Annotated in this window: 91 protein-coding genes and 1 riboswitch (1 of these 92 running past the window's edge); of the genes, 39 read left to right on the top strand and 52 right to left on the bottom strand. The window is 70.1% G+C overall.

Annotation, left to right across the window (positions count from 1 at the left end):
• A partial coding sequence (locus HNR00_RS02355) for a glycosyltransferase (protein WP_183564305.1) occupies positions 1-786 on the top strand: 786 nt, incomplete at its 5' end.
• A gap of 124 nt (positions 787-910) precedes the next feature.
• Here HNR00_RS02355 and HNR00_RS02360 read toward each other — a convergent pair.
• Both HNR00_RS02360 and HNR00_RS02365 read right to left on the bottom strand, forming a co-directional pair.
• The gene (locus HNR00_RS02360) at positions 911-1,597 is read right to left on the bottom strand and encodes an FkbM family methyltransferase (RefSeq protein WP_183564307.1); all 687 of its coding nucleotides are present in this window, start codon (positions 1,595-1,597) and stop codon (positions 911-913) included.
• A 60-nt stretch (positions 1,598-1,657) separates the two neighbouring features.
• Positions 1,658-1,852 carry a hypothetical protein gene (locus HNR00_RS02365; RefSeq protein WP_183564310.1) on the bottom strand — a complete coding sequence of 65 codons (195 nt, stop codon included), beginning with the start codon at positions 1,850-1,852 and terminating at the stop codon, positions 1,658-1,660.
• Positions 1,853-2,135: 283 nt separating this feature from the next.
• On the opposite strand from HNR00_RS02365, the gene dusA reads away from it, so the two are divergent.
• A complete protein-coding gene (gene dusA, locus HNR00_RS02370; RefSeq protein ID WP_183565443.1) occupies positions 2,136-3,128 on the top strand; it encodes a tRNA dihydrouridine(20/20a) synthase DusA in 993 nt (330 codons plus the stop codon).
• An 82-nt stretch (positions 3,129-3,210) separates the two neighbouring features.
• Here the strand turns inward: dusA and HNR00_RS02375 are convergent, their stop codons facing one another.
• The 3 genes from HNR00_RS02375 to HNR00_RS02385 all read right to left on the bottom strand — a co-directional run bounded on the left by HNR00_RS02375 (position 3,211) and on the right by HNR00_RS02385 (position 6,712).
• Positions 3,211-5,643 carry a putative bifunctional diguanylate cyclase/phosphodiesterase gene (locus HNR00_RS02375; protein ID WP_246390222.1) on the bottom strand — a complete coding sequence of 811 codons (2,433 nt, stop codon included), beginning with the start codon at positions 5,641-5,643 and terminating at the stop codon, positions 3,211-3,213.
• Between the two features lie 116 nt (positions 5,644-5,759).
• Positions 5,760-6,212: a response regulator gene (locus tag HNR00_RS02380; protein WP_183564313.1), complete on the bottom strand. Its 453-nt coding sequence runs from the start codon at positions 6,210-6,212 to the stop codon at positions 5,760-5,762.
• Positions 6,213-6,244: 32 nt separating this feature from the next.
• Positions 6,245-6,712, bottom strand: a complete 468-nt coding sequence (locus HNR00_RS02385; protein ID WP_183564316.1) for a BLUF domain-containing protein — start codon at positions 6,710-6,712, stop codon at positions 6,245-6,247.
• Positions 6,713-6,946: 234 nt separating this feature from the next.
• Here HNR00_RS02385 and HNR00_RS02390 point away from each other — a divergent pair, with 234 nt between their 5' ends.
• Genes HNR00_RS02390 through HNR00_RS02400 form a run of 3 tightly spaced genes read left to right on the top strand, consistent with a single transcriptional unit; the run spans position 6,947 to position 12,103 of the window.
• Positions 6,947-8,332, top strand: coding sequence for a flagellar hook protein FlgE (locus HNR00_RS02390; RefSeq protein ID WP_183564319.1), 1,386 nt, complete (start codon positions 6,947-6,949; stop codon positions 8,330-8,332).
• A gap of 60 nt (positions 8,333-8,392) precedes the next feature.
• Positions 8,393-10,276: a flagellar hook-associated protein FlgK gene (flgK, locus tag HNR00_RS02395; protein ID WP_183564322.1), complete on the top strand. Its 1,884-nt coding sequence runs from the start codon at positions 8,393-8,395 to the stop codon at positions 10,274-10,276.
• An 18-nt stretch (positions 10,277-10,294) separates the two neighbouring features.
• Entirely contained in the window at positions 10,295-12,103 is a 1,809-nt protein-coding gene (locus HNR00_RS02400) for a hypothetical protein (RefSeq protein ID WP_183564325.1), read from the top strand.
• Positions 12,104-12,235: 132 nt separating this feature from the next.
• Here the strand turns inward: HNR00_RS02400 and HNR00_RS02405 are convergent, their stop codons facing one another.
• Positions 12,236-14,434, bottom strand: coding sequence for a xanthine dehydrogenase family protein molybdopterin-binding subunit (locus tag HNR00_RS02405; protein WP_183564328.1), 2,199 nt, complete (start codon positions 14,432-14,434; stop codon positions 12,236-12,238).
• 26 nt (positions 14,435-14,460) lie between these two features.
• Positions 14,461-14,916 (bottom strand): (2Fe-2S)-binding protein, encoded by a 456-nt coding sequence (locus HNR00_RS02410; protein WP_183564331.1) that lies wholly within the window; start codon positions 14,914-14,916, stop codon positions 14,461-14,463.
• A 228-nt stretch (positions 14,917-15,144) separates the two neighbouring features.
• Here HNR00_RS02410 and HNR00_RS02415 point away from each other — a divergent pair, with 228 nt between their 5' ends.
• Together HNR00_RS02415 and HNR00_RS02420 are read left to right on the top strand one after the other, a co-directional pair.
• Complete coding sequence (locus HNR00_RS02415) at positions 15,145-16,686, top strand: sensor histidine kinase (protein ID WP_183564334.1); 1,542 nt, start codon at positions 15,145-15,147, stop codon at positions 16,684-16,686.
• A gap of 94 nt (positions 16,687-16,780) precedes the next feature.
• The gene (locus HNR00_RS02420) at positions 16,781-17,632 is read left to right on the top strand and encodes a glycosyltransferase family 2 protein (protein WP_183564337.1); all 852 of its coding nucleotides are present in this window, start codon (positions 16,781-16,783) and stop codon (positions 17,630-17,632) included.
• Between the two features lie 174 nt (positions 17,633-17,806).
• Here HNR00_RS02420 and HNR00_RS02425 read toward each other — a convergent pair whose 3' ends face one another.
• Genes HNR00_RS02425 through HNR00_RS02435 form a run of 3 tightly spaced genes read right to left on the bottom strand, consistent with a single transcriptional unit; the run spans position 17,807 to position 21,018 of the window.
• Positions 17,807-18,847, bottom strand: coding sequence for a glycosyltransferase family protein (locus HNR00_RS02425; protein WP_183564340.1), 1,041 nt, complete (start codon positions 18,845-18,847; stop codon positions 17,807-17,809).
• Entirely contained in the window at positions 18,844-19,917 is a 1,074-nt protein-coding gene (locus HNR00_RS02430) for a glycosyltransferase family 2 protein (RefSeq protein ID WP_183564343.1), read from the bottom strand. Before HNR00_RS02430 ends, HNR00_RS02425 begins: the two co-directional genes overlap by 4 nt.
• 3 nt (positions 19,918-19,920) lie before the next feature.
• On the bottom strand, positions 19,921-21,018 hold the full coding sequence (locus HNR00_RS02435; RefSeq protein WP_183564346.1) for a glycosyltransferase family 4 protein: 1,098 nt from the start codon (positions 21,016-21,018) through the stop codon (positions 19,921-19,923).
• Between the two features lie 97 nt (positions 21,019-21,115).
• On the opposite strand from HNR00_RS02435, the gene HNR00_RS02440 reads away from it, so the two are divergent.
• Entirely contained in the window at positions 21,116-21,367 is a 252-nt protein-coding gene (locus HNR00_RS02440) for a hypothetical protein (RefSeq protein ID WP_183564349.1), read from the top strand.
• A gap of 93 nt (positions 21,368-21,460) precedes the next feature.
• On the top strand, positions 21,461-23,263 hold the full coding sequence (locus tag HNR00_RS02445; protein WP_183564352.1) for a vanadium-dependent haloperoxidase: 1,803 nt from the start codon (positions 21,461-21,463) through the stop codon (positions 23,261-23,263).
• 69 nt (positions 23,264-23,332) lie between these two features.
• Here HNR00_RS02445 and HNR00_RS02450 read toward each other — a convergent pair whose 3' ends face one another.
• The 11 genes from HNR00_RS02450 to HNR00_RS02500 all read right to left on the bottom strand — a co-directional run bounded on the left by HNR00_RS02450 (position 23,333) and on the right by HNR00_RS02500 (position 40,108).
• The gene (locus tag HNR00_RS02450; RefSeq protein WP_183564356.1) at positions 23,333-23,743 is read right to left on the bottom strand and encodes a response regulator; all 411 of its coding nucleotides are present in this window, start codon (positions 23,741-23,743) and stop codon (positions 23,333-23,335) included.
• 242 nt (positions 23,744-23,985) lie between these two features.
• On the bottom strand, positions 23,986-25,236 hold the full coding sequence (locus HNR00_RS02455) for an adenosylmethionine--8-amino-7-oxononanoate transaminase (protein ID WP_183564359.1): 1,251 nt from the start codon (positions 25,234-25,236) through the stop codon (positions 23,986-23,988).
• Between the two features lie 60 nt (positions 25,237-25,296).
• Positions 25,297-27,075, bottom strand: coding sequence for a calcium-binding protein (locus HNR00_RS02460; protein WP_183564360.1), 1,779 nt, complete (start codon positions 27,073-27,075; stop codon positions 25,297-25,299).
• 290 nt (positions 27,076-27,365) lie between these two features.
• Entirely contained in the window at positions 27,366-30,212 is a 2,847-nt protein-coding gene (gene gcvP / locus HNR00_RS02465; RefSeq protein WP_183564363.1) for an aminomethyl-transferring glycine dehydrogenase, read from the bottom strand.
• A gap of 195 nt (positions 30,213-30,407) precedes the next feature.
• Positions 30,408-30,770, bottom strand: coding sequence for a glycine cleavage system protein GcvH (gene gcvH / locus HNR00_RS02470; RefSeq protein WP_183564368.1), 363 nt, complete (start codon positions 30,768-30,770; stop codon positions 30,408-30,410).
• Positions 30,771-30,802: 32 nt separating this feature from the next.
• Positions 30,803-31,981 (bottom strand): glycine cleavage system aminomethyltransferase GcvT, encoded by a 1,179-nt coding sequence (gene gcvT, locus HNR00_RS02475; protein ID WP_183564371.1) that lies wholly within the window; start codon positions 31,979-31,981, stop codon positions 30,803-30,805.
• A 151-nt stretch (positions 31,982-32,132) separates the two neighbouring features.
• Positions 32,133-32,234: riboswitch (glycine riboswitch) on the bottom strand.
• Positions 32,235-32,314: 80 nt separating this feature from the next.
• On the bottom strand, positions 32,315-32,542 hold the full coding sequence (locus HNR00_RS02480; RefSeq protein WP_183564374.1) for a hypothetical protein: 228 nt from the start codon (positions 32,540-32,542) through the stop codon (positions 32,315-32,317).
• Positions 32,543-32,803: 261 nt separating this feature from the next.
• Positions 32,804-33,856 (bottom strand): YcjF family protein, encoded by a 1,053-nt coding sequence (locus HNR00_RS02485; RefSeq protein WP_183564377.1) that lies wholly within the window; start codon positions 33,854-33,856, stop codon positions 32,804-32,806.
• Positions 33,853-35,298 carry a YcjX family GTP-binding protein gene (locus HNR00_RS02490; RefSeq protein ID WP_183564380.1) on the bottom strand — a complete coding sequence of 482 codons (1,446 nt, stop codon included), beginning with the start codon at positions 35,296-35,298 and terminating at the stop codon, positions 33,853-33,855. Before HNR00_RS02490 ends, HNR00_RS02485 begins: the two co-directional genes overlap by 4 nt.
• A 133-nt stretch (positions 35,299-35,431) precedes the next feature.
• On the bottom strand, positions 35,432-38,719 hold the full coding sequence (locus HNR00_RS02495; RefSeq protein ID WP_183564384.1) for an ATP-binding protein: 3,288 nt from the start codon (positions 38,717-38,719) through the stop codon (positions 35,432-35,434).
• 15 nt (positions 38,720-38,734) lie between these two features.
• Positions 38,735-40,108: an O-antigen ligase family protein gene (locus HNR00_RS02500; protein WP_183564387.1), complete on the bottom strand. Its 1,374-nt coding sequence runs from the start codon at positions 40,106-40,108 to the stop codon at positions 38,735-38,737.
• Positions 40,109-40,423: 315 nt separating this feature from the next.
• Between HNR00_RS02500 and HNR00_RS02505 the strand changes: the two genes are divergently transcribed.
• Entirely contained in the window at positions 40,424-40,687 is a 264-nt protein-coding gene (locus HNR00_RS02505) for a hypothetical protein (RefSeq protein ID WP_183564390.1), read from the top strand.
• 434 nt (positions 40,688-41,121) lie between these two features.
• Complete coding sequence (locus HNR00_RS02510; protein ID WP_183564393.1) at positions 41,122-41,988, top strand: glycosyltransferase family 2 protein; 867 nt, start codon at positions 41,122-41,124, stop codon at positions 41,986-41,988.
• A gap of 452 nt (positions 41,989-42,440) precedes the next feature.
• On the opposite strand, the gene HNR00_RS02515 is transcribed toward HNR00_RS02510, so the two are convergent.
• From HNR00_RS02515 to HNR00_RS02560, 10 genes are all read right to left on the bottom strand, one after another.
• Positions 42,441-44,066, bottom strand: coding sequence for a hybrid sensor histidine kinase/response regulator (locus HNR00_RS02515; RefSeq protein WP_183564396.1), 1,626 nt, complete (start codon positions 44,064-44,066; stop codon positions 42,441-42,443).
• Positions 44,067-44,346: 280 nt separating this feature from the next.
• Positions 44,347-45,747, bottom strand: coding sequence for a dihydrolipoyl dehydrogenase (gene lpdA, locus HNR00_RS02520; protein WP_183564399.1), 1,401 nt, complete (start codon positions 45,745-45,747; stop codon positions 44,347-44,349).
• Positions 45,748-46,128: 381 nt separating this feature from the next.
• Complete coding sequence (gene odhB / locus HNR00_RS02525; protein WP_183564402.1) at positions 46,129-47,448, bottom strand: 2-oxoglutarate dehydrogenase complex dihydrolipoyllysine-residue succinyltransferase; 1,320 nt, start codon at positions 47,446-47,448, stop codon at positions 46,129-46,131.
• Positions 47,449-47,508: 60 nt separating this feature from the next.
• Positions 47,509-47,811 (bottom strand): YciI family protein, encoded by a 303-nt coding sequence (locus HNR00_RS02530; RefSeq protein WP_183564405.1) that lies wholly within the window; start codon positions 47,809-47,811, stop codon positions 47,509-47,511.
• Between the two features lie 10 nt (positions 47,812-47,821).
• Positions 47,822-50,806, bottom strand: coding sequence for a 2-oxoglutarate dehydrogenase E1 component (locus HNR00_RS02535; RefSeq protein ID WP_183564408.1), 2,985 nt, complete (start codon positions 50,804-50,806; stop codon positions 47,822-47,824).
• A 219-nt stretch (positions 50,807-51,025) separates the two neighbouring features.
• Positions 51,026-51,910, bottom strand: a complete 885-nt coding sequence (sucD, locus tag HNR00_RS02540) for a succinate--CoA ligase subunit alpha (protein ID WP_183564411.1) — start codon at positions 51,908-51,910, stop codon at positions 51,026-51,028.
• A gap of 1 nt (position 51,911) precedes the next feature.
• Entirely contained in the window at positions 51,912-52,283 is a 372-nt protein-coding gene (locus HNR00_RS02545) for a hypothetical protein (RefSeq protein WP_183564414.1), read from the bottom strand.
• Positions 52,284-52,287: 4 nt separating this feature from the next.
• Complete coding sequence (gene sucC / locus HNR00_RS02550; RefSeq protein WP_183564417.1) at positions 52,288-53,484, bottom strand: ADP-forming succinate--CoA ligase subunit beta; 1,197 nt, start codon at positions 53,482-53,484, stop codon at positions 52,288-52,290.
• A 115-nt stretch (positions 53,485-53,599) separates the two neighbouring features.
• Positions 53,600-54,562, bottom strand: a complete 963-nt coding sequence (gene mdh / locus HNR00_RS02555) for a malate dehydrogenase (protein WP_183564420.1) — start codon at positions 54,560-54,562, stop codon at positions 53,600-53,602.
• Between the two features lie 331 nt (positions 54,563-54,893).
• On the bottom strand, positions 54,894-55,460 hold the full coding sequence (locus HNR00_RS02560; protein ID WP_246390225.1) for a TetR family transcriptional regulator: 567 nt from the start codon (positions 55,458-55,460) through the stop codon (positions 54,894-54,896).
• 421 nt (positions 55,461-55,881) lie between these two features.
• On the opposite strand from HNR00_RS02560, the gene aroB reads away from it, so the two are divergent.
• Positions 55,882-57,606: a 3-dehydroquinate synthase gene (gene aroB, locus HNR00_RS02565; protein WP_183564426.1), complete on the top strand. Its 1,725-nt coding sequence runs from the start codon at positions 55,882-55,884 to the stop codon at positions 57,604-57,606.
• 127 nt (positions 57,607-57,733) lie between these two features.
• On the opposite strand, the gene HNR00_RS02570 is transcribed toward aroB, so the two are convergent.
• Complete coding sequence (locus HNR00_RS02570) at positions 57,734-58,453, bottom strand: YggS family pyridoxal phosphate-dependent enzyme (RefSeq protein WP_183564429.1); 720 nt, start codon at positions 58,451-58,453, stop codon at positions 57,734-57,736.
• A gap of 148 nt (positions 58,454-58,601) precedes the next feature.
• Here HNR00_RS02570 and leuS point away from each other — a divergent pair, with 148 nt between their 5' ends.
• Positions 58,602-61,214, top strand: coding sequence for a leucine--tRNA ligase (gene leuS, locus HNR00_RS02575; protein ID WP_183564432.1), 2,613 nt, complete (start codon positions 58,602-58,604; stop codon positions 61,212-61,214).
• 128 nt (positions 61,215-61,342) lie between these two features.
• Here leuS and HNR00_RS02580 read toward each other — a convergent pair whose 3' ends face one another.
• Positions 61,343-62,320: a glycosyltransferase family 2 protein gene (locus HNR00_RS02580; protein ID WP_183564435.1), complete on the bottom strand. Its 978-nt coding sequence runs from the start codon at positions 62,318-62,320 to the stop codon at positions 61,343-61,345.
• Positions 62,321-62,599: 279 nt separating this feature from the next.
• On the opposite strand from HNR00_RS02580, the gene mnmE reads away from it, so the two are divergent.
• From mnmE to HNR00_RS02610, 6 genes are all read left to right on the top strand, one after another.
• Positions 62,600-64,075: a tRNA uridine-5-carboxymethylaminomethyl(34) synthesis GTPase MnmE gene (mnmE, locus tag HNR00_RS02585; protein WP_183564438.1), complete on the top strand. Its 1,476-nt coding sequence runs from the start codon at positions 62,600-62,602 to the stop codon at positions 64,073-64,075.
• Between the two features lie 581 nt (positions 64,076-64,656).
• Entirely contained in the window at positions 64,657-66,531 is a 1,875-nt protein-coding gene (mnmG, locus tag HNR00_RS02590; RefSeq protein WP_183564441.1) for a tRNA uridine-5-carboxymethylaminomethyl(34) synthesis enzyme MnmG, read from the top strand.
• 175 nt (positions 66,532-66,706) lie between these two features.
• Positions 66,707-67,342 carry a 16S rRNA (guanine(527)-N(7))-methyltransferase RsmG gene (rsmG, locus tag HNR00_RS02595; RefSeq protein WP_183564444.1) on the top strand — a complete coding sequence of 212 codons (636 nt, stop codon included), beginning with the start codon at positions 66,707-66,709 and terminating at the stop codon, positions 67,340-67,342.
• The gene (locus HNR00_RS02600; protein WP_183564448.1) at positions 67,339-68,184 is read left to right on the top strand and encodes a ParA family protein; all 846 of its coding nucleotides are present in this window, start codon (positions 67,339-67,341) and stop codon (positions 68,182-68,184) included. The genes rsmG and HNR00_RS02600 overlap by 4 nt, the downstream gene beginning before the upstream one ends.
• Positions 68,185-68,295: 111 nt before the next feature.
• The gene (locus tag HNR00_RS02605; protein ID WP_183564451.1) at positions 68,296-69,204 is read left to right on the top strand and encodes a ParB/RepB/Spo0J family partition protein; all 909 of its coding nucleotides are present in this window, start codon (positions 68,296-68,298) and stop codon (positions 69,202-69,204) included.
• A gap of 177 nt (positions 69,205-69,381) precedes the next feature.
• Positions 69,382-69,801: a tellurite resistance TerB family protein gene (locus HNR00_RS02610; protein ID WP_183564454.1), complete on the top strand. Its 420-nt coding sequence runs from the start codon at positions 69,382-69,384 to the stop codon at positions 69,799-69,801.
• A gap of 6 nt (positions 69,802-69,807) precedes the next feature.
• Here the strand turns inward: HNR00_RS02610 and HNR00_RS02615 are convergent, their stop codons facing one another.
• The 3 genes from HNR00_RS02615 to lptE form a co-directional block, all read right to left on the bottom strand.
• Positions 69,808-70,653 carry an intradiol ring-cleavage dioxygenase gene (locus HNR00_RS02615; protein ID WP_246390255.1) on the bottom strand — a complete coding sequence of 282 codons (846 nt, stop codon included), beginning with the start codon at positions 70,651-70,653 and terminating at the stop codon, positions 69,808-69,810.
• Positions 70,654-70,749: 96 nt separating this feature from the next.
• The gene (holA, locus tag HNR00_RS02620) at positions 70,750-71,781 is read right to left on the bottom strand and encodes a DNA polymerase III subunit delta (protein WP_183564460.1); all 1,032 of its coding nucleotides are present in this window, start codon (positions 71,779-71,781) and stop codon (positions 70,750-70,752) included.
• Between the two features lie 4 nt (positions 71,782-71,785).
• Positions 71,786-72,340 carry an LPS assembly lipoprotein LptE gene (lptE, locus tag HNR00_RS02625; RefSeq protein ID WP_183564463.1) on the bottom strand — a complete coding sequence of 185 codons (555 nt, stop codon included), beginning with the start codon at positions 72,338-72,340 and terminating at the stop codon, positions 71,786-71,788.
• Positions 72,341-72,669: 329 nt separating this feature from the next.
• On the opposite strand from lptE, the gene HNR00_RS02630 reads away from it, so the two are divergent.
• Both HNR00_RS02630 and HNR00_RS02635 read left to right on the top strand, forming a co-directional pair.
• Positions 72,670-73,011, top strand: a complete 342-nt coding sequence (locus tag HNR00_RS02630) for a hypothetical protein (protein ID WP_183564466.1) — start codon at positions 72,670-72,672, stop codon at positions 73,009-73,011.
• Between the two features lie 120 nt (positions 73,012-73,131).
• Positions 73,132-74,235, top strand: a complete 1,104-nt coding sequence (locus HNR00_RS02635) for a DUF2125 domain-containing protein (RefSeq protein ID WP_183564469.1) — start codon at positions 73,132-73,134, stop codon at positions 74,233-74,235.
• A 10-nt stretch (positions 74,236-74,245) separates the two neighbouring features.
• On the opposite strand, the gene HNR00_RS02640 is transcribed toward HNR00_RS02635, so the two are convergent.
• The 4 genes from HNR00_RS02640 to HNR00_RS02655 all read right to left on the bottom strand — a co-directional run bounded on the left by HNR00_RS02640 (position 74,246) and on the right by HNR00_RS02655 (position 79,226).
• On the bottom strand, positions 74,246-75,181 hold the full coding sequence (locus tag HNR00_RS02640; RefSeq protein ID WP_183564472.1) for a prephenate/arogenate dehydrogenase family protein: 936 nt from the start codon (positions 75,179-75,181) through the stop codon (positions 74,246-74,248).
• Positions 75,178-76,296: a pyridoxal phosphate-dependent aminotransferase gene (locus HNR00_RS02645; protein WP_183564475.1), complete on the bottom strand. Its 1,119-nt coding sequence runs from the start codon at positions 76,294-76,296 to the stop codon at positions 75,178-75,180. Before HNR00_RS02645 ends, HNR00_RS02640 begins: the two co-directional genes overlap by 4 nt.
• Before the next feature lie 103 nt (positions 76,297-76,399).
• Entirely contained in the window at positions 76,400-76,873 is a 474-nt protein-coding gene (locus tag HNR00_RS02650; protein ID WP_183564478.1) for a hypothetical protein, read from the bottom strand.
• A 118-nt stretch (positions 76,874-76,991) separates the two neighbouring features.
• Positions 76,992-79,226: a TonB-dependent siderophore receptor gene (locus tag HNR00_RS02655; protein WP_183564481.1), complete on the bottom strand. Its 2,235-nt coding sequence runs from the start codon at positions 79,224-79,226 to the stop codon at positions 76,992-76,994.
• A gap of 532 nt (positions 79,227-79,758) precedes the next feature.
• Here HNR00_RS02655 and HNR00_RS02660 point away from each other — a divergent pair.
• A complete protein-coding gene (locus HNR00_RS02660) occupies positions 79,759-80,511 on the top strand; it encodes a helix-turn-helix transcriptional regulator (RefSeq protein ID WP_183564485.1) in 753 nt (250 codons plus the stop codon).
• 55 nt (positions 80,512-80,566) lie between these two features.
• Here HNR00_RS02660 and HNR00_RS02665 read toward each other — a convergent pair whose 3' ends face one another.
• Both HNR00_RS02665 and ispG read right to left on the bottom strand, forming a co-directional pair.
• Entirely contained in the window at positions 80,567-82,561 is a 1,995-nt protein-coding gene (locus HNR00_RS02665; RefSeq protein ID WP_183564487.1) for a potassium transporter Kup, read from the bottom strand.
• Positions 82,562-82,875: 314 nt separating this feature from the next.
• Complete coding sequence (gene ispG / locus HNR00_RS02670; RefSeq protein ID WP_183564491.1) at positions 82,876-84,204, bottom strand: flavodoxin-dependent (E)-4-hydroxy-3-methylbut-2-enyl-diphosphate synthase; 1,329 nt, start codon at positions 84,202-84,204, stop codon at positions 82,876-82,878.
• Positions 84,205-84,555: 351 nt separating this feature from the next.
• Between ispG and HNR00_RS02675 the strand changes: the two genes are divergently transcribed.
• The 5 genes from HNR00_RS02675 to HNR00_RS02695 all read left to right on the top strand — a co-directional run bounded on the left by HNR00_RS02675 (position 84,556) and on the right by HNR00_RS02695 (position 92,348).
• Positions 84,556-85,704, top strand: coding sequence for a patatin-like phospholipase family protein (locus tag HNR00_RS02675; protein WP_183564494.1), 1,149 nt, complete (start codon positions 84,556-84,558; stop codon positions 85,702-85,704).
• 245 nt (positions 85,705-85,949) lie between these two features.
• A complete protein-coding gene (locus tag HNR00_RS02680; RefSeq protein ID WP_183564497.1) occupies positions 85,950-87,014 on the top strand; it encodes an ArsR/SmtB family transcription factor in 1,065 nt (354 codons plus the stop codon).
• A gap of 114 nt (positions 87,015-87,128) precedes the next feature.
• Positions 87,129-88,049, top strand: a complete 921-nt coding sequence (gene metF, locus HNR00_RS02685) for a methylenetetrahydrofolate reductase [NAD(P)H] (protein ID WP_183564500.1) — start codon at positions 87,129-87,131, stop codon at positions 88,047-88,049.
• A gap of 196 nt (positions 88,050-88,245) precedes the next feature.
• On the top strand, positions 88,246-91,998 hold the full coding sequence (gene metH, locus HNR00_RS02690) for a methionine synthase (protein WP_183564503.1): 3,753 nt from the start codon (positions 88,246-88,248) through the stop codon (positions 91,996-91,998).
• Between the two features lie 137 nt (positions 91,999-92,135).
• The gene (locus tag HNR00_RS02695; protein ID WP_183564506.1) at positions 92,136-92,348 is read left to right on the top strand and encodes a hypothetical protein; all 213 of its coding nucleotides are present in this window, start codon (positions 92,136-92,138) and stop codon (positions 92,346-92,348) included.
• A gap of 133 nt (positions 92,349-92,481) precedes the next feature.
• On the opposite strand, the gene rlmN is transcribed toward HNR00_RS02695, so the two are convergent.
• Together rlmN and HNR00_RS02705 are read right to left on the bottom strand one after the other, a co-directional pair.
• Positions 92,482-93,759 carry a dual-specificity RNA methyltransferase RlmN gene (gene rlmN, locus HNR00_RS02700; RefSeq protein WP_183564509.1) on the bottom strand — a complete coding sequence of 426 codons (1,278 nt, stop codon included), beginning with the start codon at positions 93,757-93,759 and terminating at the stop codon, positions 92,482-92,484.
• A gap of 73 nt (positions 93,760-93,832) precedes the next feature.
• Positions 93,833-94,429 (bottom strand): L,D-transpeptidase family protein, encoded by a 597-nt coding sequence (locus tag HNR00_RS02705; protein WP_183564513.1) that lies wholly within the window; start codon positions 94,427-94,429, stop codon positions 93,833-93,835.
• 307 nt (positions 94,430-94,736) lie between these two features.
• Here HNR00_RS02705 and HNR00_RS02710 point away from each other — a divergent pair, with 307 nt between their 5' ends.
• From HNR00_RS02710 to fhuF, 6 genes are all read left to right on the top strand, one after another.
• Positions 94,737-95,423, top strand: coding sequence for a response regulator transcription factor (locus HNR00_RS02710; protein ID WP_183564515.1), 687 nt, complete (start codon positions 94,737-94,739; stop codon positions 95,421-95,423).
• A 304-nt stretch (positions 95,424-95,727) separates the two neighbouring features.
• On the top strand, positions 95,728-96,195 hold the full coding sequence (locus HNR00_RS02715; RefSeq protein ID WP_183564518.1) for a Crp/Fnr family transcriptional regulator: 468 nt from the start codon (positions 95,728-95,730) through the stop codon (positions 96,193-96,195).
• Positions 96,196-96,259: 64 nt separating this feature from the next.
• Positions 96,260-97,102, top strand: coding sequence for a 2,3,4,5-tetrahydropyridine-2,6-dicarboxylate N-succinyltransferase (dapD, locus tag HNR00_RS02720; protein ID WP_183564521.1), 843 nt, complete (start codon positions 96,260-96,262; stop codon positions 97,100-97,102).
• A gap of 7 nt (positions 97,103-97,109) precedes the next feature.
• Positions 97,110-97,982, top strand: coding sequence for an alpha/beta fold hydrolase (locus tag HNR00_RS02725; RefSeq protein ID WP_183564524.1), 873 nt, complete (start codon positions 97,110-97,112; stop codon positions 97,980-97,982).
• 135 nt (positions 97,983-98,117) lie between these two features.
• Positions 98,118-98,987: an acid phosphatase gene (locus HNR00_RS02730; RefSeq protein ID WP_210306270.1), complete on the top strand. Its 870-nt coding sequence runs from the start codon at positions 98,118-98,120 to the stop codon at positions 98,985-98,987.
• 70 nt (positions 98,988-99,057) lie between these two features.
• Positions 99,058-99,777, top strand: a complete 720-nt coding sequence (fhuF, locus tag HNR00_RS02735; RefSeq protein WP_183564530.1) for a siderophore-iron reductase FhuF — start codon at positions 99,058-99,060, stop codon at positions 99,775-99,777.
• 86 nt (positions 99,778-99,863) lie between these two features.
• Here fhuF and HNR00_RS02740 read toward each other — a convergent pair whose 3' ends face one another.
• Together HNR00_RS02740 and HNR00_RS02745 are read right to left on the bottom strand one after the other, a co-directional pair.
• The gene (locus HNR00_RS02740; protein ID WP_183564533.1) at positions 99,864-100,604 is read right to left on the bottom strand and encodes a TerC family protein; all 741 of its coding nucleotides are present in this window, start codon (positions 100,602-100,604) and stop codon (positions 99,864-99,866) included.
• A gap of 114 nt (positions 100,605-100,718) precedes the next feature.
• A complete protein-coding gene (locus HNR00_RS02745; protein ID WP_183564536.1) occupies positions 100,719-101,645 on the bottom strand; it encodes a lipid kinase in 927 nt (308 codons plus the stop codon).
• A gap of 490 nt (positions 101,646-102,135) precedes the next feature.
• Between HNR00_RS02745 and HNR00_RS02750 the strand changes: the two genes are divergently transcribed.
• Both HNR00_RS02750 and HNR00_RS02755 read left to right on the top strand, forming a co-directional pair.
• On the top strand, positions 102,136-102,987 hold the full coding sequence (locus HNR00_RS02750; RefSeq protein ID WP_183564539.1) for a hypothetical protein: 852 nt from the start codon (positions 102,136-102,138) through the stop codon (positions 102,985-102,987).
• Positions 102,988-103,083: 96 nt separating this feature from the next.
• Positions 103,084-104,388: a thermonuclease family protein gene (locus tag HNR00_RS02755; protein WP_183564542.1), complete on the top strand. Its 1,305-nt coding sequence runs from the start codon at positions 103,084-103,086 to the stop codon at positions 104,386-104,388.
• A 9-nt stretch (positions 104,389-104,397) separates the two neighbouring features.
• Here HNR00_RS02755 and poxB read toward each other — a convergent pair whose 3' ends face one another.
• The 6 genes from poxB to HNR00_RS02785 form a co-directional block, all read right to left on the bottom strand.
• Positions 104,398-106,131: a ubiquinone-dependent pyruvate dehydrogenase gene (gene poxB, locus HNR00_RS02760; protein ID WP_183564545.1), complete on the bottom strand. Its 1,734-nt coding sequence runs from the start codon at positions 106,129-106,131 to the stop codon at positions 104,398-104,400.
• Positions 106,132-106,506: 375 nt separating this feature from the next.
• A complete protein-coding gene (locus HNR00_RS02765; RefSeq protein ID WP_183564549.1) occupies positions 106,507-107,037 on the bottom strand; it encodes a YjaZ family protein in 531 nt (176 codons plus the stop codon).
• A 64-nt stretch (positions 107,038-107,101) separates the two neighbouring features.
• The gene (gene rho / locus HNR00_RS02770) at positions 107,102-108,445 is read right to left on the bottom strand and encodes a transcription termination factor Rho (RefSeq protein ID WP_183564552.1); all 1,344 of its coding nucleotides are present in this window, start codon (positions 108,443-108,445) and stop codon (positions 107,102-107,104) included.
• 400 nt (positions 108,446-108,845) lie between these two features.
• Positions 108,846-109,550: a Smr/MutS family protein gene (locus tag HNR00_RS02775; RefSeq protein WP_183564555.1), complete on the bottom strand. Its 705-nt coding sequence runs from the start codon at positions 109,548-109,550 to the stop codon at positions 108,846-108,848.
• The gene (gene mltA / locus HNR00_RS02780; RefSeq protein WP_183564558.1) at positions 109,547-110,740 is read right to left on the bottom strand and encodes a murein transglycosylase A; all 1,194 of its coding nucleotides are present in this window, start codon (positions 110,738-110,740) and stop codon (positions 109,547-109,549) included. The genes HNR00_RS02775 and mltA overlap by 4 nt, the downstream gene beginning before the upstream one ends.
• Positions 110,741-110,754: 14 nt before the next feature.
• Positions 110,755-111,474, bottom strand: coding sequence for a Tim44/TimA family putative adaptor protein (locus tag HNR00_RS02785; RefSeq protein WP_183564561.1), 720 nt, complete (start codon positions 111,472-111,474; stop codon positions 110,755-110,757).
• A 447-nt stretch (positions 111,475-111,921) separates the two neighbouring features.
• Here HNR00_RS02785 and secB point away from each other — a divergent pair, with 447 nt between their 5' ends.
• The 4 genes from secB to hisS form a co-directional block, all read left to right on the top strand.
• Complete coding sequence (gene secB / locus HNR00_RS02790) at positions 111,922-112,425, top strand: protein-export chaperone SecB (RefSeq protein WP_183564564.1); 504 nt, start codon at positions 111,922-111,924, stop codon at positions 112,423-112,425.
• Between the two features lie 169 nt (positions 112,426-112,594).
• A complete protein-coding gene (locus HNR00_RS02795) occupies positions 112,595-113,197 on the top strand; it encodes a hypothetical protein (protein ID WP_183564567.1) in 603 nt (200 codons plus the stop codon).
• Positions 113,198-113,429: 232 nt separating this feature from the next.
• Positions 113,430-113,801: a tRNA-binding protein gene (locus HNR00_RS02800; protein WP_183564570.1), complete on the top strand. Its 372-nt coding sequence runs from the start codon at positions 113,430-113,432 to the stop codon at positions 113,799-113,801.
• 78 nt (positions 113,802-113,879) lie between these two features.
• Positions 113,880-115,343 carry the 5' portion of a histidine--tRNA ligase gene (hisS, locus tag HNR00_RS02805; RefSeq protein ID WP_183564573.1) on the top strand. It continues 48 nt past the right edge of the window, so 1,464 of the gene's 1,512 nt are visible here — the first part of the coding sequence; the start codon lies at positions 113,880-113,882; its stop codon lies off the right edge, out of view.

The raw sequence follows: 115,343 nt of genomic DNA on the forward strand, positions 1-115,343 counted from the left end.
AGTCACTTCCTGATCACCCGGTTCAACATTTGGGACGAAAAGCTTCGGCGAGGTGCCGGCATCCTCGAGCCGGAAGCCTATCGGGCTTGGCTCACGCGACGCATCAGGATCTTCAACGAGCTGTTACTTCCTACGATAGTGAGTCAGACCTTTCAGGGGTTCCACTACCTCTTGGTGCTGGACACGGAGCGCGATGAAACACTCGACGCGTTCCTTGATCATTTATCGCCCTATCAAATGATCCGACCTGTTTTCATCGACCTGCGGCAGGCCCATCCCTGGTCTGTGTACGAAAAAGCCTTAGGCCAAGAAATCCTTGCGTTGAGCAAGCCCGGCGAGATCGTGGCCACGACCCGCCTCGACTCGGACGATGCAATCAACGTCGATTTCATGTCTGCCCTGAACCGCTATTGCACGCAGATCGAGGCGAGCCGCGTCGGCGCGGGGATGTATCTCAACTTCCCGCTCGGTCTCCAAATCAACGGCACCGACGTATCGTTGCACGTCGTGAATAGAAACCCCTTCCAGACAATGCTGGAAAGTCGAGAAAAGTATCTCGACGACCGTATCTGGACGCGTAAAGGGGTTTTTCAGACGGCCCACAATCGAACCGACAAGGTTTCGGAGGTCGTGAACATCACCACCCGGCTGCCGATGTGGGCGCAGTTCGTTCACGGTGGGAACGTCGCCAATGTCGATGGCGCAAACCTTCTCAAGCTAGCGCCATCGGACGACCTGGACCTGTTGTTCGCTGGCGTTCTCTCGAAAGCGAGCACCGTCCGGTAATCGACCAGCCTCGTGTGGCGGTCACGCTCGCCGACCGCCCCGGTGCGACGACCAGGCCGCCGGAAGAGGGCGACGAGTTCGACCCGCGCCACCTTCCGGTGACCGATGATGATGCGGCGCGCCGTTAGCCGAAGGCGCTGAGATCCACCATCCGGCCGTTGATGAAGAGCGGGTTGGTCCGGCGCAGCACCGGGCTCCCGCCGTGGAAAAACTCGAACGACTGTTCGTAGAACTGGAACAGAAGGAAGCCGTGCGCGCGCAGGACATCCTCGAGCACGCGGAACGGGACGTGGTGCTTGTTGTGCGGGTTCATCCCGGCCTCGACCTGCACGAAGTCCGCGCGCTCAAGGGTGTCGCCGAAGCCCTGAAGCACTTCCAGATCGTGCCCCTCGGCGTCGATCTTCAGGTACGAAATGCGCTCGATCCCGGTCTCGCGCACGAAATCGGCGCCCGGCCGCGTCCTGACCGCCACCTCATCCTTGTAGTGCTTTTTGGGGTCCGTGATGATGAAGGCCCCCGGCGACGTTCCCTTGGTCCACATCCGCACCGACCCCTCGCGATCCGAGAGCGCGAGATTGTGGACCTTCACGTTCGGGCGTGAGCCCACCCGCGCGATGAGAGCGTCGTGGGTCGCCGGCACCGGCTCGAACGCGTGGATGACGGCATCCGGGAAGATCGTGGCGTAGGCGTCCGCGTTGTCGCCGACGTTGGCCCCCACGTCCAAGATCACGGTCGGCTCGTACTGCGGGATACGGGCCAGGATGTGCGAAAATTCCTGACTTTTCTTCAGGGCAGTCCGGTCGATGGCCATGCTGGGTCCCCCGCGCGTCACGCCGACGCGCGGGGGTTTTGCCGCGCCGCCTGAGGCAGATCAAGCCGCCGTGTCTTTCTGGGCGATGTGGTCGGCCATCGTCGCCGGCACGAAAGCGAGGCGGCGCAGGGTCGCGTTGGCCTGCTGGCCCGTGCCGGCTTCGTTCGAACCGAAGCGCAGGGCATTGAGCCCGGCGGGGAAGGCGGTCGGCGTGGCGAACGTCGCATCCGCCCCGTTGACGATCGCGCGGAACAAGCCCGCTCCGACGCCGAACTGCAACGCGATCCGACAGGACTTTCCCTGTGACCCCGTCCCTTTGGACCGCGATCTGCGCATGGTATCCCGTGGAGCCGTCCCTGCGCGTGCGTTCGAGGATGGTGCCCACGTCGCCCCCGGCTGCGGTTACAGCATGGGCCCCGTGGCTCCAGCATTGCTGTAGAACGTGCAACGAACGAGCCTGCCCGAGCCCGCCTGAGGCCCATCGGGTACAGCATGGAATGGGTACGAAGTGACTGCGGGCGTTGAAATTCCCAGCAATCTGAGTGGGTGGCGGTTCAGCGTCGCCCCCATGATGGACTGGACCGACCGGCATTGCCGGGCGTTCCATCGGGCGATGTCGCGCCGGGCCCGGCTCTACACCGAGATGGTGACCACGGGGGCGGTGCTGCACGGGGACCGGCAGCGGCTGCTCGGGTTCGACGCCATCGAGCATCCGGTGGCGGTGCAGCTCGGCGGCTCCGATCCGGGCGACCTCGCCCGCGCGGCGCGGATCGCGGAAGCGTTCGGCTATGCCGAGATCAACCTCAATGTCGGCTGCCCGTCCGACCGGGTGCAGGAGGGCCGCTTCGGCGCCTGCCTGATGCGCGAGCCGGCCCTCGTCGGCGATTGCGTGGCGGCGATGAAGGCCGCCGTCCCGGTCCCGGTGACGGTGAAGTGCCGCCTCGGCGTCGACGAGCAGGACACGGAGGAAGCCCTCGACGCGATGGCCGAAGCGGTCGTGGCCGCGGGCGTCGACGGGCTGATCGTGCATGCCCGCAAGGCGTGGCTGAAGGGCCTGTCGCCGCGGGAGAACCGCGACGTGCCGCCCCTCGATTACGGCCGCGTCGCCCGCCTCAAGGCGGCCCGGCCCGAGCTGCCGATCGCGATCAACGGCGGCGTCGCGACGATCGAGGCTGCGAAGGAGCGGCTGGGGCAGGTCGACGGCGTGATGGTGGGGCGCGCCGCCTATACCGAGCCGGCGATCCTGCTCGGCGTCGATCCCGAGATCTTCGGCGAGCCCGCGCCGGTGGCGGACGCCTTCGCGGCGGTCGAGGCGCTGGCGCCGACGATCCACGATGCGGTGGCCTCGGGCACGCGGCTGCACGCCTTCACCCGGCACATGCTGGGGCTGTTCAACGGGCGGCCCGGTGCGCGGGCCTTCCGGCGGCATCTGGCCACCGCCGGCATGGCGCCCGACGCCGACCTCGCCACCCTGCGCGCGGCGGTGGCGAAGGTGTCGCGGGAGCGCCCGCCTGCACGGGAAGCCGCGTAGCACCGAACGGCGGCGGCCCGCCTCTCCTCCCCACAAAGGGGAGCGGACAGCGCCGGACCGAAGCGATCGATCGGAAGCGGCATCAAGCCGCGCGGCGCCCGCTGCCGTTCCAGGTCTCCAGGAGGTCCGGCAGCGCGGCGGCCGGCACCGGCGGGCTGAACAGGTAGCCCTGCACCTCGTCGCAGCCCTCGTCCCGCAGGCGGGCGAGTTGCTCCGGCGTCTCGACACCCTCCGCCGTGGTCGACATGCCGAGGCTGGAGGCGAGGCTGATGACCGCCCGAACGATGAAGCCGGAGCCCTCCTCAACCGTGAGGTCGCGGGTGAAGCACCGGTCGATCTTCATCTTGTCGAAGGGGAAGCTGCGCAGGTAGCTCAACGAGGAGTAGCCCGTGCCGAAATCGTCCATGGCGATGCGGGCGCCCAGGCCCCGCAAGCCGTGCAGGATCGCCACCGTGGCGTTGCCGTTCACCAGCAGCACGCTCTCGGTGATCTCCAGTTCCAGGCGGCGGGCGGGCAGGCCGCTCTCGGCCAGCGCGCCCCGCACCGTGGCGATGAGCCCGGCGGAGGTGAACTGCGCCGCCGAGACGTTGACCGCGATCTTGAGGTCGTCCGGCCAGGACGCCGCCTCGCGGCAGGCCCGGGCCAGAACCCATTCGCCCAGCGGCACGATCAGGCCGATCTCTTCCGCGAGCGGCACGAACTCGGCGGGCGAGACCGGGCCGCGAGTCGGATGGGTCCAGCGCAGCAGCGCCTCGAACCCGCAGATCCGCTCGGCCGCGAGGTCGTAGATCGGCTGGTAGTGCAGATCGAACGCCTCCATCTCGACGGCGGCGCGCAGGTCGAGTTCCAGGGCACGGCGGGCCTGGAGGCGGGCGTCCATCTCGGATTCGAAGAAGCGGTGGACGCCACGCCCATCCGCCTTGGCGCGGTAGAGCGCGACGTCGGCGCATTGCATCAGGCGATCCGGCTCCAGCCCGTCCGAGGGCGCGAGCGCGATGCCGATGCTGACGCCGACCGTGATCGAATGGTGGGTGAGCGCGTAGGGTGCGCTCACCACGTCGCGAATGCGGCGCGCCAGCGTGCCGGCATCCGCCGGGCTCTCGACGCCGGCCTGGATCACCGCGAACTCGTCGCCGCCGAGCCGGGCCACGGTGTCGACCTCGCGCAGGCAGGCCCGCAGCCGGTGCGCCACCGCCCGCAGCAGCTCGTCGCCGACGGCGTGGCCGAGCGTGTCGTTGACCTGCTTGAAGTTGTCGAGGTCGAGGCAGAGCACGGCGAAGCCGGTGTCGCGGCGCGCCAGCGTGATCGCGCCCTCGATCCGCTCGCGCAGGAGCAGGCGGTTGGGCAGGTCGGTCAGGGCGTCGTGCCGGGCCATGTGGGCGATGCGGGCCTCCGCCTGCCAGCGCTCGGTCACGTCCTCGTAGAACGCCGCGAAGCCGCCGCAGGACAGCGGGCGCATCTCGACCGAGACGTGGCGCCCGTCGGCCAAGCGCTGAATCTGGGCGGCGGAGCCCGACCAGATCAGGCCGCCGATCTCGGCCAGCGCCTCGTCGGCACTCAGGCTGGGATGGCTGCCCACCTCGATGTTGCGGCGCAGCACCTCCGTGGCTTCCATGCCGACGACGACGCTGCCGGCGGCCAAGCGGAAGATCTCGTGGTAGCGCCGGTTCGCCACGAGCAGCCGGTGCGCGGAATCGTAGAGCAGGAAGCCTTGCGACATCGTGTCGAGGGCCGCCCCCAGCCGGGAGAGGCGCTCGCTCAGCCTGTCCTCGCGCGCCCTGGCGGCGCTCACGTCGAACAGCAGCGTCAGCGCGCCGCCGCCCGGCAACCGCCCGCGCTCGACCCGGAGCCGGCGCCCGTCCGGCAGGACCTCCTCGCCGGCCTCGGCCCCGGATTCGGGACCGGGCTTCCGATCCGCATGCCGCTTCGGTCCGAAGGCCGGCGGCCATCCGTCGGGCCGATGCTCGAGCACCACGCGGCCGTCGGCCTCGGTCAGCCGGACGGCGACCGCCCCGCCGTCCAGGCCGGCCGCGAGTGCCGCGCCGATCCGGGTCTCGGGTGAGGCGAGGGCGGCGGAGAGTTGTCCGGCGAGGGCGTCCTGCGCCGCGCGCATCGCACCGAGCCGTCCGAGCAGCGCGTCGAACTCGCACAGGCCGGTCCGGCCGGCCGGTTCGGCGGTGGAGCCCGCGACGACGGCATCGGCCACGCGCAGGGCCGCCTCGGCGCTGCGGGCGACGGACCGGGCGAGCCAAGCCATGGTCAGCACGACCAGCAGGAGCGCGACCCCGGTGGCGGCCGCGGCGATCGTGCCGCGCGAGGCCGCGTCAAGGCCGAGCTGCGCGCCGAGCGCGGCCATCCCGAGGGCGGTCACGATCAGGCAGAGCCACAGGCCGGCCTGCAGGATGCGCTCGCGGATCGTCTCGGCCAGGGCATCGGCATCGACCGGCAACCCGTCCCGGTCGTCGGGACGCGGCGTCGGGCGCGCGAGGGGGCGATGTTCGTCGGGGGAGCGCATGGCGTTCAGGGTTGGCTCCCTCGTCGGGCCATGTTGCGCCGGCCCGTGTTCGGCGGGCCCTCACGCGAGTCGTGCATCGGCCTCGAACCTGCTCGGAACTCGCCTCAGAACCTGCCTCAGAACTTGCCGAGCAGCGGGAATTCCTGGCTCAGCGTCGATTCCGGCGGCAGCGGCGCCTCGCGGCGGCGGGGCTTGCGGTTGAGCACCTGCTTCAGCTTGGTCTTGAGCAGGTTGATGTCGAACGGCTTGAGGATGAAGGCATCGGCGCCCGCGACGTGGGCGAGGTTGATGTCCTCGAAGTCGAACGAGGCCTCGGTGAGGATGAAGGGCGTGTTCATCAGGGCGTCGTCGGCCCGGATCTCGCGCAGCAGCTGCAGCCCGTCCATCGGCTCCATGTTGAGGTCCGAGATCACCAGGGCGTAGCGTCGCTCGCGCAGGCGGCCCAACGCCTCGGCGCCGTCGGCCACGCCCTCCACCTCGGGAAAGCCGAGCCGGGTCATCAGCTCGATGACGAGACGCAGCAGCTTGGGCTGGTCGTCGACGATCAGGATGGGGAGAGTGTCGCTCATCGGTTCTCGGAGCCCTAGGAGGCCTCAACGCCTCACACGAACAGGTGGTCGATGCCCTGCTTGGCCATCGACTCGGCCTGGAGGGTGACGGCGAGGCCGTGGATCGCGCCGCCCTTCGGCGTGCCCCGCTGGAGCATCGGCAGCAGCCCGGCCTTGGCGAAATGCGCCTCGTTGGCGGCCGCGCGCGTCACGGTGGTGAAGGAGGTGACGAAATCGCGCTTGAGGATCTCGCGCCACTCGACGATCTGCACCTCGCGGTGCCGGCTGTCGCTGGCGATGCGCTGGAACGTTTCGTGGACCGACTGCCGCTCGCCCTCGATCACTTGGAGCGCGAACGGGCCGTCGAGGATCAGGAAGCTCGTGATGACCGCGAACTCGTTCTTCTTCTGAGCCTGCCGGGTGATCTCGCCGATCTGCTTGGCCCGCGCGGCCGGGTCGGCCGAGAGGTTCAGGCGCGAGAAGTAGATCAGGTGGACGAGGCTCGTCCTCTTGCTTTTCATCGATCTCGTCCGGGCGAAGGCCTGCGATGAACGCTACCAACATTCGACATAACGGGGCGTAAACGGCCCGAGGCGGCAGTTTCTGCCGGGCCGGGGCGCCGCCGCGGTCGGAATCTGCCGGGCGCCCGTCGGGCGATCCCAGCGATATCAAGGTGTTAGGTCTGGCATGGGGGTTGCCCTACTCGCCTCGAGAAGCCGGCCGCCGCGGGCGGGCCGTTGGGAGAAGCCAGGGCCATGGACATTTTTTCCGCGTTGCAGACGGCGGTCTCGGGCCTGAGGGCGCAGGCCTTCTCCCTCGACAACATCTCCGGCAACATCGCGAACTCGCAGACCACCGGCTACAAGCGGATCGACACCACCTTCGTCGACATGATCGCCGAGCGCGACACCAAGCATCAGGTCGCCGGCACGGTCGCGGCCTATTCCGAACTGACCAACACGATCCAGGGCAACCTGCGCGACACCGGCGTGTCCACCAACATGGCACTCAACGGCAACGGCTTCTTCGTCGTCCAGAAGAAGTCCGTCGATTCCGGCGGCGGCACGGCCTTCTCGGCCACGAACCTCTACACCCGCCGCGGCGACTTCGCCCCCGACAAGGACGGCTACCTCGTCAACGGCGCGGGCTCCTACCTCACCGGTGCGAGCCTCGACCCGGCCACGGGGCAGACGGCCTCGACGGGCCCGATCCAGATCTCGAACGATCTGCTGCCGGCCAAGGCGACGGGCACGATCACCTACTCGGCCAACCTCCCCCGCACGCCGACCACGACGGGGGCCAAGGCCAATGGCGGCCTGCTGCCGGCCTTCGCCAGCGACCGGGACGCGCGGGTGACCGACGGCAACGAGACCGGCAAGACGGTGGCGGCCGGCGACGACGCCCAGGCCCTGATCGACAACAGCATCGCCGGCCCCGCGCTGACCGTCTACGACGCCTCCGGCGCGCCGGTGAGCCTGCAGACCCGCTGGGCCAAGGTGGCCAACGCTGGCGGCACGGGCGACACCGCCACCAAGGACACGTGGAACCTGTTCTACGCCGACAAGTCCAGCGTCTCGGGCAACCAATCGAGCTGGACCAATGTCGGCCAGGCCTTCCAGTTCACCAACGGCCAGCTCACGGCGCCGGCCGGCGGCACCCTGGCGATCGAGAGCCTCACGGTCGACGACGTGCCGGTCGGTCCGCTCACCCTCGACCTCAGCGGCGGCCTGACCCAGTACGCCTCGTCGAGCGGCACGGTCTCGACCAACACCCTCAAGCAGAACGGCTACGCCTCGGGCTCGCTCAACGCGGTCGATGTCGGCGAGAACGGCGTCATCAGCGGCACCTACTCCAACGGCAAGACCCTCGAACTCGCCCGGATCGAGGTGGCGCAGTTCATCAATCCCGACGGGCTGAAACCCGACTCGCTCGGCAACTACCAGCAGACGACCACTTCCGGCGAGCCGCTGACCGGGTTGCGCGACACCACGGTGGTGGGGGCCAACGTCGAGCAGTCGAACACCGACGTGGCGTCCGAATTCTCCAAGATGATCGTCACCCAGCAGGCCTACTCGGCCAACACCCGGGTGATGTCGACGGCGCAGAGCATGATCTCGGATTTGATCAACGTCATTCGCTGACCCTGAGCGGCCTCTCCTTCCCGCAAGGGTGGGGGCCTCTTGGAAACGAGGAGTTCGACCTTGGCGATCGATGCGTTCACGACGGCGACGGCGGGCCTGCGGGTGACGCAGTCGCAGATCGGCCTCGTCTCGCAGAACATCGCCAATGTCGGCACCGCCGGCTACGTGCGGCGCACGCTCTCGCCGATCACCGCGGGACCCGGCAATGCGGGCGTCGCCTCGGGCACCATCGCCCGGGCGATCGACGCGGCGGCGCTCAAGCAGCTGCGCTCCGAGACCTCGGGGGCGGCCTACACCTCGACGATGGCGGGCATCCGCACGCAGCTCGACGCCCTCTACGGGCGGCCGGGCGACGCCTCCGCCCTCGACGGGATGTTCAACAGCTTCACGCTCTCGCTCCAGTCGCTGGCCGCCAACCCGACCTCGACGGCGGCCCGCACCACCGTGATCTCGGCGGCCTCCGGCCTCGCCACGACCGTCGCCGGAGCCGCCAACGGCGTGCAGGCCCTGCGCTCCGGCCTGGAGGCGCAGCTCGACGCCGACACCCGGGAGGCGAGCGGCCTGCTGGCGCAGCTCGCCAAGCTCAACGCCCGCATCGGCGCCACCCCGACGAGCGATCCGAGCCGCCCCGATCTCGAGGACCAGCGCGACCAGGCGCTCAACGGCCTGTCCGGACTGATGGACATCAACGCCGTGACGCTCCCCGACGGCAGCGTCAGCGTGCTCACGGGCTCGGGCGTCACCCTGCTCGACCGCGACAACGCCACCGTGCTGAGCTTTGCCGGCCGCGGCACGCTCACGGCGGAGGCGGCCTACGACAGCGATCCGAGCCGGAGCGGCGTCGGCACCATCGTGGCCACGACCCCAGGCGGCGGCCGGATCGACCTGATCGCCTCGGGCGCGATCCGCTCCGGCTCGATGGCGGCGGCGGTGGAGCTGCGCGACACGGTGCTGCCCCAGGCCCAGCGCCAGCTCGACGACCTCGCCGCGGGCCTCGCCCGGTCGATGTCGGACCGGCTCGCCACCGGCACGGCGCCCGCCGACGGCACCAAGGGGGCCCTCGACATCGACCTGACCGGCCTGTCCCCGGGCAACGCGATCACCCTGACGGTGCAGGACGGCGGCACCCAGCGCAACCTCATCCTGATGCCGTTTTCCGGCCCGCCGCCGGCCTCGCTCCCGGCCGGGGGCACGGACGATTCCGAGGCGACGGTGATCCCGTTCCGCCTTCCCGGCAGCGGCGAGGGCGCGCCCGCGACCATGGAGGACGCCGTGTCCCAGGCGCTCGCGGGCGGCGGATACGCGGTCTCGGCGGTGGCGGGCGGGGCGGCAGGCGCGGTGCGCATCCTCGCCACCGGCAGCGCGAGTCTGCTCGCCGCCTCCGCCAGCGTGACGCAGACGAGCTCGGCGACCGACACGAAGAGCGGCAAGACCCAGATCCCGCTCTTCGTCGACGGCAAGGCCGGCACCCTGTTCACCGGCTCGTTCGAGAACGGCTCGCAGCTCACGGGCTTCGCGCAGCGCATCGGCATCAACCCGGCGGTGGCCGGGAATGCCGCGACCCTCGTCGGCATCACCGGCACCGGCGCGAGCGCCGGCGATTCCACGCGGCCGCAGGCGCTCTACAACGCCCTGACGGCGACCCCGCGCACCTTCTCCTCGGCGAGCGGCATCGGCGGCGTCGACGCGCCGACCACGTCGAGCGTCGCCGAGTTCGTCCAGGGCGTGATCGCGATGCAGGGCTCGGCGACCGCCGCCGCCCAGGATCTCGACGAGGGCCAGAGCATCGCCCTCTCGACCGCACAGGGACGCTTCGCCTCCACCTCCGGCGTCAGCATCGACGAGGAGATGTCGAACCTGATCGCCCTGCAACAGGCCTTCACGGCCAATGCCCGCGTGCTCACCGCCGCCCGCGACATGCTCGACACCCTGCTGCGGATCTGACGGAAGGGATCGTAACCCATGTCGACCATCCTCCCCTTCGCCGCCGGCACCTACCGCTTCGACCGCCAGGCCGCGAGCCTCGTCGGGATGAAGACCCAGCTCGACGACCTGTCGCGCCAGCTCGCGACGGGCCGCGCCGCCGAGACCTATGGCGGGCTCGGGCCCGGCCGCACCACGAGCCTCAGCGCCCACGCGGCGATCAGCGCCCAGGACGGCTACCTCGCGGCGATCACGCCGGCCGACACGCGGGTGAAGCTGACCAGCGCCAGCCTGACCCAGCTCAAGACGCTGACGGACAGCGCCCGCTCGAACCTGAACGGCCTGCTCGTCTCGCAGAATCAGGCGCTGCCGGCGACCAGCGTGCAGCTCGCCGACAACAACCTCTCGGCGGCCATCGACGCGCTCAACCAGCAGGCAGGCGACGTCTACGTCTTCTCCGGCCGCGCGACCGACACCCGCCCCGTCGCCTCGCGGGAGCTGATCCTGAACGGCGATCCGGCCAACGGCCTCGACGGGGTGAAGGCCCTGATCGCCGAGCAGAAGCGGGCCGATCTCGGGACCGACGGGAACGGCCGCCTGACCCAGACGGCGAGCGGGGCCGACGTCACGCTCACCGAGGATGGAAACGCCGAGGCGCGGGCGAATTTCGGCTTCACGCTCGCCGGCGCCACCGGCTCGGCCGGCGGGCGCATCACCGCCGGCCTGACCGCCGGGACCGCCGCCACCGTCACCCCGGCCTTCGCCGAGAACCCCACCGACGGCACGCGGGTGCGGGTGGCGGTGAACCTCCCCGACGGCAGCCAAGCGACCTACGACCTCACCGCACGCACGAACCCGGCCGCCGGCGCGGCCGATTCCTTCGCCATCGGGGCGAGCCCGGACGAGACCGCCGCCAACCTGCAGGCCCTGCTGAAGACCCTGCCGGGGGAGGGTGCGCTCGCGAGCGCCCAGAGCGCGTCGCCGCCGGGCCTGTCGGCGCGCTTCGAGGGCGGCAGCCCGGCCTCGCTCGGGCTCTCGGTGACGGGCACGCCCGAGGCCGGCGACACGCTGACCCTGACGCTCGGCCTGCACGACGGCACCACCACGACGCTCAAGCTGACCGCGCGGGGAAGCGCGGACGCGGCCTCGGCCACGACCTTCGCCATCGGGGCGAGCCCGGCGGAGACTGCCGCCAACCTGTCCCGGACCCTGTCGAACGCCCTGAAATCCGCCGCCGGCACCGAGCTCGCGGCCAGTTCGGCGACGCGCGCCGCGACGAACTTCTTCGAGGGCGCGCCCGCCGCCGGCCTCGCGCCGCGGCGCGTCTCCGAGGACGGCAACGGCTACGCCGCGCAGGCCGATGCCGGCACGGTGATCTGGTACAGGGGCGACGATTCCGCCGACCCGCGCGGCACCGCGACCGTGCAGGTGGGGGCGAGCCGCACCGTCGCGATCGGCGCCCAGGCCAACGAGGCGGCGATCCGCACGACGCTGGCCGGCCTCGCGGCGGTGGCGGCGGAGAGCTTCACCGACGCGACCGGCGCCGTCGACACCGCCCGCTTCCGGGCGACCGCCGAGCGGGTCTCGGACATCCTCACGCCCGACGCCGACCATTCCGGCCTGGAGGCCCTCGGCACGGATTTCGGCCTGGCGGCGAGCAGCATGGCCAACGCCAAGTCGATCGCCTCCGCGACCCGCGCCACCCTGGAGAATTCCCTCGACGGGATCGACACGGCCTCGACCGAGGAGGTCGCCGCCAAGCTCCTCGGCCTGCAGAACCAGCTCCAGGCGAGCTACAAGGTCACCTCGATGCTCTCCGAGATGAGCTTGGTGAATTACATCAGCTGACGGGAGCGAGGCCTCGTCGCGATCTCGCCCCACCCGCGCCCTCCTTCGAGGCCCCTTGCCGGGGCAAGGGCCCCCTCGGGATGAGGGGGATGGGATGGAAAGGCGGACCGGACGCGTCCGGTCCGAAAGGCCTCACGCTCCCCGCAGGCTCGCCAGATCCAGCGGCAGCGAGCGCAGCCGCTGCCCCGTCGCGGCGAAGATGGCGTTGGAGATCGCCGGCGCCAGCACCGGCACGCCGGGCTCGCCGATGCCGGTCGGGGCGGTGTCGGAGGGGACGATGTGGACCTCGACCCGCGGCATCTCGGAGATGCGGGTCGGCTGGTAGCTGTCGAAGTTCGTCTCCTGCACCACGCCGTCCTTGAGGGTGATGCGGTTGCGCAGAACCGAGGACAAAGCGAAGCCGACCGCGCCCTCGACCTGGGCGCGCACCACGTCCGGGTTGACCGCGATGCCGACATCGACCGCCGCAATGATCCGCTCGACCTTCACGCCCGACTCGCCCGCGGTCACGTCCGCCGCCATGGCGACATAGGAGCCGAAGGACTGGTGGACGGCCACACCCAGGCCCCGGCCCTTCGCCGTAGGCTTCTCGCTCCAGCCGGCCTTCTCGGCGGCGAGCCGCAGCACGCCCGACAGGCGCGGCGCCCGCGTCAGCAGCGACAGGCGGTAGGCGACCGGATCGGCGCCGGCCGCGTGCGCCAGTTCGTCGATCATCACCTCCATGACGTGGGCGGTGTGGGTGTGGCCGACGGAACGCCACCACAGCACCGGCACGCCCTCGCGGGCGTTGTGGACCTCGAAGCGGTAGGCCGGCAGGCCGTAGGGCGTGTCGGAGGCGCCCTCGACCGTGGTGCCGTCGATGCCGTTCTTGACGAGCATCGCCTCGAACGGCGAGCCGATCATGATCGACTTGCCCACCATGGTGTGGCGCCAGCCCGCGACCTGTCCCTTGGCGTCGAGGCCGGCCTTGACGGTGTGGTAGACCTGCGGCCGGTAATAGCCGCCGGCCATGTCGTCCTCGCGGGTCCAGACCAGATGGACCGGCGCCTTGCCGCCCCAGGCCTTCACGATGGACGCGGCCTCGGCGAAGTAGTCGGCGCCGGGCGTCGCGCGGCGGCCGAACGAACCGCCGGCCCAGAGCGTGTGCAAGCGGACCTTGTCGGTCGTCACGCCGAGGGTCGCCGCCACCACCGCCTGCTCGATCGTCTGGATCTGGCAACCGGCATAGACGTCGTACGAGCCGTCCGCCGCCCGCTCGATCGTGGCGTTGAGCGGCTCCATCGAGGCATGCGCAAGGTAGGGGAAGGAGAACTCCGCCTCCACCACCTTGGCCGCGCCCTTGATCGCCGCATCGGCGTCACCCGCCTGCGAGGCGACGAGGCCGGGGGTCTTGGCGGTCTCGCGGTATTCGGACAGAATCGCGTCCGACGAGCGGGTCTCGGCGGCGGAATCGTCCCACTCGACCTTGAGGGCCTCGCGGGCCTTCATCGCGGTCCAGGTGTCGCGGGCGATGACCGCCACGCCCGACGGGATCGTCACCACGGCGACGACGCCGGGCATGCCTTGGGCCGCCTCCGCATCGACCTTCTTCACGCTCGCGCCGAAGCGCGGCGGATGGGCGACCAGCGCCGTCACCTGGCCGGGGCGGCGGATGTCGAGGGAGTAGATCGCGGTGCCGTCGGTCTTGGCCGGCGAGTCCAGGCGCGGCACGCCCTTGCCGATCAGGGTCCATTCGGACGGGGCCTTGAGGCGCGGCTCCTGCGGCACAGGCTTGGCGGCGGCGGCCTCGGCGAACTCGCCGAACCGGCCCTGCTTGCCCGACTTGTGGCTGATGAGACCCTTCGCGACCGTGATCTCGGAGGCCGGCACGCCCCACTTGTCGGCGGCCGCCGCGACCAGCATGGCGCGGGCCGCCGCACCTGCCTTGCGCAGCTGGAACCACGAATTGGCGATGGCGGTCGAGCCGCCGGTGCCTTGCACCGGGCCCATCAGCAGGTTGGCGTAGAGCTTGGCGTCGGCCGGCGCGAAGGCGGCGCGCATCTGCGCCCAGTCGGCGTCGAGCTCGTCGGCGACGATCGTCGTGAGGCCGGTCGTGTTGCCCTGGCCCATGTCGAGATGCTTGATCATCACCGTGACGGTGTCGTCGGCACTGAGCCGCACGAAGGCGTTGGGCTGGGCCGGGCCCTTCGACAGGTCGGGCCCGCCGCCCTCCGCCGCCCGCGCCCCGCGCAGGTCGAGCCGGAAGGCGAGCAGAACGACACCGGCCGCGGCGCCGCCGAGGAAGGCGCGTCGGGACGGGACAGGCGCGTCGGTCAAATCGAGCTTGAGCATGCCGGGCTCCTTGAATCGGGTGAGACTTACGCGAGGGAGCGGGCGGCTTCGTGGATCGCGGCGCGGATGCGCTGGTAGGTGCCGCAGCGGCAGACGTTGCCGTCCATGGCGCCGTCGATGTCGGCGTCGGTGGGCTTCGGGTTCTCGGTCAGCAGCCCGATCGCCGACATGATCTGGCCGGACTGGCAATAGCCGCACTGCACCACGTCGAGCTTGCGCCACGCGCCCTGCACCGCCTCGGCGACCTTGCCGTTGATCCCCTCGATCGTGGTGATCTTGGCCTCACCCACATCGCCGATACGGGTCTGGCAGGCGCGCACCGGCTGCCCGTCCATGTGGACCGTGCAGGCGCCGCACTGGGCGATGCCGCAGCCGTACTTGGTGCCGGTGAGGTCGAGCCGGTCGCGGATCGCCCACAGCAGCGGCATGTCGGGATCGGCGTCGACCTCGCGGGCCGCGCCGTTCAGGTGGATGGTCAGCATGCCGCCGCTCCGGAATCTGGAATCGTTCCGATTCTGGACCCGAGACGCGCTTCCCGATGTGCGCCAGCGCACCTGAATACAAGATAGCCGGCGTCGGTACGGAAACGGGACAATTCGCGGCAATGGCGAAGCCGCTTTTTAACGGTTCGCGGGCACCCTGCGGCCTCCCGTATCCGGCCGGCCCGCGGTCGAGACGCCGGGCTCCCACCAGCGACCCGAACCCCAGGCATGGCCGACCTCACAGCGGAGATGGTGCAGCGCGGCCGCGGGCCCTCCTCGCAGGAGGTGGCCAAGCGGCGCGGCATCGCGCGCGACATGCGCTCGGCCCGCGAGCGGCTGACCTCGACGAGCGGGCTGGAGCGCGCCTTCGACCACGAATTGCTGCGCCTCTACGCCCAGTACCGGGCGGGTGCGGCCCTGCCGCTCCTGGCGCTCGCCGTGGCGCTCGCCGCCGCCTCGCTGGTCTGGTTGCGCCCGGTCACGGCGGCCCTGTGGTGCGCCGGCGCCTGCGGCACGGTGGTGCTCACGGTCTGGCTCGCCCGCCGCTTCCTGCGCCAGCCGCCCGAGAGCCTGTCGCTGGCCCGCTGGCGCCGCGCCTTCATCGCCGCCGAGTTCGGACAGAGCCTCGCCTGGGCGATGATGCTGCTGGTCGGGGTCCCCGACACGGGCACCTTCGCGCTGTTCGGCCTCGTCATCGTCGCGGCGGTGACGACGATGCTGGCCGCGACCGTGCCGATCGCCGCGGTCTCCGGCCTGATGCCCCTGATGCTGGCCGCCCTCTCGCTGCTGCTCCATTCCCGCGACACCGACACGGTGCTGCTCGTCGTGATGACGGTGTGCAGCCAACTGTTCTTCGCGGGCCTCGCCCGCCGCCTCTACGACTCGGCGGTCGGCACGCTGCAGTCGCGGGCCGAGAAGGACGCGATCTTCGCCGAGCTGGAGCAGGCCAAGGCCAATTCCGACGAGGCGCGGCGGCGCGCCGAGGAGGCGAACCTCGCCAAGTCCCGGTTCCTGGCCACCATGAGCCACGAGCTGCGCACGCCCTTGAACGCCATCCTCGGCTTCTCGGAGGTGATGAAGAACGAGGTGTTCGGCGCCCATGCCGCGCCGGCCTACCGGGAATACGCCAACGACATCCACGACAGCGGGATGCACCTGCTGACGCTGATCAACGAGATCCTCGACCTCTCGCGCATCGAGGCCGGGCGCTACGACCTGACCGAGGAGGCGATGCAGCTCGCCCACACGGTCGAGGAGTGCCGCCACATGATGGCGTTGCGCGCCCGGTCGAAGGGCCAGAGCTTCGCGAGCTTCGTCGACGAGACCCTGCCCCGCCTCTGGGCGGACGAGCGCGCGGTCCGCCAGATCGTGCTCAACCTGCTGTCGAACGCGGTGAAGTTCACCCCGCCCGGCGGCGAGATCGTCATCAAGGTCGGCTGGACGGCGTCGGGCGGGCAATATGTCAGCGTGAAGGATTCCGGCCCCGGCATCCCCGAGGACGAACTCGGCACGGTCATGTCCTCGTTCGGGCGCGGGTCGCTGGCGATCAAGACCGCCGAGCAGGGCTCGGGCCTCGGCCTGCCGATCGTGAAGGGCCTCGTCGATCTCCACGGCGGCCATTTCCAGCTCAAGTCGAAGCCCCGCGAGGGCACCGAGGTGATCGTCACCTTCCCGGCGAGCCGCGGCATGGACGCGCTGGCGGCCGTCGACCTCGCCGCGGCGCCTCCCGCGGCCGCGCCGGTCCCGGCCCGGCGGGCGCGGGCGGCGTGAGGAGGGAGCGGGCGGGTCGGCGCCCGGTCCCTTCATCCGGGTTTCAGGATCGACCCGGCACAATGCCCCGACCCTCCGCCGGAACCGAACATCCGTGGGCAGCATCAGCGTCGTCACGCTCAACAAGGGGCGCGAGGCCCATCTCGCCCGCCTGATCGAGGGGCTCGCCCGCGGCGACGCCCCGGCCGAATGCGTCGTGGTGGAGATGGGGCAAGCCCCCTCCCCCCTGCCCGAGACGCCCTTCCCGCTGCGCCGCGTCGCTCATCCCAGCGACGGCCTGCCGCTCGCCGCCGCCCGCAATGCCGGGCGCAAGGCGGCCGCGGGCGACATCCTGGTCTATCTCGACGTCGACTGCATCCCGGCGGCCGGGCTCGTCGCCGGCCTCGCCGCGGCGGCCGAGGGGCACGACGCGCTGGTCTGCGGGCCGATCCGCTACCTGCCGGCCGGCGCCGTGCGGGACGGCTGGAGCGAGGCCGACCTGATGCGCGTCGGCCAGCTGCACCCGGCCCGTCCCTTCCCCGAGAGCGGCGTGGTGGAGACGAGGAATCCCGGCCTGTTCTGGTCGCTCGCCTTCGCGGTGCGGGCCTCGACCTGGGACCGGCTCGGCGGTTTCGACGAGGGGTTCGACGGCTACGGCGCCGAGGACACCGATCTGGCCTTCCGCGCCGCGGAGGCCGGCGTCTCCGTGCTGCTGGCCGGCGTCCCCCCGGCCTTCCACCAGCACCACCTCTCCTGCGATCCGCCGCTCCAGCACTTCGCCGACATCGTCCGCAACGCAAGGCGCTTCCGCGCCCGCCACGGCCTGTGGCCGATGGACGGCTGGCTCGACGCCTTCGCCCATCTCGGCCTGATCGCGGCGGAGCGCGAGCCCGACATCACGGTGCTGCGCCCGCCGACCCCGGACGAGGTCGCGGCGGCGCGGGTGCCGGCGGATCGGCCGTTCTGAGGGGCGCTCGGCCGCGCCACTGCAGGGTCCTCGGAGCCTCGTTTCGAAAGGCGGCTCCCGGATATCGGAAGAGAACGATGCTCTCGCCCCAAACCGGCGCGGCCGCGCGATGGGCTCGCCGGCGCCCGCTCAAGTCGCATCGGAGGTGAGGGAAGGCTCGCGCGGTTCCGCCGGTCAGTCCCGGCACAGGGCCTCGATCGCCGCCGCCGTGCGGGCGAGCGCGTCGGGCTCGGCGAGGCCGGCGATGCGGGCCGGGTCGAGGGCGAGGCCGCGGGCGACGAGCCCGGGCCAGGCGGCGGCCTCCGGCCAGCCCGGATGGACGAGGGCCGCGCCGAGGCGGGCCAGCCCCTCGGCCTTGGCGGCCTGCTCGCCGTAGGCGCGGGGCTCGGGCAGGCACAGGAAGCGCTTGCCCTGGGCCGCGACCGCCGTGACGAGGCCGTCGCCCGCGCCGCCGATCACCAGGGCGGCCGGTGCGAGGTGCGGGCGCACGTCGCCGACCCAGCCGTGGCAATGCAGGTTTCCGGGCGTCGGGCCGTCGCCCGTCACGGGCCCGAGCACGTGCCAGTCGCGCTCCGGCACCGCCACGGCGGCCTCGGCGAGGCGGGCCAGCGTGCCCCCCTCGCCGCCGCGGCCGAACACCACGACGATGCGCCCGTCCTCGGGGGCCGCCGCGGCGGCTTCCGTGCCGAGGAAGCCGGCAAAATAGGTCTTCTCCCGCACCCAATCCGGCACGTCGCCGCCGTCGAGCGCTTCGGGGAAGGGCGCGAGAAGGCGGCTCGCCGCGCGGAAGGCTTCGAGATGCGGCGTGTCGGTGCGCGTGCCCGAGAGGCGCACGACGAGGCTCGGCACCGACAGGAGCCGGGCGAACAGGGCGACCTCGCAGGATACGTCGACGATCAGCAGCGCCGGATGCGTCTCGGCGGCCCAGGCGGCGATCCGGCCCATGCGGGCGCGCAGGCCTGCATGGTTCAGCGGCGCGTAGTGGAAGGCCTCGGGGCGGCTTCCCGAGCCGTCCTGCCCGTCGAAGGCGCCGATCATGCGGTCGTCCGGCAGATCGAGCACGGGACAGGGGGCACCGGCGGTGTCGATCTCGGAAAAAGTGCCCATCAGGGTGCAGGGCCGCCCGAGGGCCCGGAGCGCGCGGGCGAGCGCCGTCGCCCGCTGCCAGTGGCCCGCGCCCTGGTGGTGAACGTAGTAGCCGATCCCGCGGGTCACGCCGCGGCGTCCCGCCGGAGGTCGGCGGCCAGCGCGGCGAGATCGGCGAGCGCGCGGTCGAGCGGGCATTCGGGCGCCGGCGGATCGCGCGGGGCGAGGCACGCCAGCGTGCGCTCGACGAAGGCGATGTCGTTGGGGCAGTCGGTGAGGATCGCAGCGCGGTCCTCCGCACGCAGCCCGAGGTCTGCGAGGGTGTCCGCGGCGGCGCCCTCGCGCCAGCGCCGGCGCAGACGGGCGCGGCGCAGGATCAGCTCGCGCCAGAACGCGGCGGTCGGCAGGCGATAGGCCTCGCCGCCCTGCACCACGCGGGCGCGCCGCAGCATCTCGACGGCCATGCCGCCCTCGGCGCGGCCGGCGGTGCGGGCCGAGACCCGCACCGAGACGGCGGGGCAGTGGCGCAGCCGCCCGCCCGCCCGCTGCACGGCGGCCACCAGCGCGTTGTCCTCGCCCCGCGGCAGGGCCGGCAAGCCGCCGACCGCGCGGTAGAGCGAGGCGCGAAGCGCGAGGCTGCCGCCGGTGTGGTCGCCGTGGCGCGGGGCCGGATCGTACGGCGGCGGATCGAGGGCGTCTTCCAGCAGGCGCACGCCCGCCCAGTAGCGCTCGACCTTCGCGTGGAAGCCGGCGAGCGCCGGGTCGGCATCGCCCTCATCGTCGATGACGAGGCGCCCGCCGACGATCTCGGCACCGTCGAGCGCGGAAAGATTGTCCGCGACCCAGGAAGGGTCGAGCCGGGCGTCGGCATCGGTGGTCAGCAGCACGCCGTCCGGCGCACCCTCGGCCTCCAGCCATTCGGCGCCCGCATCGAGCGCCCGGCGGCGCGCCGTGCCGACATGGGCGTCCGTGCCGAGGAAGGTCGCCTCGATCAGGCGCAGGTCGATCGTGTCGAGCGCCAGGTCGCGCACCGACGCGACGGTGTCGTCGGTGCAGTTGTTGGCGACCACCACCACCCGCAGGCGGTGGGCGGACGAGAAGCCATCCTGATCGGCCAGCGCGCGCAGGAGCCGCGGCAGCCGCTCGGCCTCGTTGCGGGCCGGGACGCAGACGACGGCGGGGCCGGGACAGGCGGACATGGCTCAGGCGATCAGGCGTTCGAGGACGGGCAGGCGGGGACGGCGCGCGGGCGCTGCACCGGACAGGACCTCGCGGTAGAGGTCCTCGTAGCCGTCGGTCATCACCGCGGCGTCGTAGAGCGTCTCGGCGCGGTGGCGGCAGGCGCGCCGCTCCAGCCCGACCGCGCGGATGATGGCGCGGGCGAGGTCCTCGACGTCGTCGGCGCCCGCCAGCGCCCCGGACCAGCGATCGACGATGTCGGGGATGGCGCCGCGGGCGAAGGCGGCGACCGGCGTGCCGCAGGCCAAAGCTTCGGCGACGACGAGGCCGAACGGCTCCTCCCAGCGCGGCGAGACGATGGCCGCGCGCGCGCCGCCGAGCTGGCGGGCGAGTTCGGCATGCGAGAGATGGCCGACATACGCGACGCCCTCGCCGAGCCGCGGGGCGATCCACTCGTTCCAGTAGCGCGGGTTCGGCTGCGGGCCGGCGAAGCGCAGCGGGATGCCGGCCTTGCGCGCGGCGTCGATGGCCAGATGCGTGCCCTTCTCCGGCACGATCCGGCCGCTCCAGAACACGTAGTCCGCCGGTTCCGCGGCCGGGCTGAAGGCGAAGGTCGAGAGGTCGATGCCGTTGCCGATGATGCGGGCGTTCGGGGCCAGATCGGCCCATTCCTGCGCCAGCGAGGGCGAGACCGCGGCGAAGATCATGCCGGGCTTGGCCGCCGCCACGCCCTCGCTCAGCGAGTCGAAGGGCGGGGTGTGGAGCGCCGTCACCATCGGAGCGGCGAGACGATGGCTCGCCTTGAGCGGCAGCGGGTGGAGGCTGTTGTTGTGGATCACGTCGAACCCGCCGCGCTCGATCATCTCGACGATCCGCTCGTAGGCCGCCTGCTCGGCCCGCGCGATCCGGGCGAAGGCGACCGGATCGCCCAGCGCGTCGCCGGTGGGCGGGCAGACGGGATCGGGCACCAGCAGCGGATCGGAGCCTTCGGAGGCGAACAGCGTGACCCGATGCCCCCGCCGTCGCAGCGCGCCGGCGAGGTGATGCGTGTGCATCTCCAGGCCGCCGAGATAGGGCTGGCCGATCGGGAACTTGAGATGGGCGATGACGGCGATCTTCAAGGGAGGCGTCCGGCGTCGGCGGTTCTTGGGGGCGGGCCGCAGGGGCTCCCACGGCCAGGCTTCACGCCCACCATCGCTCGCGCCGTTCGAACGGTGGATGAACGGCGAATTCAGCGAGCGGCCGTTTTTCTCCATGCCCGAGGGCGGGCAGGAGGCCGCAGGGTGGCGGGAGGGCCAGGACGCTTGGCGGGCGGGCAACGCGGATCGATGCATTGCCCGTGCCTGCAAGATGCGATCAGATCAATATCCGGCCAATCCCCGCGGCGATCGATTGCGCGCGATCTCTTTCATGGCAGGCCCATGGATTGAGGAAGGATCGGAATGTCGTGGTTTCGTCAAATTCGCTTGACGCATTTCGAGGCGTGCGAGACGCATAAGACCATAGCTTTAATTTGATTCCGCGCAGGAGGCTGCAATGTCGTCTGGCATAAAAATCAATAGGATGTCGAACGGTGATACGGACCGTGATTTCGATATTGGCGAGGGTGCGCCGATCAAGGGGCTTGGGAGTTTTCATAAATCTCTTCCTCACAACCAATTCGGTGAGGTTTGCCCCAAAGCTTTCGGCGAGTTCGTGGCGGCAACGCGGGGAAATGGAACCGGTTTCGCGGGTGTCGAGGAAGGATCAGCGCGCGAGAAGGGCAAGGGCACGGCGAAGCTGACCAACCCGCAGGCTGGTCTTGCCGGTGACCAACTGATCGATCATCCGAGCCTCTATATCATGCCGCCGGCTCCGTCGGTGAAATCCGAGGCAACCGCTGCGGAGATGACGGAACTGTACTGGATGGCCCTGCTGCGTGACGTGCCCTTCGACGAACTCGCCGGGCACCCGGACGTGCAGGTTGCCGTCAAGGAATTGAACGAGGTCTACGAGAAGGCCGCCGGCTTGACCGGCGCGGACCGCATCCTGCCCGGCATCGATCTGCCCGGCGGAGCCGGCAGTTTCACGCCGTTCGAGCCCGGGACTCTGTTCAGACTCGGCCTGCCGGGCGAACGGTTCGGACCGATGATCAGCCAGTTCTTCATCCGGCCGGTCCATTTCGGCACCCAGACCATCGATCAGATGCAGCGTCCGTACAAGGCGGGACGGAACTATCTGACGGAGTTCGATGACTGGCTGAAGGCGCAGAACAGCGGCAAGGACTCGAACAATCAAGATTATCCGAGTTCGAACGAGGACTCAGAGGACAATTTCGAGTGCGGCAACCGCTATATCAGCACCATGCGCGATCTCGCGCGGTTCGTGAACAAGGATGCGCTGCACCAAGCCTATTTCAACGCCGCCTTGCTCATGCTCTCGGGCATGGCGAAATGGACTCCGGACAATCCGTACCGGGACGTGCTAAAGCGAGAAGCCGGCTTCGGCGTATTGGGCGCGCCGCACATCCTCGCGCTGGTCTCGGAAGTCGCGACGCGCGCCTTGAAGGCGGTCTGGAACCAGAAATGGCAGGTTCATCTTCGGCTACGCCCGGAAGCCTATGGCGGCCTTGTCCACGTCCAGAATATCGGAGTGAAGGAGAAGGGCAATATCGGAGTGAAGGAGAACGGCAATATCGGAGTGAAAGAGAACGGCACCTACACCAAGCGCGCCTACGGGCTGCCTTTCGACGTGTCGGCGAGCGAGGCCGCCAAGCGTGTGAATGAGTGCTACGGCAGCTACCTCCTACCGATGGCCTTCACGGCCGGGAGTCCGACTCATCCCGCCTATGGCGCCGGTCACGCGACCGTGGCCGGTGCCTGCGTGACGATCCTCAAGGCGTATTTCGCGACGCTGGACGGCAAAGAACCGGTGAAGTTCAAAACCTTATACGAACGGGCGCAGCCTTTCGGAAAGAAGCACAAGATCAAAGCCTACGTCACGGGCAAGGTGGACGACACGTGGCAGCGCATCGAGCTTCCCGATGACGTCAGAGAGTCACTGACGATCGAGGGGGAACTGAACAAGCTCGCCCAGAACGTCGCCATGGGGCGAACGATGGGCGGCGTCCACTGGCGGACGGACAACGCGCGCAGCCTCATCCTCGGCGAGGCGCTGGCCGCTGAGATCCTGGCCGACATCACCGAGGATGCGAACGAGAAGCCGGAGTTCATCTTCCGGACCTTCGCCCGAAAGGCCGACGGCGAGCCCTACATCGTCCGCATCGCCGGCGGCAAAATTCTGGTCGACGGCCAGGAACCAAAGAAGGAGAGGAAGGGAAGTCTCATCCCGGACGCGGCGGATTCTGAAAACGCAGCCACGTCATAGGCACCGCCCGGCTTTGTCCCGGGCGACGCCTGCCAAGGTCAAGGATGGCACAACCCCGTCCGGCGCGGCTCAGCATGTCGGCATCAGCCGCTTGAGTCGCGCCAGGATATCCTCGCCGGCACAGGGCCGGGCGATGAACTGCGCACCCTCGGGCATGCGCTCGGGATCGGGCGCGGCACGGCCGGAGACGATGAGGATCGGCAGGTTCGGTCGGGCCTGAGCCACGGACGTGGCCAGTTCGAAGCCGTTGACGCGGCCCGACAATTCCACGTCGGTCACGAGGCCGCAGATGTCCGGCCGGGCCTGGAGGATCGAGAGCGCCCGCTCGGCGGAGGCGCATTGCACCGTGTCGTAGCCGCCATCCTCCAGCACGTCGCCCAGATCCATGATGGTCAGCGCCTCGTCCTCCACCAGGAGGATGACGGGGCGGTCGCCCGAAGCATTGTCGTGCGGATAAGTCGTCTCGATCTGGCTCGCCACCTGGCTCTCCCCGATTGCCCCCAACGACCCAAGGTGTTCGCGGACTTGTCCGTTTCCGGCGATGAAACCATCGTGGGGGCTGCGATGATCCAACGAGAAACCCCGCCGCGGGTTGCAGGGTCCCGCGGGTGCGATGCGGGGTCAAGGTGGTTCTTTCCGGCTTGGCCTCAGGCGCCGGCGCCCGCCTCCGCGGGCTTGGGCTATCGCTCCGCGAGCCGCCTCGACTGAAAGCCGATCCTTCTTCAGGCGACGGCCCCGGCCTCCGCCGCCACCGCGGCGATCAGGCGATCCAAGTCGTCGTCCGGCACGGTGAGGGCCGGCGTCAGGTAGAGGATGTCGCCGAAGGGTCGCACCCAGACGCCGCGGGCGACGAGGCGGCTCTTCAGCGCGGCGAGGTCGGGCGGGGTCGCGAACTGCACCGCGCCGATGGCGCCGAGCACGCGAACATCGCGCACGCCGGAGAGGCGCGCGAGCGGCCGCAAGCCCTCTTCCAGTCGCGCCGCGATGGCGCGGGCTTGGGTCAAGCGCGGCTCGGTCTCGAACAGGTCGAGGCTGGCGTTCGCCGCCGCGCAGGCCAGCGGATTGGCCATGAAGGTCGGCCCGTGCATCAGGGCGGCGGCCGGATCGTCCGACCAGAACGCGGAAAAGATCTCGGTGGTCGCCACCGTGGCGGCGAGCGCCATCGTGCCGCCGGTGAGCGCCTTCGACAGGCAGAGGATGTCGGGCACGACGCCCGCCTGCTCGCAGGCGAACAGTGATCCCGTGCGGGCAAAGCCCGTAAAGATCTCGTCGGCGATGAGCGGCAGGCCGTGGCGGCGGGCGAGCCGGGCGACGGTCGCCAGCACCTCCGGCGGATGGGTCAGCATGCCGCCGGCCCCCTGCACCAGCGGCTCCACGATCACCGCGGCGAGGTCGCGGCGGTGCCGGGCGAGCGCGGCGTCGAGCGCGGCGTCCTGCTCCGGCGTCCGCGGCAGATCACAGAAAACCTGGGTCGGCAGGTAGGCGCCGAAGCGGCGGTGCATCCCCTCTTCGGGATCGCAGGCCGACATCGCGCCCATCGTGTCGCCGTGATAGCCGCCGCGGAAGGCGAGCACGCGGGTGCGGCCGGTCTCGCCGCGGTTGAGCCAGAGCTGCACCGCCATCTTCAGCGCGACCTCGACGGCGACCGAGCCGGAATCGGTGAAGAAGACGTGGTTCAACGCGCCCGGCAGCAGGGCGGTCAGCCGCGCGGCCAGCCGCTCGGCCGGCGCATGGGTGAGCCCGCCGAACATCACGTGCGGCATCCGGGCCAACTGGTCGGCGACGGCACCCGCGATGTGGGGATGGTTGTAGCCGTGGACGGCGGTCCACCACGAGGCGATGCCGTCGATCAGTTCGCGCCCGTCGGCGAGCACGATGCGCGAGCCCCGCGTCGCCACCGCCTCCAGCGGCGGGGCGGCCAGCTTCATCTGGGTGTAGGGGCGCCAGAGCGGGTGCGGGCCGGGGGCGGACATGCCCCCGGCCTTCGCGGAGGCCGCAGCGGTTGTCAAACCGGTCCGCGGCCTCGACGACGGTCAGACGAACAGGACGTCGGTGGTCTTCAACTGGGTCAGCGTGCCGATCGTAGCGAGCAGGACCGGGTCGGCGTCGCTACCCTTGCCGTCGCGGTCGAACCACAGTTCGCGGGCCTGCGTGTCGAAGCGCAGGACCGGACCGCTCGCCTGGGCCGTGTTGCCGGCCCCGCTCTCGACCGCGACCTTGAGAGTCCCGTCATCCAGGAAATCGCCCAGGTCGAGCCGGATCTTGTCCTGGCCCGAGACGAAATCTGTGATGACGTCGCCCTTCGTGTCGGCGTAGTAGTAGCCGTCGACGTTCGGCACGCCGGGATAGTAGTCGAGATAGAATTCGGTCAGGTCGAACACGTCGTTGCCGGACCCGCCGGTCAGGGTGTCGGAGCCCTGACCGCCGATCAGCGTGTCGTTGCCCGCGTTGCCGCTGAGCACGTCGTCGCCCGCGCCGCCGTCGAAGGTGTTGTTGTTCTTGTCGCCGCGCATCACGTCGTCGAGATACGTGCCGACGAAGGTCTCGATGCCGATATAGGTGTCGCCCTTGATGAAGCCGCCGTTCTTCGTCTGGTCGGCGAGGCTGAGGACCACCGACTGGTACGCGCCCATCCAGGGCAGGCCGAAGGTGACGGTGTCGTTCCCCTTGCCGCCGTCGACGAGATCCTTGTCGAGCGTGAGGCCCGCCGTGCCCGGTGCGAAAGTGCCGTTCGGCACCATGAAAAAGGAATCGTCGCCGTCCTCGCCGTAGAGCTTGTCGGCGCCGCCCCCGTCGGTGAGTTGATCGGCCCCGCCCCTGCCGTAGATCGTGTCGCTGCCCTCGCCGCCGGACAGGGAGTCGGAGGAGGCGCCGCCGGTGACCTTGTCCTGTCCGGAGCCGCCGGAGAAGATCAACTGCTCGAAACCGCTCACCTTGGTCCCGCCGGCGAGGGTGAAGCTGCCGGCGCCGAAATCGAGGATCGTCGCCTTGGTGTCGAACGTGAAGCCGAGATACAGCGTGTCGCTCCCGGTGCCGCCCGCGATCACGTCCTTCTCGATCGGCCCGTCGGGGCCGTTCGAGATGACGGTCACGTTGTCGTCGCCGGCCCCGCCGTCGATGCGGTCGTTGCCGAGGCCCCCCTGCAGGTAATCGTTGCCGGCGCCGCCCTGGAGCACGTCGTCGCCCGCGCCGCCGTCGAGATTGTCGCGGCCGGCATCGCCCCGGAGCGTATCGCTGTTGCCCTCGCCGAACAGCATGTCGTCTCCGGCGCCGCCCACGAGCGTGTCCCGGCCGAGGCCGCCGCGGAAGACGTCGTTGAAACGTCCGCCGGTCAGCCCGTCGTTGCCGGAGCCGCCGGTGATGTCGTAGCGCTCGAAGCCGGTCAGGGTCGCTCCGACGAAGGTGGTGCTCTGGCCGGTGCCCGGGGCCTTGAACGACAGGGCGGTCTTGGCGTCGCCCAGCAGGAGGGTGAGCCGGTCGACGCCGCTTCCGCCGTCGAGCACGTCGCCCTTCGCCTCGGCGAGGCTCGCCACGAACACGACGTCGTCGCCCTCGCCGCCGAACACGGTGTCGGCGCCGAGGCCGCCCACGAGGTAGTCCGAGCCCGAGCCGCCCTCCAGCCGATCACGGCCGCTGCCGCCGTAGAGATAATCGTTGTTGGCGCCGCCGAAGAGCGTGTCGTCGTCCTCGTTGCCGTTGAGGGTGTCGGTGCCGAAACCGCCGGTGATCGTGTCGTTGCCGCCGAGGCCGGACAGGAAGTCGTTCCCGTCCGTGCCGACCAGATTGTCCTTGCCGGATGTCGGTGTCGCCATGTCGATCCCCCTCGCGTGCTGCCGGGACGACTTTCGTCGTCTCCGTATCTTCTATCGATGCCCGCTCTTTTGCTTTTCGGCGGTGTCGGCACCGCGGCATCGTCTCGTTTCTTGTCAATAAAAAGCGGCCGGGCGAAATCAAGCCGGCCCGGCCGCATTGCTGCAGGTCACGTTCTACGGCCCGCACGAACGACTTTCAACCATTGATGCGTGTCGTTTCTGCATCAATTGCGAAGAGAGTGCCGTCGAAGCCGGTTACGATCCGTCAAGGATTGTGGCGGGCGAGGCTTCTACTCCGCCGCCTCGTTGTACGCCTCCGGCGGCGGGCAGGAGCAGACGAGGTTGCGGTCCCCATACGCGTTGTCGACGCGGTTGACCGGCGGCCAGTACTTGTCCATCCGCAAGCTGCCGGACGGGAAGCATGCGGCTTCCCGCGAATACGGTCGCTCCCAGGCGCCGATCAGGTCCTGCACCGTGTGCGGCGCGTTCTTGAGCGGGTTGTTCGCCTTGTCCATCCGGCCGTCCTCGATGGCGCGGATCTCCTCGCGGATCGCCAGCATGGCGTCGCAGAAACGGTCGATCTCGGCCTTGGTCTCGGACTCGGTCGGCTCGATCATCAGCGTGCCGGCCACCGGCCAGCTCATGGTCGGCGGGTGGAAGCCGCAATCGATCAGGCGCTTGGCGATGTCCTCGACCGTGACGCCCGCGCTCTTCTGAAACGGCCGGACATCGACGATGCATTCGTGCGCGACGCGGCCTGATCGGCCCGAATAGAGGATCGGGTAGGCCCCCTCCAGCCGCTTGGCGATGTAGTTGGCGTTGAGGATCGCCACGCGCGTCGCCTGGGTCAGCCCGCGCCCGCCCATCATCAGGCAGTAGCTCCACGAGATCGGCAGGATCGAGGCCGAGCCGAAGGGTGCGGCCGAGACCGCGCCTTCCTCACCGTTGCGCGGATCGGAGGGCAGGAACGGGATCAGGTGCGTCTTCACCCCGATCGGCCCCATGCCCGGCCCGCCGCCGCCGTGCGGGATGCAGAAGGTCTTGTGCAGGTTGAGATGGCTGACGTCGGCGCCGATGTCGCCGGGGCGGGCGAGTCCCACCATGGCGTTGAGGTTGGCCCCGTCGAGATAGACCTGTCCGCCATGGGCGTGGACGATGTCGCAGAGTTCGCGCACCCGCGCCTCGAACACGCCGTGGGTGGACGGGTAGGTGATCATGCAGGCCGCAAGCTTTTCCGCGTGCTGCTCGGCCTTCTTCTTGAAATCATCGACGTCGATGTTGCCCTGCGCGTCGGCGCCGACCACGACCACGCTCATCCCGCACATCTGGGCCGAGGCCGGATTGGTGCCGTGCGCCGAGGAGGGGATCAGGCAGACGGTGCGGTGCGGCTCGCCGCGCGACAGGTGATAGCGGCGGATGGCCAAGAGCCCCGCATATTCTCCCTGCGCGCCCGAGTTCGGCTGCATCGAGATCGCGTCGTAGCCGGTGATCGCGCAGAGCTTTTGCGAGAGATCGTCGATCAGCTCCTTGTAGCCCAGCGCCTGATCCGCCGGCACGAACGGGTGCAGCTCCGCGAATTCCGGCCAGGAGACCGGAAGCATCTCGGCGGTGGCGTTGAGTTTCATCGTGCAGGAGCCGAGCGGGATCATCGCCCGGTCGAGCGCCAGATCGCGATCGCTGAGCCGGCGCATGTAGCGCGTCATCTCGCTCTCGGCCCGGTTCATGTGAAAGATCGGGTGGGTGAGGTATTCGGAGGTCCGCTCCAGCGCCACGGGCAGGCGCGGTGCCGGATAGGTCTCGTCGTAGGCGAGATCCGTCCCGCCGAAGGCCCGCCACACGGCTTGCACGATGTCGGAGCGGGTGCGCTGATCGACGCTGATGCCGATGCGGTCGTCGCCCACTTTCCGCAGGTTCACCCCGTTCTCGACGGCGCTCCTCAGGATCACGCCCTGGAACGGCCCGACCTCCACGGTAATGGTGTCGAAGAATGTTTTGGGACTGACGGAGAAGCCGAGCTTTTCAAGGCCTTCGGCAAGTCGGACCGCGTCGCGGTGGACGCGCAGCGCGATGGCCTTCAGCCCCGCCGGCCCGTGATAGACCGCGAACATCGAGGCGATGACGGCGAGCAGCACCTGGGAGGTGCAGATGTTCGAGGTCGCCTTCTCGCGGCGGATATGCTGCTCGCGGGTCTGGAGCGCCAGCCGGTACGAGCGGTTGCCGCGGGCATCGACCGAGACGCCGACGATGCGGCCGGGCAGCGCCCGCTTGTGGGCGTCGCGGGTCGCCATGTAGGCGGCGTGCGGCCCCCCGAACCCCATGGGCACGCCGAAGCGCTGCATCGAGCCGACGGCGATGTCGGCCCCCATCTCGCCGGGCGGCTTCAGGAGTGTCAAAGCGAGTGGATCGGCCGAGACGACCGCCAGGGCGCCGGCCGCATGAAGCGCCGCGATCGAGTCCGAAAAATCGTGGATGGCGCCGTTGACGCCCGGATACTGGAACAGCGCCCCGAACACCGTGGCGGGATCGAGATCGGTGAGCGGATCGCCGACCACGACGGTCCAGCCGAGCGGCGCCGCGCGGGTCTTCAGCACGGCGATGGTCTGGGGCAGGCAGTCGCGATCGACGAAGAAGACGGTCTTGTCCGATTTCGCCACGCGCTTGGCCATGCCCATGGCCTCGGCCGCGGCGGTGGCCTCGTCGAGCAGCGAGGCGTTGGCGACGTCGAGCCCGGTCAGGTCGCAGACCATGGTCTGGAAGTTGAGCAACGCTTCGAGCCGCCCCTGGCTGATCTCCGGCTGGTAGGGCGAATAGGCGGTGTACCAAGCCGGATTCTCGAAGATGTTGCGCTGGATCGCGGGCGGCATCGTCGTGCCGTGATAGCCCTGGCCGATCAGCGAGACGAGGAGCTTATTCTTGTTCGCGGTGGCCCGCAGCTTCTCCAGCGAGCGGCGCTCGGTGAGCGAGACGCCGAAATCGATGTACTCCGCCTGCCGGATATCGGGGGGAAGGGTCTCGTCGATCAGCGCGTGGAGCGACTTGGCGCCGACCGTCTCCAGCATCTGGTCGATCTCGGAGAGCTTCGGGCCGATATGGCGCCGGGCGGCGAAGTCGAAGGGATCGTGACGATCGTATTTCATCGATAAGAATCCTTTTGGGCAGCCATGGTCGCGGCGTCTCGCTCCTCCCACCCACCCCCTCATCCTGAGGTGCCGCGTTAGCGGCCTCGAAGGAGGGCTCCAGCGTATCGCGCGATCCCTGGAGCCCTCCTTCGAGGCCTCCGCTGCGCTCCGGCACCTCAGGATGAGGGGGTGGATGGGACAGGGCTGGTGGCGCTACTTCGCGAAATCCGCGTAGGCCGCCTCGTCCATCAGCGCGTCCATGTCGGCCGGGTCGTCGAGCTTGAGCCGGTAGAGCCAGCCCGACCCTTGCGGGTCGCCGCCGACGGACGACGGGTCGCTCACGGCGGCCTCGTTCACTTCCGTCACCGTGCCGGAGAGCGGCGCGTAGACGTCGGAGGCCGCCTTGACGGACTCGACCACCGCCGCCGCCTCGCCCTTGGTGAGCGTGGCGCCGACCTTCGGCAGCTCGACGAAGACGAGGTCGCCGAGCTGTTCGGCGGCGTGCGCGGTGATGCCGATGGTGGCGGTGTCGCCGTCGAGGCGCAGCCATTCGTGCTCGTCGGTGAAACGCAGCATGGGTCGGATCTCCTGGGACGATGACGAAAGAATCAGCCGCGCTTGAAGCCGGCCGGGACGAAGGGAAGCGTCGAGACGGAAAGCGGCAGACGCGCCCCGCGCAACTCGGCGAAGACGCGGGTGCCGGGGGAGGCCAGAGCCACCGGCACGAAGCCCATGGCGACGGGCGCACCGACGCTCGGTCCGAACCCGCCGGAGGTGACGTGGCCGATGGGCTCGCCGGACACTTCATCCGCGAAGAGCGGCGCCCCGGCGCGCACCGGCGCCCGGCCCTCGGGCCGCAGCCCGACCCGGCGCCGGGCCGGCCCTTCCGCCATCTCGGCCAGAATCCGCTCGGCACCCAAAAATCCGCCGGCCCGGGCGCCGCCGGCGCGGCGGGCCGGTGAGATCGCCCAGGCGAGCCCGGCCTCGACCGGGCTGGTGCCGGGATCGATGTCGGCGCCGTGCAGCGGCAGCCCGGCCTCAAGCCGCAGCGAATCGCGGGCCCCGAGCCCCACCGGCAGCACGACCTCGTCCGCCAGCAGCGCCTCGGCGATCTCTTCCGCGCGCGCCTCCGGCACGGCGATCTCGAACCCGTCCTCGCCGGTATAACCCGAGCGGCTGACGAGGCAGGGCGCGCCGAGGATCGCGATCTCGCGCACGTCCATGAACCGCATCGATTCGACGTCGGCGAAGCGCCCGAGCACGGTCGCCGCCCGCGGCCCCTGGAGCGCGATGAGGCCGCCCGGCACCAGCTCGACTGCGACGCTCTCCGGCAGATGTTCTTGCAGGTGCGCGAGATCCGCCGCCTTGTTGGCGGCGTTGACCACCACGACGAGGCGGTCGGCGAGGCGCGCCACCATCACATCGTCGAGGATGCCGCCGCTCGCGTCGGTGAGCAGGCCGTAGCGCTGGCGCCCCTCGCCGAGCCCCGCGATGTCGATCGGAACCAACGCCTCCAGGGCACGGGCCGCCTCGTCGGCATCGCCCGAGCGCGGCGTCAGCACGATCTGGCCCATATGCGACACGTCGAACAGGCCGGCCGCGGCTCGGGTGTGCAGGTGTTCCTTCAGCAGCCCCGCCGGGTACTGCACCGGCATCGCGTAGCCGGCAAACGGCACCATCTTCGCGCCGTGGCGCAGATGAAGCGCGTGCAGGGGCGTGCGTGCGAGCGGGGCGTCATCGGGGGCGGTGGCAACAGCGGGCGACGCACCGGCGGCAGGCGAGTTCATCGGGCAACTCCACGACATCGGGCTCTCGCCGGGCCGGCTGGCCGAGCGAGGTGCCCCCATCTGTCGCGGTTACCTGAGAGCTTCCCCCAAGGCCCTGGAGCCTCGAGGTTTCTCCTTCGGTGGACGCCGGACGGCGCCTCTCTCCAGATTGTCCAACGATACGGTGATTGTGCCTGAGAGTTTCCGGGGGTGGTTGCTCCGTCGGCGCCATAGCCCCTCTCGCGAGTGGCCTGGGCTCTCCCGTATCGTCTGTATCGGACGCCTTGACGGTCGCACGGTCCGGCGACGCGCGCAAGCCGTCCTCAGGGTGCGGTGCAGCAAAAGGGGTGACAATCAGCGGCGCATGCTACGGAAGCGGCAATACCGCCCGATCGCCTCGTAACCGGCCGGGCATCGCCGCACGCACGCGCCGGCCGCGTATTTGAGCGGCGGGGGACAGGCATTGCGGAAGCGCTGTTCGCCGAAGGTGTAGTCCTGCGCGGGGCCGGCCCAGGCAGCGGACGGGACGGCGACCGGTGCCGCGACGACGAGGAACAGGAGGGCGGCGAGGCAGCGGCGCATCGGGGCTCTTCTCGGCAAGGTCGGTCGGCAAGATCGGTCGGACTCGACGGGTCGGCAACGCCCGAGCCGGTCAGCGGTTCGAGTTCCGAGCATGCCGAACGGCCGCCTTCGCCCTGCCGCGAAGGTTCACCGAGCCTCCGGCGGGCGCCGGCTTGGCGATGTGGCAGGAACCCCTCGATCACCCTGCGCCCCCCGGATCGCCGCGTGCGGCCGCGATCTGTCCGAACGGGACGGATTCCGGGCGATCCGCCGGAGCGCGGATCAGGTCTCCTCGGCGTTCCCGCGAAAGAGTTGGCCGGCCACGTCGTTGACGGTCGGCGGCGTCGCCCGCACGAAGGGCAGCGGGCGGCAGACCGCGATGGCCGCGAGCCCGAAGCGGGCGGTCATCAGGCCGTTGAGCACGCCCTCGCCGAGCTTGGCCGAGACCCGCGCGGCGAGGCCGAGGCCGAGCACCTGATGCAGCATGCCCTCGCCCACCGCCATGCCGCCGGTGACGGTGAGGTGGGCGAAGGCGGCGCGTGCGAGCCGCAGGAAGCCGAGGAGGCCGGGGCGCCCGCCGTAGATCGCCGCGATCCGGCGCAGCAGGCGCGCGGCGGAATAGACCACGAAGGCCACGTCCACGATCGCCCGCGGGCTGAGCGCGGTCACGGCCGAGACCTGGCTCGCGGCTTGCGCGATGGCGGCCTTGGCCTGCCGGTCGAGGGTGCCAAGCAACTCGCCCTCGGCGAGGCCGAGCCGGTCGTCCACGTCGAGGATGGCGTCGCCGACCGCGTCGAGGCGCTTGATGCCGGCGGCCAGCGCCGGCCGGTCGGCGTAGAGGCCGCGCAACTCCTGCACCACGCCCTGCGCCGCGGTGTGGTCGCGGGCGGTGAGCGCCGCCAGCGCCCGCTCGCGCAAGGCCTCGATCTTGCGCTCGCGCCAGACGCCGAGGGCCTCGCGTCCGACGATGGCGGCGAGCGCCACCCCGGCGAGCGCCAGGAGGGCCAGCGCGACCCAGCCGAGCCAGGGCGCGGTGGCGAACAGGTCGGCGACCAGACGCTCCAGCGACAGCCCGATCCCGATGGCGACGAGGCTGCCGAGCGCACTGAAGAAGATCGCGAGCCAGGGCGGGCCGCGTCGGGGTGCGACCGGCACCGGCACGCGGTCGGCGGCCTCGACGATCTCGAACGGCTCCTCGACGAAGCGCACTTCGGGCTTCGGCTTGGGCGGCGCCTCGGTTCGGGTCTCCTGCCGCGGCTCGGACGAGGCGGCGGGCGCGGGCTCGCCCGAGGGCAGGCGGAAGGCACGGGGGCGGGGGCCTGGAGGCGTCGTCACGTCAGCTTGTCCCCGATGAGGAACTGCATCGCCCGGTCTAGCCGGATCTGCGGAAGGTGGCCGGGCCGGCCGAGGGCGTCGGGGCGCGCCACCGGGGGGCGGAAGCGCGGGAAGCGGAACGAGCCCGGCGGGATCGCGCCGTCGAGCACGCTCTGCACGTCCGCCGGCAACTCGCCGGGAAAGATCGCGGCCTCCGCGATCCCGTCGAAGGTGTCCTCGCCGATGCTCTCGCCGGCCTCGGGCGTGCCGGAGACCGCGCGCAGGGTCTCGCCGCCGTCGTGCACCGTGGTCTCGCGCGTCGCCCGCACGGAGGCGAGCGCCACGGTGCCGACGCGGGCGCCCGCGGCCTCGGTGCGGCGCATGGCGCGGGCGACGAGGAGGCGCAGCAGCGCGTCGAGCCGGTCGTGGCTCGACTGGTGCAGATGGTCGGCCTTGGTGGCGGCGAACAGGATGCGGTCGGCCCGCGGGGCGAAGAAGCGGGTCAGCAGGCTGTTGCGCCCGATCCGGAAGGCGAGGAGCACCGCGTCGAGCGCTTCCTCCAGTTCGGCGAGGGCTGCCGGGCCGGCATCGACCGCCGAGAGCACGTCCACCAGCACGATCTGGCGATCGACCCGCTGGAAATGCTCGCGGAAGAACGGCTCGACCACCTTGGCCTTGTAGGCCTCGAACCGGCGCTCCATCAGGGCGCCGAGGCTGCCGGGCGCTTGGCTTTCCTCCAGCCGGTCGAGGGGGGCGAAGGTCAGCATCGGCGAGCCGGCGAGATCGCCCGGCATCAGGAAGCGCCCCGGCGGGGTCGTGGCCACGGCTTCCGCGCCCGCGCGGAGCGCCGAGAGATAGGTCTTGAAGGCGTTGGCCGCGCGCTCGGCCACCACCTCGTCGAGGGGGGCCTTCGCGTCGAGATCGGCCATCGCGGCGAGCCAGGGCGCGGCGATTTCGGCGCGGCCGGCCCGGCGGGTGCCGAGGATGGTGGCGCGCGACCACGCGACGTAGCTCTGGTCCAGGAGAGCCAGGTCGAGCAGCCACTCGCCGGGGTAATCGACCACGTCGAGCATCAGGGTGCCGGGCCCGGAGCGCCAGCCGCCGGCGCGCTCGTACTCGATGGCGAGGCGCAACTGGCTGATCCGGTCGGTCGAGCCCGGCCAGCGGCGCGCCTCGGTGAGCGCGGCAAAATTCTCCTCGAAGGGGAAGCGCGGCACGTCGTCGTCGGGCTGGGGCACGAGGCGGGCGCGGCGCAGGCGGCCCGCTTGCGCCGGCTCGAAGGCGGGCAGGGCGTGGCCCTCGACGAGATGGTGGACCAAAGCGGTGGTGAACACCGTCTTGCCCGAGCGGGCGAGCCCGGTGACGCCGAGCCGGAGCGTCGGCTGGATCAGGAGATCGCTGGAGGCTTCGGCGAAGGCCTTGATCGCGGAACCCGCCTGGGCGGCGTAGTCGAAGAGGGGCAAGGAGGGAGGCTCGGCGAGGCGGATTGAAGCCCGTCACAGGTGGCGCGCAGGAGCGACGATCTCAAGGGTCGGGGCTGCTCGCCACTCCGCCGCCGTTCCGGGCGCGAGGCGAACCCGGAACGGCGGCGGGGATTCACGCCGCCCGCAGCGCCCGGATCGTCCCCAACGTGTCGCGGCGCAGCGCCGAAAAACTGCGGATCAGGGGCAGGACGTCGCCGCCGTTGCGGCAGGCGGTCTCGATCTCGCGGCAGAGCGAGGAGATGCCGACGAAGCCGAGCACGCCCGCGGCCGCGACCATGGCGTGGGCGTCGTAGGCGAGCTGGGCCCGGTCGAGGTCGGCCTCCGCCTGCGCCGCGGCGGAGGCGAAGCGCAGGTCGAGTTCGGATTCGAGCAGGCTCAGCAGGGCGAGGATGCGCTCCCGGCCCATCATGTCCCGCACCGTGGCGTAGGTCTCGTGGTCGAGGATCGGCACGGCGGGGGCCGGGGCGGTGATGCCGCCGGCGCGGCGGGCGGCGCCCTGGCCGCGCCAGCGCTCGACCACGGCGTAGAGGTGCGCACGCTTGAACGGCTTGCCGACATGGTCGTCCATGCCGGCCTCGATCAGCTCCCGGATCTGCTGATCCAGCACGTTGGCGGTCATGGCGACGATCGGCACCCGCGCCGCGGGGCCCGGCAGGGCACGGATGCGGCGGGTGGCGGTGAGCCCGTCCATGCCGGGCATCTGCACGTCCATCAGGACGAGGGCGTAGGGGTCGTCGCCTTGCGACTGGACGGCGGCGATCGCCTCGGCTCCGTCGCCGACGATGTCGACCCGGTAGTCCTGCGCCTCCAGCACGGCCCGGGCCAGCTCCTGGTTGAGGATCACGTCCTCGGCGAGCAGCAGCCGGGCGCCGCGCTTGGCCGGTGCCGGCGTCGCGGGCCGCTCCGGAGCGGGCGCCGCCTCGGCCCGGGGCGGGGCCAGGGGCAGGCTCAGGGTGAACCAGAAGGTCGAGCCGACGCCCTCCCGGCTCTCGACGCCGATACTCCCGCCCATCAGGGTGACGAGGTCGCGGCAGATGGCGAGCCCCAGCCCCGATCCGCCGAAGCGGCGGCTGATCGAGCCGTCGACCTGGCTGAAGCGCTTGAACAGGCGGTCCCGCTGGGCCTCCGCGATGCCGATGCCGGTGTCCGCCACCTCGAAGCGCAGGGCCTCCGCCGCCTCGCCGGAGGGCAGGCGCACCGGCCCCTCGGTGCGCACCGTGAGGGTCACGGAGCCGGCGGGCGTGAACTTCACCGCGTTGTTGAGCAGGTTGAACAGCACCTGCCGCAGGCGGTCGGCGTCGCCGCGCAGCGCTTCGGGCAGGCGCGGGTCGATGCGGGCCTCGACGGCGAGGTCGCTCTTGAGGGCGCCGCCGCGCATGATCGCGACGGTGTCGTCGAGGAGCGCGCGCACGGAGAAGTCGACCGGGTCGAGTTCGAGCCGGCCGGCCTCGATCTTCGACACGTCGAGCACATCGTTGACGACGGTGAGCAGGGCCTCGCCCGAGACGCGGATCAGCTCCAGGCGGCGGCGATCCTCCGGGTCGCGGCCGGAGCGCTCCAGGAGCAGGTCGGCATAGCCGAGGATGCTATTGAGGGGCGTGCGGATCTCGTGGCTCATCACCGCGAGGAACTCGCTCTTGGCCGCGCTCGCCCGCTCGGCCTCGGCGCGAGCGGCCTGGGCCTCGTCGCTGACGGCGCGCAGGGCCGCCTCCGCCGCCTTGCGCTCGGTGATGTCGAGATGCAGCCCGATCATCCGGTAGGGCCGCCCGTTCCCGTCGTAGAGGGTGCGGCCGCAGGCGTAGATCCAGCGCGGGCCGACCCGGAACTCGGCGGCGTAGCGGGTGCGGCCGTCGATGGCGCGGTGGATGCGGTCCCAGGTCTCGATCACGTCGTCCGGGTTCACGGTCGCGGTCCACTCGGCCGTGGTCATCCCGCGGGCCTCGCCCGCGTCCGGCAGGCCGTAGAGGCGCAGGCTCTCCGACGACAGCATGGTGACGCCGGTGCGCATGTCCCAGTCGAAGGTGCCGGCGCCCGCCCCCTCCAGGGCGATGCCGAGGAGCCGGCTCGCATCCTCCTCCGCGAGACGCGCGGTGACGATCTCGTCGACGTCGAGCGCCGTGCCGATCCACTCGATCACCGCGCCGGGATCGGTGGGATGCTGGACCGGGGTCATCGACAGCTTGTGCCAGCGATACGAGCCGTCCTGCGACCGCAGGCGCCATTGCCCGTCGTAGCCCTTGCCCGTGGCGCGGGCCGAGCGCCAGGCCGCGTCGAGCAGGGGGGCGTCGTCGGGATGGTTGCGCGCCACCCGCTCCGCCCGCGCCGGACCGATCGGCCCGTAATAGCTCTCGAAGCGGGCATTGGCGTAGGTGGCCTCGCCGTTGCCCGGATCGACGGTCCAGACCAGCAGCGGCAGGGCGTCGGCGAGGCTGCGGTAGCGCAGTTCGCTCCTGTGGATCTCGGCCTGGATCCGCCGCCGTTCGGTGGTGTCCATCAGGATGCCGAACAGGCCGGTCGTGCGGCCGTTGTCCCGCTTGCAGGCGCCGCGCACCATCCCGTCGCGAAGGCTGCCGTCGGGGCGGACGAGCCGCGCCTCGAATTCGAAGTCGTGGCCGCCCGCGACCGCGGCGGCGAGCACCGCCTCGACGCCGGGCCGGTCGTCCGGATGGACGAGATCGACGAAGGGGGCGGGCGCCGCCGCGGGGTCCAGTCCGGCGATGCTGAGGAAGCTGTCGGAATAGCTCGGATAGGGGTCGGCGAAGTTGATCCGCCAGTGGCCGACCTGGGCCATCTCCTCGGCCATGCCGAGAAGCACGTTGCTCGCCGCGCGCTGCTCCATCTCGAGCCGCTGCGCGCGGATCGTGCCCTCGTGGCGTCGGCGCAGCTCCGCCTCGCGCACGAGCGCGACGTTGTCGCGGTGCAGCCGCAGATGGGCCGTGACCGTCGCGGCGAGGTCGCGCAGGGCCGCCTCGTCCTCGGCGGAGAACGCGCGCGGGCACGGATCGACGAGGCAGAACGAGCCGACCCGCAGGCCCGGATCGAGACTCAGCGGCACGCCGGCGTAGAACCCGATCCGCGACGCGCCCTCGCCGAGGTCGCCGTCGGCGAAGCGCGGGTCGAGGCGGATGTCGGGGATGACGAGCACGCCGTCCTGCATGATCGTGTGCGTGCAGATCGAACTGTTGCGGGACCGCTCGGCCGGCAGGTTCATGCTGCCGGTGCAGGCCTTCAGCCATTGCCGCTCGGCGTCGATCAGCGACACGTAGGCCGTGGCGACGCCGAACAGGCGCTGCGCCGTCCGGCAGACGGCGTCGAAATGCGCCTCCGGATCGGTGTCGAGGATGTGCAGCGCGTGGAGCGCCGCGAGGCGCTCGGCCTCGCCCGCCGACGGGGTGCTCACGGGTTCATGACTCTCTCAAGGCGCCGCCGCCCGTCCGCGCGGGTGCGGCGCAGCATCATAACCGGTGCCGGCTCGGCCGTCCCCTGCCGGGCGTGCGGGGGACGGGACCGGCGGGGTATTGTCGGCGGCACGCCCACCGCCGGCCTCCCAGCGCAGCCGCGCCGCCTCCAGCGCCCAGACCATGCCGAGCATCATGTAGACGTGGCGCCACTTCTCCACGTCGATCTGCATCGCCTGGACGAAGAACATCAGCAGCGCCGGGAACACGATCTGCGCGTAGGGGCGGTAGGGCGAGGCCCGCGCCATCAGGCGGAATCCGACGAAGGTGGTCGCGGCCACCAGCACGATGAACAGCGCGCCGCCGAGCCAGCCGCCGTTGGCGAAGCTGCCGATGTAGGAATTGTGCGGCTCCAGGCTGAAGATCTGGCGCCAGCGCAGCGGCCCCATGCCGAGGGGCTCCTCGAGAAGGATGTTGATGCCGCGGAGCTGGTTGCCGAAGCGCCCGGTCTCGCCCTCGTCGTAGTCCTGGGTGACGGTGGCGCGCGACTCGAAGGTCTTGGCGACGCTGTCGATCGACAGCAGGCCGACGAGCGCCGCCGCACCCAGGCCCGCGGTGACGAGGCCGATCACCACGATGCGCCGCCGCAGGGCCCGCGACCGGCTGGTCATGAAGAGGAAGCCCACCATCAGCCCGGTCGAGACCAGGGTGGCGCCCCAGGAGCCGCGGGAGAAGGACAGGAAGGTGCCGGCCAGGATCACCAGGAGGCAGGCCAGCGCCAGCACCGGATGGCGCCCGCGGCCGGTCAGCAGCCCGTGGGTGAGGGTGAGCGTGCCGAGCATCAGGTAGGAGCCGAACACGTTCGGGTCCTGGAACGTGCCCGAGGCGCGGCCGTAGCGGGAAAAGAGGTCCTCGATGCCGAGCAGTTGCAGGTAGCCGACGATGCCGAGCGCGGCCGAGAGCACGCAGCTCGCCGTGTAGGCCTTGAGCGCGAGGTCGAGCCGGGCCCGGCTGTCCTCGGCGTAGAGCATCGCGAAGAAGATCGCCGTGACGACGAGGTAGCCGAGCTGGATCGTCCAGGTCAGCGGCAGCGGCTCGCCGACATAGGGCAGCAGCGCCACGACGATCGCCGCGAGGTACAGGACGAGCAGGAACACCAGCGGCACCGCCCCCCGGTGCAGCCGGATGCCGAGCGCCAGCCACAGCAGCATCGTCGGCAGGGCGATGAGGTCGTAGGGCGAGGCGTCCGAGAAGGCGAAGCAGGCGAAGAAAATGAAGGCGGCGTGCATCGCGCCGGCGAAGCCGTGGATGACCCGGATCGCCGGGATTCCCGCCCAGGCTCCCTCGCGCCAGCGCGGGAGCGGGGCCGCCGTCAGGCTCGCTGTGGTCATCGACGCCAACGCAACTCCGGGGCGCGGACCGCTTGACGCGATCCCGTCGGGCCGCCGGTCACCGGCCGCCCGACGGGATCGCGGCCCCTCGCCGGCGCCGATCACACCACCGAAAGGTTGAGGTTTGCCCAACGCTCGGGGCGCGGCACTCCGGCGGGTCGCCGCTCCAAGTTCCGAGAAAACGAGAAAAATTTAATCCGCGCCGGCGCGTGCGGAGAGACACGTCATGCCGGCAAAAGGCGCCCCATATTCAGTTCATCGAAGACGACACGGCCCGGACGACCGGGCTGACCTCTCAACGGAGACTGAAAAATCATGAAGACTCGCATCGCCGCCGCCGTCGCCGCCCTCGTTCTCGGCGTCGCCCCGCTCTCCTCCGCCATGGCGCAGAACTGGAACGGCCGCTACACCGGCTACGCCGTCCCCTACGAGGTCGAGACCACCGGCTCGCTCGGCTATTACGGCCCGACTTACGCCGCCCCGAGCTGCCCGCAGAGCTCGGCCGCCGAGGGCAACGCCAACCAGCAGCACTTCCCGGTCAAGCAGTACGGCCAGACCTCGGGCGGCTACCGCTGCTGATCAGAGACGACGCACGGGACGGGAGCAGGCTCATGCTGATGAAGGCATTCTCCTACGCGATGATCGGCGTCTTCGCCTTCGGTCTCGCGACCACGGCCTTCGGCACGGCCCAGACGCTGCTGAACCTCTGATACCAACCGGCGATGATGGTGACTCATCGCCGGTTGCCCCCGCGACTGCGGGGCGGCGGGCGTCCGCCGAGCGCACGGAACAGGACCATCGGTCCTGTTCCGTGCAGACTGGTATGATACGGCTTCCGGTCGATCCCTTCGGTGGCGCGTGCCCCCTTTCCCTGCGCGCCGGGAGAGGGGGAAACCGGCCGGAACCGACGTGATCCGCTGGAGGCCGTAGGATCCCGTGATCCCTCGATCCGGCGCTGTTCAGCTTGGCGTCGATGGTGTACGCGACGCGGCCCGATTCCGGCGAGGCCCTGCATGGCGCGGCGCAAGCACCACACCGCGATCTGCGCGATCGCCAAGGACGAGGACGCCTATGTCCTCGAATGGGCGGCCTATCACCTCGCGCTCGGCTTCGATCACATCTATCTCTACGACAACATGAGCCGGGTGCCCCTGCAGCAGCACCTGTCGGCGCCCGAGGCGCGCGCGCATGTCACGGTGATCCGCTGGCCGAGCATCCCGGACCGCGACTCGCAGCTCGCGGCCTACGAGCACTTCCTCTGGACGCATGGCTGGGACGTCGACTGGACGGCGGTGATCGATCTCGACGAGTTGATCAACCTCAAGCGGCACGCCACGATCGGCGCCTTCCTCGCGCCTTTCCACGACGCCACGGGCGTGGCGCTCAACTGGCGCTTCTTCGGCAGCGGGGGCGCGACCGCGCACCGGCCCGGGCTGATGATGGAGCGCTTCACGAAGGCGGCGCCGCCCGCTTTCGGTCCCAACCAGACCGTCAAGGCCGTCTACCGGACGGCGGAGGTGGTGCGGCTGTGCCACCACATCTCCGGCTACCGGGCCGAGCCGCGGGTGCGCGCGGCCGACGGCACGCCGGTGGCCAACGAACCGCAGATCCCGGTGACGGAGGCGGCCCTCGCGGTCGCGCAGATCAACCACTACTTCGTGAAGTCGCGGGAGGAGTGGCAGCGCAAGGTGGCGCGCGGCTACACTTGGACGGTGGCCGACCGCAGCGAGGCCTTCGCGGAGTACGACCGCAACGAGTGCGAGGACGCCGGCATTCTCGCCCGTAAGGCCGAGACCGAGCGCTGGATGGCCCGGCTCGCCTCCCCCCGCGCCCGGCTGCGGCGGCGGCTCGCGTCGGCGTTGACGCCCTGGCGGCGCTGAGGCGGCCTCTTACGGGATCCGGTCGCTTCGTTCGGGTTCTTAGCCCCGCTCTCGTCATCCCGGGGCCGCGCCAGCGGAACCCGGGATCCCCCCGTGATGCGCCGGTGCGGGCGACCTCGCTCCCGGTCGCGGATTCCCGGTTCCGCTCCGCGGCCCCGGAACGGGGCGTCGGCGATGACGCCGCAGGCCGTAACCGAAGCGACCGACCGGACACGGCAGGAGAATCGCTTCAGGTTTTTGGCGTTTGGGAGGTAAGCGCTCGGTGATGGGCCGACCGATCAGGCGGCTTGCACGGCCATCTGAGCGGACGTCCTGTTCCAGGGCATCAGATCGGTCAGCCGCTTGCCCGGGTGATTGGCGGCCCGAAAGGCGGGCGCCGGCTTTCGGGGAAAAAGCCGATGCGGCACAAAAACTTGGAGGACCGTCCCGGATCCGAGATCCGGGGCGATCCTCTAACCGATGCCGGTCGGCCCGTCGATCACCCGGCGCACCCGGCGGGCCAGATCCATGCGCTTGTAGGGCTTGTTGATGATCTCGAACTCGGTGCCGCCCGCGTCGGTGCGCTCCAGGGAGGCCTCGGCGTAGCCGGTGGTGAGCAGCACCTTGATCCTGGGCTGGCGCTCGCGGGCGGCGCGGGCCAGCATCACCCCGTTCATGCCGCCGGGCATGATCAGGTCGGTGAACAGGAGATCGATGCGGGCCTCGCCGTCGAGGATGTCCAAAGCCGCCTTGGGCCCGTCCGCCACCGTGACCTTGTAGCCGAAATCCTCCAGGATCGTGCCGGCGGTCGCGGCCACGTCGGGCCGGTCGTCCACGACGAGCACCGATTCGGTGCCGTGCCGGTCGGCGGCGCGCTGGCTCGGCACCCGCTCGTCCTCGACCTTCTGGTCGGAGGCCGGGAACAGGAGACGCACGGTCGTGCCGTGGCCGACCTCGGAATACAGCTTGACCGAGCCACCCGACTGCTTGGCGAAGCCGTAGACCATCGCGAGCCCGAGCCCGGTGCCCTTGCCCTCGCCCTTGGTGGTGAAGAACGGCTCCATCACGCGGTTCAGGATCTCGGACGGCATGCCGGTGCCGGTGTCGGTGACCGAGATCACGACGTAGGCGCCGAGCGGCACGGTCTTGTAGAGGGCGGCGTCCTCGTCCTCGATCAAGAGGTTCTCGGTCCGCACCGTCACGGTGCCGCCTTCGGGCATCGCGTCGCGGGCGTTGATGAGCACGTTGAGCAGGGCGACCTCGGCCTGGGTCGGATCGATGCGCGTCGTCCACAGGTCGGGCGCCGGCACGGTCTTCAGGACGATCGACTCGCCCAACGTGCTGCCGATCATCTCGCTCATGCTCTCGACGAGGCCGTTGAGGTTCAAGAGCCGCCCCTCCAGCCGCTGCTTGCGCGAGAAGGCCAGCAACTGGTGCGTCAGCTTGGCGGCCCGGTCGGTCGCCGCCCGCACCGCCTCGGCGGCCCGGCGCAGGCGCGCGGGGTCGATCTCGGGCCGCTCCAGCTGGGCCAGGATCACCTCGTTGTGGCCGGAGACGACCTGAAGCAGGTTGTTGAAATCGTGCGCGATGCCGCCGGTGAGCTGGCCCAGGCTCTCCATCTTCTGCGCCTGATAGAGCGAGTCCTCGGCATCGCGCCGGCGCGACACGTCGAGCTGCGAGCCGAAGAAGTAGACGAGGTCGCCCTCGCGGTTGAACACGGGGCTGACGAACAGCGCGTTCCAGAACGAGGAGCCGTCCTTGCGGTAGTTCAGGATCTCGGTGGAGAACTCGCGGCGCTCCAGGATCGCCTCGCGCACCTCGGCGACCGTGTCGCGGTCGGTTTCGGGGCCCTGCAGGAAGCGGCAATTGGTGCCGATCAGCTCATCGACCGAATAGCCGGTCATCCGCGCGAAGGCGCGGTTGGCGAAGATGATCGGATTGTCCGGCTGGTGCGGGTCGGTGACGATCATCGGCATCCGCGTCGTCTCGACGGCGGCGAAGAAGATGTCGTGGTGCTGATCGACGACGCCCGACGGGCCGCTGCCGGACACCGACGGATTCTTGCCGGGGATATTCGGCTTCTCAGGCGAGGGAGGCATCGTGTCGGGAATCCCGTGGGTGCGACCCACCGGGGCCGGTCGCGTCTCAATCCAACGGCGCCGGAGGTCGTTCCACGGGTAGTGGCAAGTCGGCGGATCGGTCAACGATGCAAAGTCACGCAGCCACCGACAGAAACGTGAACAAGAGCGCAGGGAACAAAATAGGTCTGCACGATGAACAGTTTTGTATAAAATCATACAAAGCTGTTCGGGCGGTCCACCGAACATCTGAGAAGACGATCCGGCACCGATCCTGTCGGCACCGGACCGCCCGTTCGGCTCAGACGTGGATCGCGCGCTTGTCGACCGCGAGCGCCGCTTCCTTGATCGCCTCCGTCAGGGTCGGGTGGGCATGGCAGGTGCGGGCGATGTCCTCGGCGGAAGCCGCGAACTCCATCGCCACCGCGACCTCGGCGATGAGGTTGCCCGCATCCGCCCCGACGATGTGGACGCCCAGCACCCGGTCGGTCTTCTCGTCGGCCAGGATCTTCACGAAGCCGTCGGTGGTGCCGTTGGCCTTGGCGCGGCCGTTGGCCGTGAAGGGAAATTTGCCGGCTTTGTAACCAATCCCGTCCTTCTTCAGCTCCTCCTCGGTCCTGCCGACCGAGGCGACCTCCGGGAAGGTGTAGACCACGTTCGGGATCACGCCGTAATTCACGTGGCCCGCCTGTCCGGCCAGGATCTCGGCCACCGCCACGCCCTCGTCCTCGGCCTTGTGGGCGAGCATCGGCCCGGAGATCACGTCGCCGATGGCGTAGATGCCCGTCACGTTGGTGGCGTAGTGGCTGTCGGTCTGGATGCGGCCCTTCTCGTCGGTGGCCACGCCCACATTCTCCAGCCCGAGCCCCTCGGTGTAGGGCACGCGGCCGATGGCGACGAGCACCACGTCGGCCTCGATCTTTTCCGCCTCGCCGCCCTTGGCCGGCTCGACGGTCACGGTCGCGCCCTTCTTGGCCACGTCGACGCCGGTCACCTTGGTCGAGAGCTTGAAGACCATGCCCTGCTTGGCGAGGATGCGCTGGAACTGTTTTCCGACCTCGCCGTCCATGCCGGGCAGCACGCGGTCGAGATACTCGATCACCGTCACCTCGGCGCCGAGACGGCGCCAGACCGAGCCGAGTTCGAGCCCGATCACGCCCGCACCGATCACCACCAGTCTTTTGGGGACCTGAGCGAGTTCGAGCGCTCCGGTGGAGGAGACCACGACCTTCTCGTCGATGGTGACGCCGGGCAGCCGGGTCACGTCGGAGCCGGTGGCGATGACGATGCTCTTGGTCTCCAGCATGTGGTTGCCGCCGTCGTCCGAGATCACCTCGACGCGGCCCGCGCCGGCGATGCGGCCGCGGCCGTGATAGGCATCGACCTTGTTCTTCTTCAGCAGGAACTCGACGCCCTTGGTGTTGCCGTCGACGCCGCCCTGCTTGAACGCCTGCATCTTCTTGAGATCGAGCTTGGGAGTCCCGACATCGATGCCCAACTCCGAGAAATGCTTGTTGGCCTCCTCGAAGGCCTCGGAGGCGTGCAGCAGCGCCTTCGAGGGGATGCAGCCGACATTGAGGCAGGTGCCGCCATGGGTCGCCCGCTTCTCCACCACGGCGGTCTTCAGCCCGAGCTGAGCCGCCCGGATGGCGCAGACATAGCCCCCGGGGCCGGTGCCGATGACGATGAGATCGTAGGACATGCGGGTCTACCTGAAGCGGCGAAGGAGAAGTCGGAAGAGCCCTCGTGCCGAAACGAACACGATGTAGGCGAGCGCTGCCAGGAGAGGCCCGATGTAGAGAAGGGACTCACCCAACGGCGGTGGATCACCGGCCGCGACCGCGGGTCTGATCAGGAGCGCGAGTGCGGCAAGGACGGACATTTCAAAATCTGTTCGACTGGCCGCCCAGTCCTCGCAACGCTTCTCCCCCTCTCGCCCTCATCCTGAGGTGGCGGCGCGCAGCGCCGCCCTCGAAGGAGGGCTCCAGGGATCGCTGAGCGAACTGGAGCCCTCCTTCGAGGCCCGCCAAGGCGGGCACCTCAGGATGAGGGGAGTGAAGGGAGAAGCGCGGCAAACCGGATCTCAGAGGTCGAGCACGAGCCGCGCCGGATCCTCCAGCGCCTCCTTGACCCGCACGAGGAAGGTCACGGCCTCCTTCCCGTCGACGATGCGGTGATCGTAGGAGAGGGCCAGATACATCATCGGCCGCGCCTCGATCTTGCCGTTGCGGACGACGGGCCGCTCCTCGATGCGGTGCATGCCCAGAATGCCCGATTGCGGCGCGTTGAGGATCGGGGTCGACATCAGCGAGCCGTAGATGCCGCCGTTGGTGATCGTGAAGGTGCCGCCCTGCATCTCTTCGATGGAGAGCTTGCCTTCGCGGGCCTTCTTGCCGAACCCTGAGATCTTCTTCTCGATGCCGGCGATCGACAGGTCGTCGGCATCGCGCACCACGGGCACGACGAGCCCCTTGTCGGTCCCGACGGCGATGCCGATGTGGTAGTAGTTCTTGTAGACGAGGTCCTGCCCGTCGATCTCGGCGTTGACCGCCGGCACGTCCTTGAGCGCGCCGATCACCGCCTTGGTGAAGAAGCCCATGAAGCCGAGCTTCGTCCCGTGCTTCTTCTCGAACACGTCCTTGTACTGCGAGCGCAGCGCCATCACGGCGCCCATGTCCACGTCGTTGAACGTGGTCAGCATCGCCGCCGTCTCCTGGGCGGACTTGAGGCGCCGGGCGATGGTCTGGCGGAGCTTGGTCATCCGCACGCGCTCCTCGCGGGCGGCATCGTCCGGGGCGGACGGGGCGCGCGGCGGCGGCGGGGCCTTCGTCTCCTGAGCCGGCGCCTTGTCGCCGCCTTTGGCGATGGCGGCCAGCATGTCGCCCTTGGTGGCGCGGCCGTCCTTGCCGCTGCCGTTGAGCGAGGCCGGATCGACGCCCGACTCGCGGGCGAGCTTGGCGACCGCCGGGCCGCTCTCGTCGGCGCCGCGGCCGGCGGCGGCGGGCGGGGCGTCGCCGTGGCTCCCGTAGGAGGCCGACGACTCCTGGGCCGGCTTCTCGGCCTTGGCCGGCTTGGCCTCGCCCTTCTCCTCGCGGCTCTCGGCCTTGGTCTCGGCCGGCTCGGCGCTCTTCGGGGCGGCCTTCTCCGACTTGCCGGCCCCCTTGCCGCCCTCGACGATCGAACCCAGCACCGCGCCGGGCTCCACCGTCTCGCCGTCCTTCACCAGGATTTCGCCGAGCTGGCCGGCGGCCGGGGCGTTGACCTCCAGGGTGACCTTGTCGGTCTCGAGTTCCACCAGAGGCTCGTCGGCGGCCACCGTGTCGCCGGGCTTCTTGAACCAGCGGCCGATCGTGGCCTCGCTCACGGATTCGCCGAGCGTCGGGACGAGGATGTCGGTTGCCATGGTCTTGTCGCACCCCCTCGCAGGGGCCTCCTGTTCAGGATCGGGTGACGGCGGCGGGCCTCACGGCTGCCGCAGGATCAGGGATGGAACGGGCGCCGTCGCGTAGGCGAAGCCGGCCTGCGCGGCGATGACGGGATCGGCCTCGCCCAGAGCCTTGGCGGAGGCCTCGTCCTCGGTCTCGACGAGGGCGAGCCCCCAGGTGCCGGCCGGATCGAACACCGGCCCCACCGCGATCGCCCTCCCCTCCCCCGCGCGCGCGATCCAGTAGGCCGCGTGCTCGGAGAACAGCGCCTTCTCGGTCTCCGTCGCGTCGAACGGGAAGCTCGGGCGCGGCGGGGTCAGGCGGAGGAGGAAATAGGGCATCGCGGGAGGCTCAGGTCGCCAGGGCCTCGTTGAGGAAGGCCTGGAGCTGGGCGAGGTGCTTCGACATCAGGCCGACCGCGGTCGAGGCCGAGGCCGGGCGCCCGACATAGCGCGCCCGCTTCGAGGCGGAGCCCGCCTGCCCCAACACCCAATCGAGATAGGGATCGACGAAGGACCACGAGCCCATGTTCTTGGGCTCCTCCTGGCACCACACCACCTCGGCGTTGCGGAACCGGGTCATCTCGTTGGCGAGCGCCTTGAGCGGGAACGGGTAGAGCTGCTCGACGCGCATCAGGTAGACGTCGTTGACGCCGCGCTTCTCCCGCTCGTCGTAGAGATCGTAATAGACCTTGCCCGAGCACAGCACGACGCGGCGGATCTTGTCGTCGCGCACCAGCTTCACGCCCGACTCGTCGTGCTCGGCGTCGTCCCAGAGGATGCGGTGGAAGGTCGAGCCTTCCGCGATGTCCTCGATCTTCGACACCGCCCGCTTGTGGCGCAGCAGCGACTTCGGGGTCATCAGCACCAGGGGTTTACGGAAGTCGCGCTTCAGCTGGCGGCGCAGGATGTGGAAGTAGTTCGACGGCGTCGAGCAGTTGGCGACCTGCATGTTGTCCTCGGCGCACATCTGGAGATAGCGCTCCAGACGGGCGGAGGAGTGCTCCGGCCCCTGGCCCTCGTAGCCGTGCGGCAGCAGCAGCACGAGGCCGGACATGCGCAGCCACTTGCGCTCGCCGGATGAGATGAACTGGTCGATGACGACCTGCGCGCCGTTGGCGAAGTCGCCGAACTGCGCCTCCCACAGCACGAGCGCATTGGGTTCGGCCAGCGAATAGCCGTACTCGAAGCCGAGCACCGCTTCCTCGGAGAGCATCGAGTTGATGACCTCCAGGATCGCTTGGCCTTCCTTCACGGAGTTGAGCGGCGTGTAGCGCTGCTCGTTCTCCTGATCGATCACCACCGCGTGGCGCTGCGAGAAGGTGCCGCGCTCCACGTCCTGGCCGGACAGGCGGACGCGGTGTCCTTCCGTGAGCAGCGAGCCGAAGGCCAGCGCTTCCGCCGTCGCCCAATCGATGCCCACACCGGTATCGACCGCCTTGGCGCGGTTGTCGAAGAAGCGCTGGATCGTCCGGTGCAGGTGGAAGCCGGGCGGCGGCGTGGTGATGCGCTTGGCGATGTCGCGCAGCGTCTCGGCGGGCACGCCGGTGCGGCCGCGGCGGGGATCGTCCACGTCCTCGCGCACCGCCTGGAAGCCGGACCACCGGCCGTCGAGCCAGTCGGCCTTGTTGGCCTTGTAGCCGCCCGCGACGTCGAGTTCGCTCTCCAGTATGGCGCGGAACTCGGCCTTGCGGGCGTCGAGCTGCTCCTGGGTCAGGTCGCCGTTGGCGACGAGCTTCTTGCCGTAGGTCTCCAGCGCGGTCGGGTGCTTGCGGATGTGCTGGTACATCTTCGGCTGGGTGAAGGCCGGCTCGTCGCCCTCGTTGTGGCCGAAGCGGCGGTAGCACAGCATGTCGATCACGACCGGCTTGCCGAACTTTTGCCGGTACTCGGTCGCGACCTTGGCGGCGAACGTCACCGCTTCCGGGTCGTCGCCGTTGCAGTGGAAGATCGGCGCTTCCACCATCTTCGCCACGTCGGACGGATAGGGCGAGGAGCGCGAGAACCGCGGGTCGGTGGTGAAGCCGATCTGGTTGTTGATGATGAAGTGGATCGAGCCGCCGGTGCGGTGGCCCTTCAGGCCCGACAGGCCGAAGCACTCCGCCACCACGCCCTGGCCGGCAAACGCCGCGTCGCCGTGGATGAGGAGCGGCAGCACCTTGCGGCGCTCGACGTTGGGCTTGGCCTTCTGGTCCTGCTTGGCCCGCACCTTCCCCAGCACCACCGGATCGACGATCTCGAGGTGGGACGGGTTGGCGGTCAGCGAGAGGTGGACGTTGTTGTCGTCGAAGGTGCGGTCGGAGGAGGCGCCGAGATGGTACTTCACGTCGCCCGAGCCCTCGACCTCGGCCGGCGAGGACGAGCCGCCCTTGAACTCGTGGAACACCGCCCGGAAGGGCTTGGCCATCACGTTGGTGAGGAGGTTGAGCCGGCCGCGATGGGCCATGCCGAGCACGATCTCCTCGACGCCGAGCGCGCCGCCGCGCTTGATGATCTGCTCCATCGCCGGGACGATCGACTCGCCGCCGTCGAGGCCGAAGCGCTTGGTGCCGGTGTACTTGAGGTCCAGGAACTTCTCGAACCCTTCCGCCTCGATCAGCTTGTTCAGGATCGCGCGACGCCCTTCCGGCGTGAACGAGATTTCCTTGTCCTTGCCCTCGATGCGCTCCTGGATCCACGCCTTCTCCTCGGGATCGGAGATGTGCATGAACTCGACGCCGAGCGTCTGGCAGTAGGTGCGCTCCAGGATCGCGACGATCTCGCGGATCGTCGAGAACTCCATGCCCAGCACGTTGTCGAGGAAGATCTTGCGGTCCCAGTCGCTCTCCTGGAAGCCGTAATGCTGCGGGTGCAGTTCCTCGTGGTCGCCGCGGGGCGCCAGCCCCAGCGGGTCGAGCTTGGCGTGGAGATGGCCGCGCATGCGGTAGGCGCGGATCAGCATGATCGCGCGCACGGAATCCTTGGTCGCCTGCTCGACCGAGACGCCGGTCGCGGCCACGATCGCCGCGCCCTTGGCGGAATCGCCCGGCTTGCCGGCGCGTGCCTGGATCTTCTCGCCGATCGCCTTCTCGAGCGCGCCCCAATTGCCGTCGAGCGCCGAGACGATCTCGCCGTTCGCCGCCACCGGCCAGTTCGGCTTCTGCCAGGAGGCGCCCTCGGCGTTCTTCTTCACCAGGGCGTCGTCCTCGCCGAGTTCGGCGAAGAATGTCTGCCACTGCGGATCGACCGAATTCGGGTCGCGGGCATAGGCCGCCTGAAGCTCCTCGATCCACGCGGCGTTGGCGCCGTAGAGGAAGGAGGTCTGAAGAAGCGCTTCGTTCGCGTCCTGGCGTGCCATGGCTGCCTGTCCTGTCCGCTCGGGCGGCCCGCGCTCGGCACGGGCGGCCACGATCCAAATCCGATCCGGCGCGCCTTGGGACCGCAGAGACCTAGAGCCCTGCGTCGCGTCTCCGGATGGGGCCGGGGCACGGATGCGCCCCGACGATGTCTCTCATATGGGTGCCGCGTGTTTGCGTGCAGTGCAACACAGCCGCGCGGACCCCCGTTACAGACCCGATCAACCCTTCAGCACCTCGACCAGGGTGCGACCGAGCCGGGCCGGCGAGGGCGAGACGCGGATGCCCGCGGCCTCCATCGCCGCGATCTTGTCCTCGGCGCCGCCCTTGCCGCCGGAGATGATGGCGCCGGCATGCCCCATGCGGCGGCCCGGAGGCGCCGTGCGGCCGGCGATGAAGCCGACCATGGGCTTGCTTCGGCCGCGCTTGGCCTCGTCGGCCAGGAACTGCGCCGCCTCTTCCTCGGCCGAGCCGCCGATCTCGCCGATCATCACGATCGACTGGGTCTTCTCGTCGGCGAGGAACAGTTCGAGCATGGAGATGAATTCGGTACCCTTGACCGGATCGCCGCCGATGCCGACCGCGGTGGTCTGGCCCAGACCCTCGACAGAGGTCTGGAACACCGCCTCGTAGGTCAGTGTGCCGGAGCGCGAGACGATGCCGACGGAGCCCGGCTTGAAGATGTTGGCCGGCATGATGCCGATCTTCGACTCGCCCGCCGTGACGACGCCGGGGCAGTTCGGGCCGATGAGGCGCGACTTCGAGCCCTCCAGCGCGCGCTTCACCCGCACCATGTCGAGCACCGGAATGCCTTCCGTGATGCAGACGATCAGCGGAATCTCGGCGGCGATGGCCTCGCAGATCGCGTCCGCGGCACCCGGCGGCGGCACGTAGACGACGCTGGCGTCGGCGCCGGTGGCCTCGCGGGCCTCGGCGACGGTGTCGAACACCGGCAGGTTCAGGTGCGTCGAGCCGCCCTTACCCGGCGAGGTGCCGCCGACCATTTTGGTGCCGTAGGCGATGGCCTGCTCGGAGTGGAAGGTGCCGTTCTTGCCGGTGAAGCCCTGGCAGATGACTTTTGTGGATGCGTCGATCAGGATGGACATATTAGCAGACACCTTTGGTCATCGACGATCGGGCGGTCAGTACTATTTTCAAGACACAGAGCGAAGCCAACCAGCATGCTGCGAGAAGCGGCCAAAACGCGGCCGAATCGATCAGAATGATCGGCCAATCGTGACACACGTTCATCGAGATGGGGCCGGTCAGGGCTTCATGATGAGTCGAGAAACAGCCCCTTCTCAGCAGTTCGGGAATGAATGGGCCGTACGACACACAGACCGCATAGATGTAGATCGCCACAGCGGATACGAGATTGAATTTCAGGCCAGGAAAGCGTCCCGACAGGCCATAGGCCGCCCACGGAACAACCGCGGGCGCTCCGAGGACTACCAAGGCGATGACCGGCAGGAAGCTCACGGGCTCACCCGGCCTTGACCGCGGCGACGATCTTCTGTGCGGCATCGTCGAGATCGTCCGCCGGGATCACGTTGAGGCCCGAGCCCCGGATGATCGCCTTGCCTTCCTCGACGTTGGTGCCCTCCAGGCGCACGACCAGCGGCACTTCGAGGCCGACCGCCTTCACTGCCGCGATCACGCCGCGGGCGATGACGTCGCACTTCATGATCCCGCCGAAGATGTTGACGAGGATGCCCTTCACCTGCGGGTCGGCGGTGATGATCTTGAACGCCGCCGTCACCTTCTCTTCCGAGGCGCCGCCGCCGACATCGAGGAAGTTGGCCGGCTCCTCGCCGTAGAGCTTGATGATGTCGAGCGTGGCCATCGCCAGCCCGGCGCCGTTGACCATGCAGCCGATGGTGCCGTCGAGCGCGATGTAGGCGAGGTCGAACTTGGAGGCCTCGATCTCCTTGGCATCCTCCTCGGTCTCGTCGCGCAGCGCGACGACGTCGGGGTGACGGTAGAGGGCGTTCGAGTCGAAGGAGATCTTGGCGTCGAGACACTTGAGATGACCGTCGCCGGTGAGCACCAGCGGGTTGATCTCCAGCATGCTCATGTCCTTGGCCGTGAAGGCCGCGTAGAGCTTCTCCGTCAGCGCACCCGCTTCCTTGGCCTGCGGACCCGAGAGTCCGAGCGCCTTGGCGACCGCGCGGCCGTGATGGGGCATGATGCCGGTGGCCGGATCGACCGAGAAGGTCACGATCTTCTCAGGCGTGTCGTGGGCGACCTGCTCGATGTCCATGCCGCCCTCGGTCGAGACCACGAAGGCGACCTGTCCGGTCTCGCGGTCGACCAGCATCGACAGGTAGAACTCGGCGGCGATGGAGGCGCCTTCCTCGATGTAGAGGCGGTTGACCTGCTTGCCGGCGGGGCCGGTCTGGATCGTCACCAGGGTCTGCCCGAGCATCTCGGAGGCGAACTGCACCACCTCGTCCTTGGACTTGGTGACGCGCACGCCGCCCTTGGCGCCCTCGGGCGCGCCCTTGAAGGTGCCCTTGCCGCGCCCGCCCGCATGGATCTGGCTCTTCACCACCCAGACCGGGCCGCCGAGTTCGTCGGCGGCGGCGGCCGCCTCCTCCGGCTTGAAGATCGCCACGCCGCGGGAGACGGGCAGGCCGAACTCTTTGAGGACAGCCTTGGCTTGGTATTCGTGGATGTTCATCACGACCCCTCGAAGCGAATAGTGAGCAGCGAATAGCGAGTAGATTTGCGGAGTACGGGAAGCCCCCCCAAGGAGGCTTCTATTCGCTACTCACTACTCGCTATTCGCCCGCCGATCAGGCGAGCTTCTCGTTCACGCCCTGGCAGGCGGCGATCAGGCCCTTCACGGCGCCGACCGACTTCTCGAACATCGCCTTCTCGTCGTCGTTGAAGGTCACTTCGAGGACGCGCTCGACGCCGTTCTCGCCGATCACCACCGGCACGCCGACATAGAGGCCCTCGACACCGTACTCACCCGAGAGATAGGCGGCGCAGGGCAGGACCCGCTTCTTGTCCCGGAGGTAGCTCTCGGCCATGGCGATGGCGGAGGCCGCAGGCGCATAGAAGGCCGAGCCGGTCTTCAACAGGTTGACGATCTCGCCGCCGCCCTTGCGGGTGCGCTCGACCATGGCGTCGAGCTTCTCCTGGGTCGTCCAGCCGAGCTTGACCAGATCGGTCAGCGGCACGCCCGCCACCGTCGAGTAGCGGGTGAGCGGCACCATGTCGTCGCCGTGGCCGCCGAGCACGAAGGCGGTCACGTCCTCGACCGAGACCTTGAACTCTTCCGCGAGGAAGTGGCGGAAGCGGGCCGAGTCGAGCACGCCGGCCATGCCGACGACCTTGTTGGTGGGGAGCCCCGAAAACTTCTGCAGCGCCCACACCATCGCGTCGAGCGGGTTGGTGATGCAGATGACGAAGGCGTCCGGGGCATGCTCCTTGATGCCCGCGCCGACGGCTTCCATGACCTTGAGGTTGATGCCGATCAGGTCGTCGCGGCTCATGCCGGGCTTGCGCGGCACGCCGGCCGTCACGATCACCACGTCGGCCCCGGCGATCGCGGAATAGTCGCTGGCGCCGGCATACTTGGCGTCGAAGCCGTCGACGGGGGCGGATTCGGCGATGTCGAGCGCCTTGCCCTGGGGCACGCCGTCGACGATGTCGAACAGCACGACGTCGCCCAGTTCCTTCAGGCCCGCGAGGTGAGCCAGGGTGCCGCCGATCTGTCCGGCGCCGATGAGGGCGATCTTGTTGCGTGCCATGATGGGTTCGCCTCCGGTCGAAATTCGTGACGGTTCGGTCCAGCGCGGCGTCGTGATGCTGCGGTGCGGCCGAACCTTTGCCGATCAACGCTGATGCGGCCGGTGTTTGGCCGAAAAGCCACAGGCCTTCAACCCGACCAAAGGAGAGGCAAGCAGGGGCCGGGCCAACCGAAGAAAAGCCGAGAGCGCCCCGGCCAGCGCAGAAAATCGAACGGAAACAATCGTTTGCCGAGCCGCATCGGGCCGAAGCGCAGCCGGCAAGGCGTTCATGACACAAATCCGTGTCTGTCATTCAAGCTGCGCGGCACGCTTCGCAGCGCAGCGTCCTGCCTCAAAAAGTGCCGGTGCGCAGCGCCCGCTGGATCGACTGGATCACCGCGCCGAGGCGGGCGTCGAGCAGGTCGCGCGGCACGTCCGAATCGTGCTGGATCGCCACCGGATGGGTGAAGCGGTAGCTCGCGTCGAAGATCACCGCGATGGCCCGTTCGCGGTCGCGGGCGGCGAACACGCCGGTGCCGATCCCCTCCTCGACGATCCGCTCCACCAGCGCCCGTAAGCGAACCCGGTGGCGCCGGGCGATCGGGCGGGCCGCCACGGCGGCGTCGAGGTGAACGGCGAAGAGATGCGGCTCGCGCACCAGCATCTCGCTCTGCGCGGTGGCCAGCGCGCCGAGGAAGCGCTCGATCTTGTCGTCGGCCGGGTCCGGCGCGTCGGCGATGTCGGCGAGTTCCGTCTCCAGTTCGCGCAGCCAGCGCCCGGCCACCGCGTCGAGGAGGGCGTCCTTCGAGGGGAAGTAACGGTAGACGTTGGCATGCGTCATGCCTGCCTCCGCCGCCACCGCCACCACGGTGACACGCTTCGGCCCCAGCCGGGCGAGGTGCTCGCTGGCGATGGCCAAGAGCCGCGCATCGGTCGAGACCGGCGTCGGGCGGGCGCGGGCGGCGGGGCCGCTGAGGCGCGGGGGGCGAGGATGACTCCCCCGTGGATCGTTTCCGGAAGGGACCGCCTCGCGGTCGCTGTCGTTCAGGGAGAAGGGGAGGGATACGTTTCCGAACGGCAGCATGATGTCCCGGGCACGAAAGCGACAAGCGTAGGGGCACTCGACCGAAGCCGGTCGAGAGCGGTGCCGTCCCACGCACACACGACCCTTCCCGTCCGCGCCGCACTTGGCAAGCCCGTTCTGACCAGGAATCGGTGCGGAGACTGCGCTCTTTTCGCTCAAAAGCTGCGTCGCGCCTCCGCGCGGGGCTTTCGGCAGCGGGTCCGGCACTGTACCGGAACGGCTTCGCCGCCTCGGCAAAACCGTCTATGACCGCCCGATGACCGTCCCCGAGCCGCCGGCGCTCCCGCCCGGCGAACCGATCGAAGCGCGCCTGCGCCGTGGCCTCGGGGCCCGGTCGATCGTGCTCGTCGGGCTGATGGGGGCGGGCAAGAGCACGGTCGGGCGCCGCCTCGCCAGCCGCCTCGGGCTGATGTTCAAGGACGCCGACCACGAGATCGAGGCCGCGGCCAAGCTCACCATCGCGGACATCTTCGCGATCTACGGCGAGGCGAGTTTTCGCGAGGGCGAGGAGCGCGTCATCGCCCGCCTGCTGCGCGAGGGGCCGATGGTGCTCGCCACCGGCGGCGGCGCCTTCATGCGCGAGGCCACCCGCGCCCGGATCGCGGAGGGCGGCATCTCGGTCTGGCTCAAGGCCGACCTCGAGGTGCTGATGCGCCGGGTGCGCAAGCGCGCCACGCGCCCCCTCCTCCAAACCGAGGATCCGGAAGCCACCATGCGCGCCCTGATGGAGGTGCGCCACCCGGTCTATGCCGGGGCCGACCTCACGGTGCTCTCCCGCGACGTGTCGCACGACCGGGTGATGCAGGACGTGATGGAGGCCCTCGACCTCCACGTGAACCCGTCCGCCCCCCGCTCGAGCCCCGCCATGTCACAACCCTTGCGTGTCAGCGTTCCGCTCAACCAGGGCCGCGACTACGACATCCGCATCGGCCGCGGCCTGCTGGACGAGATCGGCATCGAGGCGCGCGACCTCGGCGCGCGGGCGGCCGGCATCGTCACCGACGAGACCGTGGCCGGGCTCTACGGCGAGCGGGTCAAGGCGAGCCTGGAGGCGGCGGGCCTGCGCTGCGGCCTCATCTCGGTGCCGCCGGGCGAAGCCTCGAAGAGTTTTTCCGAATTCGCCCGCGTCTGCGACGGGTTGCTCGCGCAGAAGATCGAGCGTGGCGACCTCGTGGTGGCGCTCGGCGGCGGCGTGGTCGGCGACCTCGCGGGCTTCGCTGCGGCAAGCTTGCGCCGCGGTGTCCGCTTTATCCAGGCGCCGACGACGCTGCTCGCGCAGGTTGATTCATCCGTCGGCGGCAAGACCGGCATCAACTCCCCTCTGGGCAAGAACCTGATCGGCGCGTTCCACCAGCCGCGCCTCGTGCTCGCCGACACCGCCACCCTCGACACCCTGTCCGAGCGGGAGATGCGCGCGGGCTATGCCGAGGTGGCGAAGTACGGCCTGATCGGCGATGCCGACTTCTTCGAATGGTGCGAGGCCAACTGGTCCGGCATCTTTTCCGGCGGCCCGGAGCGCGACGAGGCGGTCGCCGCCTGCTGCCGCGCCAAGGCCGGCGTCGTCGTGCGCGACGAGCGCGAGGACGGCGAGCGGGCGCTGCTCAACCTCGGCCACACCTTCGGCCACGCCCTGGAGCGGCTGACGGCCTACGATTCCGCCCGCCTCGTCCACGGCGAGGGCGTCGCCATCGGCTTGGCCCTCGCCTTCCGCTTCTCGGCCCGCCTCGGCCTCTGCCCCGGTCAGGATGCCGGCCGCGTCGCCAACCATCTCGCGCTCGCCGGCCTGCCGACCCGCCTGCAACAGGTCCCCGGCGGCGCGGGCGACGCGCACGCGCTCCTCGATGCCATGGCTCAAGACAAGAAGGTCCGCGACGGCCGCCTCACCTTCATCCTCGCCCGCAGCATCGGCCAGAGTTTCATCGCGCCGGATATCGATGGCGGCGAGGTGCGGGCGTTCTTGGAGGACGAGCTGCGGGGGTAACTCAAGCGTGTCCCCTCCCCCTTGCGGGGAGAGGTAGGGGTGGGGGTCGCGCAGGAGGCACCACCTTCGCCTCATCCTGCACCACCCCCACCTCCGGCTCCTCCGCAAGGGGGAGGAGAGGTGCCCCTCACGCCCGCTTCAGCCGTCTCCCGAAGATCGCCGTCCCGACCCGCACATGGGTCGCCCCCATCTGGATCGCCGCCGGATAATCCGCGCTCATCCCCATCGACAGGATCGGCAGCCCCTGCTCCCGCGCGATCCGCGCCAGCAGCGCGAAATGCGGTGACGGCGGATCCTCGGCCGGCGGGATGCACATCAGCCCGTGGATGGCGAGCCCATGGGTGTCGCGGCACTCGGCGAGCAGCGCCTCGACCTGATCGGGCGCGACGCCGGCCTTCTGCGCCTCGTCGCCGGTGTTGACCTGGATCAGGAGTTTCGGGGCCCTCCCCGCCCGGTCGATCTCCTTCGCTAAGGCGGCGGCGAGCGAGAGTCGGTCGAGGGAGTGGATCACATCGAACAGGGCCACCGCCTCGCGCGCCTTGTTCGATTGCAGCGGGCCGACGAAGTGCAGTTCGGCATCCGGATAGCGCTCCCTCAGCGCCGGCCACTTCGCGACCGATTCCTGCACGTAGTTCTCGCCGAACAGCCGCTGCCCGGCCTCCAGCGCCGGCAGGATGCCGTCGGCCGGCACGGTTTTGGAGATGGCGATCAGGTGGACGCCCGCGGGATCGCGCTCGTTGTCCTCCGCCGCCCGGCGGATGCCGGCCCGTACCTCGGCCAAGCCGGCGGCGACGTCGGCCTCGCCGACCGGGGGCATGGTGTCGAGGGATGTCGTGGGTTCGCTCATGCTGTCGTCTTGGGGCGGAGGCCTTCGGACTTCAAGACGGCCCCACCCTTTCGTTGACCCTTCGCAGGACGGATATGCTAGGTGCCGAGCCGAAGGCGATGGCCCCCGCGGGGGCCCGCCCCCGTCCTCCGCTGACCCGGCGCCGTTCATGACCGACACCACCCATTCCGCCCCGAGCCTCGAGCGCTACAACGCCAAGGATGCCGAGCCGCGCTGGCAGCAGGCCTGGGACGCGGCGAAGCTGTTCGAGACCAAGAACGACGACACGCGCCCCAAATACTACGTGCTGGAGATGTTCCCCTATCCGTCGGGGCGCATCCATATCGGCCACGTGCGCAACTACGCCATGGGCGACGTGGTGGCCCGCTACAAGCGCGCCAAGGGCCACGACGTGCTCCACCCGATGGGCTGGGACGCCTTCGGCCTGCCCGCCGAGAACGCCGCCATGGAACGCAAGGTCAACCCGCGGGAGTGGACCTACGCCAACATCGCGACGATGCGCGGCCAGCTCCAGAGCATGGGCCTGTCGCTCGACTGGAGCCGCGAGATCGCGACCTGCGATCCCGACTATTACAAGCACCAGCAGCGCCTGTTCCTCGACTTCCTCGACAAGGGGCTGGTCACGCGCCGCACGGCGAAGGTGAACTGGGACCCGGTCGATCACACCGTGCTGGCCAACGAGCAGGTCATCGACGGCCGCGGCTGGCGCTCGGGCGCGCTGGTGGAACAGCGCGAGCTGACCCAGTGGTTCTTCAAGATCACCGACTTCGCCCAGGACCTCAGCGACGCCCTCGACGGGCTGGAGCGCTGGCCGGAAAAGGTCCGGCTGATGCAGAAGAACTGGATCGGCCGTTCGGAGGGCCTGGAGGTGCGCTTTGCCCTCGCCTCCCCGTTTGCCGGCACCGAGGAGCTGACGGTCTACACCACCCGCCCCGACACCCTGTTCGGCGCAAAATTCCTGGCGATCTCGGTCGATCACCCGCTGGCCAAGGCGTTGGCCGAGGGCGGTCCCGACGCCGACGGCCTGCAGGACTTCGCGGAAGCCTGCCGCCGCATCGGCACCGCCCAGGAGGCGATCGACACGGCCGAAAAGCTCGGCTTCGATACGGGCCTCAAGGTGTGTCACCCCCTCGACCCGTCCTGGACGCTGCCGGTCTACGTCGCGAACTTCGTGCTGATGGAATACGGCACCGGCGCCGTGTTCGGCTGCCCGGCCCACGACCAGCGCGACCTCGACTTCGCCAACAAGTACGGCCTCGGCAACACGCCCGTCGTCTGCCCCGAGGGCCAGGATCCGGCGGCCTTCGTCATCACCGACACCGCCTATGACGGCGACGGGCGGATGATCAATTCGCGCTTCCTCGATGGGATGAGCACGGACGACGCCTTCCGTACGGTGGCTGACCGCCTCGAAGCCGAGACGCTGGCCGGCGCACCGGTCGCGCGTCGAAAGGTGCAGTTCCGCCTGCGCGACTGGGGCGTCTCGCGCCAGCGCTACTGGGGCTGCCCGATCCCGATCATCCACTGCGACTCCTGCGGCCCGGTCCCGGTGCCGGTGGCTGATCTGCCGGTGAAGCTGCCCGACGAGGTGTCGTTCGATCAGCCCGGCAACCCGCTGGAGCGCGACCACGCGTGGCGCAACGTGCCCTGCCCCCGCTGCGGCGCGGCGGCGCGGCGCGAGACCGACACGATGGACACCTTCGTCGATTCGTCTTGGTACTACGCCCGCTTCACGGCGCCCTGGCTCGCGGACGCCCCGACCGACCGCAGCACCGTCGATCGCTGGCTCGCGGTGGACCAGTATATCGGCGGCGTCGAGCACGCGATCCTGCACCTGCTCTACTCGCGCTTCTTCATGCGGGCGATGCGGGCGACCGGCTGGGCCGGCCTGTCCGAGCCCTTCGCCGGCCTGTTCACGCAGGGCATGGTCGTCCACGAGACTTATAAGGACCCGGCCGGCGCCTGGGTGCCGCCCGCCGACATCCGCTTCGAGACGGAAGGCGGACAGCGGAAAGCGTTTCACGTGAAAACCGGTGCGCCGATCGAGATCGGCCCGACGGAAAAGATGTCGAAGTCGAAGAAGAACGTCGTCGATCCCGACGACATCATCGCCAGCTACGGCGCCGACACCGCCCGTTGGTTCATGCTCTCCGACTCGCCGCCCGAGCGCGACGTGATCTGGACCGAGGAGGGCGTGCAGGGCGCTGCCCGCTTCGTGCAGCGGGTCTGGCGCCTCGTCCACGGCGCGGCCTCTGCCGGCGGCGAAGGCGGAGCCGCCGATGCCCCCGTTCGCAAGGCCGCCCACAAGGCGCTCGCCGCGGTCGGCGAGGATGTCGAGCGGCTGCGCTTCAACCGCTGCGTCGCCCACATCTACACGCTCGCCAACGCCCTGGACGAAGCCCTGCGCTCCGGCGCTTCTCCTGCGGCGGCGGGTGAGGCGGCCCGCATCCTCGTCCAGCTCATCGCCCCGATGATGCCCCACCTCGCCGAGGAATGCTGGCGCGTGCTCGGCGGCCAGGGTCTCGTTGCCGAGGCGCCGTGGCCGGAAGCGGATCAGGCGCTCCTGGTCGAAGACGAGATCACCTTGCCGGTCCAGATCAACGGCAAGAAGCGCGCCGACGTGACGGTGCCGCGCGACGCCGACGCGAAGGCGGTGGAGGCCGCGACACTGGCGCTCGACGCGGTGCAGAAGGTGCTGGAGGGCCGCGCTCCGAAAAAGGTGATCGTGGTGCCGGGGCGGATCGTGAACCTCGTGGTGTGAGAGGTTCTCGGACGCGGCGCGCTGAACGCGCCGTGTCCGAATTCAGGACCGGTCCCACCCGATCCTCTCGCCCGTAGGGCGTTGGGCGGCGCAACACGGTCGAGTCGCTTCGAGCCACTTCGTGTCGCTTACATCAAGCGGGTGACGTCCCGGTTCCAGGCGTCGTTCATCGCCCGCGCCTCCGGACAGGTCTCGATCAATCGCCCGTAGCGCGCGGTGAGATCGTCGAGATAACCCATCATCCCACGGATCGCCCGCATCCGCTCGTCGGTATCCGCGGTGTAGCGCAAGGGTCCGCCCCGGTAGGTGATCGGATCGGCGACGAGCCGTGGGTCATCGCGCGCAGGCGCAGGCCTGGCGTCCAGCAGATGGGTCTGCGGCGCATCGCGTAGGCCTTCGAACAGGGGGCGGTAATGCCGGCTGGTGCCGCGGGTGATCTCCGCCGGGCCGGCGGCCTGGATCTTGGCCCAGCCCTTCGCGCTCTTGGCGGCCATCTGGTAGAGCGAGCGATGCGGGTAATGGGCGAGCCTCAGGCCGGGCAGCCCCTGCGCCGGCAGCCAAGTGCCGCGCAGCATGAGGCCGTGATTCCCGTTGCTGATGACCGCGTCGTCAAGCGGCGCCCGGACGAAGACCTTGCGCAGCCGGTTCGCCCGCGTGCGGCGCACCGGCATGCGAACCGGAACGATCGGCTCATCCGCAATCTCCTGCGCCCCGCGCACGTAATCGAAATACGGCAGCGCCAGGCAGAGACGATGGGGTGCCTCCCGCATCGTGTGGTCGAGCGCGACGCGCAATCCATCCTGGACGCCCCGGTCGTCGATGAACTCGTCCGCGTCGAGGCACAGCACCCAGTCGGCCTGCAATTCCGCGGCCGCGTGGTAATACATGAGCGTGTTGAACGCCCGCTCGTTGATCGACACGGCGATGTTCTGGAACACCGTGAGGTTCAGGCCCTCGTCCTTGAGGGCGCGGATGATCTCGAGGGTGCCGTCGCGGCTGCCGTTGTCGAGGATGACGTGGTGATCGGCGTAAGCCGCGGTGTGGCGCAGGAACGCCTCGATGATGTCCGCCTCGTCGAGGATGCGCGAGATCGCGACGACCCGCATCGGTCCGGGCGCCCGCGGGAGGAGCGTTGGCGCGGCGGGCACCGGCGGCGGAGCGGGGGTCGGCGCCGACGGCGCGGGGGAAGGGGACATGGCGGCCCGCCGGGCTTGAAAGCGACCGAACAAGTGTCGCAAGAGCGACGGCGCCATGGATGCGTCTCCGAAGCGGGCGGATGCCCGCGACCGCGGCGCGGCTTAACGTGAATCTTTCGTGTTGAGAACGCCGACCGCCACGGCCACCACCCGCCCGAACGGCCCTCGCCATCGCACGGTCCGCTCCCGATGCCCCCCTCCCCGTTCATGCCGACCGACACGATCTTCGCCCCCGCCACCGGCTTCGGCCGCGCGGCGGTGAGCGTGGTGCGGATCAGCGGCCCGGCGGCCGGCGCGGCGCTCGATGCCTTGGCCGGGCAGCGCCCGGCGCCGCGGCGGCTGTCCCTGCGCCGCCTGCGCGATCCCGCCTCCGGCACCCTGCTCGATCAGGCCCTCGTGGCGTGGCTCCCCGGCCCCGGCACCGCCACCGGCGAGGACATGGCCGAGTTGCACCTGCACGGTGGTACGGCGGTGCGGGCTGCGGTGCTGCGGGCGCTCGGCGCGCTGCCCGGCTGCCGCCCGGCGGAGGCCGGCGCCTTCACCCGCCGCGCCTTCCTCGAGGGTCGACTCGACCTCACCGAAGCCGAAGGCATCGCCGACCTGATCGACGCCGAGACCGAGGCGCAGCGACTTCAGGCCCTGCGCCAGCTCGACGGCGCCCTCGGCCGGCAGGTCGCGGACTGGCGCGACACGGCCATCGATCTCCTCGCCTCGGCGGAAGCCGCCCTCGACTTCGCCGACGAGGGCGACGTGGACGAGTCCGGCCTCGACGCGGCGCTCGCCGGCCGCGCCGCTCTCCTCGCGCAGGAGATCCGAAGGACGCTCGCGGACGGGCGCCGCGGCGAGCGCCTGCGCGAGGGCTTCTGCGTGGTCCTGGCCGGCCCGCCGAACGCCGGCAAATCGACCCTGCTCAACGCGCTCGCCGGCCGCGACGCCGCGATCGTCTCCGACATCCCCGGCACCACCCGCGACGCCATCGAGGTGCGCTGCGACCTCGGCGGCCTTCCCGTCTTGCTGGTGGACACCGCCGGCCTGCGCGAGACCGCCGACCCGGTGGAGGCCGAAGGCGTCGCCCGCACGCGCCGCCGCATCGAGACCGCCGACCTCGTGCTGGGTCTCATCCCGATCGACGCGCCCGAGCCGGACGGGGAAGGCAGTCCGGCCACCTTGCGGGTTCGCACCAAGGCCGATCTGGCGCAGCCTTCCGCGGGAGAACCAGATCCGGGCGAAGCGCGCATTCCCCTCCCCCTTGCGGGAAGGGGGAGGGGTGGGGGTGGTGCAGAAGGCACCGGGGCCATTCCTCCTGCCTCCTGCCCGCAAGGCGAAGGAGAGCGCCTCGTCCTTCCTCCCGGAGCGGCACCCAAGACGCTGGCGATCTCCGCCCGCACCGGCGTCGGTCTCGACGCCCTGCTCGATGCGATCCAAGGCGCCGCCGAGGCCTCGCTCGGCGGCGACGCCCTCGTCACCCGCGAGCGCCACCGCGACGCCCTTACCCGCGCCGTCCTTCATCTCGACCGCGTGGCCGGCGCGACCGCCGATCACCCGCCCGAACTGACCGCCGAAGACCTTCGCCTCGCCGTCCGGGCGCTCGGCGAAGTCGGCGGCCATGTCGGCGTCGAGGAGATGCTGGACCGGCTGTTTGCCGGCTTCTGTATCGGTAAATGATCTTTTGGATTCTTATTTGCCGGCTTTTTTTCAACGACTGACTGACGCGTAGGGGACTTTTGTCCTACCAAATCCCCTCATCCTGAGGTGCTGCGAAGCAGCCTCGAAGGAAGGCTCCCGTCGGCTCGCGATCCCAGGAGCCCTCCTTCGAGGGCGCTGCTTTCGCGCCGCCACCTCAGGATGTGGGCGGTGGGTGGTATAGGCGGCTGCCCGCTGCATCCGGGCATGCCGGAAAAGCACCCGCGTCGGCTCATCGCGCCCCCTCCTTCCCATCGGCCTCTCCGTCATTGCGAGGCGAAGCCGAAGCAATCCAGGGCCCCACACTCAACGGAAGGATCATACCGACAGCCGCCTCAGCATGGTCGCGCCCCTTTCCGAAAACGTCGCGCTCTGGATCGCTTCGGCTTCGCCTCGCGATGACGGTGCGGGTGGTAGGGGCCGTCAGCTCTCGAAGCAGCCGCGTAGTGAAAGGCGGGGTTGTCCAGCCGCCCATTCGCAGCGGGTCACTCCTCATCCCCACCAAAACCCAAAGAACCAAATCGCGTTGACCGCCCCGCTCGCCCGCGCGTAAGTCACCGTCCATGCACCCTTCAGAGACGAGCTACGACGTCATCGTCGTCGGCGGTGGCCATGCCGGCGTCGAGGCCGCCGCCGCCGCTGCGCGGGTCGGCGCGCGCACGGCCTTGGTCACGCACCGCGCCGCGACCATCGGGGCGATGTCGTGCAATCCGGCCATCGGCGGACTCGGCAAGGGCCATCTCGTGCGTGAGGTCGATGCCCTCGACGGGCTGATGGGCCGCGTCGCCGATGCCTCCGGCATCCAGTTCCGTCTGCTCAACCGCCGCAAGGGCCCCGCCGTGCGCGGCCCCCGCACCCAGGCCGACCGGGCGCTCTACGCCCGCGCCATGCAGGCGGCGGTCACCGAGACCGTCGGGCTGACGGTGGTGGAGGGCGAGGTCGATGACCTGATCGTGAGGGGTGAGCGCGTCGCGGGCGCGGTGCTGGCCGATGGGCGGCGCCTGTCGGCCGGGGCGGTCGTGCTCACCACCGGCACCTTCCTGCGCGGGCTGATCCATATCGGCGAGCGGCAGGTGCCGGCGGGCCGCGTGGGGGAGGGGCCGGCGATCGGCTTGGCGCAAACCCTCGATCGCCACGGCTTTCGCCTCGGGCGCCTCAAGACCGGCACGCCGCCGCGCCTCGACGGGCGCACCATCGACTGGGCCGCCCTGGAGATGCAGCAGGCCGACGCGGACCCGGTGCCGTTCTCGACGCTGACCGAGCGCATCACCACGCCCCAGATCGCCTGCGGCATCACCCGCACGACCCAGGCCGTCCACGACCTGATCCGCGAAAATCTGCATCGCTCGCCGATGTATTCCGGCGGCATCAGCAGCCGGGGCCCGCGCTACTGCCCGTCGATCGAGGACAAGGTGGTGCGCTTCGGCGACCGCGAGGGCCACCAGATCTTTCTGGAGCCCGAGGGGCTGGACGATCCGACCGTCTATCCGAACGGCATCTCGACCGCGCTCCCCGAGGACGTGCAGGCCGCGATCATCGCCGCCATCCCCGGCTTGGAGCGCACCCGCATCGTCCGGCCGGGATACGCCATCGAGTACGATTACGTCGATCCACGGGAACTCGACGCCACGCTCCAGACCCGGCGCCTGCCGGGCCTGTTTCTGGCCGGCCAGATCAACGGCACCACCGGCTACGAGGAGGCGGCGGGGCAGGGGCTGGTGGCCGGCCTCAACGCCGCGCGGCTCGCGGGCGGCTCCGATCTCGCGGTGTTCGACCGGGCCGAATCCTATCTCGGCGTGATGATCGACGACCTCGTCACCCACGGGGTGAGCGAGCCCTACCGCATGTTCACCTCGCGCTCGGAATACCGGTTGAGCTTGCGCGTCGACAACGCCGACGAGCGGCTGACGCCCCGCGGTGCGGCGTTCGGCTGCGTCGGGCCCGAGCGCGCCGCCCACTTCGCCGCGGGGCAGGCGGTGCTGGGCCGTACCCGCGCCCGGCTCGACGCCCTGAGCCTGACTCCGAACGAGGCCGCGGGCCACGGCCTCGCGCTCAACCGCGACGGCCTGCGCCGCTCAGCCTTCGGGCTCCTGTCGTACCCCGAGATCGGCTGGGACCGGCTCGCCGCGATCTGGCCGGAGCTGGCCGAGGTGCCGTCGCGGATCGCCGAGCGGCTGCGGACGGACGCCACCTACGCGGTCTATCTCGACCGCCAGCAGGCCGACATCGCCGCCTTCCGCCGCGACGAGGCGGTGCGCCTGCCGGCCTCCCTCGACTACGCCGCCATCGCCGGGCTCTCGAACGAGATGCGGATCAAGCTCGACGGCGTCCGCCCGACCACGCTGGGGCAGGCCGCCCGCATCGAGGGCGTGACGCCCGCGGCGCTGACGCTGCTCGCGGCGCACGCCCGGCGCGGACGGGCGCAGGCGACGGCATGAGGACCTTGCAACCTCTCTCCACCCCACGCCCTCATCCTGAGGTGCTGAGCGTCAGCTCAGCCTCGAAGGAGGGCTCCAGCCCGCGCGCGATCCCTGGAGCCCTCCTTCGAGGCCGCTACGCGGCACCTCAGGATGAGGGAGAGGAGGGGACGAGCCGTTATTCTGTGTGTGTCGCATGATCACCGATCAACGCACCCGCGTCCTCGCCGAGCACGATGTTTCACGTGAAACAGCTAACCTCCTCGACATCTATGTCGAGCAACTGGCTCGCTGGCAGAACGTGAAAAATCTCGTCGGCCCGGCCACCCTCATCGAGGTCTGGCACCGCCACGTCGCCGACGCGCTCCAGCTTCTCGCGCTCGCGCCCGAGGCCAGGACCTGGGTCGATCTCGGCTCCGGCGCCGGCATTCCGGGGCTGATTCTGGCGATATCCGGTCGAGTACGATCGGGGCTGAAAATACATCTTATCGAGAGCAATGCGCGCAAATGCGCCTTTCTCACCGAGACCGCGCGCCTCACCGGCGCACCGGTGACGGTCCACAACGCCCGGATCGAAACCGTGATCGGCAGCCTCACCGGCGCCGACGTCGTCTGCGCCCGCGCGCTGGCGCCGCTCACCCAGCTCCTCGCCTGGACCGAGCCTCTGTTGAAAACCGGCACCGTCGGGCTGTTTCCGAAGGGCCGTGATGCAGCTGCGGAATTGACCGAGGCGGACAGAGAGTGGACATTCGCCCGCGACCTGATTCCGAGCCGCACCGACTCGCAGGCACGGATCGTGCGCGTCACGTCGCTCTCCCGCGTGGATCCATGACCGACTCTTCTCAGCCCAAGCCGCCAGAACACAAGCCTCTGCGCGTGCTGGCGCTCGCCAACCAGAAGGGCGGCGTCGGCAAGACCACCACGGCGATCAACCTCGGCACGGCGCTCGCGGCCATCGGCGAGCAGGTGCTGGTGATCGACCTCGATCCCCAGGGCAACGCCTCGACCGGGCTCGGCATCGACCGCCGCCGCCGCCCGATCTCGACCTATCACGTCATGGCCGGCGAAGCGCCGCTGGCGCAGGCCGTGACGCCGACCGCCGTGCCGCGTCTCTCGGTGGCACCCTCGACCATGGACCTGCTCGGCCTGGAGCTGGAGCTGGCGAACGCCCCCGACCGGGCGCACCGGCTGCGCAACGTCCTGCGCGGCCTCAACGAGGCGCCGGGCGTCGAGCCGATCACCTACGTACTGATCGATTGCCCGCCCTCGCTCAACCTGCTGACGATCAACGCGCTTGCGGCTTCCGACGCCGTGCTGGTGCCGCTGCAATGCGAGTTCTTCGCGCTGGAGGGCTTGAGCCAGCTCCTGCGCACCGTCGAGCAGGTGCGCGGCGCTCTGAACCCGAAGCTGCAGATCCAGGGCGTGGTGCTCACCATGTACGATCCGCGCAACAACCTTTCGGCCCAGGTGGTGGCGGACGTGCGCGGCTTCCTCGGCGACAAGGTCTACGAGACCATGATCCCGCGCAACGTCCGCGTCTCCGAGGCGCCCTCGCACGGCAAGCCGGTGCTGCTCTACGACCTGAAATGCGCGGGCTCGCAGGCCTATCTGCGGCTCGCCTCGGAAGTCATCCAGCGCGAGGGCCGGGCCCCGCCGCCCGCCGCCGCCGCGTAATCTTTGGTGCGCCGAACCCGCCTTGAGCGGGCTCGGCGCGTCCGGCGGACGCCCGCCGCCGCGCCGTCGCGCGGTCAAGCATCGATTGAGTAACGGAGTTTCCCAGTGGCGATGGCGGATGATGCGGCCCGGCCGCGGCTCGGGCGCGGGCTCGCGGCCCTGATCGGCGACTTCTCCGACGATTCCCCGCGGGAGGATGCCCGCCCGCCGCAATCGCAGCGCAAGGTCGTGGTCGAGTTTCTGCGGCCGAACCCGCGCAATCCCCGGCGTCGCTTCTCCGAGCCGGAACTCGACGAACTCGCGACCTCGATCCGCCAGCGCGGCGTGATCCAGCCCATCGTCGTCCGGCCCCTGCCGGCCGTGCCCGGCACCTTCGAGATCGTCGCTGGCGAGCGCCGCTGGCGGGCGGCGCAGCGCGCCGGCATCACCGAGGTGCCCGTCGTCGTCGTCGAGATCGACGACCGCACCTCGCTCGAATACGCGATCCTCGAGAACGTCCAGCGCACCGATCTCAACGCCATCGAAGAGGCGGCGGGCTACGAGCGGCTGATGGGCGAGTTCCAGTACACCCAGGCCGAACTCGCCGAGCTTCTCGGCAAGAGCCGCAGCCACCTCGCCAACACCCTGCGCCTGCTCCAGCTTCCGCCCGCGATCCAGGACCGGGTGACGGCGGGCGAGATCACCGCCGGGCATGCCCGCGCGCTTCTCTCGGTGCGCGACCCCGAGGGGATCGCCCGCCGCATCGTCGCCGAGGGCCTGTCGGTGCGGGAGGTCGAGGCGCTGGCGGCGGCCGACAACGCCACCGAGTCCGAGACGCCGCGCCCCGGCCGTCCCCGCCGGGCCTCGGGCAGCGACGCGACCGTGCGTTCGCTGGAAGACGTGCTGGCCCGCGCGCTCGGCCATGCGGTGGCGGTGAAGGACAAGGCGAGCGGGGAGGGGGAAATCCGCATCCGCTACGCCAGCGCCGAGGAACGCGACGCGCTCTGCCGCAAGCTCGGGGGCACGGCTTCGGAGGCGTAGGGCACGCGCGTTTCATTGATCGAACCGAGAATAGATTTGCCGGGTCAGTACACCGGCAAGACCGGATTAAATCATCGTCGAGATCGTTCGGCATCGTTCCCATCGACAGGACTGGACAAGGCGTCTATCAGCCTCCGGCCCATCCGCCTCGTGCGGATCGAAGCCGGAGGCTCGACGATGTTCAACATGTTCAAGTCGCAATCGTCCCTCGACCTGACGCCGCGCAACTGCCTCGTCGTCTCGTTGCTCTACTGCATGGGCTCCGACGGCGAGCTCGATCCGGAGGAGCTGGGCCACCTGATGTCGGTGCTCGGCCGCAATACCACCCGGCAGCAGCTCGATGCGCTCCTGCGCTACGCCCGCTCCACCCCGCCGCAGCAATTCCTGGCGGATGCGGGCCCGCGGCTGCGGCCGGACCAGCGGCTCTGCATCATCCTCAACATGATCGACAGCGCCATGGCCGACGGCGAGGCCGAGCCCGGCGAGCAGCGGCTCATCATGGAATTCGCCCAGAGCTTCGGCCTGAGCGAAGCCGACCTGAATCCGTATTTCCGCACGCTGGTGGCGAAGAACGACCGGGCCGTGCTGGACCGGTAAGGCCGATTACGGCCGCCGCCCGAGCCCCGGCACGAGGGCGGCGAGCCGGTCCTTGAGGGTAAGCCGCGGCGGTCCGAACCCGCCGGGCCCCGGCCCCGGCGGGCGCTCCGGCCGGCCGGAGGGCGTCACGGGCCGGTCGGTGAGGCCGGCGACGTCCGCGCCGCGGTTCACCCCGATGACGAGGCTCGCGACGTAGCGGTCGCGCTCCTCCTTCACGGCACAGAAGGCGCGCCGCTGCGGGTCCTCCTCGCGAGCGATGCCGTCGTTGGCGTTGACGACGAGGCGCTCGACCCGACGCCCGCCATAGGCCGGCACCTGGGTGTAGAGGAACTCACTCAGGGCATCCGGAAAATAGATCTGCCCGGTCAGCACGGTACGCCGGTCGAGGAAGACCTTAACGTGGATGTGGGTCGCCCGGCCCGGATACCAGCCCGGATAGATCGTCTCGAATGCCGCCCAGCCGCCGGCATCCGTCTCCTGCGTCCCGCGCAGAAAGGTCTGGCCGCTGGTGTCCATGCGGCGTGAATCGCCCTGGCCCGGATAGCCGGAATAGCGCCCCTGCGCGTCGCAATGCCAGACATCGACCCGTGCCCCGGCCAGCGGCGTGCAGGGCCCGGCCTCGATCACCCTCAGCCGCAGCCGCATCGGCACGCCCTCGCGCCCTTCCGTGATGTCGGCCCGTACGAGGCGGGGATCGGTGTAGAACGGGCCCTCGATCGCCTGGGGCGTGAGCAGGCAGGCGCCCTCGCCGGCCTCGTCCGGAGGCGCCGCCGCGGCGGCGGGGCGCGACAGCAGCCCGGCGGCACCGAGGCCGAGGGCGGATAGCAGCCCGCGGCGCGAACTCGACGGCAACGGCATGACGGTCTCCCGGTGGTGGTCCGCGCGAGCACTCCACAGAGCGCTACACCGCCAGGATGTCCCGAATATTTCCGACCGTCACGGCGGCGTTCAGGCGCGGCGCCGCGAAGCCTCGACGGCGATCCGCAAAAAGATCGCCTGCGCCTGGGCGTGGGCGAGGTCCGGATCGGCGCGGCGGCAAGCCAGCACGGCGTCCTGCAGCCACGCCACCGCTTGGCGCAGGCCCTCCGCCGACCAGCGGGCGAGCTGCGTCTCGGCGGTGGCCTTGCGGCGGAAATGCAGGCCGCGCCAGTTGGCGACGATCTGGCTCGCGCTGCCGCGGGGATTGTCGAGCCGCAGCGACAGCAGGGTCAGGGCATGGCGCAGGCCGGCGCCGAGCATGGCGGAGGGGTCCATGCCCTCGTGGCGGAAGCGGCGATAGGTGCGCTCGACCTCGGTCGAGCGCCCGGCGAAGGCGGCGTCGATCAGCTCGTTGAGGACGCTGGCGCCGACATCGCTGACGATGGCCTCCACATCCTCGACGCCGACGCTGCTCTGGCCGCGGGCATAGAGGGCGAGCTTGCCGATCTCGGAGAGGCTGGCGCGGCGGTCGCTGCCGAGGCTGCCGGCCAGCAGGTCGCGGGCGTCGCGCTCGATGCGCAGGCCGTCCTCCTGCAGCGTGCGGTCGATGAGGTCGGCGAGCGTGCGCTCGTCGTCGGGGTAGCAGGGGAGGGCGAGGGCTTTCGGCGAGCCCTCGCACAGCGTGCGCAGCGGCGCCGACTTGGCGAGGTCGCCGGCCTCCACGACGATGCGGGCGCCCTCGATCGGGGCCTTCAGCGCGGCATCGACCGCGGGGGCGTAGTTGCGGCTGCCCGAGCGCACCCAGATCGTGCGCGATCCGCCGAACATCCCGAGCGTGCCGGCCTCGTCCACGAGGCGGCCGGGATCGCCCGCCAGCACGTCGCCGTCGAGGCGGATCAGGGCGAAGGGGTCGTCCGGATCGGGCACGATCCTGGCGATCAGCCGCGCCGCCCGGTCGGCGACGAGGCCGGTATCGGGGCCGTAGATCAGGATCACGGGCACGCGCGGATCGGGCACGCGCCGGATCAGGCCCTCGACATCCCCGGCCTTGACCGCGGTCATGAGACTAGCTGTTCGGCTTCACGGCGAGGACGGAGGCGATGCGGGTCTTGATCTGCTCGGCCAGCACCTTGGCCAGCCGGATCTCGGCGTCGCGCGCGGCGCGCAGCGAGGCGAAGCGCTGAATCGAGCGGTCGTAGGTCGCGGTCGAGGTGGCCACGCCCTCGGTGATGATCCGCACGCCGTCGCTGCTCTCCAGCGAGTACTTCACCGTGCCGACGATGGTGCCGGCCTCGGCGCGGGCGGTGGTGGAGGAGACGATCGGCGTCTGCACCTGCTCGCTGCCCTGCATCTTCAGTCGGTAGCGCTTGGGCGGGCCGGCCTGGCCCGAGCCGTCGAGGGCGAAGATGAGTTCGCTGCGCAGGTAATGCCCGAGCCGCTCCTGATCCTGCGCCATCACCACGTCGTCGACTTGGATCGCGGCGAGCACGGCCTGCATCGGCTCGCCCGAGGCGGTCGGCCCGTAGAGCGGGCGGAAGCAGGCGCCGAGATTGAGCGCGAGCGCAAGCGCCAGCGCGCCCCGCGCGATCCGGGCACCCGGCCTGTCCGACGCCACACCCATCCGATGCCTCACGGCTCTTCCCCGACCCGACGCCTGTACGGCTCCGCTTGTACGGCAAGCCTCGCGCGCGGTCATCCTGCCGGAGCATGCTTTACGAACCCTCTGCGGCGAGACGATGATCGCGCCTCGCGCTTGCGCGCGAGGACGCCGCTTCCCATTTTCCGCCTATCGCATTCACGCCTTCGACGACGCCTTGACGCCGAACGAACGCGCGAGATAGATTAGAACAAATGGCGAACAAACGAGCCCTGTCCTGGTCGGTCGCTCTGCGCGATCTGAGGGACGATCGAACCCGGAGAGCGGATGTGCGCGAGGAGCGTCTGCGAACGATGGCGGGCCTGCGCGGCAGCCCGGCGCTGGCCTTGAGCGCGTGGCGTGGGCGCTCCGGCCGGCGCTACGTCGTCGGCGTCCACGAGATCGCCGGGTCCGATCTCGCCGAGGTCGGGCCGGCGGTGCTGATCGCGGTGCGTCGCGACGGCGCCGGCATCGCCCAGCCGGTCTCGGTGACGGCGACCGGCGAGAGCCCGCGCGAGCGGCTGACCCGCGGCTGGCTCGCCCGCGTCCGCCAGAAGGGCGCGACCGAGATGCACGTGCATCGCCTCGCCGAGGGCGAGGACGAGCGCCGCGCCATCGTCGCCGACCTCGTGCTCGACGAAGCCGCGTCCCCCTGACGCCGCTTCCTGCCGCCGCGGATCGAATCGCGGCGGCACACCGCGCACTTGCCTTGCGCGCGCCCGGTCTCCAAACACGGGCCGCCCGGCCGCTTCGCCGGGCCGCGCAGGACGACCTTGATGGCGCAGACCGACACTTCGATTCCCGGCGGACCGACCGAGCGGCCCCGCAGGCGGATCGGCCTGTTCCTCCCCTACATTCTCCTCGCCGCCCTGGTGCTGGCCTGGACCGTTGGCTGGTTCCTGATCCGGGCGCGGGCCGAGAGCGAGATGGACGGCTGGCTCGCTCAGGAAGCGAAGGCCGGCCGGCAATGGACCTGCGCCGACCGTTCGATCACCGGCTACCCGTTCCGGCTCGAACTGCGCTGCGCCTCCCTGCGCTTCGCCCGCTCGGACGGCAGCTTCTCGCTCGGGCCGGTCACCGTGGTCGTGCAGGTCTACGATCCGCGGCTCGTCCTGCTGGAGGCCGCCGGGCCGTTCCGGGTCGAGCAGGGCGATCTCAGCGCCAACGTCACCTGGGCCTCGCTGGAGGCGAGCTTCCACGCCGCCTCCGACGGCTTCAGCCGCGCCTCTCTGGTGGTCGATGGCCCGAAGGGCGTGGTGAACACGCCCGATCCCGGCCCGATCGAATTCGCCGCCCGCCATCTCGAGCTGCATGCCCGCCCGACGCCCGGCCGCTTCGCCTCCGACGGCGCGGTCGATGTGAGCCTGCGCCTCGACCAGGCGGCGGTGCCGCGTCTCGACGCGCTCGCCGGCAGCGCCGACCCGGCCGATATCGGCCTCGACACCACCATCGAGCAGGCGGCCGTGCTGCGCACCGGCACGGTCGCCCGCGAGTTGGAGACGTGGCGTCAGGCCGGCGGGCGGCTCGACGTGACGCGGCTGTCGATCGCCAAGGGCGAGCGCCGGCTCCAGGCCAAGGGCGCCGTCGGACTCGACGCGGCCCATCGGCCAGAGGGTCGGTTCGACCTGCGCGCGGTCGGGCTCGAAGCGCTGATCGGGCAGGTGATGGGCCAGCGCTACGGCGCCGACAAGGGCGCGCTGATCGGCAACCTCGTCGGCCAGTTCCTCGGCGGCCTGCGCCGTAAGGAGGAGGGCGATGCCGCCGCGGCGGAGGGCGGTGCCGACGCGCTCAAGCCGTTGCCGACGCTCAAGCTCGGCGACGGTCGCCTGATGCTCGGGCCGTTCGCGGTGCCGAACGTGGTGTTGCCGCCGCTCTACTGAGGCTGCGCCCTCAGCCGCCGGTCGCGGCCGGGGGCGCCGCGCCGCGGGCCCGGCCGAAATCGGCCTCCGCGGTCTCCTGGCCCATGGCGACGATGCCGCGCCGGATCGCGCGGGTGCGGGTGAACAGCTCGTGCAGCGCCTCGCCGTCGCCCCAGCGGATCGCCCGCGACAGGGCCGACAGGTCCTCGTTGAAGCGCCCGAGCATCTCCAGCACCGCGTCGCGGTTGGTGAGGAAGATGTCGCGCCACATGGTCGGGTCGGAGGCCGCGATCCGGGTGAAGTCGCGAAAGCCGCCGGCCGAGAATTTGACGACTTCGGACTGCGTCACTTCCTCCAGATCGGCCGCCGTGCCGACGATGTTGTAGGCGATCAGGTGCGGCACATGGCTGGTGATGGCGAGGACGAGGTCGTGGTGCTCCGGCGTCATCGTCTCGACGATGGCCCCTAAGCCCTGCCACAGGGCCCGCACCCGCTCGACCGCGGCCTCGTCGGCGCCGTCCGGCGGGGTGAGGATGCACCAGCGGTTCGAGAACAAGGTGGCGAAGCCCGAATCCGGCCCGGAATACTCCGTGCCGGCCACCGGATGGGCCGGCACGAACACGTTGGCGTCCGAGAGGTGCGGCGTGACGGCCGCGACCACAGCGGCCTTGACCGAGCCGACATCGGAGACGACGGCGCCGGGCTTCAGATACGGTGCGATTTGCTCCGCCACCGCGCCGATGGCGCCGACCGGCACGCACAGGATCACGAGATCGGCCCCCCGCACGCCCTCCGCCGCGTCGGTCGTGGCCCAATCGGCGAGGCCGAGCGCCGTCACCCGCTCGATCACCTGAGGATCGCGGTCGATCGCGACGATATTTTTCGCGAGCCCGTAGGTGCGGGCGCCGCGGGCGATCGAGGAGCCGATCAGCCCCAGGCCGACGATGGCGAGCCGCTCGACGCTCACGCGCCCGCTCCGCGCAGGAAGCCGGTCAGCGCCTCGACGAAGGCGCGGTTGGATTCCGCGCTGCCGACCGTCACCCGGAGCGCATCGGGCAGGCCGTAGGCGGCGACGCGGCGCACGATCACGCCGGCCTTGGTCAGGTGGGCGTCGGCCTCCGCGGCGGTGCGGCCGGGCGTGTCGGGGAAGTGGACGAGGAGGAAGTTGCCGACGCTCGGCGTGACGGTCAGCCCCAGCGCCTCGACCTCCTGAGCGAGCCAGGCGAGCCATTCGTCGTTGTGGGCGACGGCCGCCGCGACATGGGCCTCGTCGGCGATGGCGGCTGCGCCGGCCGCGATGGCGCCGGCCGAGAGGTTGAACGGCCCGCGGATGCGGTTGAGGGCGTCGACCACCGGCTCCGGGCCGACCATCCAGCCGATGCGCTGGGCCGCCAACCCGTGAATCTTCGAGAAGGTGCGGGTCATCACGACGTTGGCGGCTTCCAGCGCCATCTCCAGGCCGGCCGAATAGTCGTTGGCGCGCACGTACTCGGCATAGGCCCCGTCGAGCACGAGCAGCACGTTGCCGGGCAGGCCGGCGTGCAGGCGGCGCACCTCGTCGAAGGGCAGGTAGGTGCCGGTCGGGTTGTTGGGGTTGGCCAGATAGACGATGCGGGTGCGCGGCGTGACCGCGGCCAGGATCGCGTCGACATCCGCCGTCAGGTCGGTCTCCGGCGCCACGACCGGGGTACCGCCCGCCGTCAGGATGGCGATGCGGTAGACGAGAAAACCGTGCTGGCAGAAGATGCCCTCGTCGCCGGGCCCGACGAAGGCGAGCGCCAGCAGGGTCAGCAGCTCGTCCGAGCCCGCGCCGCAGACGATCCGGGCCGGATCGAGCCCGTAGCGCGCGCCGATGGCCTCGCGCAGCCGCGCGGCGCTGCCGTCGGGATAGAGCGCCAGCGTGCCGGATTCCGCCCGCAGGGCCTCGACGGCGCGGGGGCTCGGGCCCAGCGGCGTCTCGTTCGAGGAGAGCTTGTGGGTCCTGGCCACGCCCGGCGCGGCGCTCTTGCCGGGCACGTAGGCCTCGATGGCGAGCACGCCCGGACGGGGGAGGGGGCGGAGCGCGGAAGAAGATGCGGACATGGTGGCAGCACGGGGCGGCGATAAGGATGGCCGTCCCTCTACAGCATTTCGCGGGCGCGCGAGAGCCGGTCGATGCGCCGGCTCCCGCGCGGCTGGGTTCCGCTTACTTCGGCTTCGGCTCGGGCGGCGTGGTGCCGGGCGGCAGCAGCACGTTCTTGGCCACCGCCCCCTCCGGGCCGTACTCGCCCGCCACCGCGATGCAGGCCTGCTCGCGGTTGAGGTTCATCTGGTTCGACATCAGCGTGAAGATGCCCATCACCCGGTTGCCGAACGGCCCGCGCGGGCTGACGTCCTCGGGCCTCGTGTTCTGCTTGGCGAGCAGCGCCTCGAACTCGCCGGTGCCCAGCACGTAGCCGCAGACGTTGACGGCGGAGAAGATGTAGGCGGCGAATTCCAGCGCCCGCGGGCTCGGCGCATTGCGGATCGACCGCGGCTGCCCGGCCTCCGGCGTGTCGGCCTTCGGCGCGGTCTCTTGGACGGGCGGGGACGCCTTGGGCGGCGTGGCGGGCTCCTGCGCGGCGGCCGGAGCGAGAAGGCCGCCGAGGAGGGCGGCGGCGAGCAGAAGGCGGGCGGTCATCGGACGTTCCTCGGGGACACGGATTCTCACGATCCGCTTAAAAGAGAGAGCCCCGAGATAGTCCGACGGACCGCCGCGTCAAAGCCGGACAGGGCCCGCGGACGGGCCCTGCGGCGGTTCACCACTTGTAGCTCACGCTCGCGATGACCCGGCGGGCCTCGCCGTAGAAGCACTCATTGGCTGAGATGCAGGATGACACGAAGCGGCGGTCGCCGATGTTCGTCGCGTTGATCGCTGCCCGCCAGTTGTCCCAGGTGTAGTGGATCTGGGCGTCGAACAGCACGTATTCGGGCACGACCAGGGTATTCGCAACGTTGGCGAAGGAGCGTCCGATGTAGCGCACGCCGCCGCCGAAGCCGAAGCCGCGCCAGTCGCCTGTCGGGATCGTGTAGTCGGCGAAGATCGACGCCAACACTTCCGGGATGCGGGTCGGCGTGCGTCCGACCTGATCGTCGTTACCCTTGAGCGTGACGAGGTCATACGCGGTGAAGGCAGCAACAAGGTTCAGTCCCTGCGCGAGGTTGGCAACGGCCTGCACCTCGACGCCGCGGGAGCGGACTTCTCCGAGCGGAGCGCTGAAGAAGGTGCCTGGCACCGGCTGTAGCACGTTCTGACGAACGAGATCGAAGGCTGCGGCGGTCAAGAAGAAGCCGTAACCGATTGGCTCGAACTTGACGCCGACCTCGACCTGCTCGCCGTATTCGGGCACGAAACTGCGGCCGCCGGCGTCTGAGCCGATCTGCGGCTGGAACGAAGTCGAGTAGCTGACATATGGCGCAAGGCCATCGGGGAAGTTGTAGATCAGGGCGGCGCGACCACTGAAGGCCTCGTCGCTGCGGCGGCTGCTGTTGGCCGGAACGAGCCGGTCACGCACCACATTGTCGGCGAAATCCTGCCGCCCGCCGAGGACCAGGGTCAACTGGTCGGTGAGCTTGATCTGGTCCTGAGCGTAGATGCCGAGCTGCTGGAAGGTGTCGGCATTGACGAGATAAGGGGACGGCCGACCGCGGATCTGGCCGTAGACCGGATTGGTGATGCTCAGACCCGGCACCGGATAGAAGTTCGGGAAGTTGGTGCCCTGGTTATCGTGCAGGTCGTACCGCTTGTAATCGAGGCCGATCAGCAGGTTATGCCGAAAGTATCCGTCGAAAAAGCGTGCCTCAGCATGATTGTCGACCTGAAAAATGCCGACCTTCGAACTCGTCAGGAACTGATAGCGGTTCAGCGTGGTCTCGGCGGCGTCAGCGTATCCGGTCTGGTTCAGGTACGAGTTCTGGAAGGCATCGCTGAACGAGTAGCGGAGATTCTGCCGGAAGGTCCAAGTCTCGTCGATCGCGTGCTCGAATTCGTAACCGGCGAAGGCTTGCTCACGCTGGAAAGTGTTCAGGGCCGGATCGCCGACGTTGAGCGAACGCGGGATGCGCAGGCCGCTCAAGTTGGGACGCACCGTTCCCGAGTACGGCAGGAAATTCGCCGTTACCGCGGTCGAGTCGCGCTGATAGCTCGTCAGGATGGTGAACGAGGTCCCGGCATCCGGGCGGTAGGTCAGAGCAGGTGCGATGTAGGCACGATCGTCGGGCGCCCCATCGACCTGCGTGCCCCCCTGACGGCCGAAGCCCGTCAGACGATAGAACCATTTACCGGAGTCGTCGGCAGGGCCGCCGATATCGAAGGCGCCGTAGACCTGCCCGAACGAGCCGCCACCGACCTCGACGTAGCCGAACGGCGCAACGGTCGGGCGCTTGGTGATCTGGTTGACGATACCGCCGGGATTGCCTGCGCCGAATAGGACGGCAGCCGGGCCGCGCAGCACCTCGATGCGCTCCAGACCGAAAGTCTCGACCTTGAATGTGCCGAAGCCGTAGTTCAGCACTTGAAGGCCATCGCGGTAGATGCCGTAGTCGCTTGCGATGAAGCCGCGCAGGGTGAAGTAATCGACACGGGTGTCGGCACCGAAGGTGCCGGAATAGATACCGGCCGTGTACTGGGTCGCCTGCGTCAGCGTCTGCGCCTTCTGCGCATCAATCTGCTGGCGGCCGATCACCGTGATCGATTGCGGCGTCTCGATCAGCGGGGTGTCGGTCTTGGTCGCCGTCGCCGAGCGGGTCGCGACGTAGCCGTCGATGGGGCCGCGCGGGTCTTCGCGCAGCAGGCGGCCGTCGGGACCGAGCTGGCCCGGCAGCACGCGGCCGGCCGTGGCGTTGCCGTTGCCGCCCGCGCCCTCGACGGAGATCTCGTCGAGACGCGTGCTCTGCTGGGCGAGCGCGCCGGCCGTGAGGGCCAGCAGCGAGGCGCTCGCCAGGGCCGCAGCCCGCAATCCGTGCCTGCCGACGAGAATGTGAACCGACCGCATCACCGTGTGAGCCCCATCTGCCCGAACTGGCGAAACCGGCGGCGCGAGGCTGCCGCGCCGGCCGACCGCTCAGTTTGGAATTATGCTAAACTACTGTTATTACTTGCTTTTCGCGAACTCAGCCGTAGCCAGCCGGGGGGGCATGGAGCAAGGCATGGGCGAAGCACGCCGCCGTGAAAGCGGGGGGCTGTAGCAGGCGTGTCACAGAATTGCGCGCAACCCGTGCGGCGGCGCGGCGCGCGGTGCGTGAGGTTGCATGGCCCGAAACGCGGATCCGCCGAACCCCACCTCGATCGGCGGCGTTCGGCCCGCGAAGCGGACAGCGACCGCCTCTGCCGGTCCCCTCACAATTGCCGGACAGGTGCAGCCCGGTCATGCGAACCTCCGTCAGGGGTACGGTTTCGGCTACTCTCCGTTCGGACTGTCTCCTATCGGCGGCACGGCCGATCCAGCCGTCCTGCGGTCGTGGACGTTCCGAGCCCGCGGGATTGTCCGGCATCCGGCCGCGGCATCGAGCGGGGACGAGGCGGGCATGAAGACATCGACACCACCCGACCAGACGGCCCTGCGCGCGGAGATCGCGTCGGCCGACACCCTGCCCGCGCTCAACGGGCGGTTCCGGCGGGCCGTGCAGGCGCAGGGTTTCTCGACCTACGCGGTCGGCTTCCTTCCGGATTGGGCCGTCGAGGGCGGCACCGGCACGGACGCGCAGGAGCCGTTCCTGCTGCTCGACTGGCCGCGGGAATGGCTCGAACTCTACGCCCGCCAGGGCTTCGCCACCGACGACATCGTGGTCGCGGAGGCCGCGCGGACGACCGAGCCGTTCACGTGGAGCGAGGTGCAGGCGCGCCATCCCGGCGCCAGCGCGCAGATCTTCGCGGCCGCCGCCGAGTTCGGCTGGGGCGACGGCTTCGTCATCCCGGTCCACGATCCGCAAGGCCCGCCCGGCGAGCGCTTCGGCGTCGCGAGCCTCGCCGCTGCCCGGCTCGACCGGTTCGACGCCCCCGCCCGCGCCGCGACCGTCGCGGTGGCGCTCACCGCCTTCGCCCGCGCGCGGACGCTGCGGCAGACGGGTGCCAAAGCCGCGGGCCGCCCGGCCCTGAGCGAGCGCGAGCGCCAGGGTCTCGCCCTGGTGGCGGAGGGGCTGGGCGATGCCGAGATCGGCGAGCGCCTCGGCGTCACCCGCGCCACGGCGCATTTCCACGTCGAGCGGGCCAAGAAGCGGCTCGGTGCCGCGACGCGGGCGCAGGCCGTGGCGATCGCGCTGTTGCAGGGGCTGCTCTGACGCCGCTGGGGCTCCGCCCCAAGCCCCGCCAAAGGGCTTGCCCTTTGGGAACCCGTTATACCGTGACTTGGGTGCCGACTTCGACCACGCGGCCCGTGGGAATCTGGAAGAAGTCCGTGGCGTCGTTGGCGTTCTTGGCGAGCGTGATGAAGATCCGGTCCTGCCACAGCGGCATGCCCGAATGGGCCGCGGGGCGGATCGAGCGGCGCGACAGGAAGAACGAGGTCGACATGATGTCGAACTTGAAGCCCTCGCGTTTCAGGAGCGTCAGGGTGCGGGGGATGTTGGGCGTCTCCATGAAGCCGAAGCGCATCACCACCTTGAAGAAGCCCGGCCCCACCGGCGCGATCCGCACCCGCTCGGATTCCGGCGCGCGCGGCCGGTCCATGGTCTCGACGGTGAGCACCACGTTCTTCTCGTGGATCACCTTGTTGTGCTTCATGTTGTGCAGGAGTGCGGCCGGGGCGATGTCGGGATCGCTGGTGAGGAACACCGCCGTGCCCTTCACCCGGTGGTAGGAGCTGCTCTTCTCCAGCATGCCGACGAGTTCGATCAGCGGCACGTCGGTCTTGCGGGTCTTGTTGACGAGGATCGCCACGCCCCGCACCCAGGTCCACATCATCAGCATCAGGCCGCCCGCCATGAGCAGGGGCACGTAGCCGCCCTCGTGCACCTTGAGCAGGTTCGAGAGCAGGAACAGGAACTCGATGAAGAAGAAGGGCGCGATCGCCAGGGCGGCGACGAGGGGCTTCAGGCGCGCGACCTTCCACAGCACCACGTAGGCCATGGAGGCGGTCAGCAGCATCGTGCCCGTCACCGCGATGCCGTAGGCCGAGGCGAGCGCCGAGGACGAGCGGAAGGTGACGGCCAGGATCACGACGCCGAGCGCCAGCAGCATGTTGATCCGCGGCAGGTAGATCTGGCCCGAATGCGCCTCGGAGGTGTGGCGGATCTCCATGCGCGGCAGCATGCCGAGCTGGATCGCCTGCCGCGACAGCGAGAACGCCCCGGTGATGACCGCCTGGCTCGCCGTCACGGTGGCGATGGTGGCGAGCAGCACCATGGGGATCAGGCCCCATTCGGGCACGAGCTGGTAGAACGGATCGGTGGTCTCGGGCTTGGCGAGCACCAGGGCGGTCTGGCCGAGATAGTTGAGCACGAGACAGGGCGCGACGAGGAACAGCCACGCCACCTGGATCGGCCGGCGCCCGAAATGGCCGAGATCGGCGAACAGGGCCTCCGCGCCCGTCACCGCCAGGAACACCGCGCCGAGCGCCACCAGCGCGCCCGTGCCGTGGCCGAGCAGGTAGTGCAGCGCGTACCAGGGATTGAAGGCGGCGAGCACGCCGGGATTGCCGATGATGTAGGGGAGCGCCGCCGCCGCCAGCGCCAGGAACCACAGCACCATCACGGGACCGAAGAAGGTCGCGACGCGGGCGGTGCCGTGGCTCTGGACCGCGAACAGGGCGACGATGATCGCCACCGTGATCGGCAGCACGTAGTCGTCGAACGCCGGCGTGACGAGCTTCAGGCCCTCGACCGCCGAGAGCACCGAGATCGCCGGGGTGATGACGGAATCGCCGTAGAACAGCGAGGCCCCGAGCAGGCCCAGCATGAACACGAGCTTCGAGCCGCCGAGCGCGTGGCGGGCCTTGGCCATTAGCGAGAGGATGCCCCCCTCGCCGTTGTTGTCCATGCGCAGCAGGATCGCGACGTACTTGATCGTGACGATCAGGAGCAGCGCCCAGATGATCAGCGAGGTGGTTCCGATCACCTCCTCGGGCAGAACGATGCCATCGACGCGGGCGGGCGCGAGCGCCTCGCGGAAGGCGTAGAGCGGGCTCGTGCCGATATCGCCGTAGACGACGCCGACCGAGCCGACGGTGAGCGCCCAGAAGCCGGTGCGGCCGTGGCCGTGCGCCGAGGTCTCGGAGGCGTCCACGGCACCGGCGGAGGTCGCGACCGGGCCGCCCTCGCCGGGGGCGGGGCCGCCGACGGCGGAAGCCGGGTGGGGATCGGCCGGCAGGCTCGGGCTGGCAGGCTGGGTCATCGGGCCGTCGGGTTCGGGTGCGTGCGTCGTCGGCAGGGGTCTGCCGGAAGCGCATGAAGGGTGTGCGTCGGTCGACCCGATGGGCACCGACCCGCCGCCGGCTCGGGCGGGAGCGTCGCGCCCGGCCTCGTCGCGGCTTGTCGCGGGGGGAGGCAGGACGATGGCGGTCTCAGGGTCGCAAGGTTCAGGCCGGACATCGCGGCCTCGCAGGGCGCTCGGGTCCGGCCAGCGTCGTCACGCGGCCCGAACCCGGAAACGGTCCCGGGATTCGGCAGGCTCTCCGGAGAGGGGCGCCCGTGGGTGCCCCTCGCCCCTCACTCGGCGGCGTCGCGCTTGCCCTGGCCGAAGCGGCGCTCGATGTAGTCGATGACGATGCCCTCGAAGTCCTTGGCGAGCGTCGCGCCGCGCAGGGTCATCGCCTTCTTACCGTCGATGAAGACCGGGGCGGTCGGGGTCTCGCCGGTTCCGGGCAGGGAGATGCCGATATCGGCGTGCTTCGACTCGCCCGGCCCGTTGACGATGCAGCCCATCACCGCGACGTTCAGGCTCTCGACGCCTGGATAGGTCTTCTTCCACTCCGGCATGGAAGTGGTGATCCAGTTCTGGATGTCTCGGGCGAGCTCCTGGAACGTGGTCGAGGTGGTGCGGCCGCAGCCGGGGCAGGCGGCGACCAGCGGCACGAAGGTGCGGAACCCCATGGTCTGCAGGAGTTCCTGCGCGGCCTTCACCTCCACGGTGCGGTCGCCGCCGGGCTCCGGTGTCAGCGAGTAGCGGATCGTGTCGCCGATGCCCTCCTGCAGGAGCACGCCGATGGCGGCCGAGGCCGCGACGATGCCCTTCGAGCCCATGCCGGCCTCAGTCAGGCCGAGATGGATCGCGTAGTCCGAGCGGCGCGCCACCTCGCGGTAGACCGCGATCAGGTCCTGCACCGCCGAGACCTTGGCCGAGAGGATGATGCGATCCTGCGGCAGGCCGAGTTCCACCGCGCGGTCGGCTGAGGTCAGCGCCGATTGCACCATCGCCTCGCGCATCACCGCGCGGGCATCGATGGGCTTGGCCGAGCGGGCGTTCTCGTCCATCAGGTGCGTCAGCAGGGCCTCGTCGAGCGAGCCCCAGTTCGCGCCGATGCGCACCGTCTTGCCGTACTTGATCGCCTGCTCGACGATGGTCGAGAACTGAACGTCCTTCTTCTCCTTGAAGCCGACATTGCCCGGATTGATCCGGTACTTGGCCAGCGCCTCGGCGCAGGCCGGATGGTCGGACAGGAGCTTGTGGCCGATATAGTGGAAGTCGCCCACCAGCGGCACGTGGCAGCCGATCCGGTCGAGGCGCTCGCGGATCTTCGGCACCGCTGCCGCCGCCTCGTCGCGATCGACGGTGATGCGCACCAGCTCCGAGCCGGCCCGCGCCAGCTGGGCGACCTGGGCCACGGTGGCGTCGATGTCGGCGGTGTCGGTGTTGGTCATCGACTGCACGACGATCGGCGCGCCGCCGCCGACGGTGACCGCGCCCTCGCCCTCGCCGATCCGCACGCCGACGGTGCGGTGGCGCGGGGCGGGCCCTGCGATCTCCGGCCCGCGCATGTTCGGGCTCTGAGCCTCGATCGGGTTTGCCAGGGCGTCGGGAGCTTCCATGACTTCCATCGTGCCTTCGCGGGTCGTCTCAACCTGTCCGCGCGTGCCGGCCTTGGGGCGTCCCGCGGGCGCGAAGACGATCCTATCCGAATCCGGCGCGATCCGCGACCTGCCGCTCACGCCCGCGCGAACGGATGCGGAGCTTGCCTTGTGCTCGAGGCCGCTTCCATGTCGCATCCCGAGCGGGATGTCGAGCGCGAGCGCCGCGATTGCAAGGATGGCACCCCATCGGCGGAGCGTTCACCCCTCATGCAAAAGCCGCTCGCGGGCGTCGATTGCCTACGGGTCAAAGCACCGCACGGAACCGGATGCTGCTTTGCACCATCTAAAGACGCACTGCAACAATTCTGGTGAGGCACGATGGACAGGCTCAGCCCCGAGACGATCGCCGGCCCGACGGCATCGGAGGTGCCCGGCGACGACGCTCACAATCCGGTCACCGTGGTTCCGAGCCCGATCGCCCACACGACTCGTCCGGGCGAAGGTTTTCGCGGCCTTGCCGGGCCGCGGGCCGAGAAGGCGGTGTCGCTGGCGCTCCAGGGCGGCGGGTCGCACGGCGCCTTCACCTGGGGCGTGCTCGACGCGCTGATCGAGGACGGGCGCGTCGCCTTCGAGGCGGTGACGGGCGCGAGCGCAGGCGCGATGAACGCCGTCGTCCTCGTGGACGGCTGGCTCGCGGGCGGGCCCGACGGCGCGCGCGCCGCCCTCGAAGCCTTCTGGCGCGAGGCGAGCCTGGATGCCGACCTCAAGCCGGTGCAGCAGAGCTGGATCGACGGACTGTTCCACGTCTGGAAGGGCAACCCCTTCGTCGAGGCATGGCTGAAGGTGCTCAACCCCGGCCCCTATGCGGCCAACCCCCTCAACATCAATCCGCTGCGCGGCGCGCTGGAGCGCGTGGTCGATTTCGAGCGCCTGCGCTCCGCCTCGACCGCCGACGTCTTCGTCTCGGCCACCAATGTCTGGACCGGCAAGCTCGCGGTGTTCGAGCGCGAGCGCCTCACCGCCGACCATCTGATGGCCTCGGCCTGTCTGCCGACCGTGTTCCAGGCGGTGGAGATCGACGGCGTGCCCTACTGGGACGGCGGCTATCTCGGCAATCCGGCGCTCTACCCGCTGCACGAGGCGCGCACCCGCGACATCCTCCTCGTGCAGATCAACCCGGTCGAGCGCCGCGAGACGCCGCGCACGGCGCAGGACATCCAGAACCGGCTCAACGAGATCACCTTCAACGCCAACCTGATGCGGGAGCTGCGCGCGATCGACTTCGTGCACGGCCTGATCGAGGAGGGCGGACAGGAGGTCGAGGGGCTGGAGCGCGTCTTCCTCCACCGCATCGACGGCACCGACCTCCTCGACGACTACGCCGCCTCCTCGCGCCTCGACGCCCGCTGGCGGATGATCGAACGCCTGCGCGACAAGGGGCGCAAGGCGGCCCAGGCCTGGCTCGAACAGGGCTACGGCGAGGTCGGGGTGCGCTGCACGCTGGATCTGAAGCAGGCCTATCAGTAGGTCGCCCCTTTTCCTTCACGCACACCGTCATTCCGGAGCCGCGCAGCGGAACCCGGAAGCCACCCGTGATGCGCGGCCCATGACAGGCGTCGCGGCCCGTCGTGGATTCCGGCCTCGCCTTCGGCGCCCCGGAATGACGGCGGAGGGATACCGAACCGTCGCGCCGCTCAAACCGTGACAAGCCACCCCGGCCCGTAACGCGATTTCGCTTGCGCCTCGGCCGCTACGCACATAAAGATATCTTTATGTCTAGTGCCAACAGCCTCGGGACGGCCTCCCCCACGGCATCGGTGCCTTTCACCGAAGCGCTCGCCGTGCTGCGCGCCGCCGCCGAGGAGACGCGGCTGCGCATCCTGGCGCTGCTGGCGGAGGGCGAATTGTCGGTCTCGGACCTCACCGACATCCTGGGCCAGTCGCAGCCGCGCATCTCGCGCCATCTCAAGCTTCTGGTCGAATCCGGCCTGATCGAGCGTCATCGCGAAGGCGCCTGGGCCTTCTTCCGCCTGCGCGAGGCCGCCGCGGGCTTCGTCGAGCCGCTGATCGCCGCGCTCCGCCACGAGGCGCCGCCGCTTTCCGAGGATCGCGCCCGGCTCGATTCGGTGCGGGCTCAGCGCGCGGACGCCGCCCAGACCTTCTTCGCGCGCCTCGCCCCGAAATGGGACCGGCTGCGCTCGCTCCACGTGCCCGAGGCGACCGTCGAGGCCGCGGTGCTCGACGCGCTCGGCGATCGGCCGATCCGCCACGTGGTCGATCTCGGCACCGGCACCGGCAAGATGCTGGCCCTGCTGGCGCCCCGCGCGGGCCGGGCCACCGGGCTCGATTCGAGCCACGCCATGCTCTCCGTCGCCCGGGCCAACCTGGAACGGGCGGGCCTGCCGCGGGTCGACCTGAGACAGGGCGACCTCCACGCGCCGCCCTTCGGGCGGGCGGGCTTCGACCTCGTGGTGCTGCATCAGGTGCTGCATTACCTCGACGATCCGGCCCGCGCCCTGCGGGAGGCCGCGCGCCTCGTCGCTCCGGGCGGGCGCCTGCTCGTGGTCGATTTCGCGCCCCATGCCCAGGAGCATCTGCGCGAGACCCAGGCCCATCGCCGTCTCGGCTTCGCGGCCGATCAGGTGACGGGATGGCTGGTGCAGGCGGGCCTCGGCCGGGTCGAGAGCCGCGACCTCGCCCCCGACGACGGCACCGAGCATCCGCTCACCGTCACCCTCTGGCTCGCCCAGGATATCGCTCAAGACGTCGCCGAAAACCTCACCCAAAACGCCGTCTCGCTCCGGCCGGCGGCGCCGGACGAGCGGGCAGTGGCCTGAGCCCTACGGCCAAGGCGACACGACCGGGACACGATCGACCGACAATCCTGATCGCAAGATCGAACGATCAAGATGTCGACGACCACAAGAACGACCACGAAGGGGACGATTTCGATGCCCAGCGCTTCTCAGCACCGTGCCAGCCGCGACGGCTTCCGCCCGATCCGCGTCTCGATCGAGTTCTTTCCGCCCAAGACCGAGGAGATGGAGAAGATCCTCTGGTCCTCGATCGAGCGGCTGGCGCCGCTGCAGCCGAAATTCGTCTCGGTGACCTACGGCGCGGGCGGCTCCACCCGCGAGCGCACCCACAACACGGTGGCCCGGATGGTCAAGGAGACCAGCCTCAAGCCCGCCGCCCACCTCACCTGCGTGAACGCCACGCGCGAGGAAATCGATTCGGTCGTCCAGTCCTACTGGGATGCGGGCGTGCGCCACATCGTGGCGCTGCGCGGCGATCCGGCCGAGGGCGTCGGCTACACCTACCGGCCCCATCCCGGCGGCTACGCCCAGACCTGCGACCTCGTGGCCGGCATCAAGCGGATCGGCGACTTCAAGGTCGCGGTCTCGGCCTATCCGGAGAAGCACCCGGAGGCCGCCTCGCTCGATGCCGACATCGACGCGCTGAAGGCCAAGGTCGATGCCGGCGCCGATCAGGCGATCACCCAATTCTTCTTCGACAACGAGATCTACCTGCGCTACCGCGACAAGGTGCGCGCCGCCGGGATCGACATCCCGATCATCCCCGGCATCCTGCCGGTGCAGAACTTCAAGCAGGCGGCCAACTTCGCCCGCCGCACCGGCGCCTCGGTGCCCTACTGGCTGGCCGCCCGGTTCGAGGGCCTGGAGAGCGACGTCGAGACCCGCCGACTGGTGGCGGCGGCGGTCGCTGCCGAACAGGTGCTCGACCTCGTCGATCAGGGCGTAGAGGACTTCCACTTCTACTCGATGAACCGCTCGGACCTCGTCTACGCCATCTGCCATCTGCTCGGCCTGCGCTCGCAGGTCCCGGCCAAGCTGGCGGCGAAGGCGGCGTAACCGCCTTCCACCCTTCGCCCTCATCCTGAGGTGCTGAGCGTAAGCTCAGCCTCGAAGGAGGGCTCCAGGGATCAATGCGCCTTCTGGAGGCCTCCTTCGAGGCCTCCGCTTCGCTCCGGCACCTCAGGATGAGGTGGGTTGATGGGACCGACGCTTTCGGCCATCGCCTCCCCGGAAACTCCCAGGATCGTCCGACATGACCACCTTCCCCCCCGTCGACGGCACCGAGATCGAGCGCGCGCTTCGCGAGCGTGCGGGGCAGAAAATCCTCGTCCTCGACGGGGCGATGGGCACGGTGATCCAGCGCCTGAAGTACACGGAAGAGGATTTCCGGGGCGAGCGGTTCAAGGACCACGGCCACGACCAGAAGGGCAACAACGACCTCCTGATCCTGACCCAACCCGACGCGATCCGGCAGATCCACCTCGACTACTTCCTCGCGGGCGCCGACGTCTGCGAGACCAACACGTTTTCCGGCACCACCATCGCCCAGGCCGATTACGGCATGGAATCGATCATCCACGAGCTGAACGCGGAGGGCGCGCGGCTGGCCCGCGAGGCCGCCGCATTGGCCGAGAAGCAGGACGGCCGCCGCCGGTTCGTGGCCGGCGCCATCGGCCCGACCAACCGCACGCTGTCGATCTCGCCGGACGTGAACAACCCCGGCTACCGCGCCGTCACCTTCGACCAGGTGAAGCAGGCCTATGTCGAGCAGGTGCGCGGCCTCATCGACGGCGGCGCCGAGCTGATCCTGATCGAGACGATCTTCGACACGCTGAATGCCAAGGCCGCCATCGCCGCCGCGTGGCAGGTGTTCGACGAGACCGGCATCCGGCTGCCGATCCAGATCTCCGGCACCATCACCGATCTCTCCGGCCGCACCCTGTCGGGCCAGACGCCGGGCGCGTTCTGGAACTCCCTGCGCCACTCCTCGCCGCTCACCTTCGGCCTCAACTGCGCGCTCGGCGCCAAGGAAATGCGCGGCCACATCGCCGAGCTGTCGCGCATCTGCGACACCCTGGTCTGCGCCTATCCCAATGCCGGCCTGCCGAACGAGTTCGGCCTCTACGACGAGAGCCCGGAGGCGATGGGCAAGCTGGTGGGCGAGTTCGCCGAATCCGGCCTCGTCAACATGGTCGGCGGCTGCTGCGGCACCACGCCGGACCATATCCGCGCGATCAGTGAGGCGGTCGCCGATAAGACACCGCGAAAGATCCCGGAAATCCCGCGCCTGATGCGGCTCTCGGGCCTGGAGCCGTTCGTGCTGACGAAGGAAATTCCCTTCGTGAACGTCGGCGAGCGCACCAACGTCACCGGCTCGGCCAAATTCCGCAAGCTCATCACCAACGGCTATTACGCCGCCGCCCTCGACATCGCCCGCGATCAGGTCGCGGCCGGCGCCCAGGTCATCGACGTCAACATGGACGAGGGCCTGCTCGACTCCGAGAAGGCGATGGTCGAGTTCCTCAACCTCGTGGCCGCCGAGCCCGATATCGCCCGCGTGCCGGTGATGGTCGATTCCTCGAAATTCGAGGTGATCGAGGCCGGCCTGAAGTGCATCCAGGGCAAGCCGATCGTGAACTCGATCTCCATGAAGGAGGGCGAGGACAAGTTTATCGAGGCCGCCAAGATCTGCCGCTCCTACGGCGCGGCGGTGGTCGTCATGGCCTTCGACGAGCAGGGGCAGGCGGATTCCTACGAGCGCAAGGTCGAGATCTGCACCAAGGCCTACACCATCCTCACCGAGCAGATCGGCTTCCCGCCGGAAGACATCATCTTCGACCCGAATATTTTTGCTGTTGCCACGGGTATTGAAGAACATAATCCGTATGGCGTCGCGTTCATCGAAGCCACGCGCACAATTCGGAAAACCCTGCCACACGCCCACATCTCCGGCGGCGTGTCGAACCTGTCCTTCGCCTTCCGCGGCAACGAGCCGGTGCGCGAGGCGATGCACGCGGTGTTCCTGTTCCACTGCATCAAGGCCGGCATGGACATGGGCATCGTGAATGCCGGCCAGCTCGCGGTCTACGACGAGATCCCGGCCGAACTCCGCGAACTCTGCGAGGACGTGGTCCTCAACCGTCGCGACGACTCGACCGAGCGCCTGTTGGAGGCCGCCGAGCGCTTCAAGACCGGCGCCTCGGCCCAGGCCAAGACCGCCGACCTGACGTGGCGCGAGGCGCCGGTGGCCAAGCGCATCGAGCACGCGCTCGTCAACGGCATCACCGAGTACATCGTCGCCGACACCGAGGAGGCCCGCCAGGGCGTCGAGCGCCCGCTCCACGTCATCGAGGGCCCGCTGATGGCCGGCATGAACGTGGTCGGCGACCTGTTCGGGTCGGGCAAGATGTTCCTGCCGCAGGTGGTGAAGTCGGCCCGCGTGATGAAGCAGGCGGTCGCCTATCTCGAACCCTTCATGGAGGAGGAGAAGCGCGCCAATGGCGGCACCGGCCAGCGCCAGGCCGCCGGCAAGGTGCTGATGGCGACCGTGAAGGGCGATGTCCACGACATCGGCAAGAACATCGTCGGCGTGGTTCTGGCCTGCAACAACTACGAGATCATCGATCTCGGCGTGATGGTGCCGGCCGCCAAGATCCTCGAGACCGCCAAGCGCGAGAACGTCGACATCGTCGGGCTGTCGGGCCTCATCACCCCCTCGCTCGACGAGATGGTGCATGTGGCCGCCGAGATGGAGCGCGAGGGCATGGAGATGCCGCTCTTGATCGGCGGCGCCACCACCAGCCGCGTCCACACCGCGGTGAAGATCCACCCGGCCTACGCCAAGGGGCAGGCGGTCTACGTGACCGATGCGAGCCGCGCGGTCGGCGTGGTGTCGAGCCTGATCTCGAAGGAGACCCGCGGGGCCACCGTCGAGAAGGTGCGGGCCGAATACCGCAAGGTCGCCGACGCGCATGCCCGCTCGGAACTCGACAAGCAGCGCCTGCCGCTGGCCAAGGCGCGGGCCAACGCCTTCAAGGTCGATTGGTCGGGCTATGCGCCGAAGAAGCCGAGCTTCACCGGCACCCGCGTCTACGGCTCCTACGAGGTGGCGGACCTCGTCCCCTACATCGACTGGACGCCGTTCCTGCAGACCTACGAGTTCAAGGGCCGCTACCCGGCGATCCTCGACGATCCCGAGCAGGGCCCGGCGGCGCGCGCCCTGTTCGAGGACGCGCAGGCCATGCTCAAGCAGATCGTGGACGAGCGCTGGTTCAACCCGAAGGCGGTGATCGGCTTCTGGCCGGCCAACAGCATCGGCGACGACATCGTGCTCTATACGGGCGAGAGCCGCTTCGAAAAACTCGCGACCTTCCACGGCCTGCGCCAGCAGCTGTCGAAGCGCGACGGGCGCCCCAACACCTGCATCTCGGACTTCGTGGCGCCCGCCGAGACGGGGATCGCCGACTATGTCGGCAGCTTCGTGGTGACGGCGGGGCTGGAGGAAGTGCGCATCGCCGAGCGCTTCGAGCGGGCCAACGACGATTACCGCTCGATCCTCGTCAAGGCGCTGGCCGACCGCATCGCCGAGGCTTTCGCCGAGCGGATGCACGAGCGCGTCCGCCGGGAGTTCTGGGGCTACGCGCCGGACGAGAGCTTCGCCATCGACGAGCTGGTGCACGAGAAGTACGACGGCATCCGGCCCGCGCCGGGCTACCCGGCCCAGCCCGACCACACCGAGAAGGTCACGTTGTTCGACCTGCTCGGGGCGGAGCGCCGCATCGGCGTGAAGCTCACCGAATCCTACGCCATGTGGCCGGGCTCCTCGGTGTCGGGCCTCTACCTCGCGCATCCGCAGGCGCATTACTTCGGCGTCGCCAAGGTCGAGCGCGATCAGGTCGAGGATTATGCCCTGCGCAAGGGCATGGACGTGGCGGAAGTCGAGCGCTGGCTCGGGCCGATCCTCAACTACGACCCCAGCCGCTACCTCAAGGCGGCGGCCGAGTAGGCCACGTCGAATAGGTCACACTTGGCGCGGGATCGTCCCCGCGCCGGCACTTTGGCCTTGCCGGGCGGGGTCCCGCGGGGGCAAGCCGACGGACCGACCGGGGCGGCGACGCCGCGGTCCCTTCAGGAAACACCCCGATGCGCCCCACGCTCCTCGTCCTCGCCGCCGCCCTGGCCTGCGGCCTCGCCGCCTGCAACAGCACGGATTCCCGCGGCTCGGGCCTGTCGCAGTCCTTCGACACCGGCAATTACCGCCGCTCGAACGACACCAACGGCACGATGGACCGCAAGGACGTGAACCGCGCCTACACGCAGCCCTCGCTGCCCTCGATCGCCAACCGCGGGTACTGATTCTTTTCAGGGGGGCGTTCCCCTCCCCCTTGCGGGGAGGGGTCAGGGGTGGGGGTGGTGCCGGATAAAGCTCGGCGATCCATCCTGAGCCACCCCCACCTCCGGCTCCTCCCCGCAAGGGGGAGGAGAGGTGCTAATCCTCCCCGCCCGCGTAAAACCCTTCCGCCCCCAGCCCCTCTTCCATCAGCATACGGGCACGCGCCCGCATCTTCTCGGTCTCGCTCTTGAGCTGGCCGCAGGCCGCCAGGATGTCGCGGCCGCGGGGCGTGCGCACCGGCGAGGCGTAGCCGGCATTGAAGACGATCTCGGAGAAGCGGTCGATCCGCTCCCAGTCCGAGCACTCGTATTTGGAGCCGGGCCAGGGGTTGAACGGGATCAGGTTGATCTTGGCGGGAATCCCCTTGAGGAGCCGCACCAGGGCGCGCGCATCCGCGTCCGAATCGTTGACGCCCTTCAGCATCACGTACTCGAAGGTGATGCGCCGCGCGTTGCTGACCCCCGGATAGTTCCGGCAGGCCTCGAGCAACTGCTCGATCGGGTATTTGCGGTTCAGCGGCACCAGCTCGTCGCGCAAGCCGTCGCGCACGGCATGCAGCGAGATCGCCAGCATGGCGTTCGCTTCCAGCCCCAACCGCTCGATCTGCGGCACGACGCCGGAGGTCGAGACCGTGATGCGCCGCCGCGACAGCCCTAAGCCCTCCTGGTCCGACATCACCGAGACCGCGTCGATCACCGCGTCGAGATTGTAGAGTGGCTCGCCCATGCCCATGAAGACGATGTTGGTGACGAGGCGCCCGACCTCGCCGCCGTCCTTGCTCGGCATCTGACCGGCGAAGTCGCCGAGCGCGTCGCGGGCGACCACGAGTTGCGACACGATCTCGGCCGTGGAGAGGTTGCGCACGAGGCGCTGCGTGCCGGTGTGGCAGAACGAGCAGGTCAGCGTGCAGCCGACCTGGGACGAGACGCAGAGCGTGCCGCGGTCGTCGCCGGGGATGTAGACGCACTCGATCTCGGCGCCGCGGTTGTGGTCGTGCGCGCCGGTCGGCGCCATGCGCAGGAGCCACTTGCGGGTGCCGTCGCGCGAGACCTGCTCGGTCACGACCTCCGGCCGCTCCAGGGTGAAGTGTTCGGCGAGCTGCGCCTTCAGCCCCTTGCCGACATTGGTCATCTCGGAGAAGTCGCGGGCGCCGCGCACGTAGATCCAGTGCCAGACCTGGGAGACGCGCATCCGCGTCTCCCGCTCCGCGACGCCGATCTCGAGCAGCGCCTGTTTCAGGTCGGCGCGGGAGAGGCCGACGAGCGAGCGCTTGCGGCCGGGCAGGCCTGAGAGCGCCGTGACCTCGGGGGCCTTCTCGATCGGGGAAACGGGGCGCGCCTCGCGCCGGGCGGTGTCGAACGACGCCGTCGCCATGGAAGTGACCTTAAGACTCTGGAATTTTTTTCATATAGGCGGATTCGCTCGCGAACGCGAATGCACCGGCGGCTTACGAGCCTTTCCCCCGCTTCGGGCGGGCCGGCACCGGGCCGATGGCGATCCGGGTGCTCGGCCCGAGCCGCCGCAGCAGGCGGCGCAGGTCCGCCGGCCGCAGGGCCACGCAGCCCTCCGTCGGCCGGAACCCCGCGCGGGCGATATGCATGAAGATGGCCGAGCCGGCGCCGGGGCGGATCGGGCCGCGGTTGTGGTCGAGATCGAGCACGAGGTCGTAGAGCCCGTCGTCGCGCCACATCGCCTCCGCGCTGGTCGGGCTCGGCAGGCGGATCGGGCGGTTGTAGCGCCGGTCGCCGGCCGCGTCGCACCAGCCGTCGTCGGGCCGGATCGCCCGGAGCGGCAGAGGTGTCGCCGGCCGGACGGGAAACCGGTCCGGCCGAAAGAATCCGCCGCGCAGGCGAAACACGCCGCGGGGCGAGGCGCCGTCGCCCTCGCGCTTGACCGCGCGGAGGCCGGAGCGCCCGAGTGCGCAAGGGATCACGCCCGCGCCCGCCACGAGCCGGCCCCCGGTCGGATCGCCCGGCAGCGGATGCACCCGCAGCAGCGCCAGGGTCGCCGGGCGCACCGCCGCGCCGGATCCCGCACGCCTCATCGTCGTTTTCATCCCGTCACCGCGCCATGCACCGGGCCAAGCGGTGCGCAAGCCCACAAAACAGCCAATGGAACATGGCGAAAATGCTGCATAAGCATGCAAGGCGGATTTCCCGGCCCGCAAAACAAACTAGGTTAAAAGGAAGGGCAGGGCTATGCGAGCGCTGTCCGCGGAAGACCCGGGCTCCCATGACGCGTCGGACCCGACCACCGTCATGAAACCGTCTTGGTCGTCAAACCGTCTTGGTCGTCTGTCCGAGCTGACACGCTCGGGCCACCGGAATAGCCTCTCGAGAGTTACCTCGTCGATGTCCAACCCCTATTGCCTCCTCGTCTGCGACGACGACGACGCCCTGCGCGAGGCATTGACGGAGCAGATCGACGCCTACGACGAGTTCTCCGTCATCGGCGAGGCGACCGCCACCGGGGCGATGAGCCGGGTGGCGGACGAGCGCATCGACCTCGTCGTGATGGATGTCGGCCTGCCCGACATGGATGGGCGCGAGGCCGTGCGGATCATGCGCCGCAACGGCTACCGCGGCCCGATCATCGTGCTGACCGCCCAGGAATCCGACGACGACATGGTCGAGGGCCTGGAGGCGGGCGCCAACGACTACGTGGTCAAGCCGTTCAAGTTCGCGGTGCTCTTGGCCCGCATCCGCGTGCAGTTGCGCCAGCACGAGGCCTCCGAGGACGCGGTGTTCCGCATCGGCCCCTACACCTTCCGCCCCGGCGCCAAGCTCCTGGTCGGCGAGCGCGGCTCGAAGCTGAAGCTCACCGAGAAGGAGACCGCGATCCTGCGCTACCTCTACCGCGCCGGCCGCGAGGTGGTGGGGCGCGACACGCTGCTGGCCGAGGTGTGGGGCTACAACGCCCACGTCACCACCCACACCCTCGAAACGCACATCTATCGCCTGCGCCAGAAGATCGAGCCGAACCCGGCCACCGCGGCGATCCTCGTCACCGAGGGCGGTGGGTATAAGCTGTTGCCCTGATTCGACTTTTTAGGGTCGATTAGCGGCGGCACGGAACAACCCGACACACGCGGTCGTCATTCCGGGGCGCCGAAGGCGAACCCGGAATCCACGACTGGCCACGCCGGTTACCGTTACGCCGCGCATCTCGGGTGGATTCCGGATTCCGCTGCGCGGCCCCGGAATGACGGCGGTTGGCTTGGAAGGGCAGGCCGTTCGGCATCATCGCCCCGCGAAGCCATCATGCCGCGGCGTATCGCATCCGGCCGCTATCCGCTAAGCTTCACCGGGCTGTGAGCGGATCGGCCGAAGGGCGGGACAGGCGTTGGGGCTCGACGACGACATCGCGATCCTGGCCGCCGCCCCGGTGTTCGAGCTGTTCGAGCGCGACGCCCTGCGCCTCCTGAGCTTCGCCGGCGACCGGCGCCAGTTGGACGCGGGCGAACTCCTGTTCTCCCGTGGCGAGCCTTCCGACGGCGGCTACGTGGTGATGTCCGGCACGATCGCCGTCGAGTCCCGCCGCGTGGGCGAGCCGCCGGTCACCGTCGCCCGCTCCGGATTGATCGGCCGCAACGCCCTGTTCCGCCCGGTCGAGCGCCCGGCCGACGCCCGCGCCGTCGAGCCCGCGGAGGTGATGCGCCTGACGCCCTCCGTGATGAGCCGCGTGCTGCGCGAATTTCCCGAAGTCGCGGCGGTCGTCCGCGACGGCATCGCCGGAGAGCTGCGCGACCTCGTTCAGGGATTTTCGCGCGTCGGCGAGCGGCTGAAGACGCCTGCGGCCCGTGAGCGGTGACAGGAACGTGCGGCTTTTGTAAGCACGGCCGAACCCGAGCGCATCCAACCTCCGGAACCTGACGATGTCTCACGCCGATCTCGAAAAAACCATCGAAGCCGCCTGGGAGGACCGCGCCAACGTCTCGACCGCGACCGGCGGCGCGGTGCGCGAGGCGGTGGAGGAGGCGCTGAACCTGCTCGATTCCGGCAAGGCGCGCGTCGCCGAGAAGGCCGGCGAGTCCTGGCAGGTGAACCAATGGCTCAAGAAGGCGGTGCTGCTGTCCTTCCGCCTCAACGACATGGTGCCGATCGAGGGCGGCCCCGGCTCCTCGCCGTGGTGGGACAAGGTGCCCTCGAAATTCTCCGGCTGGGGTGAGTCCGAGTTCCGCGCCGCGGGCTTCCGCGCCGTGCCGGGCTGCTTCGTGCGCCGCGGCTCGTACATCGCGCCCGGCGCGGTGCTGATGCCGAGCTTCATCAACCTCGGCGCCCATGTCGGCGAGGGCACCATGGTCGACACCTGGGTGACGATCGGCTCCTGCGCCCAGGTCGGCCGGAACTGCCACATCTCCGGCGGCGCCGGCATCGCGGGCGTGCTGGAGCCGCTCCAGGCCAACCCGGTCATCATCGAGGACAACTGCTTCGTCGGCGCCCGCGCCGAGGTGGCCGAGGGCGTCATCGTCGGCGAGGGCTCGGTCCTGTCGATGGGCGTCTATATCGGCGCCTCGACCCGCATCATCGACCGCACCACCGGCGAGACCTTTTTCGGACGCGTGCCGCCCTACTCGGTGGTCGTCTCCGGCACGACGCCGGGCAAGCCGCTCCCCGACGGCACGCCGGGGCCGGGCCTCTACTGCGCCGTCATCGTCAAGCGCGTCGACGCCGGCACCCGCGCCAAGACCGGCATCAACGAGTTGCTGCGGACCTGAGGATCCGATGGGTGGGCCGGCGTCCCTCACGACCCGCATCCTCGACCTGACGGTCGCGGGGCAGCCCGTTCCGACACCCTGCATGGAGGTCGGGACAGGGCCGGCGGCCCTGCTGCTGCCGGCGTTGTCCTCGATCTCGGCGCGGGAGGAGATGCGGCCGCTCGCCCGTGAACTCGCCGCGGACCATCGCTGCCGCGTGCCCGACTGGCCGGGCTTCGGCGCCCACGAACGCGTCCGCGTGCCGCTGGAGCCCGCGACCTACCACGCCTTCCTCGACGCGCTGCTCGCCGCCGCGCCCGGCCCCTACGCGCTGGCCGTCGCGGCGGGCCACGCCGCGCCCTATCTCGCGGCGGCGGCGCGGCGCCATCCGGGCGCGTTCGGGCGGCTGGTTCTGGTGGCGCCGACTTGGCGCGGGCCGCTGCCGACCGCGATGGGGCCGCACCGCGCCCGCTGGTTCGAGCGCATCCGTAAGGCGGTCGAGATGCCGCTCGTGGGTGAAGCGCTCTACCGGATCAACATCAGCCCGCCGATCATCGGCCGGATGATGCGCGCCCACGTCTACGCGGAGGCCGAACACGTGACGCCCGAGGTGATCCGGGCCAAGCACCGCATCACCCGCCAGCGGAACGGGCGCTTCGGCACCGCGGCCTTCGTCACCGGCGGGCTCGATCCGGTCGGCACCCGGGAGGATTTCCTGGGCCTGTTCGGGCCCGATCTGCCGCCGGTGCGGGTGCTGCGGCCGGAGCGGGCACCGCGCCGCTCCGGGGCCGAGATGGACGCCCTGATCGAGGCCGGCGGCGTCGAGGCCCGCACGGTGCCGGGCGCGCTCAGCCCGCACGAGGAATTTTCGCAAGCGGTCGCCGCCGCGATCCGGGCCTGACCGGCGTTGAGTGGAAACAGCCGGGAAGAGCTGTCAGGCAACGGCCTATTGCAGGACTGTGACATGGTTGTCGCACGTCCATCATAGGGAAACATGAATTCGCTCAGGATCCGATTCCCGAAAGTGCCTCGTCCGATGCTCCGCCCGCCGGTCCGCCTCGCCGCCCTGCTGACCGTCCTGTTGGCTACGCCTTTGGCCGCCCAGACCCAGACGGTGCCGCAAGCGGCCCCGCCGCCGGAGAAATCCGCGCCCTCGCTCGACAAGGACCGGCTGAACCCGGCCGCACCCGGCCCGAAGGCCTATCTCAGCGAGGAGGCGGCGCCGAGCCTCGTGGCGATCCTGCCGCCGCCGCCGGGCGGGCATTCGGTGGCCGAGGCCGCCGACCGGGCGGCCTTCAACGCGACGCGGGCCTACCAGGGCACGCCGCGCTGGGCGCTCGCCACCAACGACGTCGCAGAGGGTGGCGCGGCCCTGTTGGAGGATTACGCCTGCGTCCTCGGCCAGCGGCTCGACCAGACCCGCGTGCCCGACCTGATGCGCCTGCTCGACCGGGCCCGCCTCGACGTCGCCCGCGCCACCCGCGAGGCCAAGCGGCGCTACCGCCGCCTGCGGCCCTTCGTCGGCAACGACGCGCCGATCTGCGTGGTCCGCTCGCCCGAACTCGCCGACAGCTACAGCTACCCCTCGGGCCATGCGGGCCAGGGCTGGGCCTACGGCCTGATCATGGCCAATCTGATGCCGGAGAAGGCGACGCAGTTCCTCGTGCGCAGCCGGCTCTACGGCGAGAGCCGGGTGGTGTGCGGGGTCCACTGGCTGAGCGACGTGGTGGCGGCCCGCACCGGCGCCTCGGCCCTGGTCGCGGTGCTGCTGGCCGATGCGGGTTTCCGCGCCGACCTCGAGCGGGCCCGGACCGAGTTGAAGCGGGCGCTCAGTGCGGACGGCCCCAAGCCCGATCCGATGATCTGCGCCCGCGAGGACGCCGCCGCCCGCCAGCCGCTGCTCTGATAGGCGACGACACGGCCGGATTCTGCTAAGGCGCGGCCCGCCCGGAGCGCGGGTGCGATCGGCAGCCGGCGTGGACCGCCTCCCCCTGACCCCCTCTATTCTTCCGACCCAAAAAGACCTCGACGCCGCCTTGCAGGGGGCCTTCGCCCCCTTCGCCGGCCGCTTGCGCCTCGATCCCGATCCGGCGGCGCGCACGATGGAGGAATCGGCTACCTGCGGTGCGCTCTCGGACGCGCTCGCCGCCTTCGCCGACGCGCATCCCGGCGGCGAGCGGCGGGCGGTCGCCTCGCTGTGGAGCGCCTACCTCTTCGCCGGGCTGATCGCGCCGGGCCTCGCTGCGGGCGCACGGCTCGGGCTGGCGCTGCCGCCGGAGCGGTTCAGCCTCGCGGCCGGCGGGCTGCCCGCGGCCTTCCACCTCGCGCCGGAACTGCCGTTCCCGGCCTCGCTCCCGGCCCAGGTCGATCGCCTGCTCGCCGAGCGCGTCGCCCCGGCGGTGCGGTGCCTGCGGGCCGAGACCGGGCTGTCGATGCGCCTGCTGTGGGAGAATGCGGGCGGCCACCTGTTCTGGACGCTCGGCACCCTCGCCCGCGAGACTCAGGAGCAGGCCGGCGCGGTGCGGGAGGCGCTGCTGGCCCTGCGATGGCCGCAGGAGGCGTGTTCGGCCCTCACCCTGATGCGCGCCGACGCGCTGGCCGGCCTCGACGCGCCCCGCCGCCGGGTCTGCTGCCTGCGCCACGCGCTCCCCGGCTTTTCGAAATGCGCCGGCATCTGCCCCTTGCTGCGGGGCTGAAGCATCGGCCCGAAAGGTGGCCGCCGGCTTTCGGAAAATGCCGATGCGGCACAAGGATCGAGGGCAGCTGAGCGCCGCCCTGTCCCTCAGGCCGTCCCGGCCTTCTTCTTCCGCCGCCGCCGCGCCAGCATGTTGAGGCCCTCGACACCCGCCGAGAACGCCATGGCGGTGTAGATGTAGCCCTTCGGCACGTGCGCCCCGAACCCTTCCGCGATCAGCGTCATGCCGATCATGATGAGGAAGCCGAGCGCCAGCATCACCACCGTCGGGTTGGCCGCGATGAAGCGCGAGAGCGGGTCGGCGGCGATCAGCATCACGGTGACGGCGGTGACGACGGCGATCACCATGATCGGCACGTGCTCGGTCATGCCGACAGCCGTGATGATCGAGTCGATCGAGAAGACGAGATCGAGCACGAGGATCTGGCCGATGGCCGCGGCGAAGCCGATGCTTGCCCCGCCTCCGGCCTTCTCCTCCGGGTTCGGATCGACGGTGTGATGGATCTCCTTGGTGGCCTTCCAGAGCAGGAACAGGCCGCCCGCGATCAGGATGAGGTCGCGCCAGGAAAACCCCTTGCCGAACACCTCGAAGACCGGCTCGGTCAGGTGGACGATCCAGGCGACCGTGCCGAGCAGCGCGAGCCGCAGGATGAGCGCCAGTCCGATGCCGATGCGCCGGGCCTTGGCCTGGTTCTCCGGCGGCAGCTTGTTGGTCAGGATCGAGATGAAGATCAGGTTGTCGATCCCGAGCACCACCTCCATCACCACGAGGGTGGCGAGCGCGGCCCAGGCGGTCGGGTCGGCGGCGAGTTGGAGCAGGCTGTCCACGGGCAAGTCCGGCGTTGGAGCGCATTCCGACGACGTGGAGACCGGTTCGTCGAAAGAATGCGCAGTGAAAGACGAATCTAGACCCGCTGACCCGATGCAGTCAGGTCAGCGGGTCTAGAGCTTGAAGGGGAGGGGGATGCGGTTGGCGCCGGTGTCGATCGGCGGGGCGAGCACGCGCACCGCCTTCGGCATCACCTTGAAGTGGGCCGGCGTCCACGTGGTCAGCTCGCCGTCGGTGTTCACCGCCCGCGGCTTGCGGGTCGAGAGCTTGAGCTCGGTCGTCTCGAAGGCGCGCACGTCCTCGGCCTGCCCGTGGGTGCCGCGGCGGAGCGCCGGCAGCAGCGCGACGAGCCGCCACCAGTGATCGACCTCCAGGCTGTAGAAATCGAGCTTGCCGTCATCGACGGTGGCGTCCTCCTGCACGGTCATGCCGCCGCCGTAATGGCGCCCGTTGCCGACCGAGGCCTGGATCGTCGTGACCTTCTCGGTGGTGCCGTCGTGCTCGATCGTCACGGTGAAGGGGCGGGCGCGCCGCAGCAGCCGGAAGGCCGCGATGGCGTAGCCCACCGTGCCCCACTTCTTCTTGGCGTCCGCGGTCAATTCACCCGCGAGGTCGGCGGAGAAGCCGATGCTCGCCACGTTGAAATAGTAGTGCCCGTTGACCCAGCCGAGGTCGATCGCCTTCTCCGGCGCGCTCGGGATGAGTCTGGCCGCCGCCTCCGGCTCCAGCGGCAGGCCGAGGGAGCGGGCGAGGTCGTTGGCGGTGCCGAGCGGCAGGATGCCGAAGGGCAGCCCGGTCTCGACGAGCGCGGGCGCCGCGGCGTTCATGGTGCCGTCGCCGCCGCCCAGCACCACGCAATCGACCGACGCGGCGTGGCGCGTGATGGTCTCGTGGCAGTCGCGGTTGTTCTCCGGCTCGATCAGGTCGAGCCCGCCCTCGCGCAGGATGCCCCGGATCGCGTCCAGCGGCGCCCCGCCGCTGCGGGCCTTGCCGTTGACGAGGAGGAGGGCGCGGCGGTTCTTCCCGTCGGCCGGGCTCAAAGCAGGCCTCCCGGCGCGGTCGGGCGGGGAGGGAGGCACAGGAAGGGCGCGGCCGGCAAGGAATCCTCGCACGCATTGGCGCCGCGTCAGCGCTCAGGTCGCGAAGGGGTCCGACATCGCGGCCGACGCCTCGGCCGCCAGAGGGGCCCGGACCCGTCTCTGGAGAACCCGCGATGCCCGAGGGCACGTCCGCAGGGATACGCTCGCGCTCAAGGTGGGGGCTTCCGGCCCGAGGGCAAGTGGCGAGGCCGCTCCCCAATCTTCAGACGATCCCGAGGAAGACGGACAGCGAGCGCGAAACAGCCTGTCGTTACATGTGACAGATGGAGAAACGGCGAGCCCGTCAACACCGAGGACGAGCCTGCCATCCGGCCCGCTGTCACCTTTCGGCCACGGCCTCCCGCCCTCGCGGGCCGAGTCCGGATCGGAGGGAACCGCCGGCCCGATCCTGCGCGTTCTACCCGGTCGCGCCCGACCGATCGGTGATGCCATGCGCCCTCTCCTTGCCACGACCGCCCTCGCGCTCCTTGCCCTGTCGCTGCCGGCCGTCGCGCAGCAGGGGCCCGGCTGGGTCGATCCGCCGGCCAAGGCAGCCGACAAGCACGCTTCACCCGCGAAGCCCGCGGCGGAGCCGGCGTCGCCGACCGTGACGCAATCCGAGGCTGCGGCTCCGGCGCAGCGCGAGACGCGCTCCACGGCCGTGAACGAGACGCCGGCTGCCCATCGCAGCGCCCGCGGCACCCGCCGCGCGGGCGAGGAGCGGCAGGCCCGGCGCCAAGCCGCGCGCGAGGCCGAGGCGCGGTCGCAGCGCTCGGCTCGCGTCGCGCCGCCGGTCTTCACGGCGCCGCCCCGCGAGGCGCCGAGCACCGGGGCGCAGGGCATGGCGCGGGCCGAACCCGATCCGCGCTTTCCCGAATGGGCCGGCTCGGCGCAGCGCCTGAGCGAGGCCTATCTCGACAGCGTGTCGAGCCCCGGCGACGGGATGGCGGCGGCGGCCCCGCGCTTCTACGGCGCGAAAGTCCGCTTCCACGGGCGCACGATGTCGCTGGCCGCGCTGATGGCCGAGAAGCGGCGCTTCGCCCGGCGCTGGCCCGAGCGGCGCTACGAGCCGCAGGGCGAGCCGCGGGTCTCCTGCAACGCGGCGACCCAGAGCTGCCTCGTCCGCACGGTCCACGACTTCACCGCCGCCAGCCCCGGCCGCGGGGCCCGCTCGCAGGGCGTGGGCGAGCTGATGCTGACGGTGAGCTTCGCCAATGGCCGTCCGGTCATCGTCGAGGAGACGAGCCGGGTGCTGCGCCGCGGCGCCCTCAGCGCCTCCATCGGCGGGCGGGGCGGCGCCTGAACAGGCGGTTCCGCCTCGGCCGTCCGAGTGTGTTAGGAGGAGGCGCGAGACCGGAGCCGGCCCGAGCGGCGGCCCGCGAGACGGAGTGACCCGCGCGTGAAAGGATCGGCAAAGGCCGCGGCGAAGAGCGGATCGGAGGCCGCGCCCATCCCCAACGTGCCGGTCTCCGAGGACGATCTGCGCATCCGCGGGCTCATCCTGGCCGAACTCGACCGCCGCCGGGTGCGGCCGGTGGCGCGCCGCACGCTGGCCCTCATCGCCGAGGGCTTCGTCGAGCCCGCCGACGGGCTGCCCGGCTACCGCATCGTCGATCACGCTGGCGCGGTGCGCCGGCGCGGCGAGGGGGAGGGAGCCGGCATGCCGCTCACGATCCCCGACCTCGTCGACGAGTTGACCGAGCGACATCCCGCCCTGCTGCTGCCCGCCCCGCCCTCGCCCGAGCCCCAGGAGCCGCCCCGCGACACGATCGCCGACGTGCGCGCGGCGAGCGCCCGCTTCGTCGAGACGCAATCGGCGCTCGCGCGCTCGCTGGCCAACACCTCGGCCGAGCGCAGCCGGGCGTTCGCCAGCGCCGCGAGCGAGACCGTGGAAGGCTGGCGCCATCGCCTCGCCGAGCGGTTCCGCGCCAAGCCCCGCCCGGCGCCCGCCGAGCCGGTCGTGCCGGCCTCCATCGACCAGCCGGCCGCCCCGCAACCGGCGGGCGGGGCCGCGCTCGGCGCGCGGTTCGCAACCGTCGGCACGCGCTTGGGCGGCGGCCTGCGCTCCGTCTCGGCCCGCTCCGGCGCGGCGGTCACGCGGCTGCGCGACGTGGTGGAGGACGGTCTTGCGGCGGGCAGCCGCCGCCCGGTCGTGCTCATGGGCTTCGGCGCGCTGGCCGGCGCGGCCCTCGTCGCCGGCATCGCGCTGACCGGGCGCGAGGACGGCGCGGGCGAAACGCGGACCGACACCCAAGCCTCGCGCAGCACCGCGCCGCAGACCGAGGAGCCCCCGCGCGAGGCCGACACCGCGGCCTCCAACAACCCGGCGAACACCGACACGCCCCCGCCCGAGACGGAGCAGCGCCCGCCCGAGCCGCCGCGCAACCCCAACGCCGTCGAGGGGCCCGCCGAGGTGATCGACACCGCGACCCTGCGGGTCGGCGGCAAGCTCGTGCGCCTGTTCGGGGTCGAGTGGGTGCGTGGCGGGCAGGCCGACGAACTCTCGAAATACCTGCGCGGCCGATCCGTCAGTTGCCTGCCGGCCGCGGGCAGCAGCGCCCATGTCTGCACCGTCGAGGGGCGCGACCTGTCGGAGGTGGTGCTGTTCAACGGCGGCGGACGCGCCTCGTCGGAGGCCACGCCCGAACTCGTCGCCGCCGAGGACCACGCCCGCGGCGAGCGGCTCGGCGTGTGGAAGCGGTAATTCCCGGCTTCAGCGGATGAGGTTGGTCTTCGCCAGATCGAGGATCGAATCGCCGCGCCCGCTCATCACCGCCTGGAGGGCGTAGAGGCTGAAGCCCTTCACCTGCTCGGCCTGGAGCTTGGGCGGCATGGCGAGTTCCTGGCGGTTGACCACCACGTCGAGCAGCGCCGGGCCGGGATGGGCGAGGACATCGACGATGGCGCCCTCGAGATCGCCGGGGTCCTCCACCCGCCGGGCGTGGATGCCGATGGCGCGGGCCATCGCGGAAAAATCCGGGTTCTGCAGCGAGACGCCGGTCTCGAGATAGCCCGCGGCCTTCATCTCCAGCTCGACGAAGCCCAGCGTGCCGTTGTTGAAGATCACCACCTTCACTGGCAGTTTTTCCTGCGTCAGGGTGAGGATGTCGCCCATCAGCATCGCGAAGCCGCCGTCGCCCGAGAGCGAGATCACCTGTCGGCCGGGGCTTGCCGCCTGGATGCCGATGGCGTGGGGCAGGGCGTTGGCCATCGAGCCGTGCGCCCAGGAGCCGATCAGGCGCCGCCCGGCGGTCATGTGCAGGTAGCGCGCGGCCCACACCGTCGGCGTGCCGACATCGGCCGTGAACACCGCATCCTCCGTCGCCGCCTCGCTGAGAAGCCGGGTGAGGTATTGCGGATGGATCGGCCGGCGGCCGGGCTTGCCGGTGGCCAGCTCGTCCAGCCCCTCGCGGGCCTTGGCGTAGTGCTTGAGGCTGGCGTCGAGATGGCGGCGGCTCTCGTTGCCGGCGAGCCGCGGCAGCAAAGCCTCGATGGTCGCAGCCACGTCGCCGACGAGGCCGAGTTCGAGCCGGCAGCGCCGCCCGAGGTTCTCCGGGCGGATGTCGATTTGGGCGATGCGGGCGTGCTCGGGATAGAACTGGCGATAGGGGAAGTCGGTGCCGAGCATCAGCAGGGTCTCGCAGGCCTCCATCGCGGCGTAGCCGGACGAGAAGCCGATCAGCCCGGTCATGCCGACATCGTAGGGGTTGTCGTGCTCGACATGCTCCTTGCCGCCGAGCGCGTGGACGATCGGGCTCTTCAGCCGCTCGGCAAGCCGCATGAGCGGGGCATACGCCCCGGCGCAGCCGCGCCCGCACAGCAGCGTGATTTTTTTGGAGGTGTTGAGGAGGTCGGCCAGTTGGTCGAGGTCGTCGGGTTGCGGGACGACGATGGGTGCGCGGGGCCGGAGCGTCGAGGCCGCCGCCAGCGTCCGCTCGGGCGCGGGCTTGAGCGCCACCGTGCCGGGGATGACGACGACGGCGACGCCGCGCTGGCCGACCGCCGTGCGGATCGCGGTCTCCAGGACGTTGGGCAACTGCGCCGGATCGGAGACCAGCTCGCAGTAGTGGCTGCAATCGCGGAAAAGCTGCTCGGGCCGCGTCTCCTGGAAGTAGTTCAGGCCGATCTCGGAGGAGGGGATGTGCGCGGCGATCGCCAGCACCGGGGTGCGGGTGCGGTGGGCGTCGTAGAGGCCGTTGATGAGGTGGAGGTTGCCCGGCCCGCAGGAGCCGGCGCAGACCGCGAGTTCGCCGGTGATCTGCGCCTCGCCCGCGGCGGCAAACGCCGCGACCTCTTCGTGGCGGACATGGACCCACTCGATCACATCGCGCGCCCGGATCGCCTCGGTGATCCCGTTCAGGCTGTCGCCGACGAGCCCGTAGACCCGCCGCACGCCCGCGAGCTGGAGCGTCTCGACGATGAGGTCGGATACGTTGTCGGAGGCCATGGCCCGTCTCCCCGGTTGACCGCGGGCGGTCGATGCGGGCCAACGTCGGCGCGGGGCGTTTGTTCGCGGATCGCGCGAATTTCACAATCGATGCAGGATGTTGCCGGCTCCTCCCTGCATCTGTCCTGGCGGTTCAGAGTCACTGAGAAGACGGCGATATCGTCGCTCTTCTTTTCGTCTCCGGGTCTGGAGGTTGCAATTTTCGGGCACGAGCCGCATCTTCTTTCTACCGGGGACGGATCGCCTGAGCAGCTTGCTGCGACAGCCCTGGGCCGCCGTGGCGGGTCACCGCTTCGGTCCACGCGCAACGCGGGATAACCAAGTGTTTCGGCGAGTGATAACCCCTCCTCATTTGAGCGAGGGGTTTTTCATGGGTCAGCGGCGTGCCCGAGGCCGAACCGTCTGGCCGCGATAGATCTTCGCGCACAGGACAGGGAAGCTGATCTTGGTGGTTCCGGCCAGCACCCGCTTACGGTCCGCAACCGGATAGGCACTCTCCACCACCATGAGAAGCTGCTGCCGGTGATCGGTCGGCGCGCGCCGTAGCCCGAAATACATCGGGTAGGCCCGACCGTCGGGCAGGGTCACATGGGCGAGATAGACGTAGTTCCGATCCGACGGCGTCAGATGGACGGAGGCGGACGGCAGGGCTTCCACCATGGTCGGAAGGTGCCGAGAAAAGACGTGCCGCTCGGTATCGTAGGCGCGCGGGCGTCGGTGATCCCAGATCAGATCGGCCCTGTCGTGCGAATTGTCGTCGAACGCCACCGTGAAACAGTGGTTCGAGAAGCGCACGTCGATCGTCAGTTCGCGGGCGATGGTTATGACGAAAAGCGTCAGAGTGCGCGGTTCCAGATGGGCGAGGTCGAGACGCGTGCCTCGAACCTCGTAGTCGAAATAGGCCATGCTCCGTGATGCACGGCCTGCGCGAATTGCGCCAGACGAGGAAGCCGCGCGTCGCGGCCCCGCCTCAGGTGTTCATCGAGTCGAAGAAGTCGCCGTTGCTCTTGGTCTGGCGCAGCTTGTCCATGAGGAACTCGATCGCGTCGGTGACGCCCATCGGGTTGAGGATGCGGCGGAGCACGTAGGTCTTCTTGAGCGCGTCCGGCGGGACCAGCAGTTCCTCCTTGCGGGTGCCGGAGCGGGTGATGTCGATGGCCGGGAAGATGCGCTTGTCCGAGACCTTGCGGTCGAGGATGATCTCGGAATTGCCGGTGCCCTTGAACTCCTCGAAGATCACCTCGTCCATGCGCGAGCCGGTGTCGATGAGCGCGGTGGCGATGATCGAGAGCGAGCCGCCCTCCTCGATGTTGCGGGCCGCGCCGAAGAAGCGCTTGGGCCGCTGGAGCGCGTTGGCGTCGACGCCGCCGGTCAGCACCTTGCCCGAGGACGGCACGACGGTGTTGTAGGCGCGTCCCAGGCGGGTGATCGAGTCCAGCAGGATCACCACGTCGCGGCCGTGCTCGACGAGGCGCTTGGCCTTCTCGATCACCATCTCGGCGACCTGCACGTGGCGGGTGGCCGGCTCGTCGAAGGTCGAGGCGATGACCTCGCCCTTCACCGAGCGGATCATGTCGGTCACCTCCTCCGGGCGCTCGTCGATGAGCAGCACGATGAGGTAGCACTCGGGGTGGTTGAGGGTGATCGACTGCGCGATGTTCTGCATCAGCACGGTCTTGCCGGTGCGCGGCGGCGCGACGATCAGCGCGCGCTGGCCCTTGCCGATCGGCGAGACGATGTCGATGATGCGGGGCGAAAAGTCCTTCTTGGTCGGGTTGTCCAGCTCGAGCTTGAACCGCTTCGTGGGGAACAGCGGCGTCAGGTTGTCGAAGTGGACCTTGTGCTTGATCTTCTCCGGGTTCTCGAAGTTGATCGTGTTGACCTTGATCAGGGCGAAGTAGCGCTCGCCGTCCTTGGGACCGCGGATCGGGCCCTCGACCGTGTCGCCGGTGCGCAGGCCGAAGCGGCGGATTTGCGTGGGCGAGATGTAGATGTCGTCCGGGCCCGGCAGGTAGTTCGAGTCGTTCGAGCGCAGGAAGCCGAACCCGTCCTGCAGCACCTCGACGGTGCCGGCGCCGATGATCTCGGTCTCGTTGGCCGCGAGCTGCTTGAGGATCGCGAACATCAGCTCCTGCTTGCGCATGGTCGAGGCGTTCTCGACCTCGACCTCCTCGGCGAACGCGGTGAGCTCGGTCGGCGACTTGGACTTGAGGTCCTGAAGGCGCACCTCGCGCTTGACGGCGACCTCGGCGGCCACGGGGGCGTCCTCGGTCGGCATATCGACGGGGGCGAGTGCGTCGTTCTGTGACGTCATGTGGGGGGATGCAACCAACGAAGGCGGGGAAGGATCGGCCGGTCGGGACGAAAGGGCCGGGCACCGGGGAGGCGCCCCAGGTCCGGCAAGGCTGCGAGCGCAGCGGTCCGGCCCACGCATCGGCTCCTCTCGGCTTTGGAGAAGCCCCAGGGATGCGACACGGCTGCAATCGGAAAGCAGTCGTGCTTATCGTGTTTTGCCGATGGGCTCAAGAGGTGAGTCGCCTCCGAAAAGTGGCTCGCAGCTCGAATCCCCGCACGGCCTGATCCTAGTGTATCGAAAGACATCGGCCGTCATTCCGGGGCCGCGCAGCGGAATCCACCCGTGATGCGCCGTGCCCGATCGTGGATTCCGGGTTCGCCTTCGGCGCCCCGGAATGACGGCGGAGCCATGTATTCGCTCAGCGCCGCCGCAGCCGCACGTAGAGCGCGCCCGCGCCGCCGTGGTGACGCGCCGCCTCCTCGAAGCCGAGCACGAAGCCGCGCAGTTCCGGGCCGCGCAGCCAGTGCGGCACGGTCCGGCGCAGCACGCCGCGCTCGGAGAAGCCGGCATCGGAAAAACCCTCGCCGCCCTTGCCGGTGACGACGAGGACGCGGGCGTGCCCGGCCGAGCGCGCGCGCATCAGGAAGCCGACGAGCGCCGCGTGCGCCTCCGCCTGATAGAGCCCGTGCAGGTCGATACGCGCCTCGATCGCGAGCGTCCCGCGCTCCAGGCCGCGGCGCTCCTTGCGCTCCAGTCCCGGCGGGGGCGGAGCGGCGGCAGGGGGACGGGCGGGAGCGGAGAAGGCGGCGGTGCCGCCCGTGAGGTCGCCGAGCTTCACCGGCCGCTTGTGGGTCGGCAGGGAGGAGAGGGCGGTCTTCGGGGCGGTCTTGACCGTCGGCGGCGCCGTGACGGCAGGCTTCGACGGCGTCGGCTTGGCAAGGTTCGAGTTGGCGAAGCTTGGCTTCGCAAGACTCGGCTTGGCCGAAGCGGGCGCCGCCGGCTCGGCCTCGGGCGCCGGCTTCTTCGGCCGCGCCCGGCCGCGTAGGGGCGTGATCAGCTTGGCGATCTCGCCCCACAGATAGGCCTCCTCGCGGGAGAGCGCGCGCCGCCGCGGCGGCCTCACGGCCGAGGCTCCCCAATCGGCTTGGGCAGCAACACCACAAAACCCATCCGGTCGTGCAGGTCGCCCGCGGCCACACCCGCCTTGGCGCCGGTGCCGACATAGAGGTCGCCCCGCGCCGGCCCGAGGATGGCCGAGCCGGTATCGGCGGCGACGACGAGATGGCCGCGGCCGGGCTGGCCCGGCAGTTTGCCTTCCAGATAGAACGGCAGTCCGTAGCGCCACAGATTGCCGTCCACCGCCATGCTGCGGCCGGGGCTCAAGGGCGCGCCAGCGGCGCCGGGGGGGCCGAGGCGGGCATCCTCCACCGGCTCGACCCGGAAGAAGATATAGGACTTGTTCATCCGCATCAGCCGGCGGGCGTGGTCGGGATTGGCCCGAAGCCACGTGGTCCAGCGCTCCAGGCTCAATCCGTTGAGCGGAAGGTGGCCCTCCGCCACCAGAAGCTTGCCGATGGAGGTGTAGGGCTGGCCGTTCTTGCCGTCGTAGAGCACCCGGACCGAGCGCCCGTCGGGCAACCGCGCCCTCCCTGAGCCCTGCACCTGAAGGACGAAGAGATCGACCGCGTCGCGCAGCCACAGCACCGGCCGGGTGTGGGCCGCGACGGCGCCGTCCTCGATCGCGGCGCGGTCGGGATAGGGCTCCAGCCCGGTCGTCGTGCGGCGGCCCGCCTTGTAGATCGCGTCGAGCCCCGGCGCGGTCTCGCCGGGCGCCAGCGTCACGAGGTCGTCGGGCCGGGCCAGGACCGGGGCGGCATAGCCGGGGCCGGGCTCCAGGGAACCGACGAGTTCCGGCTCGAAATAGCCGGTGAGGAAGCCCGCCCGCCGCTCGGGCTCGGCGCCGTTCGCGGGGCGCACGATGCGATAGGCCGAGAACCGCCCCTCGAAGAATTTCTTGGCTTTGTCCGTGCCGACATCGGTTGCCGCCGCGCAGGCGGCGGCGAGGTCGGCGGGGTTGCCGGTGACGCCCGCGGCCTGGGGCGGATTCGGGCCCGGCGCGGCGCAGGTACGGCGGAAGGCGTCGAGGGCGGCGGCCGCGTCGTCCGCGTGCCAACCGGGGAGGGCGGACAAGGCCACCGGCTCCAGCACGCCGTCGCCGACGCGCAGCGGTGCCTCCGCACGGCTCGGCGGAACGGAAACGGCCGCAGCGGCGAGGACCGCTGCGGCCGAGAAGAGAACGCGACAGAACGGCATGACTTACAAAGGAATCAGCCGCCCGCGTCGGTGGCGACGAGTTGCCAGTTCGGATCGCGCGAGCCCAGCGTGCGGGCGAAGGTCCACACGTCGGGCACCTCGACGCCGGTCTCGGCATTGCCGTCGATCACCTTGCCCTCGGCATCGCGGGTGGCGGTGATGAGGTTCGACAGGAAGCGCACGGTGACCTGCGCGACCTTGTTCTTGACCTCGACGGCGACGATCTCGGCCTTGTCGATCGAGATGAAGGTGGTCTCGGCGGTCTCGCGGCGCTTCTCGCGCTCGGAGATCGCCCGCTCGAAGCCCTCGCAGACCTCCTTCGACAGGAGCGCCCGCAGGGTCTTGCGGTCGCCGGTGGCGAAGGCCGTGACGATCGCCTCGTAGGCGCTCTTGGAGCCCTCCAGGAAGGCGCGCGGCTCGAAGGCCGGCTCGACCTGCACGATCTGCTCCAGGCCGCGGGCGACCGCCGAGCCCGGCTCGGCGATGCCGCGCCAGTCGCGCGGGGCCGCAGCAGTCTGTGCCGGGGCGGGCTGGGTGCGGTCGGCGCCGGGCAGGCGCACGACGTTGTCCCCTTCCGTGCGCGCGCCGGGGGCGTCGGTGCGGTTGCGCTCCACCGGGCGGAAGGGCGAGCGCTCCGTCCCGGTCTTCTGGCCCAGCACCGAACGCAGCCGCCAGATGACGAAGACGGCGAGCGCCAGGAAAATCAGGGTGGTTGCGTCGAAGGAATCCTGCATCACCGATCCGAATCGTGCCCGTCGCACGCGTGAGGCTGACACCCGAGGGCTGCCGGAGGGGGAGCCTGCGCGATCCGTTTTCCGCGGTCTGCCGAGGCGACGCTCCCGCAGCCGCCGACAGCCCAGGGCTCGTCTCGCGAAAGGCTTTCGAAGCTCTTAGCCGAGCCCGGCACGAGGAGCGAGCCGGAAGCGTAGCATCTTGAAGGCGAATGTCTCCGGCGTCGAGAACTCCGTGAGTCCTCCGTGATATGGGTGGGTCCGCGCGCGATTCCAGGCGGGCCCGCGGGGCAATCGCCCGCAGGGTGGGGCCGGTGCCGTGATCTCCCGGGCAAATCCCCCGGCTTGTTCGCGGCAGGGCGGCATGTTAGCGCGCTGCCCGCGCCGGACAGGCGCGCCGGCGACACGACACAACCGCCGCGCAGCAACGACGCGAGGAGGAGACACCTCATGGCCGATACCGCGGCACCCAACGGCAACGGCGCCCAGGACGGCGACCTCACCCCCGCGATCAACGCGCTGGCGCAGTACACCAAGGATCTCTCGTTCGAGAACCCGAACGCGCCGCGCTCGCTGCAGCCGCAGGAGGGTGGGCCGCAGATCAACATCCAGGTCAACGTCAACGCCCAGCAGCTCGCCGAGGCCGACTTTGAGGTCGAGCTGTCGCTGGAAGGCGACGCCAGGATCAAGAACGAGGTGCTGTTCAAGTTCGAGCTGAAGTACGGCGGCGTGTTCCGGATGCGCAACATCCCGCAGGAGCAGATCCACCCGGCGGTGATGATCGAGTGCCCGCGGCTGCTGTTCCCGTTCGCGCGCCAGATCGTCGCCGAGGCGGTGCGCAACGGCGGCTTCCCGCCGCTCTACATCGATCCGATCGACTTCGTCGGCCTCTACCGCCAGAAGATGGAAGAGGCCCAGGCCGCGCAGGGCCAGGGCGCCCCGCTCGCCTCGTAAGGCAGGCGAAGACCTCAGGTTGAGAGGGGCTCCGGTGCCGACGCGCCGGGGCCCTCTTTTGTCACAAGATCGGCGTGGAACTGTGGCCGGCGCGCCGCACTCCGCCCGGAGGGGTTGTGCTAGGCGAATCCTCGCTGCCGCTTCGGCAGGGGTTTCGAGCCGCTTCCCCATGTTCCGCCTCTCGCTCGCCACGCTGCTCCTGGCCGTCGGCCTTACCGCCTGCGTCACAGTCACGCCCAACACCCTGTCGCCGCAGGAAGCGGCCGACCTGAAGGTCACCAGCCTGGAGGTCGTGGTCCCGCCCGAGGCGCGGATCGACTGGACCTCCGCGGAAGACGATTACCTGCGCGACCGCAAGCTCTCGCAGACCGACCCGGCCCTGGTGGCCACGCCGGACGCCCGCAGCCATCTGCGCAACCTCGCGGCAAGCCGCCTGAAGGCGAAGCTCGACCGCGTGATCGCGCAACGCCCCGCCGGAACGCGGCCGGTGCGCCTCGTGGCCACCCTCGTCCATGTCGACATCCCCTCGGCGGCCCGCCGCGTCATCATCGGCGGCGTCCCGACGGTCACAGCCAACATCGATGTGATCGACGCGCAGTCGGGGGCTCGGCTGACGACCTATCGCGGCGGCGTCGGCAGCAGGATGGCCGGCCAGGGCGTCTACGGCGTCGTCGGCGACGCCCTCGTGCAATCGATGGGCGCCGACGACTTGTTCGACCGCGCCGCCAGCGACTACGCCGAGGGCTTCGGCGACTGGCTGGCGCACCGCTGAGGCGCCACGCCGCAGCCGCCGAAACGCCGTTCGGGCCAACCGGGTGCGGCCCCGGTTCCGCGCGAGGTCCCAGGCGCGGCGACCGCCGAACGAGAAACCGCAAGTCTGCGGCGTGGCGGCCGAGCAAGGGCGGCGCGCGGCGCGGTGTTCTTCGAGCGGCTGCACCCGTTCCAGATGCCGCCCGCCGTGCTAGGATTGGCCACCCTCCTCACCCACCGCCTGCTCGCTCGACATGCACGTCCGCCACGATCCGCAGGCCCCGGAATCGCAAAAGATCGATTTCGACGCGTTCCTGGCCGTCGACATCCGCATCGGCACGGTCGTCGCCGCCGAGCCGTTCCCGGAGACCCGCAAGCCGGCCCTCAAGCTCGTGATCGATTTCGGGCCGGTGATCGGCCGCAAGCGCTCCTCGGCGCAGATCACCGAGCACTACGCGCCGGACGCGCTGGTCGGCCGGCAGGTCGCCGCGGTGGTGAATTTCCCGCCCCGCCAGATCGGCAGGTTCTTGTCCGAGGTGCTGACGCTCGGATTCGCCGACGAAGCCGGCGCCGTGGTGCTGTTCCGCCCCGACCGGCCGGTGCCGGACGGGAGCCGGCTGTTCTGAGCCTCGGCTTGCCGCCGCGCCGCCGCCTGCGATAGAGCCGGGCCTCAACTCCCGAAGAAAATCCCGAGCGGCGACGACATGGCCAAGGCCGAGACCCTGAAACCCCGCCTGCCGCGCGGCTTTCCCGACCGCACCGAGGCCGACCTGCTGGCGCAAGGCCGGATGCTGGAGACGATCCGGCAGACGTTCGAGCTCTACGGTTTCGAGGCGCTGGAGACGCCCTTCGTCGAGTACACCGAGGCGCTGGGCAAGTTCCTGCCCGATCTCGACCGGCCGAACGAGGGCGTGTTCTCGTTCCAGGACGACGACGAGCAGTGGCTCAGCTTGCGCTACGACCTCACCGCCCCGCTCGCCCGGCACGTGGCCGAGAACTTCGACGCGATCCCCAAGCCCTATCGCAGCTACCGGGCCGGCTACGTCTTCCGCAACGAGAAGCCGGGCCCGGGCCGCTTCCGCCAGTTCATGCAGTTCGACGCCGACATCGTCGGGGCGGCGTCCGTCGCCGCTGACGCCGAGACCTGCATGCTGATGGCCGACACGCTCGACCGGCTCGGCCTCGGCGGCCAGTACGTGGTCAAGGTCAACAACCGCAAGGTTCTCGACGGTGTGATGGAGGCGATCGGGCTGGCCGGCCCCGACAAGGCCGGCCAGCGCCTCACGGTTTTGCGCGCCATCGACAAGCTCGATCGCCTCGGCGCGGACGGCGTGCGCCAGCTGCTCGGCCCCGGCCGCAAGGACGAGAGCGGCGACTTCACCAAGGGCGCGGGACTCGCGGATGAGGCCATCGAGCGCATCCTCGCCTATGTCGGCTTCGAGGCGAGCCCGCACGCGGGCGCCGACCGCATGGCCTTCTGGGAAAAGTTCTTCGGGTCGTGGCACGCCGTGGTGGGCGATTCCGAGACCGGCCGTGAAGGCATCGCCGAGCTGCACGCCATCATGCGGCTGTGCGAGGCGGCGGGCTATGGGCACGACCGCGTGCGCGCCGACCCCTCCGTGGTGCGCGGCCTCGAATACTACACCGGTCCGGTCTACGAGGCCGAGCTGACCTTTCCCGTGACCAACGAGGACGGCCAGACCGTGCGGTTCGGCTCGGTCGCGGGCGGCGGGCGCTACGACGGGCTGGTCGGGCGTTTCCGCAGCGAGCCGGTGCCGGCCACCGGCTTCTCCATCGGCGTCTCGCGGCTGTTCTCGGCGCTGCGGCTGACCAAGAGCCCGCTGGTCGAGGGCGCAGCCCAGCCCGGCCCGGTGGTGGTGCTGGTGCTCGATCGCGAAAACATCGCCGAGTATCAGGCGCTGGTGGCGCGGTTGCGGGCGGACAACATCCGGGCGGAACTCTATCTCGGCGCCGCCGGCATGAAGGCCCAGATGAAGTACGCCGACCGCCGCCGGGCGCCGGCCGTGGTGATCCAGGGCTCGAACGAGCGCGAGGCCGGCGAGGTCCAGATCAAGGATCTGATCCAAGGCGCCCAGGCCGCCGCCGCCATAGCCAGCAACGCCGAGTGGAAGGCCGCGCGGCCGGCCCAGGTCTCGGTGCCGGTGGAG

This window comes from Methylorubrum rhodinum, assembly GCF_014199935.1.
Classification (GTDB): domain Bacteria; phylum Pseudomonadota; class Alphaproteobacteria; order Rhizobiales; family Beijerinckiaceae; genus Methylobacterium; species Methylobacterium rhodinum.

What these genes read in the sequence shown, in the direction of transcription:
- HNR00_RS02360 (WP_183564307.1), bottom strand. Translation starts at nt 1,597, where the DNA reads ATGGCCATCGACCGGACTGCCCTGAAGAAAAGTCAGGAATTTTCGCAC.
- HNR00_RS02375 (WP_246390222.1), bottom strand. Translation starts at nt 5,643, where the DNA reads ATGCGCTCCCCCGACGAACATCGCCCCCTCGCGCGCCCGACGCCGCGT.
- HNR00_RS02380 (WP_183564313.1), bottom strand. Translation starts at nt 6,212, where the DNA reads ATGAGCGACACTCTCCCCATCCTGATCGTCGACGACCAGCCCAAGCTG.
- HNR00_RS02385 (WP_183564316.1), bottom strand. Translation starts at nt 6,712, where the DNA reads ATGAAAAGCAAGAGGACGAGCCTCGTCCACCTGATCTACTTCTCGCGC.
- HNR00_RS02390 (WP_183564319.1), top strand. Translation starts at nt 6,947, where the DNA reads ATGGACATTTTTTCCGCGTTGCAGACGGCGGTCTCGGGCCTGAGGGCG.
- HNR00_RS02400 (WP_183564325.1), top strand. Translation starts at nt 10,295, where the DNA reads ATGTCGACCATCCTCCCCTTCGCCGCCGGCACCTACCGCTTCGACCGC.
- HNR00_RS02405 (WP_183564328.1), bottom strand. Translation starts at nt 14,434, where the DNA reads ATGCTCAAGCTCGATTTGACCGACGCGCCTGTCCCGTCCCGACGCGCC.
- HNR00_RS02410 (WP_183564331.1), bottom strand. Translation starts at nt 14,916, where the DNA reads ATGCTGACCATCCACCTGAACGGCGCGGCCCGCGAGGTCGACGCCGAT.
- HNR00_RS02415 (WP_183564334.1), top strand. Translation starts at nt 15,145, where the DNA reads ATGGCCGACCTCACAGCGGAGATGGTGCAGCGCGGCCGCGGGCCCTCC.
- HNR00_RS02430 (WP_183564343.1), bottom strand. Translation starts at nt 19,917, where the DNA reads ATGTCCGCCTGTCCCGGCCCCGCCGTCGTCTGCGTCCCGGCCCGCAAC.
- HNR00_RS02440 (WP_183564349.1), top strand. Translation starts at nt 21,116, where the DNA reads ATGAACGGCGAATTCAGCGAGCGGCCGTTTTTCTCCATGCCCGAGGGC.
- HNR00_RS02445 (WP_183564352.1), top strand. Translation starts at nt 21,461, where the DNA reads ATGTCGAACGGTGATACGGACCGTGATTTCGATATTGGCGAGGGTGCG.
- HNR00_RS02455 (WP_183564359.1), bottom strand. Translation starts at nt 25,236, where the DNA reads ATGTCCGCCCCCGGCCCGCACCCGCTCTGGCGCCCCTACACCCAGATG.
- HNR00_RS02460 (WP_183564360.1), bottom strand. Translation starts at nt 27,075, where the DNA reads ATGGCGACACCGACATCCGGCAAGGACAATCTGGTCGGCACGGACGGG.
- gcvP (WP_183564363.1), bottom strand. Translation starts at nt 30,212, where the DNA reads ATGAAATACGATCGTCACGATCCCTTCGACTTCGCCGCCCGGCGCCAT.
- gcvH (WP_183564368.1), bottom strand. Translation starts at nt 30,770, where the DNA reads ATGCTGCGTTTCACCGACGAGCACGAATGGCTGCGCCTCGACGGCGAC.
- gcvT (WP_183564371.1), bottom strand. Translation starts at nt 31,981, where the DNA reads ATGAACTCGCCTGCCGCCGGTGCGTCGCCCGCTGTTGCCACCGCCCCC.
- HNR00_RS02480 (WP_183564374.1), bottom strand. Translation starts at nt 32,542, where the DNA reads ATGCGCCGCTGCCTCGCCGCCCTCCTGTTCCTCGTCGTCGCGGCACCG.
- HNR00_RS02500 (WP_183564387.1), bottom strand. Translation starts at nt 40,108, where the DNA reads ATGACCACAGCGAGCCTGACGGCGGCCCCGCTCCCGCGCTGGCGCGAG.
- HNR00_RS02505 (WP_183564390.1), top strand. Translation starts at nt 40,424, where the DNA reads ATGAAGACTCGCATCGCCGCCGCCGTCGCCGCCCTCGTTCTCGGCGTC.
- HNR00_RS02510 (WP_183564393.1), top strand. Translation starts at nt 41,122, where the DNA reads ATGGCGCGGCGCAAGCACCACACCGCGATCTGCGCGATCGCCAAGGAC.
- HNR00_RS02515 (WP_183564396.1), bottom strand. Translation starts at nt 44,066, where the DNA reads ATGCCTCCCTCGCCTGAGAAGCCGAATATCCCCGGCAAGAATCCGTCG.
- lpdA (WP_183564399.1), bottom strand. Translation starts at nt 45,747, where the DNA reads ATGTCCTACGATCTCATCGTCATCGGCACCGGCCCCGGGGGCTATGTC.
- odhB (WP_183564402.1), bottom strand. Translation starts at nt 47,448, where the DNA reads ATGGCAACCGACATCCTCGTCCCGACGCTCGGCGAATCCGTGAGCGAG.
- HNR00_RS02530 (WP_183564405.1), bottom strand. Translation starts at nt 47,811, where the DNA reads ATGCCCTATTTCCTCCTCCGCCTGACCCCGCCGCGCCCGAGCTTCCCG.
- HNR00_RS02535 (WP_183564408.1), bottom strand. Translation starts at nt 50,806, where the DNA reads ATGGCACGCCAGGACGCGAACGAAGCGCTTCTTCAGACCTCCTTCCTC.
- sucD (WP_183564411.1), bottom strand. Translation starts at nt 51,910, where the DNA reads ATGTCCATCCTGATCGACGCATCCACAAAAGTCATCTGCCAGGGCTTC.
- sucC (WP_183564417.1), bottom strand. Translation starts at nt 53,484, where the DNA reads ATGAACATCCACGAATACCAAGCCAAGGCTGTCCTCAAAGAGTTCGGC.
- mdh (WP_183564420.1), bottom strand. Translation starts at nt 54,562, where the DNA reads ATGGCACGCAACAAGATCGCCCTCATCGGCGCCGGACAGATCGGCGGC.
- aroB (WP_183564426.1), top strand. Translation starts at nt 55,882, where the DNA reads ATGACCGTCCCCGAGCCGCCGGCGCTCCCGCCCGGCGAACCGATCGAA.
- HNR00_RS02570 (WP_183564429.1), bottom strand. Translation starts at nt 58,453, where the DNA reads ATGAGCGAACCCACGACATCCCTCGACACCATGCCCCCGGTCGGCGAG.
- leuS (WP_183564432.1), top strand. Translation starts at nt 58,602, where the DNA reads ATGACCGACACCACCCATTCCGCCCCGAGCCTCGAGCGCTACAACGCC.
- HNR00_RS02580 (WP_183564435.1), bottom strand. Translation starts at nt 62,320, where the DNA reads ATGCGGGTCGTCGCGATCTCGCGCATCCTCGACGAGGCGGACATCATC.
- mnmE (WP_183564438.1), top strand. Translation starts at nt 62,600, where the DNA reads ATGCCCCCCTCCCCGTTCATGCCGACCGACACGATCTTCGCCCCCGCC.
- mnmG (WP_183564441.1), top strand. Translation starts at nt 64,657, where the DNA reads ATGCACCCTTCAGAGACGAGCTACGACGTCATCGTCGTCGGCGGTGGC.
- rsmG (WP_183564444.1), top strand. Translation starts at nt 66,707, where the DNA reads ATGATCACCGATCAACGCACCCGCGTCCTCGCCGAGCACGATGTTTCA.
- HNR00_RS02600 (WP_183564448.1), top strand. Translation starts at nt 67,339, where the DNA reads ATGACCGACTCTTCTCAGCCCAAGCCGCCAGAACACAAGCCTCTGCGC.
- HNR00_RS02605 (WP_183564451.1), top strand. Translation starts at nt 68,296, where the DNA reads ATGGCGGATGATGCGGCCCGGCCGCGGCTCGGGCGCGGGCTCGCGGCC.
- HNR00_RS02610 (WP_183564454.1), top strand. Translation starts at nt 69,382, where the DNA reads ATGTTCAACATGTTCAAGTCGCAATCGTCCCTCGACCTGACGCCGCGC.
- holA (WP_183564460.1), bottom strand. Translation starts at nt 71,781, where the DNA reads ATGACCGCGGTCAAGGCCGGGGATGTCGAGGGCCTGATCCGGCGCGTG.
- lptE (WP_183564463.1), bottom strand. Translation starts at nt 72,340, where the DNA reads ATGGGTGTGGCGTCGGACAGGCCGGGTGCCCGGATCGCGCGGGGCGCG.
- HNR00_RS02630 (WP_183564466.1), top strand. Translation starts at nt 72,670, where the DNA reads ATGGCGGGCCTGCGCGGCAGCCCGGCGCTGGCCTTGAGCGCGTGGCGT.
- HNR00_RS02635 (WP_183564469.1), top strand. Translation starts at nt 73,132, where the DNA reads ATGGCGCAGACCGACACTTCGATTCCCGGCGGACCGACCGAGCGGCCC.
- HNR00_RS02645 (WP_183564475.1), bottom strand. Translation starts at nt 76,296, where the DNA reads ATGTCCGCATCTTCTTCCGCGCTCCGCCCCCTCCCCCGTCCGGGCGTG.
- HNR00_RS02650 (WP_183564478.1), bottom strand. Translation starts at nt 76,873, where the DNA reads ATGACCGCCCGCCTTCTGCTCGCCGCCGCCCTCCTCGGCGGCCTTCTC.
- HNR00_RS02655 (WP_183564481.1), bottom strand. Translation starts at nt 79,226, where the DNA reads ATGCGGTCGGTTCACATTCTCGTCGGCAGGCACGGATTGCGGGCTGCG.
- HNR00_RS02660 (WP_183564485.1), top strand. Translation starts at nt 79,759, where the DNA reads ATGAAGACATCGACACCACCCGACCAGACGGCCCTGCGCGCGGAGATC.
- HNR00_RS02665 (WP_183564487.1), bottom strand. Translation starts at nt 82,561, where the DNA reads ATGACCCAGCCTGCCAGCCCGAGCCTGCCGGCCGATCCCCACCCGGCT.
- ispG (WP_183564491.1), bottom strand. Translation starts at nt 84,204, where the DNA reads ATGGAAGTCATGGAAGCTCCCGACGCCCTGGCAAACCCGATCGAGGCT.
- HNR00_RS02675 (WP_183564494.1), top strand. Translation starts at nt 84,556, where the DNA reads ATGGACAGGCTCAGCCCCGAGACGATCGCCGGCCCGACGGCATCGGAG.
- HNR00_RS02680 (WP_183564497.1), top strand. Translation starts at nt 85,950, where the DNA reads ATGTCTAGTGCCAACAGCCTCGGGACGGCCTCCCCCACGGCATCGGTG.
- metF (WP_183564500.1), top strand. Translation starts at nt 87,129, where the DNA reads ATGCCCAGCGCTTCTCAGCACCGTGCCAGCCGCGACGGCTTCCGCCCG.
- metH (WP_183564503.1), top strand. Translation starts at nt 88,246, where the DNA reads ATGACCACCTTCCCCCCCGTCGACGGCACCGAGATCGAGCGCGCGCTT.
- HNR00_RS02695 (WP_183564506.1), top strand. Translation starts at nt 92,136, where the DNA reads ATGCGCCCCACGCTCCTCGTCCTCGCCGCCGCCCTGGCCTGCGGCCTC.
- rlmN (WP_183564509.1), bottom strand. Translation starts at nt 93,759, where the DNA reads ATGGCGACGGCGTCGTTCGACACCGCCCGGCGCGAGGCGCGCCCCGTT.
- HNR00_RS02705 (WP_183564513.1), bottom strand. Translation starts at nt 94,429, where the DNA reads ATGAGGCGTGCGGGATCCGGCGCGGCGGTGCGCCCGGCGACCCTGGCG.
- HNR00_RS02710 (WP_183564515.1), top strand. Translation starts at nt 94,737, where the DNA reads ATGTCCAACCCCTATTGCCTCCTCGTCTGCGACGACGACGACGCCCTG.
- dapD (WP_183564521.1), top strand. Translation starts at nt 96,260, where the DNA reads ATGTCTCACGCCGATCTCGAAAAAACCATCGAAGCCGCCTGGGAGGAC.
- HNR00_RS02725 (WP_183564524.1), top strand. Translation starts at nt 97,110, where the DNA reads ATGGGTGGGCCGGCGTCCCTCACGACCCGCATCCTCGACCTGACGGTC.
- HNR00_RS02730 (WP_210306270.1), top strand. Translation starts at nt 98,118, where the DNA reads ATGCTCCGCCCGCCGGTCCGCCTCGCCGCCCTGCTGACCGTCCTGTTG.
- HNR00_RS02750 (WP_183564539.1), top strand. Translation starts at nt 102,136, where the DNA reads ATGCGCCCTCTCCTTGCCACGACCGCCCTCGCGCTCCTTGCCCTGTCG.
- poxB (WP_183564545.1), bottom strand. Translation starts at nt 106,131, where the DNA reads ATGGCCTCCGACAACGTATCCGACCTCATCGTCGAGACGCTCCAGCTC.
- HNR00_RS02765 (WP_183564549.1), bottom strand. Translation starts at nt 107,037, where the DNA reads ATGGCCTATTTCGACTACGAGGTTCGAGGCACGCGTCTCGACCTCGCC.
- rho (WP_183564552.1), bottom strand. Translation starts at nt 108,445, where the DNA reads ATGACGTCACAGAACGACGCACTCGCCCCCGTCGATATGCCGACCGAG.
- mltA (WP_183564558.1), bottom strand. Translation starts at nt 110,740, where the DNA reads ATGCCGTTCTGTCGCGTTCTCTTCTCGGCCGCAGCGGTCCTCGCCGCT.
- HNR00_RS02785 (WP_183564561.1), bottom strand. Translation starts at nt 111,474, where the DNA reads ATGCAGGATTCCTTCGACGCAACCACCCTGATTTTCCTGGCGCTCGCC.
- secB (WP_183564564.1), top strand. Translation starts at nt 111,922, where the DNA reads ATGGCCGATACCGCGGCACCCAACGGCAACGGCGCCCAGGACGGCGAC.
- HNR00_RS02795 (WP_183564567.1), top strand. Translation starts at nt 112,595, where the DNA reads ATGTTCCGCCTCTCGCTCGCCACGCTGCTCCTGGCCGTCGGCCTTACC.
- HNR00_RS02800 (WP_183564570.1), top strand. Translation starts at nt 113,430, where the DNA reads ATGCACGTCCGCCACGATCCGCAGGCCCCGGAATCGCAAAAGATCGAT.